Raw genomic sequence first — 115,343 nt, 5'->3', positions numbered from 1 at the left:
TCGTGGCCCGCACGGCGGTCAACGACCCGGCCGCCTTCGAACGTGGCCTGGTGACGCGGCGCGACCCCTCGTTCCGGGGCGAACTGGGACACCGGGTCAGCTCCGAGGCACCGTCGGGGCTGCTGCACGGGCTGCTGAGCCCGGCGCCGGGGACCGCGATCCAGCGGGCGGCCGGGCGCGGTCTGCCGCACGTCCGTCCGCTGGACGAGCCGGTCGCGGCGGGCGGTCCGGGCGGCGGGGTGCCTTCGGCGGCGGAGGCGGCGGAGGCGGAGACGGGCGGTCCGGGAGGTGCGGCGGGGACGCCGGCGCACCGGGTCGTCGCGCTCCGGCCCGCGCTGCCCACGCCTGTCCGCGGCCCGGAGGCCGCGCCCGCCGGGAGCTCCGAGGACGGCGCGCGGGCCACACGCCTGCCGCGACTCGCGGTGTCGCGTTCCGTGGTGTCGCGTGCCGTGGAGGGTGAGACGTCGCGTCCGGCGCCGGTGCAGCGGCGGAGCGCGGCCTTGACGTCGTCTCCCGAGGTGCCGGGCCTGGCGCGTGACCTGCCGCTGCTGGCGCGACCGGGGACCGGCCGAGGTGCGGTGGCGCGGGACACGGGCGAGACGTCCGGGAGCGGTCGGCCCTCGTCGGGTGTCGCGACGACGGGTCTCGTGACGTCGGGCGTCGCGACGTCGGGTGTGCCGGCGGTGGCGTCGGCATCGGGACCGGCACCGGACGCCGTCCGGGGGACGCTGGGGCGTGAGGCGACGGCGGTGCAGCGGGCCGCGGAACGGTCGGCTCCGCGGGAGGCCGCGGGCGCGGGCGCGCCGGAGGTGTCGGGTCCGGACGCGCCGCCTGTCGGTGCTTCCTTGCCGGTCACCGCGCAGCGGTCGGCTTCGCGGGAGTCTGCGGGCGCGGGCGCGCCGGAGGTGTCGGGCGCGGGTGCGCCGTTGGGCGCGATGCCGGTCGGTGTGCGGCGGTCGGCCTCGCGGGAGGTCGCCGGCGCTGGCGCGCCGGAGGTGTCGGGTCCGGACGCGCCGCTCGTCGGCGCTTCCTCACCGGTCACCGCGCAGCGGTCGGTACCGCGGGAGGCTGCGGGGCCGGGTGTCCTCGGTCCTGCCGGCACCCCGGAGGTCCGGCGTCCGGGGCTCGGTGCGCCGCTCGCCGCGATGCCCGTCAGCGTGCAGCGCTCGGCTTCGCCGGAGACCGCGGACGAGGGTGTCGTCGGCGCTGTCGTTGTCCGGGAGGTGTCGCGTTCGGGGCTCGGTGCGCCGCTCGCCGCCATGCCCGTCACCGCGCAGCGGAGCGGCGGTGGTGCTGCCGGGGGTTCCTCGGCGGCGAGCCCGGCCCCCGCCGGCCCTGTGGTGCAACGAAGCGAGACGTCGGCGCCACCCGGTCGGGCGGGTGCGGCTGCGATGCCGGCGCCGGCACCGGCACGGGGAGCGGTGGCTGCGGGCGGTACAGGCGGTACGGCGGGTACGGGCCGTACGGCGGGCGCGGTCCCGCTCGTGGTGGCGCGTGCGCTGACCGCTTCGGGGGACGTCACGGCCACTGCCCCCCTGGCGCCGTCCGGGCTGACCGGGCCGAGCACGCCGGCGCGGCAGGCCGGCCTGCTCGCGGATCGGCCGCTGCTGCCGACGGCGGTCCAGCGGGCCGCGGACGGATCGGCACACGCCTCCGAGGCCGCTGCTTCCGGACCCCCGGCAGCGGCGGTGCCGGCGAGTCCGGCCGCCGTTCCGCTGCGCTGGGTGCGCACGGGTGAACCGGAGGCGGGCGGCGGGACGGCGCTCTCCTCCCAGGCCGCCTCGTCTGCTCCGAGCGCCTCCGGGGCCGGCCGGCAGGTCGGCAGCACCGGCCGGACGGCGACGAGCGGCCGCGCACCGCAGGTGGGCGCCGCGCCGGTGCAGCGTCGGGTGGGCCGTTCGACGTCGGTGTCGCCCGCCGGTCGCACCGCGCCCGGCGCGACGGAGAACCCGTCGGTGGGTGCCGCGCGGGCACAGCGTCCGGTGAGCCGTTCGGAGTCGGCACCGCCGACCGGTCGTACCGCGCCCGGCGCGGTGCAGGGTCCGCAGGTGGGTGCCGCGCCGGTGCAGCGTCGGGCGGGTCGTTCGACGTCGGTGTCGCCCGCCGGTCGCACCGCGCCCGGCGCGACGGAGAACCCGCCGCCGGGCGCCGCTCCCGACCGGGCGGCTCGGTTGCCCCTTCCGTCGCCCGGACCGGACGTCCGGACGGACGGACCGGGCCAGGGCCGGGCGAACCCCGCGCTCCGTGCGGCGGTCGCGTCCCAAGGGGCCGCCCCGAGCCGTCCCGGCCCGATCCAGCGTCTGCTGTCACGTCGCGGGACCGCTCGCGCCGAGGGCCGCACGTCGTCGCCCGATCTCCCGTCCCCGCCGGGGACCCCCGCCCGGCGGGCGCCGCAGGATCCGCCGGCGGTGGCCGACTCCCGGCCCCCCGTGGTCCAGCGCCGGACCGCCGCCACTGCCGCGCCGGGCCCGCGGTCCGGCCGCGCCGGCGCGGCCGGCGCCGCACCCGTTCCGGTGGTGCGGCCCTCCGCGTCGCCGATCGCCTCGCCGATCGCCTCACCGTCCGCTTCGTCCGCCGGGCCGTCGCTACCGGGCCGACCGGCCACGCCGCTGCCCGCGGCCGCGCCGCACCGGCACACGGCGACCTGGTCCCCGACGCGTCCGGCACCGCAGGCACCTCAGGCACTGCAGGCACCTCAGGCACCGCAGGCATCGCAAACGCTGCGGCCACCGCAGGCGCAGTCGGTCCAGCGGTCCGCTCTGCCGGTGGGCCGATCAGCGTCGGGCGCCGCCGAGCCGCTCGCCGCGGTGGCGGCGCCAACCCCCGTACCGCCAACTCCCGCACCAGGGAACGCACCGGTGCCCGCTCCCAGCGTCCCGCTCGTCCAGCGGTTGCGTGAGCGCCCGGTCCGCAGCGGGCCGAGCATGCCGCTGCCGGTCCAGCGACCGCGGTCCGAGCAGCAGCCGATGAGCCCGCAGCCCGTCGAGTGGCAACAGCCGGAGCAGCGGCAGGAGTTCGAGAGCAGCCCGGCCCGGTCCGGCGCCCCCACCACCGCCGCACCCAGCACGGCGTCGGCACCGCCCTCGCCACCTGAGCCGCAGGGGAAGGCGCGGCCCGCCGAGCGCCTCATCGCCTCCCTGGAGCGCAAGCACCTGGACGAGCTCGCCCGGTTGCTGGCCCCGCCGATGGGCCGCCTGCTGCGCGCCGAGTTGTGGTCGGGGCGCGAGCGCGCGGGGCGGCTCCTCGACGGCGACAGGTGAGCGGTGGACGAACGATGAGCGATGAACGAGGAGCGGTGACGGGATGACCGGCAACTACCCGGGGACAACGGTCCACTTCCGGCTGCAGATCACCGGGATCGACCTGGGCGTCTTCACCTCCTGCAGCGGTCTGGGCGCCCAGGTCGAGCTGGAGCAGCGAGCCGAGGGCGGTGCCAACGGGTTCGTCTGGCAGCTGCCGACCAGGGTCACCTTCCCGAACGTGACGCTCAGCCGCGGTCTGACCCCCGACAGTGCCAAGATCGCCACCTACCTGACCGCGCTCCAGCAGCGGGTCACCCGGGGAACCGCCCAGATCACCGCCCTGGACTCGACCCTGCGAACCACCATCGCCACCTGGTCGCTGAACCAGGTGGTCCTGGCGCGCTGGAGCGGCCCGTCCTTCGACCCCACCCGTTCCGAGGTGGCGATGGAGAGCGTGGAGCTCGCCCACCAGGGGTTCCTGTGACCCACCCCGTTCGACGACACCGACACCCAGCAGCCGCCGAGGAAGGACAGGTTCGATGACCACGGCGCCTCCCACCAAGGCCACGCTCTCCGCGTACGAGCCGCCGACCGGGGACAGCCTCACCCCTGGCGGCCAACTCGGCCGGCTGACCTTCCAGTTCAATCCGCACACGCTGACGCTGAGCAAGAGCGCGTCGTGGACGGAGAACCGGCAGGCGGCGGCGGAGTCCGTCGGCAAGCCGCAGTTCCAGGGCGCCGGGCCGCGCCAGTTGAACGTGGAGCTGTTCCTGGACGCCACCGCGGACCACGACGACTCGGTGGCCACCGCCGTGGAGACGCTGCTGAACTGGTGCCTGCCGACGACCGCGAGCATCTCGGCGAAGGCGCCGTGCGCGCCCTGGATCAGGTTCGAGTGGGGACCGTTCCAGAGCGTCGCGTTCTTCGGCTACCTGGCGAGCGCGAACGCGACGTACTCGCTCTTCGACACGGCCGGGCAGCCGTTGCGCGCGTCGTGTGCGATCCAGATCACCGAGGCGGGTGCCACCATGCCCCGGCAGAACCCGACGTCGGGCGCACTGACCGCCCGTCGGGTGCACCAGGTGGTGGGCGGCGACAGCCTGGAGCTGCTGGCGCACCGCGAGTACGGCGACGCGACGGCCTGGCGGGTGATCGCGGAGGCCAACGGCATCGACGACCCGATGCGGCTGCGTCCCGGCACCGAGCTGCTGGTGCCGGCGGCCGAAGAGCTCAGGGCGGGGTGACGGCATGTCGGTAGGTCCTGACGGGGTCGGCTTCGTCATCGGCGTCCCGGGTCCGCTGCCGCCGGCCTGGGCGGACGTGCCCAAGGAGCTGCGGATCGAGGAGGGCCCGGGTCTGCCGGCGTCGGCCGTGGTGCGCTTCCTCGACCCGTCCCGGACGCTGGTCGGCGAGACCGGCCTCGCCATCGGCGGGAAGTTCACGGTCATGGTCGCCACCAGCGACAGCAGCGGGACGCGTCCGCTGTTCACCGGTGAGGTCGTGGGCCTGGAGGCCGAGTTCGACGCCATGGGCAGCTACACCACGGTCCGTGCGCTGGACGTGTCGCACCGGCTCCAGCGCGGTCGGCACATCGCCGGCTACCCGCAGATGACGGCCTCGGAGATCGCCTGCGTCGTCCTGGAGGCGGCCGGTGTCACCGAGCTGAGCATCGACGACACCGAGACCGAGTACGAGTACGCGACCCAACCGAACGTCTCGGACTGGGACTTCCTGCGCACCCTGGCGGTGGAGAACGGCCGGGAGATGTTCGTGCGGGACGGGGTCTTCCACTTCACCAAACCGGTCCCGGCGTCCTCGGCCCCGGCGACCTCGACCGATCCGCAGCAGAGCCCGTACGTGCTGGACCTGGGCAAGAACGTGCACGCGATGCGCCTGCTGGCGAACTCGGTGAACCAGGTGGCGACGGTCGAGGTGCGCGGCTGGGACGTGGCCACCAAGACGGCCGTCCAGGCCCCGGTCACCGTGGCGCCCAGCCCGGAGTCGCAGTTCGGCCTGACGCCCGCCCGGGCCACCGCCCCCTTCGCGCCGGCCCGGACGATCGTGGCGGACGTGCCGTACGGTACCGCGGCGCAGGCGAACGCCGTGGCGACGGCGCTGGCCGCCGACGCCGCGGCCGCGCTGGGCGAGCTGGAGATCACCTCGGTCGGCAACCCGCTGCTGCGGATCGGCCTGCCGGTGGCGGTGAGCGGCGGTGGGGTGCCGTTCGACGGCAAGTACACCGTGACCGGCAGCCTGCACACCTACCAGCGTGGCTACGGCTACGAGACCCGGATCACCGTGAGCGGACGCCAGAACCGCACGCTGGCCGGGCTGGCCTCGGGGGCCGGCGCGCCGGCCCGCTCACCACGGGTCCCGTCGGTGGCGACCGGTGTGGTGGTGGACATCCTGCGTCCGGGGCAGAACCCGCCGTCCGGCTATCCGGCGCAGGCCGAGCAGGCCTGGGTGAAGCTGAAGTTCCCGTGGCTGTCGGACAGCGCGGAGGGCGGCGACCCCGCGTACGTCAGCGACTGGGTGCGCACCATGCAGCTCGGCGGGACGAAGGGCGGCGGTCTGTTCTGCCCGGAGATCGACGACGAGGTGCTGGTCGCCTTCGAGCAGGGCCTGCTGGACCGGCCGGTGGTGCTGGGCGGCCTCTACAACGGCGTGGACAGCCCGACCAAACTGCCGGTGGCGCTGGTGGACGGGAGCAAGGTGGCGGTGCGCACCCTGTCGTCCCGGGTCGGCGACCGGATGGAGCTGCTGGGGGCGGCGTCCGGCGGGGGCCGCGGCGCGGGGGTCAGGGTCACCCAGGGCGTGCGGATCTCCACCGGGGACGACAGGTTGACCGTGGCGCTCGACCGGCAGCAGACCGTGATCACCGTGCACAGCGACGGGAAGATCACCATCACCGGTAAGGAGGAGGTCACCGTGACCGGCAACGGCATCACCCTGGACGCGGGCGCGGGGGCGCTGAAGCTGACCGGAGGCAGCGTCAGCATCGACGGGGACGCCGACGTGGTCGTCAAGGCGCCACTGATCAAGCTCAACTGACCGCACGACGGACATCGGAGAAAGGGGCAACGGATGCCAGCGGCCGCCAGGGTCGGCGACAGCACGAGCCACATCCACACGTCGGTGCTGCCCGGCCCGCCCATGGGCACGGTCGGCCCGCCCGGTGGCCGGGCGACGGCCGGGACGCCCGTCGTGCCGCTCGGCGGCGAGGTGCTGATCGGCGGGTTCCCGGCCACGTGCGAGGGCGACGAGCTGGTCTGCGAGACCTTCATCGGCGCCGGCGACGCGACCGTGCTGATCGGGGGTGCCTGATGCCCGAGCTCTTCATCGGCTCCGGCTGGGCCTTCCCGCCCCGGCTGGACGCGACCGGGGCGATCGCGCTGGTCGGCGGTGAGCAGGAGATCGCCGAGGCGATCCGCCTGGTCCTGGCCACCGCCCCCGGCGAGCGACCGATGCGGCCGGAGTTCGGTTGCGGCATCCACGACTACGTCTTCGCGCCCGCGGACGCCGGCACCGCCGGCCGGATCTGCTACGAGGTCCGCCGGGCCCTCGACCGCTGGGAGCCCCGGATCACCGTGGACACCGTCGACGTGGCCTTCGACAGCGTCGACAACGGCACGCTCTACATCGACATCCGCTACACCGTGCGCGGCACCAACAACCCGCGCAGCCTGGTGTTCCCCTTCTACGTCATTCCGGCGCACGAGCCGGAACCGGGCACGGTGGCCGACCCGTACCCGTCCCCCCACGCCCAGGAGACCGCACGCTGATGGCCCTGCCCGCCCCCAACCTCGACGACCGCCGCTTCCAACAACTCGTCGACGAGGCGAAGAGGTTCATCCAGCAGCGCTGCCCGGAGTGGTCCGACCACAACGTCTCCGATCCCGGCGTGACGCTGATCGAGGCCTTCGCCCACATGACCGACCAGCTGCTCTACCGGCTCAACCGGGTGCCGGAGAAGAACTACCTCGCCTTCCTCGACCTGATCGGCGTCAAGCTGTTCCCGGCCGCCGCGGCCCGCACCGAGCTCACCTTCTGGCTGTCCACCCCGCAGGCGCAGGAGATGCGACTGCGCGCCGGCACGCAGGTCTCCACCGCCGCGACCCGGCACACCGACCGGGTGCTCTTCGCCACTGATGCCGAACTCGCCATCGTTCCCTGCGAGTTCACCCGGCTGCTGACCCAGCCCGTCGGTACCCGGCTGGCCGACCGGAGCGAGGAGTTGGCCGAGGGACGCGACGTCGCCTGCTTCGCCGAGTCCCCGGCCGTCGGTGACGCGTTCCTGGTCGGGCTCTCCGCCGCCGTGCCGTCCTGTGCCGTGCTGGTGAGCCTGGACAGCATCGTCGAGGGCGTCGGCGTCGACCCCCGGCAGCCGCCGCTGGTCTGGGAGGCGTACGACGGTGACAACTGGCACCCCTGCGAGGTGGACAGCGACGGCACCGGCGGGCTCAACCGGCCCGGCGACCTCGTGCTGCACGTCCCCGCCGCGCACGCCGTGGCCACCATCGGCGGGCACCGGGCGGGCTGGCTGCGCTGCCGGACCGTGGCGAGCCGCCCGGGGCAGCCCTTCTACTCCTCCTCCCCGACCGTCCGCGCGGTGTCGGCCGGCACGGTCGGCGGCACCGTCGCCGCCGTCCACGCCGACACCGTGCTCGACGAGCACCTCGGCGAGTCCACCGGTACGCCCGGCCAGACGTTCCTGCTCGCCCGCCGCCCGCTGCTCGGCGGGGACGGCCCGCTGGTGTGCGAGGTCAGCGACGGCGACGGGTGGCAGGAGTGGGTGGAGGTCGGCAGCTTCGCCGGGCGCGCCGGCCACGACCGCTGCTTCACCGTCGACCACACCGCCGGCGAGCTCTCCTTCGGCCCCGGGCTGCGCGAGGTCGACGGCTCGCTGCGCCAGTACGGCGCGGTGCCGGCCAAGGGGGCCCGGATCAGGGTCCGCCGCTACCGGACCGGCGGCGGGCGCAGTGGAAACGTCGCCCGGGGCACCCTGACCGTGCTGCGCTCCTCCATCCCCTACGTCTCCCGGGTGGAGAACCGGGAGGGCGCGTCCGGCGGCGTGGACGGCGAGACCGTGCGGTCCGCGATGCTGCGCGGGCCCGTCCAGCTGCGCACCCAGGACCGCGCCGTCACGGCCGCCGACTACGAGCTGCTGGCCGCCCAGGCGGCCCCCTCCGCGGCGCGGATCCGGGCGCTGCCGACCTCGGGCGGTGCCGGGGACGGCGGAGTGCGGGTGCTGGTGGTGCCGGGCGTGGTCGCGGACCGGGGCGACCGGCTGCGCTTCGAGCAGATGGTGCCCTCGGACGCGCTGCTGTCCGGCATCGCCGAGTACCTGGACGAGCGGCGGCCGATCGGGGCCCGGCTCACCGTGGAACCGCCCTACTACCAGGGCATCACCGTGGTGGCCCGGGTGATGGCCCGGCGCGGCGTGCCCGTCGGGCAGGTCAGGGAGCGTGCCCTGGACGCCCTCTACCGCTACCTCAACCCGCTGGTCGGCGGGGTCGACGGGCAGGGCTGGCCGTTCGGCCGGCCGGTCCAGGCCGGCGAGGCGTACGCGGTGCTGCAACGGCTGCCCGGGGTCGAACTCGTCGACCACGTCCAGCTCTTCCCGGCCAACCCGCTGACCGGCGAGCGCGGCGACCCGACCAGCCGGGTCGACCTGGACCCCAACGCGCTGGTCTTCTCGCACCAGCACCAGGTGAAGGTGGAGGAGCTGTGAGCGGCCCCGACGGGTCGGGCTCGCGGCGGTACGGGGTGGACGGCCTGGCGAGCCCCAACCCCTTCGGCGCGCGGCTGCCCGACGTGTACACGGGGGAGGAGTTCGCCCAGCGCTACGTCGCGGCCTTCGACGACGTGCTGGCCCCGGTCTTCGCCGTCCTCGACTGCCTCCCCGGCTACCTGGATCCGGCCCTGGCACCCGGGGACTTCCTCGGCTGGCTCGGCCGCTGGGTCGCCGCCGACCTGCCGGACTTCGATCCGCTCCACCCGCTGGACCAGCACCGGGAGTTGGTGGCGGGGGCGGTCCAGCGCCACCGCGAGTCGGGCACGGTCCGCGGCCTGACCAGACAGCTCCGGCTGCTCGGCATCGAGGCGCAGGTGACCGAGAGCGGCGGTTCGAGCTGGTCGGCGAGCCCGAACGGACCGCTGCCCGGGTCGGCGCGGGCCGAACTCGTCATCCGGGTCGCGGCCGGCGCCGGCGGGCCCGCGACCGTGCACCTGGTCGAGGACCTGGTGCAGCGCACCTGCCCGGCGCACGTGCCCTACCGGGTCGAAGCGGCGGGTGGGTGACGGTCCGTCGCGCTTCCCGATCGGGCAGCCTTCGATGCCCCCGGACCGGGCTCGGCGTCCGCTCCGGCCCGGGGACGCGCGGGGCTACCGTACGCCGGTGAGCACCTGGACTTCTCTCGAACCGGCCTCGACCACGGTGGAGGCCGGCACGACCGCCACGGTCTCGTTGCGCCTGCGCAACACCGGTGACGTGGTCGAGGAGTACCGGTTCGTCCCGGTGGGGGAGCCGGCGCCGTGGGCCCGGGTGGAGCCGGCCTCGGTGAAGCTCTACCCGGGCACCGGCACCACCGTCCAGCTGCACTTCGACGTGCCGCGCAGCTCCGACGCGGCGGCCGGCCCGCACCCGTTCGCCCTGCAGGTGCTGCCCTCCGAGCAGCCGGAGGCGGTCGTGGTGGTCGAGGGTGTGCTGTCCGTGCTGCCGTTCGGCGAGCTGCGCGCCGAACTGGTCCCGCCCGTCTCCAAGGGCCGGTTGCGTGCCCGGCCGCAGCTGGCCGTGGACAACCTGGGCAACACGCCGGTCACCGTGTCGCTGGCCGGCAAGGACGCCGGCAACCAGCTGGACTTCGAGTTCCAGCCGTCCTCGCTGCGGATCCAGGCGGGCCGGGCGGCCTTCGTCCGGGTCTCCGCCAGGACGCAGCGGATCCGCTGGTTCGGCGTCAAGCAGGTGCTGCCGTTCTCCGTGAACGTGCTGCGGTCCGGACTGGCGCCGCTGCCCGTCGAGGGGACGTACGCCCACTCCGCGGTCCTGCCGAGGTGGTTCCCCCGGCTGTTCGCCGTGCTGGGCGCGATCGTGGCCGCCTGCGTCGCGCTCTGGATGCTCGCCAAGCCCTCGGTGACCAGCGCCGCCACCGCGCTGAGGACGCAGACGGCGACGCTGCAGCCCGTCGACGCCGGCAGCCCCCTGCCGCCGCAGCCGACCACCGGCGGGGGCGGGCAGCCGGCCCCCGGCAACGCCGCGCCCCCGCAGCCGGGCGGGCCGGTGGCACCCGACGCCGGGAACCCGGCCGCGCCGCAGGCGGCGGGTCCGACGCCGCTCGCACCCGGTCCCGGCGCGAACCCGGTCCCGGCGGCTCCGGGCGGTGGCGGCGGTGGCGGCGGTGGCGCGCCGGGTGGCGGTGGTGGCGCGCCGGGTGGTGGCGGTGGTGGCGGCAGCACCCCGGAGGCCATGACGCTGCTGCAGTTCCCGATCACCAGCGTCAACGCCACACCCACCAGCCCCAACCTGTTCGTGCAGTTCGCCCAGGACCGACTGGTGAGCCTGTCGAGCGGCAACCGGTGCAAGCTCGCGCGCGGCAGCTTCCGGACCGGGGTGATGGACCAGAACACGGTGAACGCGCTCGCCTGCTTCCAGCGGGACACCGACACCCACGGCACCCGGCCCGGCAACATCGCCAGGAGCGACCAGTCCGGAACGCTGGGCCGGGCGACCATGGCCGCCCTGGAGGCCTTCCCGGTCATCCGCGACATCCACAGCATCAACAGCAACGCGCAGCCCGACTACCAGATCTCCTGCGCCACGGCGGCCCTGATGTGGGCCGACCAGACCTCGCTGACCGCCACCCAGCTCCAGCAGCAGATCGGCTTCACCCAGCAGTTGATCAAGGTCCTGACCAGCGGGAGCGCCGAGCCGATCAGCCCCTACAACGAGGACTTCGCCAACGCGGTCCGGAAGTACCAGGCGGACATGGCCCCGCAGAAGCCGCTGAACGACTCGGACGACGTCGCCAACGCGCTGATCGGCGGCTGGGTCGTGCAGCCCACCACCCAGGGCACCATCCAGGAGCCGCCCAGCAGCGGCACCGGCTGGCCGGGCGTCTACCAGGGCTGACCTTCGCCCGGCGACCCCGGCCGGGGCCGCCGGCGGTCCGGACGGGCCGGCCGGTCAGCCGGCGCCGCTCAGGCCAGCAGCCGCTCGAAGAGCGGGGCGATCAGCGGTACCTGGGCCTCCACGAGCTCCCACCCCGCCAGGGCGGCCCGCTCCGCCAGGGCGCGGCGGCAGACCGCCCACGCCCGCGCCTCCGCCTGCCCGAGGCCGTCCGCGACCACGAAGAGTCCCAGCACCGGGTGGGGCCGGGCCCGGGGGTGGGCCACCACGTGCTCGAGCTGATCCGTCGCGTGGGCGCAGGAGCGCACCAGGGCCGCGGCGTCGGTGGGCAGTTCGGCCCCCGACGGACCCCGCAGGCAGGCGTGAACGAGATACATGCGGTGAGTCTGGCAAGCCAGTCATCTGGTGCGCCAGGTGACCAACCGGGACTCTTCCGGCCGTGGCCGGAAGAGTCCACCGGCCGGCCGGTCGCGGGCTCCGACATGCCCGGGAGCGGGGACTGTGTGACGCTGGTGCGGAGCTGTCCTGCCGCCGGTGCCCCACTCGGGCGTCGGCCGTCGGAAGGGTCTGTCCGTGGCCACGATCCCGTACCCGCAGTCCACGCTCCTCCCGCTCCGCGGCGCCGGCCCGGAGCCCGCGCCGCCCGGCCGGCGCCGATCCCGACGGCGGCGCGGCCGGGTGCTCGTCGTCGGCGTCGGGCTGACCGCGCCGGTGCTGCTCTCGGTCCTACTGACCGCCGCCGCCCAGGCCGCGCCCGGTTCGGCGGTGCCGCCGTGGGTGGGGGCGAGCGCCGCGCCCAGCCCCGGGGACGCCCCCGGCACGCCGTCCGCCGGGCCCACCGACCCGCCGGGTCCGTGGTCCGCCGAGCACCGGACGTACCACTGGGCCGCGCACCGTCCGGCCGGCCCGCCCCGGCACCGGGTCCGCCGGTGGCACGCCGCGCCGGACGGCCCCGCCAGGCACGGCGCGGGGGGCTCCGACGGCACCCCCGACCCGGCGCTGGCGGCCGGGCCGGAGCCCCCCGCGCCCACCCCTGCGGTGGAGGGCGGCCCGCCCGCGGCCCCCGCGCCCGTGACGCAGACCGCCGCGCACGGGAACGATCCCTCCGACCTGCAGTTCCCGCTCGGCGCGGGCCTCGGGCTGATCGGCGCCGGCCTGGCCCTGGTGGGGCTGCGGCTGCGCCGGAGCTGAACCGGCCCGGATCGGGAATCCGGGCCGGCCGGTGCTCGGTTGACCCTCCGGAGCGCCGAAGCATATGAAGGAGCTATGACTAATCCGCGGAACGAACGGCCGCAGCAGGAGCCGCATCAGGCGTCGACGGGAGCGGACGGGACGGCACAGGGCGTCCCGCCGCAGGTGCTGATCGTCGGGCCGGACGGGATGGCGGTCGGCGGGGCCGACGGCCGGGGCTTCGGCCGCTCCGGCGACGGCGAGGAGCCGCGGGAACTTCCGGTGACCGAGATGGTCGAGCAGCCGGCCAAGGTGATGCGCATCGGCAGCATGATCAAGCAGCTGCTGGAGGAGGTCCGGGCGGCTCCCCTCGACGAGGCCAGCCGGGTCCGGCTGAAGGACATTCACGCCAGCTCCATCAAGGAGCTGGAACTGGGTCTGGCGCCCGAGCTGGTCGAGGAGTTGGAGCGGCTCTCGCTGCCCTTCACCGACGACACCGTCCCCACCGAGGCCGAGCTGCGGATCGCCCAGGCCCAGCTGGTCGGTTGGCTGGAGGGCCTGTTCCACGGCATCCAGACCGCGCTGTTCGCCCAGCAGATGGCGGCCCGCGCCCAGTTGGAGCAGATGCGCCGGGCGCTGCCGCCCGGCAGCCCGGGGGCGGAGCACGACTTCGAGGAGCCGGGCGAGAACCGCGGCTTCCGGTCCGGTCCGTACCTCTGAACCGCTGACGAACCGCGGGGCCTGGCGGGTCGGTCCTTGTAGGAACGGTCTGCGAACGGTGCGGGAACGGCCGGGGCGGGCCGCCGAGCCGGACCGCCCCGGCAGCCCTGGCGGTCCGCGTCGTCGCCGGGTGCCGATACCCTGACCCCTGTCGGTGGCCGCGACGGCCGCCGGCCGGGTCGGGCCGCCTCGGCGGGCCGCCGGGAGCGGCTCTGACGGGCCGTTCGGCATCACCCGGCAGCGCAGCCGATCAGAGCATCCGATCAACCACGTCGCGGCACCGGTGTCCGGCCGTGCCGAGGGGGAAGCAGAGGACCATGACCGAGGACGGCAGCACCCTGCAGGGCCACCCTCAGCAGCACGCGCTGGGCAACGGCAGGTACGTCCTCCGGCACCTGCTGGGTCAGGGCGGGATGGCCTCCGTGCACCTGGCCCACGACACCGTGCTGGACCGCCAGGTGGCGGTGAAGACGCTCCACACCGACCTGGGCCGCGAGTCGTCCTTCCGGGAGCGCTTCCGCCGCGAGGCGGTGGCGGTGGCCCGGCTCCAGCACACCAACATCGTCGCGGTCTTCGACAGCGGCGAGGAGTTCGCGCCGGACGGCTCGACCGTGCCGTACATCGTGATGGAGTACGTCGAGGGCCGCTCGCTGCGCGACGTGCTGAACGACGCGATCGCCCAGCACGGCGCGATGCCCACCGAGCAGGCGCTGAAGATGACCGCCGCGGTGCTGGCCGCCCTGGACACCTCGCACGACCAGGGCCTGGTGCACCGCGACATCAAGCCGGGCAACGTCATGGTCAACACCAAGGGCGTGGTCAAGGTGATGGACTTCGGCATCGCCCGCGCGATGCAGTCCGGTGTCACCTCGATGACCCAGACCGGCATGGTGGTCGGCACCCCGCAGTACCTCTCGCCGGAGCAGGCGCTCGGCAAGAGCGTGGACGCCCGTTCCGACCTCTACTCGGTCGGCTGCATGCTCTTCGAACTGCTGACCGGACAGCTGCCCTTCGACGGTGACTCGCCGTTCTCGATCGCCTACAAGCACGTCCAGGAGGAGCCGCCGCCGCCGTCCACCCTGAACCGGGCGGTCAGCCCGGCGGTGGACGCGCTGGTCGCCCGCGCGCTGCGGAAGGACCCGGCGCACCGGTTCCCGACCGCGGAGGCGATGCGCGAGGAGGTCGAGCGGGTCGCCGCGGGCGAGCGGGGCGGCAACCCGCTGCAGCCGAGCACCCCGCTGGTGATCAACCAGGGCCCGCGGGCCGCCCACGCGTCCCCCTCGCTGACCGGCTTCCCGCAGGTCGCCGGCGACATCCGGACGCCGCAGCCGCACGTCCAGCAGCCGTACCAGCCGGCCACCCCGCCGCCGTACGGTCCGCAGACGCCGCCGCCGGCCTTCCCGCAGGCGCAGCAGCCGTTCCAGCCGCAGCCGCAGCCGCAGTACCAGACCCCGCGGCCGCAGCAGTACCCGACGCCGCAGCCGGCCTTCCCGCAGCAGCAGATGCCGGCGCCGGCGCCGGTCGCCCCGCGGCCCGCACCCGCGCCGTACCAGCAGGCCCGCCCGGTGCCCGCGAACAACAGCGGGTGCTCGACGGCGCTGGTGGTGATCGGAGTGATCGTCGGCGTGTTCGTGCTGATCGTGATCATTGCCGCGATCGTGGCAACCAAGGCCAAGGACAACTCGTCCACCACGGATGGGGCGGTGCGGCCCGCCGTGGTGGCCGCGCGGTTGTCCGGGGGCCCCGGACAGGGTTTCTGAACGCATTCCGCGCCCGGGTGTCCGAGGCGGTAGCGTTCTGGAGGAGTGAATCGAGTAGGGCGGCCGCGACCAGAGCGTCGGCCCGGGGCGAGGAGTAATGGCACAGACGCAGCAGCCGGGCGACGGCGAGGGCGAGCACGTCCCGGGCACCGGCGCCGGCTCCGAGCAGGACGATGCCACCCGCGAGACGCCCCGGCTGCCCGAGCCGGAGGCGGACGGCGAGGTGGACGCCACGGCCGAGACGCACGTCGTCCGGCAGCCCCCGGTCTTCGACGGCCCGGCCACCCCGGGCCGGGGCACCGCCGCGCCGCTCGGCACGCTGGGGGGCGGCCGCTACCGGCTGACCCACCGGCTCGGCCGGGGCGGCATGGCCGAGGTGCTGGCGGCCCAGGACGTCCGGCTCGGCCGGACCGTCGCGGTCAAGCTGCTCCGCCCGGAGCTGGCCCAGGACGACGTCGCCCGGCTCCGGTTCACTCGTGAGGCGCACGCCGTCGCGGCGCTCAACCACCACTCGATCGTCGCGGTCTACGACACCGGCGAGGAGCTGGTCGGCACCGAGTCGACGCCGTACATCGTGATGGAGCTGGTCGAGGGCCGGACCGTCCGCGAGCTGCTGGTCGACGAGGAGGCGCCGCCGGTCGACCAGGCGCTGATCATCATCGCCGGCGTGCTGGAGGCGCTGGACTACAGCCACCGCAACGGCATCGTGCACCGCGACATCAAGCCGGCCAACGTGTCCATCACGCTGACCGGCGCGGTCAAGGTGATGGACTTCGGCATCGCCCGGGCGCTCACCGGCGCGACCAGCACGATGACCCAGACCGGCATGGTGATGGGCACCCCCCAGTACCTCTCGCCGGAGCAGGCGCTCGGCAAGCCGGTGGACCACCGCTCGGACCTCTACGCGGCCGGCTGCATGCTCTACGAGCTGCTCACGCTGCGCCCGCCGTTCACCGGCGACACCCCGCTCTCGGTGGTCTACCAGCACGTGCAGGACGCGCCGGTGCCGCCCTCGCAGGCCAACTCCCGGGTGCCGCAGCAGCTGGACGCCCTGGTGCTGCGCTCGCTGGCGAAGAACCCGGACGAGCGGTTCCAGAGCGCCGAGGAGTTCCGCGCGCACGTGCAGCACGCGCTGCGCGAGATGCACGGCGCGGCCGGCGCCGGCTACCCGACGGTCGGCCTGCCGGGCGGTTCCGGCCAGTACGGCTACGAGGGCACGCCCAAGGACGGCACGGCGGTCACCGAGGTGTTCGGCGCGGCCGGGCGGCCCGCCGACCCCACCGCGCTGCTGCCCTACCCGAACGGCGGCGCCACCGGCTACCAGACGCCGGCCACGGGCTACCAGGGCCCGGGCGGCGGGGGTGGCGGTGGCTACGGCGGCTCGGGCGGCTCCGGCGGGTCGAACGACGACGGCTACGGCGGCTCGGGCGGCGGCCGGCGCCGGGCGCTGGCCTGGGTGGCCGGGCTGGTGCTGGTGGTGGCCGGCGGGATCGGCATCGCCTTCGCGCTGAACGGCAGCAGCAGCGGTACCGGCGGCGGTGGCGGCGGCGGCGTGGTCACCACCTCGCCGGACAGCTCGGACAACTCGACGCCGCTGCTGCCCTCCACCAGCCCGTCGACCTCGCCGACGCCGACGCCGAGCCGGGCCAGCCACACGCCCAGCACGCCGCCGACCGACAGCGGCGGGGACAGCTACCCGACCGGTGGGCGGAGCTGGACCCGTAACCCGAGCGCCTCGTCGACCCCGACGGACACCGCCTCGGCCTCGGCCACGGCGTCCGCCTCGGCTCCGGTGTCGACCCCGCCGACGCCCTCCGCGCCGGCGGAGACCACTCCGCCGGCGAGCAACCCGGCGTCGCCGCCGGCGACGAAGCCCGTCCCGCCGGTGAGTCCCCTGCCGTAGCGCACGGAACGGCGCCGCAGCCCGGTCCGGGCTGCGGCGCCGTTCGCGTGCCCGGCCCGCCCGGCTCGGGAACGCGTTCAGTTCACGAAGGCGTCCAGCACCTGCTCGTACTCCTGGCACCACCAGACCGTCTGCGCGGCGGCGGCCGGGAAGAGCGGGTCGGCCCGGGGGTCGGCCCGCTGGTAGCGCCACCGGAGCATCCAGAAGTCGTTGAGCCGCTCCCACCAGACCCGGTGCGTGGCGGCGGCCAGCTCCTCGGGCCGGGCCCCGGTGGCCTCCCGGTAGCCGCGGGCGTAGCGGCGCACCCGGGCCAGGTCGAGCTCGCCGGTCACCGGGTCGTTGAAGATCAGCGTGGCGCCGCGGACCACCTCCTCGCCGCGCGGCCGCACGCCCAGCCGGTCCCAGTCCAGCACCGCGCTCACCCGCCGCCCGTGGTGCAGCAGGTTGAGGCCGTGGAAGTCGCCGTGCACCCAGCCGGCCGGCCCGGCGGCGTCCGGCGCGGGCCGGCGGTGCCGGTGGGCCGCGAGCAGCTCGGCCCGCTCGGCCAGCCGGTCCTCGGCGAGCAGCTCGAACGGGCCGTACGGGCGGTGCCGGCGGACCAGCCCGCGCAGCTCGTCGATCAGCGCCAGGGTGGCCCGCGGGTCGGCGGTGGGCTGCCCGTCCGGTTGTACGACCAGGGCGCAGACCTCGGCGAGTGCGCCGTGCAACCGGCCGAGCAGCGTGCCCAGCTCCTCGCACTGCACCAGGTCCAGCTCGGTTCCGGGCCGGTGTTCGCCCCGGATCCAGGGGTAGAGCGCGAACCGCCGGCCGTCACAGTCGGTGACCGTGCGCCCGTCACGGCCGGCCAGCGGTGGTGCGGTCGGCAGCCCCCGGGCGTGCAGCGCGGTGGTCGCCCGGTGCTGCGCGGTGATCGCGGTGACGGTGGCGGTGGCGCGGTCCACGTAGCACTTGAGGAAGTAGACGCCGGCCGTGGTGACCACCCGGTAGCCGCGGTTGAGCAGGCCCTCGGCCACCGCTCTCGCCTCGACCAGCCGCCCGGCGCGGTAGTTGCGCAGGACCCGTGCGATCACGAACCGGGAGACCGGGGGGCTGAGCGTGCCGACCGGGGGAGCGGAGGCATCCGGTCCCTCCGATACGGTTGCGGCGTAGGTGAGTTGACTCTCTGTCACACTCGATCATCGCAGTGTCGCCGCCAACCCCGGCTCGGTTGGCGGAAATTGCCCGGTAGTGAGCGGGGTGCCGATGATCGTGCCGCGATCGGTGCCGTTGACGGAGCGTGAACTTACCTGCTCTGCCCGGTCAGTTCTGCGGGTCGCTCCTCAACCGCGCGACGTAGGCGGCCGCCTGGGTGCGCCGCGCCATGCCGAGTTTGGACAGCAGGCTGGAGACGTAGTTCTTGACCGTCTTCTCGGCCAGGTGGAGTTCACCGCCGATCTGCCGGTTGGTCATCCCCTCGCCGATCAGTTCCAGGATCCGCCGTTCCTGCCTGGTGAGTTGGGCCAGTCGCTCGTCCTCCTGGCCGGCCCCGCCCTCGCGCAGCCGGGCCAGCACCCGGCTGGTGGCCACCGGGTCGAGCAGCGACCTGCCGGCCGCGACGTCGCGCACCGCGGAGAGCAGGTCGCCGCCGCGGATCGCCTTGAGCACGTAGCCCGAGGCCCCGGCCATGATCGCGTCGAAGAGCGCCTCGTCGTCCGAGAACGAGGTCAGCATCAGGCACTTGATCCCCGGCTGCCGCGAGCGGACCTCCCGGCAGACCTCCACCCCGTTGCCGTCGGGCAGTCGAACGTCGAGCACCGCGACGTCGGGCCGGACGGCGGGGATCCGGGCGAGCGCCTCGGCGGCGGTGCCGGCCTCGCCGACCACCTCGATGTCGCCCTCGACCGACAGCAGTTCGTGAACGCCGCGGCGGACCACCTCGTGATCGTCGAGGAGGAACACCCTGATCTGTCCGTTTTCCGTCACCCCTGAATGCTCCCATAAACGGGCAGATAGGATCTATCGCCCGGACTACCCCTACGTCGAAATCTGTCCGATCCAACCCCTTACGTGAAGCGCCTCGCCCGGATAACGTGCGCAGGTGTCCTGACGGCACCGCGCGAGCGGTCTCGGACCCACCCCGTCCCCACCCAGGCCGGAACAAACTAGGACGTCCTAACGCAGGCGCGCCCAGGGCGCCTGCTGGGTAACGTTCTCGTGAGGGCGCCGTCGGAAGAGGATCACCACCTGCCACGCAGCCGTGTGCGCACACCCAGCGCGCCTTGCGAGGAGGTGACCGGACCGGTCACCGGCGACCCCGGGCGGCCGGACAGACCGAGGAGTGAACGTGACCGTCAAAAGTACGGCGAGGGCGCGCAAGAAGGCCGCCCCCGGCGTCCCTGACAACCTCCGCGCGGGGAAGGACGCCCCGGCCGAGCTCGTGCAACTGCTCACGCCGGAAGGCGACCGGGTCGAGCACCCGGACTTCCCGCTGGCCGTCACCCCGGAGGAGCTGCGCTCGCTCTACCGTGATCTGGTGCTGGTCCGCCGCTTCGACGCCGAGGCGACCGCCCTGCAGCGCCAGGGCGAGCTGGGCCTGTGGGCCTCGCTGCTCGGCCAGGAGGCCGCCCAGGTCGGCAGCGGCCGCGCGATGCGGGAGAACGACTACGCCTTCCCCACCTACCGCGAGCACGGCGTGGCCTGGTGCCGCGGGGTGGACCCGCTCAACCTGCTCGGGATGTTCCGCGGCGTGAACCACGGCGGCTGGGACCCGAACGAGAAGAACTTCCACCTCTACACGATCGTGATCGGCTCGCAGACCCTGCACGCGACCGGCTACGCGATGGGCATCACCAAGGACGGCGCCGAGGACGCGGTGATCGCCTACTTCGGCGACGGCGCCTCCAGCCAGGGTGACGTCAACGAGGCCTTCACCTTCGCCTCGGTCTACAACTCGCCGGTGGTCTTCTTCTGCCAGAACAACCAGTGGGCGATCTCCGAGCCGACCACCACGCAGACCCGGATCCCGCTCTACCGCCGGGCCTCCGGCTTCGGTTTCCCCGGTGTCCGGGTGGACGGCAACGACGTGCTGGCCTGCCTGGCGGTGACCCGCTGGGCGCTGGACCACGCCCGCAGCGGCAACGGCCCGGTGCTCATCGAGGCCTTCACCTACCGGATGGGCGCGCACACCACCTCGGACGACCCGACCCGCTACCGCGAGGCCGAGGAGACCGAGGCCTGGCGCGCCAAGGACCCGATCTCCCGGCTCAAGGCCCACCTGGAGCGCGAGGAGCTGGCCGACGAGGAGTTCTTCGCCGCGGTCGAGGCGGAGAGCGAGACCCTCGGTCTGCGGGTGCGCGAGGGCGTGCGCTCGATGCCGGATCCGGACCCGACCCTGATCTTCGACCATGTGTACGCCGAGCCGCACTCGCTGGTCAGCGAGGAGCGGGCCGAGTACGTCGCGTACGCGGAGTCCTTCGAGGGCGGGGAGTAATCGATCATGTCCAAGCTCACCATGTCGAAGGCCATCAACGAGGGCCTGCGCGCGTGTCTGGAGACCGACCCGAAGACCCTGGTGATGGGTGAGGACGTCGGCAAGCTCGGCGGCGTCTTCCGGGTCACCGACGGCCTGCAGAAGGACTTCGGCGAGGACCGGGTGATCGACACCCCGCTCGCCGAGTCCGGGATCGTCGGGACGGCGATCGGCCTGGCGCTGCGCGGCTACCGGCCGATCGTGGAGATCCAGTTCGACGGGTTCGTCTACCCGGCCTTCGACCAGATCGTCTCCCAGCTCGCCAAGATGCACGCCCGCGCGCTCGGGCACGTCAAGATGCCGGTCACGGTCCGGATCCCGTACGCGGGCGGCATCGGCGCCGTCGAACACCACAGCGAGTCGCACGAGGCGTACTTCGCGCACACCGCCGGCCTGCGGGTGGTCACCCCGTCCAACCCGGACGACGCCTACTGGATGCTCCGCCAGTCGGTGGAGTGCGACGACCCGGTGATCTTCCTGGAGCCGAAGGCCCGGTACTGGGACAAGGCCGAGATCGGCTCGGCGGCCGCGCTGGACCTGCACGCCGCCCGGGTGGTCCGCCCCGGCACCGACCTGACGCTGCTCGCCTACGGGCCGATGGTCAAGGTCTGCCTGGAGGCCGCCGCGGCCGCCGAGGAGGACGGCCGCCGGCTCGAGGTGGTCGACCTGCGCTCGCTCTCCCCGGTGGACTTCGCCACCCTGGAGGCCTCGGTCAAGCGCACCGGCCGGGCCGTGGTGGTGCACGAGGCACCGGTCTTCATGGGCATGGGCGCCGAGCTGGCCGCCCGGCTGACCGAGAAGTGCTTCTACCACCTGGAGGCCCCGGTGCTCCGGGTCGGCGGCTACCACGCGCCGTACCCGCCGTCCCGGGTGGAGGAGCAGTTCCTGCCCGACCTGGACCGGGTGCTGGACGCCGTCGACCGCGCGCTGGCGTTCTGAGAGAGGCGACCATGAGCACCGATGTTCGCGCGCTGCGCGAGTTCAAGATGCCCGACGTCGGCGAGGGGCTGACCGAGGCCGAGATCCTCAAGTGGTACGTCCAGCCCGGGGACACCGTCGCCGACGGGCAGGTCGTCTGCGAGGTGGAGACCGCGAAGGCCGCGGTGGAGCTGCCGATCCCGTTCAACGGGACGGTCGAGGCGCTGCACTTCCCCGAGGGCACCACGGTCGACGTCGGCACCGCGATCATCGCGATCGCGGTGGAGGGGGCCACCCCGGCCCCGGCCGCCCCGCCGGCGCCCGCCGCTGCCGCCGCCCCGGCGGAACAGCCGGAACGCCGCGAGGTGCTGGTCGGCTACGGGCCGCGCACCGGCAGCGTCCAGCGCCGGGCCCGCCGTACCGTCGTCGCCGCCGCCCCGGCCGCGGTCACCCCGGCCGCGCCGGCCCCGGTCGCCGCGCCCGTGCCCGCCCCGGCGGCCGTGGTGGCCACCGAGCGCCCGCTCGCCAAGCCGCCGGTCCGCAAGCTGGCCAAGGACCTGGGCATCGACCTGCGCACGGTCCTGCCGACCGGCCCGGACGGGATCATCACCCGCGAGGACGTGCACGCCGCCGCCGCTCCGCCGGCCGCCGCCCCCGCCGCGGTGGCCGCCGAGGCGGCTCCGACCGAGGCGGCGGCCGCCGTCCCGGCCGGGGTGGACCAGCGGATCCCGGTCAAGGGCGTCCGCAAGGCCACCGCCCAGGCGATGGTGGCCTCCGCCTTCACCGCCCCGCACGTCACCGAGTTCGTCCAGGTCGACGTGACCCGCACCATGAAGCTGGTCCGCAAGCTCAAGGAGAGCGGCGAGCTCGGCCCCGGCGTCCGGGTCAGCCCGCTGCTGCTGGTCGCCAAGGCCCTGCTCACCGCGATCAGGCGGCACCCGGAGATCAACGCCAGCTGGGACGAGGCCAACCAGGAGATCGTCCTCAAGGGCCAGGTCAACCTGGGGATCGCCGCGGCCACCCCGCGCGGCCTGATCGTGCCGAACATCAAGAACGCCGGCGCGCTCACCCTGGCCGGCCTCGCGATCGAGCTCGGCGTCCTGGTCGACACCGCGCGGCAGGGCAGGACGGCGCCGGCCGACATGACCGGCGGCACCGTCACCATCACCAACGTCGGCGTCTTCGGCGTGGACACCGGCACCCCGATCCTCAACCCCGGCGAGGCCGCCATCCTGGCCTTCGGCGCGGTCCGGGAGCTGCCCTGGGTGCACAAGGGCAAGGTGGTCCCGCGTCAGGTCACCACGCTGGCGCTCTCCTTCGACCACCGCCTGGTCGACGGCGAGTTGGGCTCCAAGGTGCTGGCCGACACCGCGGCCATCCTGGAGCAACCGAAGCGCCTGCTCACCTGGGGCTGACCCGGGAGCGTCGCGACCGGCCCCGGGACACCCGTCCCGGGGCCGGTCCCGTGCCGGGGTGCGTTGCGCCGTTCCGGTGAGATCTCCGATCGAAAGTCAGATGATCTGTTCGGGCGGGGTACCTCTTGGTGACCCTCCACCCGAGCGCCCGCCGGGTGACCGGAGCACCGAGGACCATCCGTATGGCGCCTGGCAACCCTGGCCGTCTCATCCGGAGTCTGGCCGCACTCGCCCTGCTCGCGGCAGCCGTGCTGCCCACCGCCCTGGAGGCGGCCGGGCCGGCACCGTTCACCGTGATCGGCCCCGCCACCGGCGGGGTGACCGACCGCGCGGTCCCCCCGCACGGCCCCGGCGGCGCGGTCGGCGCGCGGGTCCGCCGCCTCGGTGCCGCCCCCACCGTGGACATACGCCGGACGGGTGAGCCGGGGAACCGGATCACCCTGGTGCTGCTCGGCGACGGCTACACGGCCGCCCAGCAGGACCTCTTCCGGCAGCAGGCCGACCAGGCCTGGCGCTCGCTGATGGAGATCGAGCCGTTCCGCAGTTACCAGGGGTACTTCAACATACGGCGGGTGGAGGTGGTCTCCCCGGTCGCCGGGATAGCCGAGGGGCAGGGCAAGGGGCACAAGCCCGTCACCCCGTTGGGCATGCACTTCTGGTGCGAGGGCACCGCGCGGCTGCTCTGCGCCGACGAGGTGGCGACCGCGCGCTACGCGGGGGCGGGGGAGGGGCCGCAGTACCTGATCGCGCTGGCCAACTCCACCGAGTACGGCGGCGCCGGGGGCACCGGGGTGACCACGCTGGCGGGCGGCAGCCCGGACGCCGGCCGGATCATCCAGCACGAGATCGGACACACCGTCGGCGACCTGGGTGACGAGTACGACACCGCCCCGCACGACGCGGACTACCCGAACCTCTCCACCCAGGGTGCCGACGTGATGCGCCGCGACCACCTCAAGTGGTGGCGCTGGCTGGGTGCCCAGTCGCCGGACGGCGGCGGCCTGGTCGGCGCCTACCGCAGCGCCAACGGGATCTACCGGCCGACCCCCGACTCGGTGATGCGCACCCTGGGCGGTACCTACAACCTCCCCTCACGTGAGGCGATCATCGAGGAGATCTACCGCCGGGTGAACCCGCTGGACGGCGTCTCGCCCAACCCCGGCGACGTCGGCGGCCGGCCCCGGCTGACCGTCCGTCCGCTGCCGCTGAGCGGCGGCCGGCAGCTCTCGGTGGTCTGGCGGGTGGACGGCCGCGAGGTGCGCCCGCAGGCCTCGGACGGCACCTGGTTCGACCCGGCGGCCCTGCCGCTGCTGCCCGGCCAGCGGGTGACGGTCAGTGCGACGGTGCGCGACACCACGGACTGGGTGCGCGACGAGGACTTCCGCAACCAGCGGATGACCCGGACCGTGAACTGGGTACTCACCGGATGAACTGATGGGATGACTAGTCTGGGCGCACTATGACCGTGGAACCCGGCCCGACCCGTACCTCCGCTCTCATTCCCGCTCCCCGGACCACCGGGCCCTCCGCCGCCGGGAGCGGCCCCGCCGAGCCGCCCGGCGGCCGGGCGGCCTGGTGCGCCTGGGGGATCGCGGTCAGCGTCTACGTCCTCGCGGTGATCCACCGCACCAGCCTCGGGGTGGCCGGGCTGGACGCCGCCCACCGCTTCGGCATCGGTGCCTCCCAACTCTCCGCCTTCTCGATCCTCCAGGTGCTGGTCTACGCGGCCATGCAGGTGCCGGTCGGCCTGCTGGTCGACCGCTTCGGCCCGCGCCGGGTGCTGCTGCTCGGGGTGCTGCTGCTCAGCGTCGGCCAGCTGGCCTTCGCCTTCAGCCCCTCGTTCGCCCCGGCGCTGGCCTCCCGCGCGGTGCTGGGCTGCGGCGACGCGATGACCTTCATCAGCGTGCTGCGGATCTCCGCCCGGTGGTTCCCGGCCGCCCGCAACCCGCTGGTCGCCCAGCTCACCGGGCTGGCCGGGATGGGCGGCAACCTGATCACCACCGTGGTGCTCGCCCAGGCCCTGCACACCGAGGGCTGGACCACCACCTTCACCGCCGTCGCGCTGCTCGGGGTGGGCGTCTTCGCGCTGGTCGCGCTGCTGCTGCGGGAGACCCCGGACGGCTCGCCGGCCCCTGGGCCCGAGGCCCCCGACGCCGCGCGGCCGCCGGTACGGGCCCAGGTCCGGCAGTCCTGGCGGCAGCCCGCCACCCGGCTGGGCCTCTGGGTGCACTTCACCACCCAGTTCCCGGCCAACGCCTTCGCCCTGCTCTGGGGGCTGCCCTACCTGGTGGAGGGTCAGGGGATGGGCCGGGGCGAGGCGGGTGGCCTGCTCACCCTGCTGGTCTTCAGCAACATGTTCTTCGGGCTGCTCTTCGGCCGGCTGCTCAACCGCGGCCCGCGGGCCCGGATGCCGATCGTGCTGACCACGATCGCCGCCACCGGCGGCTGCTGGGCGGCGGCGCTGGCCTGGCCGGCCGGGCGCCCGCCGCTCTGGCTGCTGGTCACGCTGCTGCTGGTGATGGGCAGCAACGGCTCGGCCTCGCTGGTCGGCCTCGACTACGCCCGCTCGCACAACCCGCCGGAGCGGCTGGGCACCGCCTCCGGCATCGTCAACATGGGCGGCTTCCTGGCCACGATGATCACGCTCTTCGGGATCGGCGTGCTGCTCGACGCGCTCTCCCCGGCCGGCGCTTCGAGCTACTCGGCCCAGGCGTACCGGGTGGCGTTCTGCTGGATGTACGTCCCGCTGCTGGTGGGCACCGTGATGATCCTGCGGCTGCGCCGCCGGCTGCCCACCGGGTAGCGGGCAGCCGGCGGGCCGTCAGGGGGTGACCGCGAAGTGGGCCAGGATCCGGCCGGCCAGCTCCTCGTCGCCCTCGATCCGCACCCGGTCGGCGACCGCCTCCGGGCGGACCCGTCCGCAGGCGAGCCGCAGGAAGGTCTCCCAGTCCAGGCCGAACTGGACGTCCGGGCCGAGGGTGATCCGGCTGTCCAGCGTCCCCCGCCCGCGCTCGTCCACCCGGACGGTGCGCAGGAACTCCAGCGGACCGGTGACGTCGAAGGCCACCGTGCTCCCGGCCGGCGCGCCGGCCCGCTTGGCGACCACCTTGGGCAGCTGGGCCAGCAGGTGGTCGCGGCTCAGCTGGGCGCCCGGCGAGTCCAGGCCGCCGGGCAGGCCCAGCGCGCGCCGCAGGTCCTGCTCGTGCACCCAGACGTCGAAGGCGCGCATCAGCAGCAGCCGCGCGTAGGGCAGCTCGATCGAGGCCGGACCGAGCGGCAACCGCACCACGTCGTCGGCCTGGTGCTTGGCGTCCCGCAGCATCCGCGCCCGCCGGATGATCACGTACTCCAGCTCCGCGGTCATCTCCGGCGGGGTGTGGCAGCGGCGCTTGTCGACCGGCAGTTCGAGGTAGCGGGAGAGGTCGTCCTTGACGTGCCGCAGGTCGCTGGGGAGCGAGTGGATCGGGCGCGGGTCGCCGAGCAGCTCGGACTCGATCGCGATCACGTGCGAGACGATGTCCCGGACCGACCAGCCCGGGCACTCGGTCGGCCGGTTCCAGGAGTCGGCGGGCAGCGTGCCCATCAGCGCCGATATGGACTCGATGGACTGCGTCCAGGCATCGGTGTAGGCCTGCACGGTCTGGTTGTCGGTCACGGGATCTTCTCCGGCCCCTCCGTCGCTGCTGCACCCGCGCCCGCGGCCGAAAACCGGTCCTGCCGGCTCCCGGACGCGCGCGCTAAGCGCACGTTACGCTGCCGGGTGACAGCAGGGCAGCGCTTTCGAGTGACGATCGTAGGTCTCTTGTCGTGGACGGTGGTAGTGTGCGCGCCTCTTTGATCCAACTCTCCGTGTCGGACTCCGAGCCGGTGGCCGAACGGCGGGCCCGCGTCGCCGCCCTGGTCCGCGCGCAGCAGGACGCCGACCTGGTGGTGCTGCCCGAGCTGTGGCCGCTCGGTGGCTTCGCCTACGACGCCTGGTCGACCGGCGCCGAGCCGCTGGACGGCCCGACCGTCGAGGCGATGTCGGCCGCCGCCCGCGCGGCCGGGGTCTGGCTGCACGCGGGTTCGATCGTGGAGCGCGACCCGGACGGGCCGATCTACAACACCTCGCTGCTCTTCGCGCCGAGCGGCGACCTGGCGCACACCTACCGCAAGATCCACCGGTTCGGCTTCGACAGCGGCGAGGCGATCGCGATGGGCGCCGGGCAGGAGATCGTCACCGCCACCACCGACCTCGGCGTGCTGGGCCTGGCGACCTGCTACGACCTGCGCTTCCCCGAGCTGTTCCGGGCCCTGCTGGACGCCGGCGCCGAGCTGCTGGTGGTCCCGGCGGCCTGGCCGGAGCGGCGCCGCGAGCACTGGACGCTGCTCGCCCGGGCCCGCGCGGTGGAGGAGCAGGCGTACGTCCTGGCCTGCAACACCGGCGGCACCCACGCTGGGGTCGAGCAGGCCGGCCACAGCCTGGTGGTGGACCCCTGGGGCCGGGTGCTGGCCGAGGCCGGGCCGGGCGAGGAGGTGCTCACCGTGGAGTTCGACCCGGCCGAGGTGGCCCGGGCCCGGCAGGAGTTCCCGGTGCTGCGGGACCGGCTGCTCGGCATCCCGGCGCCCGTGCAACGCTGACCCGGGGCGGGGGCCGGTCGGGCCGGCGCGGGGATTTGAGAGGATGATGGCCTTTCGCCCCGCCCGGGCCGGACCACAGGAGGTTGGGCAGATGGCCGTCGTCGGTCAGGGGCGTTCCGCGATCCAGCGCAACAGCCTGCGCGAGCAGATCGCCGGGGCGCTGCGCGAGGAGATGATGGCCGGCCGGCTGGCGGCGGGCAGCAACTTCACCGTCAAGGAGATCGCCGAGCTGTACGGCGTCTCGGCCACCCCGGCCCGTGAGGCGCTGGTGGACCTGGCGGCGCAGGGACTGCTGCGGACCGAGCACCACCGGGGGTTCACCGTCCCGGTGCTGCTCTGGGCCGACTTCCTGGAGATCTTCGAGGCCCGGGCGATGCTCACCGACAGCGCGTTCCGCCAGCTCGGGCTGCGGGTGAGCCGGTACGACTGGTCACGGCTGACCTCGCTGCGCCGGCGGGCGGACGCGGCGGTCCGGGCCGCCCGGGCCGGCCAGCTGGATGTGATGGTCGGCTGCGACCGGCGGTTCTGGCAGGAGGTCTCGGGCTTCCTGGACAACGGGCGGATCGCCGACTACCTGGACTGGCTGCGGGTGCAGTCCTGGATGTTCGCCGCTCCCTACCTACGGGACCGCAGCGAGCCGACCGGGGTGTACTGGGACCGGCATCTCGAACTGGTGGAGCTGATCGCGTCCCGCGACCTGGCCGGCGCGCACCGGATGGTCAACGAGTACAACCTGCACTCGATCCGCCTGCTGGCCGGGCTGACCGGCGAGTCGCTGGAGCAGGTCTCGGTGCTGGCGCTGCTGACCGCCGAGCCCACCGGGACGGCCCCCGAGCCGGCCGCCGGGGAGCCGGGCGACGAGGGTGCGCCCGTCCCGCAACCCCGCGCCGAGCAGCCGGCCCCGCCTCCCGGCCCGGGCCGGTAGGGTGGTCCGGGCGTTTGCCGACGCCCGCCGACACCGCCCGGCACGGAGAGGAAAGCTGGCCGTGGCCTGCGATCTCTGGCTCGTCCCGCTCGTGGACGTACTGAGCCACAGCCCCGACAACCCGTTCCGCGACGAGCTCGCGGTCTACAACGCGGCGCTGGCCGCGCGCGGCCTGCCGGGGGTGCCGGTCTACGAGTTCGCCCCGGGGACCACCGGCGAGGTGGAGCCGATCGCGGCCTTCGACTACGACTCGCTGCACTTCCTGCGGCGGGCCTACCTGCTGCGGCTCACCGGCTTCGAGATCACCCCGGTGGACGCGCTCGGCGGCGACTACGAGCAGCTGCTGGAGATGTTCGAGAGCACCGCCGAGCAGTCGCACCTGGTCTGGCACTTCGACCACGCCGGCGCCTACGTCCCGATCGAGTTCGAGGTCCCGCTGGTGGACGAGGACCTGCTCTCCTCGGGCGGCCCGCTGGGCTCCTCGTACGGGCTGCTGCGCGAGCTGCAGCTGGTCGCGCCGGTGCTCGGCATCGATCCGCTGGACCCGCCGGCGCCGACCCGGCCGCTCAGCCCGACCGGGCTGGAGCAGCCGTTCGCCCCGCCGCTGGACGACGTGCACCCGTACGCCCGGGAGCGGCACGCCTGGGCCGGGCTGTACGCGGCGGCGACCCGCAGCCTGACCCAGGGGTCGATGGTGGTCTTCGCCTGACCGCCTGACCGCCTGACCGCCTGACCGCCGCCCGGCCCGCTACCGCAGCGGCCCCTCCGGCGGCCGCTGGCGCGGCATGGTCGGCCGGGTCCCCGGCGGCGGCAGCACCCGCACCTGCGCGCCGGAGCTGCCCTCGGTGCGCCCGCCCCAGCTCCCGGGGGCCTGGGTCGGCAGCTGGGTCATCCGGGCCCGGAACTCCAGCATCCACTCCGAGGTCTCGCTGCGGACCATGTCCGAGACGTCCTCGCAGAACCGCCGCAGCACCCCGAGGCAGCGCTCGGCGGCCTCGCCGGCCGTCCCCTCGGTCGGGCCGAGCACCTCGCGCACGCACTCCGAGGCCCAGTCGAACTGGAACGCCTCCAGCCGCCGCTGCAGGGCCTGGGCGGTGCTCACGTCGCGCATCCAGCCGGAGCTGAACCCGAACGCGCGGTCCGCGCCCAGGCAGCCGGCCGCCAGCGCCAGGCAGACGTACCCCCAGGCGGGGGCGTGCCCGAACCGGCCGGTCAGCGAGACCAGCGGCAGGGTGGCCCCGGCGACCGCGAAGCCGGCCGCGCCGAACCGCAGCAGCCGCGCGAGGCGGCGCTTCCAGACGCGGTCCCGCCGGTACCAGTCGATCGCCTCGACCGCGCGCTCCTCCGACCAGCGGTAGAGCTCCTCCAGCCGCTCGGCCGGCTCCCCCCAGTCCCCGAGCGGGAACTGGCGGGCACTCAGGTCGGCACGGCGGCGCGTGGCGGCGCGGTCCCGGCCGGCGGCGGTCGTGGTGGGCTGGTCCTCCTCGCCGACGTCCTTGCCCCAGGGGCTCTCCTCGGGCTGCATTTCGGGCTGGCTCACCTGTGGGGCTCCCTTGACGGGCCGGACCGCCCGGACCGGCCTGACTGCTGGGCGACTGCTGCGGGCACTGCTGGTACTGCCGTACTGCTGGCTGCGAGACGGCGCATGGGCGGCACTGCTGGCCATCCAACAGCACTTCTTACCGCCAAATGGGCGAGCATGCAGGCGCTTCCGGCAGGAAGACCACCCTTTCCGGGCTCAGGAACCCGTGGTGAGCGGGTTGCGGAAGTCGACGGGATTTCACTCCTCCGAGTGAGAGCCCGGTGCGCCGCGGTCATGACCCGATCCCTCGCTCGGCCGAAGATACAAAGGACGGGGCGGTTTCCGGTAGTTCCGATGGAGGTTCGCACAGCACCGGTGGACGGCCGGATTCCGCCACCGACTACCCTTGCCAACCGTGAAGGTCCTCGTCATCGGCGGCGGCGCCCGCGAACACGCCCTGTGCCGCTCCCTGTCCCAAGATCCCGCCGTCAGCGAGCTGCACTGCGCCCCGGGCAACGCCGGGATCGCGGCGGTGGCCACCGTGCACCCGGTCGACCAGCTGGACGGTGACCAGGTCACCGAGCTGGCCCGGCAGCTGGCCGCCGACCTGGTGGTGGTCGGCCCGGAGGCCCCGCTGGTGGCCGGCGTCGCCGAGCCGCTGCGGGCGGCCGGCATCCCGGTCTTCGGCCCGTCCGCCCCGGCCGCCCAGCTCGAGGGCTCGAAGGCCTTCGCCAAGGACGTGATGGCCGCCGCCGGCGTGCCGACCGCGCGTTCCTACGTCTGCGCCTCCCCGGAGGAGGCCGCCGCGGCGCTGGACGCCTTCGGAGCGCCGTACGTGGTCAAGGACGACGGCCTGGCGGCCGGCAAGGGCGTGGTGGTCACCGCCGACCGCACCGCGGCGCTGGCCCACGCGGCGGCCTGCGAGAGCGTCGTCATCGAGGAGTACCTGGACGGCCCCGAGGTCTCGCTCTTCGCGATCACCGACGGCACCACCGTGCTGCCGCTGGTCCCCGCGCAGGACTTCAAGCGGGCGCTGGACGGTGACCACGGCCCGAACACCGGCGGCATGGGCGCCTACTCGCCGCTGCCCTGGGCCCCGCCCGGCCTGGTCGACGAGGTGCTGACCACCGTGCTCCAGCCGACCGTGGACGAGCTGCGCCGCCGCGGCACCCCGTTCTCCGGCCTGCTCTACGCCGGCCTGGCGCTCACCTCGCGCGGCACCCGGGTGATCGAGTTCAACGCCCGCTTCGGCGACCCGGAGACCCAGGTGGTGCTGGCCCGGCTGCGCACCCCGCTGGCGGGCGTGCTGCTGGCCGCCGCCCAGGGCCGGCTGGCCGAGCTGGAGCCGCTGCGCTGGCGCGAGGAGGCGGCGGTCACCGTGGTGGTCGCGGCCGAGGGCTACCCGGCCGCGCCGCGCTCCGGCGACGTGATCGAGGGCCTGGCCGAGGCGGAGGCCGCCGACGGCACGGTCTACGTGCTGCACGCGGGTACCCGGACCGACCAGGACGGCCGGGTGGTCAGCGCGGGTGGCCGGGTGCTGTCGGTCACCGCGACCGGCGCCGACCTGGCGCAGGCCCGCGAGCGCGCCTACGCGGGCGTCGCGGAGATCCGGCTGGCCGGCTCCCAGCACCGCACGGACATCGCGCTGAAGGCCGCCGAGTAGGCCCTCGGTCAGGCCCCACCGGGCGCTGCGTCCCCCACCGGACGCAGCGCCCTTCCTCGTTCGCGCGCGCGTCCGCCCCCTGATCCGCCGTGGGCGAACGGTGGGTGGAATCCAGTCGTTCGAGTGAATGCGTTGGCATCCTGCTGACGTCGGCCCCCGATCGCCCGTATGGTGCGCTGCATTGCGGTGCCGCCTCGGGTGCCACCGCGGTCGCCGCCGGGTGGGTCCGCCCGCGTGGGGGGAAGCTGCTGGCAACGGGTCACCGGAAGGCATTCCTACCGGTGCCCGTGGTCCGGAATGCGTGCACTGTCACCGGGACGAGTGGAAACCGGGGCGATCCGGAACACCCACCCGGGTGCGCGCGTCGAAACTGGCAGAAGGACTGGACGGGATGTCGCGCGGCGACCGGTTGTCGCTGCCTTCCGACCGTGAACTGATCGCCCGGATCTCGAACGTCCGACTCCGAAGGGGGTGCAGCGCCGGATGGCCGCTCTCGACGCCGCGGGCGCCCGTGCCCGTGCCGTGCTGCGGATCCGCGGTCTGGCGAGGGCCGCGGCGATCCTGCCGGCCGCCGTCGCCGTGGTGCTGCTCGCCGGGCGGGTGACCGGCCGGATCGGGGCGCCCGGCGCGCCGGACGGACCCGGGTGGGACATCGCCCGCTGGGTGGTCTGCGGGATAGCCGTGGCCGCCGGGCTGGTGGCGCTGGCCGCAGCCCGGCGGCATGCCCGGGCCGTCCCGCCGCGCACCCCGGCGGTCCCGGTCCCGCCGCCGGCCGCCCCCGAGCTGTACCGGCTGATCCACGAGCTGGCCGACCGGCTCGGGGTGCCCCCGCCCTCCGCGATCGCGCTCACCCCGGACTGCGACAGCTGGCTGGAGGAGGAGCCGGTGCCACACCCCGGCCCGCGCGCGCTGCTCCGCTCCGGCCCGCCCCGGCCCGCCCCGGTGCTGGTGGTCGGCTCGCCGTTCCTCTGGTGGATGCGGGCCGGCGAGCTGCGGGCGCTGCTCGCGCCGGTGGTGGCCGGCACGGCCGCCGCCGCCGACCCGGAGATCGCCGCCGCCCGCCGCTTCGTCCGGGGCCTGGACGCCGCGTTCGGCGGCGGCCGGCAGACCCTCCCGACCCGACTGCTCGACCGGATCACCCGCGCGCTGCTGCGCGCCTGCCGGGAGGACGTCGCCGAGCTGGAGCGCGCGGCCGCCGCCGCCGCCTCCGAGCGGGCCAAGGCGGTCGACTACGGCCTGCGGGTGGCCGCCCAGGGCCAGGTCGGCCTGGCCTACGCGGGCTGGGACCGGCTGCTCACCCGGGTGGCGCTGCCCGCCTGGCGGCTCGGCCGCTGCCCGGCCCAGCTCAACGCCGGGGTGGTCGCCGCGCTGACCGAGCTGTCCCGCCGGGACCGGCTGGCCGAGGGGTACGAGAGCCGGCTCGGCGACCGGCCCGCCTGTGACCTGCTGGAGGAGCCGGGCGGGATGGACGCGGCGGTCTCGCTGCTGGCCGCCGAGCTGTTCCACGGTCCGGTCGCCGGCCACCGCGCCGACCTGGACTGGGCGGACTACCCCGAGCAGGTGGTGGACCGCGGCTGGCGGCTGCAGGCGATCTCGGTGCAGGAGGCGCTGGACGCGGTGGCGCCGGCCGAGCCGGGGCTGCCCGGGGAGACCGGCCGGGCGGCGCCGACGCTGGCCCGGCTGCTGGCCGTGCTGGCCGCCGGCCGGGGCGCCGAGCTCGCCCGGGCACTGGCCTCGGCCCGTCCGGAGCCGGTCGCCCCCGGCGGCGCCGAGCGCGGCGGGCGGGAGCTGCTGGCCGACTGCGTGACGGCGATGGTCTGCTGCGCCGCGGTGGACACCGCGGGCGCCCGCCCCGGCCTGGACTGGCTGGACGGCCCGGTGCTGCTGCTCGGCGGAGTGCGCCGCAACGACCTCGCCGACCCGGTGGTGGCGGCGGTCGAGCAGGGCGAGGCGGGTCCGCTGCGGGCCTGGCTGGAGGCGGCCGGGGTCCGGGTGGAGAAGCCGGTCCGACTCGGCTGAGCCCACCGCCCGTGCCTCCCTGGGCAGTTGCCACCAGTTGCTACCGTTGGGTGACGCAGCGCCAGGACTCTGTGGTGTGCTGGTCGGCACGCACATAGCGGCGGCACGTGCCGCCGGGGGGACAGGGAGGGCGTGTGGACAGGGAGTCGGGTCGCCGCTGGGAGTCCGGGACGCTGGCGCACGGTGTCGCGGACCCGTTCGGCCAGGGGCCGCTGCCCTGGCTGCGCAGTCCTGACCAGTACCTCGCGGGCACCGAGGGCGCGGTCCCCTGGTACGTGAGCACCGACGCGCCGGGCCAGCGTCCGCTGCCGGCCGCCAGCCACCCCGGGGGCGCCTCCCAGCCGCCGGGCTGGGGGACGGTCGGCACCCCGCGCAGCGCCAACGACGTGGAGCAGCAGATCAAGGGCTTCGCCTCGGCCGGGGTGATCCACCCCGGCGGCTCGGTCGACTTCCGGATCACGGTGCACCCGCCGCGCGAGTTCATCGTGGACGTCTACCGGATCGGCCACTACGCGGGTGCCGGCGCCCAGCACATGACGGCCAGTCCGCTGATCCCCGGTCTCCAGCAGCCCCCGCCACTGGTGGTGGGGCGGACCGTCAGCTGCCACCACTGGTGGCACTCCTGGCGCCTGCAGATCCCCGTGCACTGGCGCCCCGGCGCGTACGTCGCGGTGCTCACCACGGCGGACCAGCGGCACCGCAGCCACATCCCGTTCACCGTCCGGGACCAGCCCGCCACCGGCCCCTCCGCCGAGCTGCTGCTGGTCCTGCCGGACGTCACCTGGCAGGCGTACAACCTGTTCCCGGAGGACGGCCGGACCGGCGCCAGCCTCTACCACGCCTGGGACGAGCAGGGCGGGCTGGTCACCGAGGCGGACGCGGCGGTCACCGTCTCCTTCGACCGCCCGCACGCCGGCGCCGGCCTGCCGCTGCACGTCGGCCACGCCTACGACTTCATCCGCTGGGCCGAGCGCTACGGCTACGACCTCGCCTACGCGACCGCCACCGACCTGCACGCCGGCCTGGTCGAGCCGTCCCGGCACCGGGCGCTGGTCTTCCCGGGCCACGACGAGTACTGGTCCGAGCCGATGCGCCAGGCCGCCGAGCGCGCCCGGGACGGCGGCACCTCGCTGGTCTTCCTCTCCGCCAACACCATGTACTGGCGGGTCGACCTCACCCCGGGCCCCTCCGGCGAGCCCAACCGGCTGCTCAACTGCCGCAAGCGGCAACGGGTTCCGCCCGGTGCGCCGGCCGCCGGGCTGCCCGGCGCGGCCAGCGCGCTCTGGCGGGACGCCGGCAGGCCCGAGCAGCAGCTGATCGGCGTGCAGTACGCCGGTCGGGTGGCCGATCCGGTGCCGCTGGTGGCCGGCAACACCGGCCACTGGCTCTGGGCCGGTACCGGCCTGCGGGACGGCGACCACGTGGAGAACCTGGTGGCGGGGGAGGCCGACCGCTACTTCCCCAAGGTGCCGCTGCCGGTGCACAACGAGCGGATCCTGCTCGCCCACTCGCCCTACCGCGACGAGCTGGACCGGCCGCGGTTCCAGGAGACCTCGCTCTACCGGGCGCCCAGCGGCGCGTACGTCTTCGCCGCCGGCACCTTCGCCTGGTCGCCCGCGCTGGACCGGCCCGGCCACACCGACGAGCGGATCCAGCGGGCCACCGCCAACCTGCTGGACCAGCTCTGCAAGGACGGCTGACCCCGCCTGGCGGGTGCATGAAAGGATTCAGGCCTGCGACCCCCACTCGTGAGGACTGAACGACCTTGAGCGGATTTGTCACGAAGCCCGAGCCGGTGCAGGTGCCCGGCCTGGTCCACCTGCACACCGGGAAGGTGCGCGACCTCTACCGCGACGAGCAGGGCCGGCTGGTGATGGTGGCCAGCGACCGCACCTCCGCCTACGACTGGGTGCTCCCCAACAGCATCCCGGACAAGGGCCGGATCCTCACCCAGCTCTCGCTCTGGTGGTTCGAGCGGATCGCCGACCTGGTGCCCAACCACGTGATCTCCACCGAGGTCCCGGCCGGCGCCCCGGCGGACTGGGCCGGCCGCACCATGATCTGCGACAGCCTGGAGATGTTCCCGGTCGAGTGCGTGGCCCGCGGCTACCTCACCGGCTCCGGCCTGGTCGAGTACCGGGAGAGCCGGACGGTCTGCGGGATCGCGCTGCCCGAGGGGCTGGAGGACGGCTCCGAGCTGCCCGCGCCGATCTACACCCCCGCGCTCAAGGCCGAGGTCGGCGAGCACGACGAGAACGTCGAGTACGAGGAGACCGCGCACCGGATCGGCGCGGAGTGGGCGGCGCTGCTGCGGCAGACCACGCTGGCGGTGTACACCCGGGCCCGGGACATCGCCCGCGAGCGCGGCATCATCCTGGCCGACACCAAGTTCGAGTTCGGCCGCCGTGGCGACGAGCTGGTGATCGGCGACGAGGTGCTGACCCCGGACTCCTCGCGGTTCTGGCCGGCCGACCAGTGGGCGCCCGGGGGTGCCCAGCCGTCCTTCGACAAGCAGTTCATCCGGGACTGGCTGACCTCGCCGGCCGCCGGCTGGGACCGCACCGGCGAGCAGCCGCCGCCGGAGCTGCCGGCCGAGGTCGTCGAGCGGGTCCGAGCCAAGTACGTCGAGGCGTACGAACGGCTGACCGGCACCGCCTGGGCCTGAGCCATCCGGCCTGTGGGCCCCCGGTCGGGTGCCCACGGGCCGGGGTGACGAACCTCACGTCCGGGAATGCGAAAAGGGCCCCCGTCGGGGACCCTTTTCGCATCTGAGCGGACGACGAGATTCGAACTCGCGACCCTCACCTTGGCAAGGTGATGCTCTACCAACTGAGCCACGTCCGCACGATCTTCACTTGTACTGCACAGCATAACGCTGCTGCGAGCGGACGACGAGATTCGAACTCGCGACCCTCACCTTGGCAAGGTGATGCTCTACCAACTGAGCCACGTCCGCACGGCGCCTGATGGCACCGGTCGCTGCTCCCGGTTCCCCGTTGCGGCGACGAGAAATACTCTACCGCATCGTCGGGAGTGGTTGCGCCTCCCTCCCGGCCGAGCCCGTGCGAGCGGGCGGGGAAGGGAGGCGCCGCAGGTCAGTTGGCCTCGGAGAAAGCCTCGTAGACGTGCTTGGGGATGCGGCCGCGGGCCGGCAGCTCCATTCCGCGGGACTGGGCCCAGGCGCGCACGGCGGCCGGGTCCGGTGCGAGCGCGGTGCGACGGAAGGACTTTCCGGTACGGCTCTGGCGGCGGCCGGCCGCGACGAACGGGGCGAGCGCCTCGCGCAGCTTTTCCGCGTTGTCCAGGGACAGGTCGATCTCGTACGACTTCCCGTCGACGCCGAAGTGGACGGTTTCCGCGGCGGCGCCGCCGTCCAGGTCGTCGGAGAGCGTGACGACTACACGCTGAGCCATGGGTGTCAATCCTCTCGGCAATTCGGCTGTCCGGCGCGGTGTTGCCGCGACAGCCCTGTGCTCCGGTTGCCCAAGGGCATACGGGCAGACCGTAGGGCCTGCCGACAGCGCAGCTCCTGCCGCCACCGGTGGCCCTATTCTGCACCCGGAGCATAGAGAAAATCGATGCCCGTTGCATTCTTTTCCGGAATATTCACCTTCCTTCGCCGTCGTACCGATACACCGGGTATCCATGGTCGATCTGTCCGGTGTGCCGGTATTCGGGTGTTCCGGTCGTCGATCCTGTGAGGTTCTTTAAAGGGGGATGAATCGGGCGCTCCGGAGGGCCGGATCCCTTGCGGCGTAAGGGGTGCGGGTCTACGCGCGTCGCTCTCCCCGGGCCGTCGAACGCCCCCAAACCCCCGGTAGGCTGAAGGTCCCCCGCCTTCACGCACCACACCATTGGGAGTGCCAGTGGCACGCGTCGTAGTCGACGTCATGCTCAAGCCGGAGATCCTCGACCCCCAGGGACAGGCGGTGCACCGCGCACTGCCCCGTCTCGGATTCGCCGGGATCGCCGATGTCCGTCAGGGCAAGCGTTTCGAGCTGGAACTGGAGGGCCCGGTGGACGACGCCGCGCTCGCCCGGATCCGCGAAGCCGCCGAGACCTTCCTCGCCAACACCGTGATCGAGGACTTCACCGTCCGGGTGGAGGAGTCCCAGTGACCACCCGGGTCGGTGTCGTCACGTTCCCCGGCTCGCTCGACGACCGGGACGCCCAGCGCGCCATCCGGCTGGTGGGTGCCGAGCCGGTCGCCCTCTGGCACCGCGACAAGGACCTGCACCAGGTCGACGCGGTGATCCTGCCGGGCGGATTCAGCTATGGCGACTATCTGCGGGCCGGCGCCATCTCCCGCTTCTCCCCGGTGATGGCCACCATCATCGAGCAGGCGAAGCTGGGAATGCCGGTGCTCGGTATCTGCAACGGCTTCCAGGTACTGACCGAGTCGCACCTGCTGCCCGGCGCGATGCTGCGCAACACCCACCTGCACTTCATCTGCCGCGACCAGAAGCTGCGGGTGGAGAATGCCAACACCGCGTGGACCGTCGATTACCGGGCGGGGCAGGAGATTTCCATCCCGCTGAAGAACATGGACGGCCGCTACACCGCCGATGCCCGCACCATCGACGAGCTGGAGGCGGAGGGTCGGGTGGTTTTCCGCTACCTGGCCAGTAGTCCGGATCAGGTGGGTAACCCCAACGGCTCGCTGAATGACATTGCCGGGATCACCAACGCGGCCGGCAACGTGGTCGGCCTCATGCCGCACCCGGAGCACGCCGTGGAACCGTTGGTCGGCACCGGCCGCACCGACGGTCTCGGCTTCTTCACGTCCGTTCTGAAGCAGTTGGTGAGCAGCTGATGTCCCTCGACACCGTCAAGAACGCCGAGCAGACCCCGGACGCCGTCCAGCCCTGGGCCGAACTCGGCCTCAAGCCGGACGAGTACGCCCGGATCCGCGACATCCTCGGCCGCCGCCCCACCGGCGCCGAGCTCGCGATGTACTCGGTGATGTGGTCGGAGCACTGCTCGTACAAGAGCTCCAAGGTCCACCTCAAGCAGTTCGGCGAGAAGGCCCCGCGCAGCGACGCGATGCTGGTCGGCATCGGCGAGAACGCCGGCGTGGTGGACGTCGGCCAGGGCTACGCGGTCACCTTCAAGGTGGAGTCGCACAACCACCCGTCCTACATCGAGCCCTACCAGGGCGCGGCCACCGGCATCGGCGGCATCGTCCGGGACATCCTGGCGATGGGCGCCCGCCCGGTCGCCGTGATGGACCCGCTGCGGTTCGGCGCGGCCGACCACCCGGACACCCGCCGGGTGCTGCCCGGGATCGTCGCCGGCATCGGCGGCTACGGCAACTGCCTGGGTCTGCCGAACATCGGTGGCGAGGTCGTCTTCGACCCCTGCTACCAGGGCAACCCGCTGGTCAACGCGCTCTGCGTGGGCGTGATGAAGCACGAGGACATCCACCTGGCCAAGGCCTCCGGGGCCGGCAACAAGGTGATCCTGTACGGCGCCCGGACCGGCGGCGACGGCATCGGCGGCGTCTCGGTGCTGGCCTCCGAGACCTTCGACGCGACCGGCCCGGCCAAGCGCCCGGCCGTCCAGGTCGGCGACCCGTTCCAGGAGAAGCTGCTCATCGAGTGCACCCTGGAGATCTTCGCCGAGCAGCTGGTGCTCGGCATCCAGGACCTCGGCGGTGCCGGACTCTCCTGCGCCACCAGCGAGTTGGCCTCGGCCGGCTCGGGCGGCATGCGGATCGAGCTGGACAGCGTGCCGCTGCGCGACGCCACGCTCTCGCCGGAGGAGATCCTCATGAGCGAGTCGCAGGAGCGGATGTGCGCGATCGTCGAGCCCGGCAAGGTCGACCGCTTCCTGGAGATCTGCGAGAAGTGGGACGTCATCGCCACCGTGATCGGTGAGGTGACGGACGGCGACCGGCTGGAGATCTTCTGGCACGGCGAGCAGGTCGTGGACGTGCCGCCGCGCACCGTGGCGCACGACGGCCCGGTCTACCAGCGGCCGTACGCCCGGCCGTCCTGGCAGGACGCCCTGCAGGCCGACGCGCCGACCGCCGAGCGGCTCCGCCGCCCGACCACCGGCACGGAGCTGAAGGACGCGCTGCTGGCCGTGGCGGGCTCGCCGAACCAGGCCTCGAAGTCCTGGATCACCGACCAGTACGACCGGTTCGTGATCGGCAACACCGTGCTGGCCACCCCCGAGGACTCCGGCATGGTGCGGATCGACGAGGAGACCAACCTCGGCGTCTCGATCGCCACCGACGGCAACGGCCGTTACGCCAAGCTGGACCCGTACACCGGTGCCCAGCTGGCGCTGGCCGAGGCCTACCGCAACGTCGCGGCCGGCGGTGCCCGTCCGCTCGCGGTCTCCGACTGCCTCAACTTCGGCTCCCCCGAGGACCCGGACGTGATGTGGCAGTTCGCCGAGGCCTGCCGCGGGCTGGCCGACGCCTGCCAGACCCTGGGCACCCCGGTCACCGGCGGCAACGTCTCGCTCTACAACCAGACCGGCGAGACGGCCATCCACCCGACCCCGGTGGTCGCGGTGCTCGGCGTGATCGACGACGTGACCCGGCGCACCCCGATCGGCTTCGCCGAGGAGGGCCAGCTGCTCTACCTGCTCGGCGACACCGCCGACGAGCTGGGCGGCTCCGCCTGGGCCCAGGTCGCCCACGACCACCTCGGCGGTCTGCCGCCCAAGGTGGACCTGGAGCGCGAGCGGCTGCTCGGCGAGATCCTGATCGCCGCCTCGCGCGACGGCATGATCGACGCCGCGCACGACCTCTCGGACGGCGGTCTGGCGCAGGCCCTGGTGGAGAGCTGCCTGCGCGGCGGCCACGGCGCCCGGGTGATCGTGCCGAGCGAGCTGGACCCGTTCGTCTTCCTCTTCTCCGAGTCGGCGGGCCGCGCGGTCGTCGCGGTGCCGCGCAGCGAGGAGCTGCGGTTCACCGACATGTGCGGCGCGCGCGGCCTGCCGGCCGCCCGGATCGGCGTGGTGGACGGTGACGTCCTGGAGGTGCAGGGCCAGTTCACCGTCTCGCTGACGGAGCTGGCGGACGCCCACACCGGCGTGATCGAGGCCCTGCTGAGCTGACCGCTCCGCGCTGAGAAGCCGTGTGACCGGCATCGCCTGGCGATGCCGGCCACACGGCTTTTCGGTGCGCGTTACCGCTGCGCGTTGGCGCGGCGGCGGCCAGCGGACGGGCGCGGCGGCTGGTGAGGCCCGTGCGCTGGTCCGCCGGTCCGCTGGTCGTCTCGTGAAGACTCGGCGGCTGCGATGTGAGAGTCCTTTCAGCGGATGGTTCGTCAGCGATCACTGATCCGTCACCGCCGTTTAACAGCCCACGGAGCTCCTGTCGGCCCCGGGCGGTAGCGTGGAGGCATGGTGAGACCTGCGGCCCGGCGGCCCCGGAGCTACGACCCCGGCAAGGTGCGGACCGCGCTGGCCGCGCAGACCGAGGCGCTGCGGGCGGCGGTCCGCGAGCTGTGCGCGGACCCGGCCGCCGAGCGGCTGCTGGCCGCGCCGACCCGGCTGGGGGAGTGGCGGGTGCGCGAGCTGCTGGCCCATCTCGACGGGCAACTCAGCTGGCTGCCACGGCACATCGGCGACCTGCCGGCGGGTGGCGAGCCGCTCGCGCTGACCGCCTGGGTGGCCCGGTCGGGTGGACGGGCCGGCCAGCTGGACGCCAACGCCCTTTCCTACGCCGCCGATTGGTACAGCGGCTCGCCCGAGCAGCTGGCGGCACGTTTCGACGCCGCCGCCGAGGAGCTGCTGGGCTTCCTGGACGGGCCAGAAGTCGCCGACGGGCAGCGGCGGTTGGCGGTCCAGTCGGATTCGATGACGCTGGCCGACCTGCTGGTCACCCGCCTGCTGGAGGCGGTGGTGCACGCCGACGACCTGGCCGCCGCACTGGAGTTGCCGGCGTTCCCGCACGACCGCTTCGCGCTGGCCTCGACCAGCCGGCTGCTGGCCGACGCGTTCGCCGATCAAGTGCCGGGCGGCGCGGTCGAGTTGCGCATCCCGCCGTATGCGGTGGTGCAGGCGGTGCCCGGGCCGCGGCACACCCGCGGCACCCCGCCGAACGTGGTGGAGACCGATCCGCTGAGCTGGATCCGGCTGGCCACCGGGCGGCTGGACTGGGCCGCGGCGGTCGACCGGGCCCAGGTCTCCGCCAGCGGCGAGCGCAGCGACCTCTCCGGCTACCTGCCGGTGCTGCGCTGAGTGGGCTATCCGGCCGTCCCGGCCAGCGGGGGACCGCCGAGGTAGCTGCCGTCCGCCGAGTACGGCCAGGCGTTGGGCACGCAGCCGTTCAGGCCGTAGATCTGCTGCATCATCGCGGGGGCCGGCCGGCCCGGACCCGGGCAGCCCTCGTGGCCGTGCCCGATCCGGTGGCCCACCTCGTGGTTGACGATCAGTGCCCGGTAGTCGTCGATCGAGCCGCTGAACTGCGGCGAACCGGCCAGCCAGCGCTTGACGTTGACCATCACCTGCTTGCCGACGTCGCAGTTCACCTCGCCGTCGGTGTGCAGGCCGACCTGGCCGCACGTCCTGTCCACGGTGGTCGGTGAGGCGATCTTCACCTCGAAGTCGTAGCTGCCGGTGGAGACCAGCTGGAAGCCGTTCCTCCCGTCCGCGGTCCAGCCGCGCCGGTCGGCCAGGATGCCCTCGATCTGCCTGGCGGCGCTCCTCCGGTCCACCCCGATGCCGCCCTCGACCTCGACCTTGTAGCGCCGGATCGTCCCGTGGCCGACCGGGTCGCCGTCGGCGTCGGCGGTGGCGAAGACGCCGGTGCCGACGCTGGGTATCGGGCTGGGGCTGGGACCGGCGCTGGAACCGGTGGCCGGCTGGGAGGTCGGACGCACCGACTCCGGGGCACCGCGCAGCGCCGCCGAGGCCTGCTCGACGCCGCCCGGGTGCCGGTCCAGCAGGATCACCGGCCCGCTCAGCACGCCGAGCGCGACCAGCGCCCACACCCCGTCCCAAGCCCGCAGACGCCTTCCCCGGCCCGGTCTGCGCGCTCGCCGCCCCCGCCGCGAACTCCTCGCCGCACGACGCCGGTTCGGCCGGGGGCTGGACACGTGACGGGTTCTCTTCGTTCCGGGGCGGATGGGGGACGGCGCCACCGGATGAACAGTCGCACACGATCGATCTTCACCCTGGCACGCGAACGCCCGTTCTGTCCAGATGGCCGGTACGTGCCAGCGGCCGCCCCGCGGAGCGGGACGGCCGCATCGGCACGTGCTGACGGGGCTACTGCTTCAGCTCGGCGTAGGCCTCCGGGCTGCTGTCGCGGAGGAACTGCCAGCAGCGGTCGGCCTCCTCGGTCTCCTTGACGGCCTCGGCGGCCCGGGCGAGGGCGGCCAGGCAGCGCAGGAAACCGCGGTTGGCGCGGTGCTCCCACGGGACCGGCCCGTGGCCCTTCCAGCCGGCCCGGCGCAGGGCGTCCAGGCCGCGGTGGTAGCCGGTGCGCGCGTAGGCGTACGACTCCACGACCCGGCCCTCGGTGAAGGCGTCGTCGGCGAGCATGGCCCAGGCGAGCGAGAACCAGGGGTAGTCGGCCGCGAGCTGGGTCGGCGACGCGGACTCCTCGGCCAGGCGGCGGTACGGTTCGGGCTCCTCGTTGAGCAGCGTCGGGTCCGGGCCCGAGAACAGGTTCTTGCGTTCAGTCATGGTCTCCAGTCTGCCAGTCGAGCCCTCCGGGGCGACCTGGTGCGCCTCGCCAGGCCGGGATTTTCCTCAACCCGCTTGACGGGGAGCGAAGTTCGGCCGGGCAGTACGACGCCGCGCCGCCGACCGGGTGGGTCGGCGGCGCGGCGTGCGGTTGCCGGGCGGGTCAGTTGGTGCAGTGGTACAGCACCTGGGCCGCCGCGGAGCTCGCCGCGGCGCCGTACTCGCTCGCCGGCACCGGGCTGCAGCTGGTCTGCAGCCACTGGGTGAGGCCGGCCGGCCCGGAGCCGCCGCCGAACCCGCCCCGGCCGCTCTCGCCCGCGCCGGGCGTCAGGATGTACTGCAGCTGGTGGTCGGCGACCATGCCCTTCAGCTGGTCCAGGGTGGGGTTGGGCACCTGGCCGGTGAAGCCGCCCATCGGCAGCACCTCCTTGCCGGTGGCCATGATGTACGGCGAGGCCGTGCTCCAACTGGTGGTGGCCATCAGGTACTTGTCGCCGGCGGCGTGCGTGCTGACGTAGTCGAAGATCGACTGCTGGGCGGAGGTCAGCTTGGCGTCGCCGCTCCCGCCGCCCCAGGCGCCGGCCATCGCGGCCATCGCGGCGCTGCCGCCCTTACCGGCCCCACCGGCAGCCCCGCCGCCGAAGGCCCCGCCGCCGAAGGCCGCGGCACCGGGCCAGGCCTGGCCGCCGCCCGCGCCGCCCGCCTTGGCGTCGGCCAGGAACTGCGCCATCCCGTGGCCGCCGCCACCGCCACCACGGCCGGACGGGCCGACCGTGCCCATGCCCGAGTTGCCGTACTTCGAGTCGAGCACCGACGCGGCCCACGCCCCGGGTGCCACCAGCATCGCGACCAGCGCCGTCAGCAGCCCGACCACGCCGAGCCGGCCGGCGGAGAACCGGCCGCCGCGGGAGACCAGCAGCAGCACCAGGGCCACCACGCCGAGGCCGATCGTGGTCGGCATCAGCCAGGGCAGGAAGGTGGGGTAGTCCTGGGTCAGGTAGGCCGCCCAGGCGACGGTGCCGACGAGTGCGACCGGCAGCGCCCAGGCCCGGGCGCCGCCCTCCCGGAAGCCGCGCCAGAGCAGCACGGTGCCGGCGCCGCTCAGCGCGGCCAGCGGAGCGCCGATCACGCCCATGTAGTAGCTGTGGCCGCCGACGCTGCCCGCGCTGAAGACCAGGAAGAACACGGCCAGCCAGGTGCCCCAGAGCAGGAAGCCCGCCCGCAGGTGGTCGGTGCGCGGCTCGCGGCGCCGCCAGAGCAGCCCGCAGATCACCGAGATGGCGGCCAGCGGGTAGAGCCAGCCGGTCTGCGGCGCGAACTCGCTGCTGAACATCTTGGTCCAGCCGCCGTCGTTGCCGCCCATGCCGCCGCCCTTCTGGGCGCCACCGCCGGCCCCACCGCCGGCCGTCTCGCCCTTGGCGCCGCCGGTACGGTGGCCGGCCATCGCGGCGGAGCCGGCGCCGGAGCCGTGGAAGCCCGCGTCGCCGGAGCCGAAGCCGGCCCGGTGGCCGCCCTGGGCGTCGGTGCCACCCGTGTCGGTACCACCCGCGCTGGTGCCACCCGCGCTGGTGCCACCCGCGGCGCCGCCGCCGAAGCCGCCCCAGCTGCCCGGGCCCGCCTGGCCGCCCTGACCGCCGGCCGCCTGGGCACCGCCGCCGGCACCACCAGCGCCGCCGGCGGCACCCTTCGCGCCGCCGAAGGCGTGCCCCATGATGTTGCCGCCGCTGCCCGAGGTCACGCTGCCGGTGGACGACGCGGTCAGCCCGACCGACGAGAAGCGGTTCAGGAAGTTGTAGCCGACCACCATGCTGAACGCCGAGTTGTCGGTGGTCCCGTCGACGTACGGCCGGTCCTTGGCGGGCGTCACGGTCACCAGCAGGATCCAGGAGGCGGAGACCGCCACCGTCACCAGCCCGGCGAGCAGCACGTGCACGATCCGCTTGCGCAGCGCGATCGGCGTCGACACCAGGTAGATCGCGGCCAGCGCGGGCAGCACCGCCCACGCCTCCAGCATCTTGGCCTGGAACCCGATCCCGACCCAGACCCCGGCCATCAGCAGCGGCCGCAGCCGTGCGGTCTGCGCGGCCCGCTGGGCGGCCTCGGCGGCCAGGATCACCATCAGGGTGAACGCCGGGTCCTCCACCGCGGTCCGGAACAGCCCGGCCAGGACCGGGGTCAGGGTGAACGCCGCCGCCGCGATCAGCGCCGCGTTCGCCCCGGCCCAGCGCTGCACCACGCGGTACAGGGCCAGCACCGAGAGCACGCCCTCGATCGCCTGGGGCAGCGTCAGCGCCCACGGGTGGAAGCCGAAGATCCGGGCGGAGATCGCCTGCGGCCAGAGGAAGCCGGGCAGCTTGTCCAACGTGATGCTGTTCGCCGGGTCGAACGACCCGTACACGAAGGCCTTCCAGCTCTCCGTCATGCTGCGCACGGCGTCGGAGTAGAAGGTGTGGTAGCCGCTCTGGTTGATGTTCCAGAAGTACAGCAAGCCCGCCACCGCCGTGATGGCCAGCAGCATCGGTCTGGCGTAGCCGGGCTGCCCCGCGGGTGACCGCCAGGGCCGTCTGCCCAGCAGGCGAGGTGCGATCGGCGCCGTCGTGGGTGTCGTGAGCACGCTTGTAGCCATGCCGCGACTCTGTGCCGCCTTGATGAGAAGGATCTGGGAAACCGCCGGTACCTGGGCAAACCTGTACCTACCGCACACCGAACCTTTGCCGAACAGATGGGCGACACCTGACGGATCGTTTGATAGCGGGCCGTAACGGACGTCACAGGAGCCCCGGAACAGCACAGCGCCCCGGGACACGACCGTGTCCCGGGGCGCCGCGGATCGGCCCTACTTCAGGCGGGTGCCCGCCGAGCGCAGCATCTGGGTGGCCTCGACCACCCGGGCGGCCATGCTCGCCTCGGCCAGCTTGCCCCAGGTGCGCGGGTCGTAGGTGTTCTTCTTGCCGACCTCGCCGTCCACCTTCAGCACGCCGTCGTAGTTGCGGAACATGTGGTCCGCGACCGGGCGGGTGAAGGCGTACTGGGTGTCGGTGTCCAGGTTCATCTTGACCACGCCGTTCTCCAGCGCGGTGGCGATCTCCTGGGCGGAGGAGCCGGAGCCGCCGTGGAAGACGAAGTCGAACGGGTCCTGCTTGCCGTACTGGGCGCCGATCGCGTCCTGCAGGTCGCGCAGCAGCTCGGGGCGGAGCACCACGTTGCCCGGCTTGTAGACGCCGTGCACGTTGCCGAACGAGGCGGCCAGCAGGTAGCGGCCCTTCTCGCCCAGGCCGAGCGCCTCGGCGGTGCGGACCGCGTCGTTCACGGTGGTGTAGAGCGAGTCGTTGATCTCGTGCGAGACGCCGTCCTCCTCGCCGCCGGTCGGGGTGATCTCGACCTCAAGGATGATCTTGGCGGCGGCGGCCTGGGCCAGCAGCTCCTGCGCGATGGCCAGGTTGTCGTTCAGGGTCTCGGCCGAGCCGTCCCACATGTGCGACTGGAAGAGCGGGTTCTGGCCCTTGGCCACGCGCTCGGCGGAGATCGCCAGCAGCGGGCGGACGTAGCCGTCCAGCTTGTCCTTCGGGCAGTGGTCGGTGTGCAGGGCGACCGTGACGTCGTACTTGGCGGCCACCACGTGCGCGAACTCGGCGAGCGCGACGGCGCCGGTCACCATGTCCTTGTTGTACTGGCCGCCCAGGAACTCGGCACCGCCGGTCGAGATCTGGATGATGCCGTCGCTCTCCGCCTCGGCGAAGCCGCGCAGGGCCGCGTGCAGCGTCTGCGACGAGGTGACGTTGATGGCCGGGTAGGCGAACTTGCCCGCCTTGGCCCGGTCCAGCATCTCGTTGTAGACCTCGGGAGTTGCGATGGGCATGCGAATCCGCTCCTGTCGGTGTGCGGCGTACGGTCGGCCTGTCTGGCGCGCGTACGTCTCGGTACGTCCTCGGTACGTTCGCGGCGGTGCGGCGGTACCAGGGGCTGCGGCGGCCTCGCGGAGCCGCGGGGCACCGCCCCCGATGAGGGTGTGGGGAGCGGATGTCGTGTGACCGCGTTCCGGACGCCGGGGCCATCTTCCCAGACTCGTGCCCCGGCTTCACCTTCCCGCTCGCCAGTCGGGACAGAAGCCGCCGCCGGACAGTACGAAAGGGCGGGAGCGCCCTGACCGGCCGGGACCCCGGTCCGTTCGTTAAGCCGCTCGCAATCCCGTCACGTTATTCTGCGACTCGTGACTACTGCCACGACCGAGCTCGCGGTCAATCTCCTCAATGCCAAGTCGTTGATCGCCTCGGTCGGGACGATCGGCCTGCTGGCGATCATCTTCGCCGAGACCGGCCTGCTCATCGGGTTCTTCCTGCCCGGTGACTCGCTGCTGATCCTGGCCGGGGTGGCCGCCTCCTCGGCCGCCGCCAAGGCCTTCGGGCCGGGCGTGCAGATGCCGATCGCCGTGCTGCTGCTCGGCGCGCCGCTCTGCGCGGTGGCCGGCGCGCAGCTCGGGCACCTGCTCGGTGCCAAGGTGGGCCGGAAGCTCTTCGACAAGCCGGATTCGAAGATCTTCAAGCGCGATTACGTGGTCAAGGCCGAGGAGTACTTCGCCAAGTTCGGTCCCTCGAAGGCCGTGGTGATGGCCCGGTTCATCCCGGTCGTCCGGACCTTCCTCAACCCGGTGGCCGGCATGCTGGAGATGCCCGCCAGGACCTTCTTCGTCTGGAACCTGGTCGGCGGGGTGATCTGGACCGAGGTGATGCTCTGCATCGGCTACTTCTTCGGCGACTCGATGGCCCCGGTGATCGACAAGTACCTGATCCCAGCGATGGCGCTGATCGTGCTGCTGTCGATCTCGCCGATCCTGCTGGAGGTGCTGCGGGACCGCCGGAAGAAGAAGGCGCTCGGCGTCGACGGGCCGGTCAGCGAGGAGGCCGTGCAGGCCGCCGGCGGGCGGCACCGCCGCGGCTGAACCCGCTGACACCGACGGCCGGGGGGGGGGGTGGTGTTGGTGAACAACCCCCCCCCCCCCCCCCCCGCGGGGGGGGGGGCGGGCCGGGGGGGGGGGGGGGGGGGGGGGGGGGGGGGGGGGGGGGGGGGGGGGCGGGGTGGGGGGGGCGCCGGCCGGGGCCGGGGGGGCCCCCCCGGCCCCCCCCCCCCCCCCCCCCCGGCGGGGGGGGGGGGCCCACCCCCCCCCCCCCCCCCCCGGCCCGTCGCCGTTCCGGCGGAGGACCTCAGGCCAGGTCGAGGTCCTCGGCGGTGAAGACGGTGTAGTACGGCAGCCCGGTGGCCTCGATGGCGGGCTTGGCGCCGCGCTCGACGATCACCGCGACGCCGACCACCTCGGCACCGGCCTCGCGCAGCGCCTCGACCGCGGTGAGCACCGAGCCACCGGTGGTGGAGGTGTCCTCGACGGCGAGCACCCGGCGGCCCTTGACGTCCGGGCCCTCGATCCGGCGCTGCAGGCCGTGTGCCTTGCCCGCCTTGCGGACCACGAAGGCGTCCAGCTCGCGACCTCGGGCGGCGGCGGCGTGCAGCATCGCGGCGGCGACCGGGTCGGCGCCCAGGGTCAGCCCGCCGACCGCCTCGTAGTCGAGGTCGGCGGTGGCGTCCAGGAGCACCCGGCCGACCAGCGGCGCGGCCTGCGCGTCCAGCGTGATGCGGCGCAGGTCCACGTAGTAGTCGGCCTCACAGCCGGAGGAGAGGATGACCTTGCCGTGCACCACGGCCTTGGTCTTGATCTGCGCCAGCAGCGCGTCGCGGTCGTTGCTCATGGACAGCCAGTCTAGGCCGCGCCGGTACGCCGGCGGAGCACCCGGGCCAGCACGACCGCACCGCCGACCAGCGCCACGCCGCCGCCGATCACCCACGGCACCGCCGCCCGTCCGCCGACCCGGGCGGCCACCGGCGCGCCGGCCGGCTGCTCGCCGTACCAGCGGCTGGCGGCCCGGGCCCGGGCGCTGCGGGCGGGCAGCGCGGGGGCGTACCGGCCGCGCGGCGGGGCGTGGTCGACCTCCTCGGCCGAGCGGCCGACGATGCTCCGGCGGACCGGACCGGCCAGCACGTCCTCGGGGGAGAGCGGGTCGCCGTACGGAACGTCCAGCCGCTCGCCCGGCTCGGGCTCGGCCCCGGCCGGCTGCTCCGGCTCGGCCTCCAGGCCGAAGTCCTCGGGGGCGGAGAAGGCGATCAGGTCGGAGAGGTCATCGGCGAACAGGTCGTCGGGCAGCGGCTCCTCGTCGCCCGCCCGCTGCTGATCGGCCGCGGCGCCCTCGACCTCGGTCCCGCCCTCGGTCTCGGTCCCGGCCTCGGTCCCGGCCTCGTCGTCGGTCTCGACCGTCAGGTCGGCGACCACCGTCAGCCCGGCCGGGCGCTCCCCCGGTTCGGCCTCGGCCGTCAGCGCGCCGACGAACCGGTCCAGTAGCCGGCGCCCGGCCAGCGCCAGCGCCTCCTCGTCGAACTCGGTGAGCCGCCCGCCCGGGGTCAGGTCGCCGCTGAACCGCAGGACGGCCCGCTCCGCGCCGTCCTCGGCCACCTTGAGCCGCACGGTCGCCGTCACCTCGCCCTCGCCGCGCGCCTCCTGGCCCTCGACGAAGGCGGTCAGCACGCCCGAACCACCGCTGCGGATCAGCGAGATCACGCCGCGGTAGGTGATGGTGGATCCGCCGATCCGGACCCGCAGCCGGCCGTTGATCTCCTCCGGGCCGGCCGCGGCCGTGCCGCTCGCGCCCCCCTTGCCGCCGCGCCGCCCGCCGGCCGGCCGCCCCTCCGTGTCGTCGGCGTCCACGCTCAGCCCGGGGACGCACCGCGCGAGCAGCGCGGGGTCCTGCAGAGCGTGCTGGACGAGTTCGGCCGACAGCGGGACGACAACCTCATGCTCCATGCCTGTGAGCCTACCGACCCGCCCCACGGGTGGTGGGGCACGGCGCCGCCCTGACGCTCGTCCGGCCGCGCGCCCCGAGGGCCGGCCCGGTCAGCGTGGGTGCAGCAGGGTGCTGGGCGGCGGCAGCCGCTCGGGCCGGGTGGCGGCCAGCCGGGCCGCCGCGGCGGCCAGCGAGGCGGGGTCGAGCGAGCGTGGCGGCGGCGCGTCCGCGGCCAGCCCGAGCGACGGCGGGTTGTCCCGGGCGGCCAGCAGCACGGCGGCCGTCGCGCCGCTGCCCGCCGGGTCGCAGGCCGGACCGCCGCCGGCCACCGGGAACGGCACGGTCCACAGGCCCACCGCGCGCAGGCCGGACTCGACCCGCCACAGCCCCGCCCCGGCGGCCCCGGCCGGCACCGCGAGTCGCCCGCCCGGGCCCAGCCGGGCGGCGGCCAGCCCGTAGAACTCGGCCGAGCGGTACTCGCCGCGGGCGGCCCGTTCCGGGGCCGGCAGGTCGGCCAGCACGGCGTCGAAACCGGTCGGGCCGGGCCGGCGCAGCCACTCCAGCGGGTCGGCGGCCACCACCCGCACCCGGGGGTCGGCGAACGCGTGCCCGCTCAGCGCGGCCAGCCCCGGGTCGGTCCGGGCCAGCCGCGGCAGCGCCGGATCGAGGGTGACCAGCAGCACCGAGTCGACCCCGCGGTGCCGCAGCACCTCGCGCAGCGCCAGCCCGTCGCCGCCGCCGAGCAGCAGCACCCGCCGGTCCGCGCCGCCGGCCAGCGCGGGGTGCACCAGCGCCTCGTGGTACCGGTACTCGTCGGTGCCGCAGACGGCCAGCCGGCCGGCCAGGTAGAGCCGCAGCGGATCGCCGCCGGGGGAGGGTCGCCGGCCCGGCACCCGGGCCGGCCCCGTCCCGGGCCCGCCGGTCAGCACGATCTCGCCGTACCGGCTCTGCACCGCCGCGCGCGGCGGCGCGCCGTACAGCGCCTGCCGGGCGGCCCGTTCGATCGCGCCGCTGAAGGCGGTCGCCAGGGCGAGCAGCACCAGCACCGTGCCACAGCCGGCCCAGAGCAGCAGCCGGGTCCGCGGTGCGGCCTCGTCCCGGAAGAGCCAGAGCACCACCGCGGCGCCCGCCAGCGCGTTGACCGCGCCGGTGAGCAGCGCGCCGGTGGCCTGGCCGAGCGCGGGCAGCAGCAGGAACGGGAAGGCCAGCCCGCCGATCAGCGCGCCCACGTAGTCGGCGGCGAACAGGTCGGCCGCGGCCTGCCCGGCCTCCTCCCGGCGGATCCGCTGGATCAGCGTCATCAGCAGCGGGATCTCGGCGCCGATCAGCAGCCCGATCGCGCAGGTCAGGCCGACCATGGCGAACTGGCAGCCCCCCAGCCAGGCCCAACTGCCGTAGAGCAGCAGCACCGAGAGCCCGCCGACCACCGCCAGCGAGCACTCCACCAGGGCGAACGAGGTGGCCGGGCGGTGCGCCATCCGCTTGACCCCGAGCGAGCCGACCCCCATCGCGAAGACCATCACGGAGAGCACCACCGAGGTCTGGGTGACCGAGTCGCCGAGCAGGTAGCCGCCGAGCGCGACCAGCTCCAGCTCGTAGACCAGCCCGCAGGCGGCACAGACGAAGGCGGCGAGCAGCACCAGCACCCGGGCGAGCTCCGGGCGGTGGTGCAGCAGGCACGGGCGTCGCCCGCCGGGGCCGCCGCGCTCGCCTGTTCGGGCGCGGCCGTCCGGGTGGCCGCGGAGCCTGCCGGGGGCGCGCAGGCGTAGGCGGGCGCTCAGCCAGGGGCGCGGGGTGGGCCCGGCGGGGGTGCCGGGGCGGGGTGGCTGCTGGTGGGCCCGGCCCTGCCCCCGGCGGCGCGTGGCGGCCCGTGCGGTCCGGCCACCGCCGAAGGCCGGGGAGGGACCGTCGCGGTCGAGGCCGGGCCGCGGTGGTGGACCCGCAGGCTGGTAGATCACGCAGAAACGCTAGGCGACCGGTGCCGCGAATAGTCGCCCTCGAACGAGGGGTAGCGGTGGTGTTCGCCTTGACGGATCGTCACGGTGTTCGGGGGACGACCGCTTGGCGCGGTCACCGGAGGGTGGGCCGGGCCAGCGCGCAGCGGGCCGCCGGGTCGGGCGCCGGCTCGGCCGGCCCGCGCACCACCAGTGAGGAGCGGGTGCAGACCAGCCGCCCCTCCTGTGGGTAGGCGTGCCAGGTCCGCCAGAGCACCCGCTGCGCGCTGCCCTGGGCGACCAGCGCGGTGAAGGCGCACGGGTCGCCGGGGAAGACCCCGGCCAGGCCGCGCGGGTGCTCGTCCACCAGGGCCAGGATCTCCTGCGCCCGGGCGGCGAACACGTGCGGTGGCAGCGACTCGATCCGGGCCGCGAACTCGTACTCCCAGCCGGCGACTTGCTCGGCGACCCGGGCCGGCAGCGGGGTCCGCCGGCCGGGCATGCAGGCCACCGTCTCCAGGCACTCGCCGGGGCCGGCCGCGATGACCACCTGGTGCGAGGCGCCCAGCAGGCGCAGCTGCAGGGTGCCCTCCGCTCTGCCGTCGGCCTCCGGGCGCCGCTCGGCCGCCGGCCCGGGGGTGGGGGCGCCTCCTTGCCGCAGGACCGGGGGACGCTCGTCCCCGGGCAGCAGGGGCAGGTCCCGGACGGCGAGCGCGGGCAGCGGCCCGCCGCCGAGACACCAGGCCAGGTCGCCCGCGCGGGTATCGGTATAGGAGGTCTGCAGTGTGGTGAGCATGCTCGGCTCCGCATTTCAGCTCCGTACGCGCCCGCCGTGCAGCGTCCGACTCGGCCGTAGGCGAGGCTGTTCGAGGCTGTGCGGTCCAGGCGCGGCCGACCGTGGAAGGAAGGATTCCGGCTGGAGATTCAGCAGCAGAGAAGCACGAATTCTCCGGGTCCGTCAGGGATTTACCCATTCTTGTTGCACATTCACTGTTCCGGGCGTAGTGCCTGGCCAGGTCTGATCGATCTGTTGAACGGGATTGCTCGCCGTGCGCTGTCCAGACCGGCGTACGCGCCCTCCGGACCTGGCGTGCGCCTCCGCGGGCCGGGGCGCGCGTCGACCTTCCCGCGCTCTGGGCGGGCAACCGAAAGCCCCGGACCGGTGCCGTCCGGCCCGGAGTGGGTCGTCAACTACCGCTGCGGGGTTGGTGATCGGCGCCGCCCGATGCCAACCGCCGTGCCGTGCCGGATCATTGCCCCGGTGCGGGCCGCTCCGACCTGCCCGGCGCGGCCCCGAACGGCGAGCCGGGCGACCAGCCGGACCGGGACCGCGCGGAGTGTCAGCTGGGACGCAGCCGGGAGAGCCGGTCGACCGCTGCTTCGAGCACCTCGTCCCGCTTGCAGAAGGTGAACCGGACGAGGGAGCGGCCGGCCTCGGTGTTGTCGTAGAAGACCACGTTGGGAATGGCCACCACCCCGCACCGTTCGGGCAGCGTGCGGCAGAACTCCAGGCCGTCCTTGAACCCGAACGGGGCGATGTCGGTGGTGATGAAGTAGGTGCCGTCGGGGCGGAAGACCTCGAACCCGGCCTGCGCCAGCCCGTCCGAGAGCAGGTCGCGCTTGCGGGTCAGGTCCGCGCGCAGCCCGGCGAAGTACTCGTCGGGCAGCCGCAGCGCCTTGGCCACGGCGTACTGGAACGGGCCCGCGTTGACGTACGTCAGGTACTGCTTGGCGGTCCGCACGGCGGCGGTCAACGGCGCCGGCGCGGTCACCCAGCCGACCTTCCAGCCGGTGAAGGAGAAGGTCTTGCCGGCCGAGGAGATCGAGACGGTGCGCTCCCGCATGCCGGGCAGCGCGGCGATCGGGTAGTGCGCGACGCCCAGCACCAGGTGCTCGTAGACCTCGTCGGTCACCACCAGCAGGTCGTGCTCGACGGCGAGGCGGGCGATCTCGCGCAGCTCGTCGGCGGTGAGCACCATCCCGGTGGGGTTGTGCGGGGTGTTGATGAGCAGCAGCCGGGTGCGCGGGGTGATCAGCGCGCGCAGCCGCTCCAGGTCGGGGCGGAAGGACGGCGGCTGGAGGGTGAGCGGCACCCGGGTGGCGCCGGCCATCGCGATGCAGGCCGCGTAGGAGTCGTAGAACGGCTCGAACGCGATCACCTCGTCGCCGGGTTCGAGCAGCGCGAGCAGCGCGGCGGCGATCGCCTCGGTGGCGCCGGCGGTGACCAGGACCTCGCTGTCGGGGTCGTACTCGAACCCGTAGAAGCGCTGCTGGTGCTCGGCGATGGCGGCGCGCAGTTCGGGGACCCCGGGGCCGGGCGGGTACTGGTTGCCCCGTCCGGTCAGCACCGCCTCGGCGGCGGCCTCGGCGATCTCGCGCGGCCCGTCGGTGTCGGGGAAGCCCTGCCCGAGGTTGATCGACCCGGTGGCCGTCGCCAGGGCGGACATCTCCGCGAAGATCGTCGTCCCCAGCCCCGCCAGCCGGCGGTTCAGCAAAGGCCTGTCGTCCATGCGCACCCGGTCTCCTCCGTCAGGGTCCCGCGGCGCGGGGACCGCAGCGAGCTTAACGCCGCCCGCCCGTCGTGGGCCCGGCCCTTCGGCCGGTGTCGGCGCAACCTCCCCGTCGGACCGGCTGATTGACCGTCGGACGAACCGACTCCGGCCCGGCCGAAGGGAGTTCGGGCCGGGCCGGAGAGGCGGAGCGGGTCAGTCCTCGTCGGTGTCGTCGTCCGAGGCGGCCTCGTCCTCGATCTCCTTCTGCAGGCCGAGGCGCTCGACGATCCACTGCTCGAAGCCCACTGCGGCCTGGGTCCAGTTGGCGGTGGTGGTGACGAAGTAGTCCAGGTTGACGCCGGTGCCGACGATCATCTGCGACTCGCCGATCAGCCGCACCACGCCGTCCTCGTGGGTGTGCGTGTAGACCTTGGGCCACAGGGTCTCGCGGTTCCACTCGTCGATCAGGTCGAGCAGCTCCGCCTTCTTCTCCAGCGGGTGCGGGCGGTCGTAGAACGAGCGCACCGCGAAGAGCTCCTTCTGCTCACCGCGGAACATGTAGTAGACCCGGAAGCCCTCCCAGGGGGCCGCCAGGTCGCCCTCCTCGTCCACCACGTGCTTGAGCTGCATCTGGTCGAGGAGCTGGGTCACCAGGGCCTGGTCCGGAACCACCACGGGCGGCGGACCGGCCGGTCCGCCGCCCTGCGGGGGCTGCGGAGCGCCGAACGAGGGGATGGACGACGGGTCGATACTCACGGGGGGTCCCTTCACAGTGCACGAGGGTGGCTGCGTTGCGGGGCCGCCCTTCCATGACTACTCCATCCTGCCTCATCCGACGGCGGGGGCACAGGGCCGGCCGGTCCCCGGCGCCCCCGCCGGCCACTTGGGCTCAGCCGGCCGGCGCCACCGTCAGCCGGTCGCCCGCCTCGTCCCGGTCGACCAGCACGGTGTCCCCGTCCCGGACCCGCCCGGAGAGGATCTCCTTGGCCAACTGGTCGCCGATCGCCGACTGCACCAGCCGGCGCAGCGGCCGGGCGCCGTACGCCGGGTCGTAGCCGGTGAGCGACAGCCAGTCACGGGCCGCCGGAGTGACGTCCAGGGTGAGCCGCCGGTCGCGCAGTCGCGCGGCCAGCCGGGCCACCTGGAGGTCGACGATCCGGCTCAGCTCCGCGGTGCCCAGCGCGTCGAAGACCACGATGTCGTCCAGCCGGTTGAGGAACTCCGGCTTGAAGGAGGCCCGCACGGTCTCCAGGACCAGCTCCCGCTTCTTCTCCTCCGGGACCGTCGGGTCCACCAGGTACTGGCTGCCCAGGTTGGAGGTGAGGATCAGGATGGCGTTGCGGAAGTCCACCGTGCGGCCCTGGCCGTCGGTGAGCCGCCCGTCGTCCAACACCTGCAGCAGCACGTCGAAGACCTCGGGGTGGGCCTTCTCCACCTCGTCCAGCAGCACCACGCTGTACGGCCGGCGGCGCACCGCCTCGGTGAGCTGGCCGCCCTCCTCGTAGCCGACGTACCCGGGCGGGGCGCCGACCAGCCGGGAGACCGAGTGCTTCTCGCCGTACTCGCTCATGTCGATCCGGACCATGGCCCGTTCGTCGTCGAAGAGGAAGTCGGCCAGTGCCTTGGCGAGTTCGGTCTTGCCGACACCGGTCGGGCCGAGGAAGAGGAACGAGCCGGTCGGCCGGTCCGGGTCGGCGATGCCGGAGCGGGTCCGTCGCACGGCGTCCGAGACGGCCTGCACGGCGACCTGCTGGCCGATCAGCCGGCGGCCCAACTCCTCCTCCATGCGCAGCAGCTTGGCGCTCTCGCCCTCCAGCAGCCGGCCGGCCGGGATGCCGGTCCAGGAGGCCACCACGTCGGCCACGTCGTCCGGGCCGACCTCCTCCTTGACCATCGAGGTGCTGGTGTCCTGGTCCTCGGCGCGGGCCTGGGCCTCGGCCAACTCCTCTTCGGCGGCCGGGATCTCGGCGTACATCAGCTTGGAGGCCCGCTCGAACTCGCCGTCCCGCTGGGCCCGTTCGAGGGCGCTGTGCAGGCCGTCCAGGCGCTCCTTGAGCTCACCGACCCGGTTCAGGCTCTTCTTCTCCTGCTCCCAGCGCGCGGTGAGGCCGGAGAGCTGCTCCTGCTTGTCCGCCAGGTCGCGGCGGAGCTTGGCCAGCCGGTCGACCGACGCCGCGTCGGACTCCTTCTCCAGCGCGAGTTCCTCCATCCGCAACCGGTCCACCACGCGCTGGAGTTCGTCGATCTCGACCGGCGAGGAGTCGATCTCCATCCGCAGCCGGGAGGCCGCCTCGTCGACCAGGTCGATCGCCTTGTCGGGCAGGAAGCGGGCGGTGATGTAGCGGTCCGACAGGGTCGCGGCGGCGACCAGCGCGGCGTCCGCGATCTGCACCTTGTGGTGGGCCTCGTAGCGGCCCTTGAGACCGCGCAGGATGGCGATGGTGTCCTCCACGCTCGGCTCGCCGACCAGCACCTGCTGGAAGCGCCGCTCCAGCGCCGGGTCCTTCTCGATCCGCTCGCGGTACTCGTCCAGCGTGGTGGCGCCGACCATCCGCAGCTCGCCGCGGGCCAGCATCGGCTTGAGCATGTTGCCGGCGTCCATCGCGGAGTCGCCGCCGGCGCCCGCGCCGACCATGGTGTGCAGCTCGTCGATGAAGGTGACGACCTGGCCGTCGCTCTCCTTGATGTCGTTCAGCACGGCCTTCAGCCGCTCCTCGAACTCGCCGCGGTACTTGGCGCCGGCCACCATCGCGCCGAGGTCCAGCGCGACCAGCCGCTTGCCGCGCAGCGACTCCGGCACGTCGCCGGCCACGATCCGCTGGGCCAGCCCCTCGACCACCGCGGTCTTGCCGACACCGGGCTCGCCGATCAGCACCGGGTTGTTCTTGGTGCGCCGGGAGAGCACCTGGACCACCCGGCGGATCTCCTGGTCCCGGCCGATCACCGGGTCGAGCTTGCCGTCCCGGGCGGCCTGGGTGAGGTCGGTGCCGTACTTCTCCAGCGCCTTGTAGCTGCCCTCCGGGTCCGGCGAGGTGACCCGGGCGCTGCCGCGGACCTCCTTGAACGCGGCCAGCAGCGCCTTGGGGGTGGCGCCGTGCCGGGCCAGCAGCTCGGCGACCGCGCCGCCCTCGGCGGCCAGGCCGACCAGCAGGTGCTCGGTGGAGACGTACGCGTCGTCCAGCTCATCGGCGCGCTTGCCGGCCTCGGTCAGCACGGCCAGGGTGTCCCGGCCCAGCTGCGGCGCGGCGACCGTCGAGCCGTGCGCACTGGGCAGCGCCCGCAGCTCGTGCCGGGCGGCGGCCATGATCTGCGCGACGTCCGCGCCGACCGCCTCCAGTAGCGGGCGGGCGATCCCCTCCGGCTGCTCCAGCAGGGCGAGCAGGACGTGCACCGGCCTGACGTCCGGGTTCCCCGCGCCGCCCGCCTGCCGGATCGCGGCGGACAGGGCATCCTGCGTCTTGGTGGTGAACTTGCTCGCGTCCACTCCTGCTGCTCCTTGAGGTCGATCCGAAGAATTAAGTTGAGTCTAGCGCGCTCAAGTTTTCCGCGTAAAGGAGAGCAGCTCGCGAGCCGGGCCGGTCGGGCGCCGGCCGACCGGCCAGACCGCGCGCAGCGGGCGGCGCAGGTCCAGGCCGGTCAGCGCGACCTCGGCCAGCCGGCTGGTGGCCAGCTCGTCGGCCACCGCCAGCTCGCTCAGGCAGACCGGGCCCGCGCCGGCCATCGCCGCCGCCTTGAGCGCCGTGGTCGAGTCCAACTCCAGCAACGGCGTGGCCATCCCGCCGTACGGGGCGAGCGCCCGGTCCAGCACCTCCCGGGTGCCGGAGCCGGGCTCGCGCAGCACCAGCGGGGTGGCGGCCAGCTCGGCCCCGCTCACCGGGGTGCCCCGGCGGGCCCAGCGGTGCGCCGGGCCGACCACCACCACCAGCCGGTCGGCCGCCACCGCCGTGCCGGCCAGCCCGGGCGGCGTGCGACTGCCCTCGACGAACCCCAGCTCGGCCTCGCCGGCCAGCACCAGCTCGGCCACCTTGGCCGAGTTCGCGGTCCGCAGCGTCACCGCGGTGTCCGGCCGGGCCGCCCGCAGCGCCAGCAGCCAGCCGGGCATCAGGTACTCGGCCACGGTCAGGCTGGCCACCACCCGCAGCCGGGAGTCCCGCCGCCCGCGCAGCGCGTCGATCCCGGCGTCCAGCGCCTGCGCCGCCTCGACCACCACCCGGGCCCACTCGACCACCAGCCGGCCCTGCTCGGTGGGCCGCGAGCCGCGCGGCGAGCGTGTCAGCAGCGGCACGCCGAGCTGTTGCTCCATGCCCCTGATCCGGGCGCTGGCGGCCGGCTGGCTGATCCCCAGCTCGGCCGCGGCCCGGCCGAGGCTGCCGTGCCGGGCCACCGCGAGCAGCAGTTCCAGGGCGCCGAGTTCGGGGACGCGTGCGGAGAGAGGCATAAAGCCAGGTTATGTCGCCATAGGGCGCGGACGGCTACCGGCGGGCACCCCCCGGCCGGAGGGTGGGGTCATGGCCACCCTCACGCACACTCGGCTCGAAGCGCCCTCCGTCCGCCGGCTCGACCTCTCCCGGCTCGGCCCCAACTGGTACGCCGCGGTGATGGGCACCGCGATCGTCGCCAACGGCGCGGCGGCGCTGCCCTACCGGCTGCCCGGACAGCTCGGCTTCGCCGAGGTGGTCTGGGCGCTCTCCGCCGCCGCGCTGCTGGTGCTGGTCGCCGGCCGCCTGGTGCACCTGACCCGGCACCGGGCGGCGGCCCGCACCCAGCTGCTGGACGACCCGGCCGGCGCGGTGTTCTACGGCTGCCCGCCGATGGCCCTGCTGGCGGTCGGCTACGGCACCCTGGTGGTCGGCGGCCGGCTGCTCGGCACCGGTCCGGCGGCCGTCGCCGACCTGGTGCTGTGGAGCCTCGGCACGCTGTACGCGGTCCTGGTGGCGGCCGGCATCCCGTACCTGATGATCACCCGGCACGAGCTCTCCGCACTGCGCGCCAACCCCACTTGGCTGCTCCCGGTGGTGGCCCCGATGGTCGCCGCCGCGCTCGGCCCGGCGCTGCTGCCGCACGTTCCCGGCGGGCTGCGGCCGGCCCTGTTCTGGGGCTGCTACGCCCTGTTCGGGGCGAGCCTGCTGGCCACCCTGACGGTGCTGCCGGTGGTCTTCACCGGGCTGGTGCACAGCAAGCTGCCGAGTGCGGTGCTGGCGCCCTCGCTGGTGCTGGTGCTCGGCCCGCTCGGCCAGTCCACCACCGCGGTCAACCAACTCGCCGACGCGGCCCGGACGGTCGCCCCGCGGCTGGCCCCGGGCGCGCTGGACCTCGCGGTGCTCTACGGGGCCGCCGTGATCGGCTTCGCGCTGCTCTGGCTGCTGATCGCGCTCGCCGTCAACCTGCGGTCCCGGCCGCCGTTCGCGATGACCTGGTGGGCCTTCACCTTCCCGGTCGGCACCTGCGTGACCGGCAGCGCCGGGCTGTACCGGCACACCGGCTTCGCGGGCTTCGCCGTCGTCGCCGCGGGGCTGTACGGGCTGCTGCTGCTCGCCTGGGCGGTGGCCGCGGTCCGCACCGGCCGTGAGCTGGCCGCCGGGCGGCTGCTGCACACCGAAGCGTCACGCTGACGCCTGGTCACCCCGGGGTTCGCGCCGGTGCGGTGCGACTGGCACGATATGGCGGTGGCCAGTCAATCCGAGCCGGGGAGGACGGGATGCAGGCCGATTCGGGAGCCCTGCCCGAGGACCTCGGGCTGGATGCCGACGCCCGCGAGCTCTACCTGACGATCGTCGGCCAGGGCGGCTGGGTCAAGGCCGAGGAGGTGCGCCCGGCGGACGCCCCGGCGCTGACCCGGCTGCTGGCCCTGGGCCTGGTCCGCGGCCTCCCCGGCGGCTCCTTCTACTCGGCCGTCAGCCCGCGCGCCTTCGCCGCCCGGGCCGGTGCCGCACTGCGCGCCCGCTCGGCCCGGCTGCTGCGCCAGGCCGACGAGATCCCGTTCCGGTTCGACGAGCTGGCCCAGGCCTACGACGCGGCGCCGCGCCCACCGGCCGGCACCGGCGTGGTGGACACCGTCCAGGACCGGGACAGCATCCGGCACCGGATAGCCCAGCTGGTCGCCGACGCCAGGACCGAGATCCTCACCGCGCAGCCCGGCGGCAACCGGCCGGCCGACCACCTGGCCTGGGCGCTCTCCCAGGACGTCCCGTTCCTGCGGGCCGGCGGCGCGCTGCGCACGCTCTACCAGCCGATCGCCCGGACCGACCCGGCCACCATCGCCTACGCGGTCGCGGTCACCCCGTACGGCGCCCGGATCCGGGTGCTGGACGAGGACTTCCAGCGGATGCTGATCTTCGACCGGGCGGTCGCGGTGATCCCGGCCTCCGCGGACATGGGCAGCGCGGCCTTCGTCGAGGACCCGACCGCGGTCGAGCTGCTGGTGGAGGTCTTCGAGCGGGACTGGCGGCGGGCCGAACGGGTGCCCTGGGGCTCGGCCGACGCGGTGCCGGACGAGGGGGCGGTCACCGCCCGGATCGGCCGGCTGCTGGCCGGCGGGCACAGCCGGCGGGCGATCGCCGGGCGGCTCGGGCTGAGCGAGCGGACGGTGGCCGGGCACATCGCCCGGTTGCGCGCGGAGGTCGAGGCGGAGACGCTCTTCCAGCTGGGTTGGCTGCTGCGGGCCCGGCGGCGCTGACCCGGGCACCGGGCCCGCCCACCGCACCTTCGGGCAGCGGCCGCTGCAAGTTCGTGCAGTTGCGGGAACCTGAAGGAGAACCGCCCTTGTCCGCGTGCACGCACACTGTGAGGCTGGGGACACGCCGAACCGCCCGGGCAACCGCAGCCCGCTGGTGGTGACTCGTTCTCCGGTCTCGTACAGGGGCAGAGGTATCTGTGCGACACAGGGGGAACGCCGGGTGGTCCGCCATATGTGGTGATGGCGACCAGGCCCGGTCCCAGCGAGGCGTTGCTGCTCCGCCTCGCTGGAAGCACCTAGGTTGCCGGCGTACACAGGTGGATCCGCCCGGAGCCGGGCGGCTTCGAGCCCCCGCCTCCGGGCCGGATCTTTCCTGGGAACCGCCGGGCTGTCTCGAATACGGGGCGAGGCAGTGCCCGGCGGTGAGCCCCGCGCGGATCCGCCGAGCAGAAGTCCGGCCGGGACGGTCGCGGGGGCGAGACGGTCCGGCCGAGCCCGCGGTGGTCCCGGGCGCGATTCACTCAGGGGCTGGCCCACAGCGCCGCCCGACGCACCCGGTACGGTGCTCGCACCCCCTTCCCACCGGGCCGGTCCATGCGGACGACCGTGCCCGGGGAGGGCGGAGGCACCGGCCACAGGGGACCGGCCGGCCGGCCCCGGAGCGGCCGACCGGGCTCCCACGGCGGGTGGACGGACGACCAGCTGGGGGAGAGCAGCCCATGATCGAGCGGGACGAACCAGACCTGCGACCGGCCAAGACCGCCGAACCGGGCCGGACCGCCGAACCGGGCGGGTTCGGCCTCCCCGGCGACCGGGCCCGTGAGCTCTATCTGGCGATCCTCACCGAGGGCGGCCGGATCCGGATGTCCGACCTCCGCTCGCCCGAGGTGCTGGCGGCCACCGCCGAGCTGCTCGACCTCGGCCTGCTGGTCCGGGAGGCCCTGGACGCCGCCTACACCGCCGTCAACCCGCGTACGGTCGGCGGCCGGCTGAGCGAGCAGCTGCGCTCGGCCGGGACCAGGCTGCTGGTGCAGGCGCAGGAGATGCCAGCCCTGCTGGAGGACCTCACCCGGGCCTACGACCGCGCCCCCCGCAAGGTGGACCGCTCCGGCGAGGTGCAGCACGTGCACGGCCTGGAGGAGATCCGCAGCCGGGTGTCCCGGCTGGGCGCCGACTGCCGGGAGGAGATCCTGGCCGCGCAGCCCGGTGGCGGCCGCCCGCCGGAGGCACTCGGTGACTCGCTGATGCGGACCCGCGAGTTCATGGCCCGTGGCGGCTCGATGCGGGTGCTCTACGCGCCCTCCGCCCGGACGGACGGCCCGACCGCCGCCTACGTCGCCGCGGCCTCCGAGACCGGGGCGCGGTTCCGGGTGCTCGGCGAGTCGTTCCGCCGGATGTTCGTCTTCGACCGGACCACGGCGGTGATCCAGGCCGCCTCCCCGAACAGCGGCGCGGCCTTCGTCGAGGACCCGGCGGTGGTCTCGTTCCTGGTCGGCGTCTTCGAACGGGACTGGCAGCGCGCCGAGCCGGTGCGCTGGGGCACCGCCGCGCAGGACCTGACCGGCCTGCCGGTGCACGACCAGATCGGCCGGCTGCTCGCGCAGGGGCTGACCCAGCGGGTGGTGGCCGGCCGGCTGGGCCTCAGCGAGCGGACCGTGGCCGGTCACATCTCCCGGCTGCGCGAGCTCTACGACGCCGAGACGCTCTTCCAACTCGGCTGGCTGATGCGGGCCTCGGCCGACGACCCGAAGGGGGAGTCGGAGAGGTGACCCGCACCCGGACGGCCGGCTCCCGGACGGTCCGCGCGGCGAGCCGGCCCTCGGCCGGCTGCTCCGACCCGCCCTGCCGGCCGAGTTGACCCAAATCCACGACCGGTCCCCGGGGCGCCCGGCCGCGCGAGCGGCACGAGACCGGGACGCCGGGTCACCGAGCCGGCGCCAGACCGGCGTCCGGTCCGTCCGGTGTCAGCCGGTCGCCGCGCCGCTGCTCGGCCAGGTGCCGAACGGGTCGCTGTGCCGGGTCGGCACCGCCTTGAACTGCTCGCCGGGCGCGGTCCAGAACCCCTCGCGCAGCGACAGCGCCATGCCGGCCCAGTCCAGCGCGGTCTCCACGATGTGCCGCAGGCTCTCCTGCGACCAGGTGTCGTCGAAGACCAGCGGCAGCACCGGCGCGACCTGCTCGATCGTGGCGATCAGCGGGTTGTGCGTGATGGCCTCGTCCACCAGCAGCACGATCGGCTTGCGCAGCGCGGAGCCCCAGCCGAGTTCGAGCGAGACGCCCGCCGAGAGCGGCGCGCCCACGTAGGCGAAGACCAGGTCCGCGGTCTGCATCGCGCGGAAGTCGGACGGCACCCGCGGTTCCGGAGCATGGCCCTCCACCGTCCAGGCGTCACTGTGGTGCGCACTGAAGACGGCGGCGCCGCTGCGCAGCAGCGAGCTGCGGAGAGCGGTCAGTCGGGTCCGGCTGGCCAGCGTGACCACGCTGTCGGCCGGCCCGGTCAGCCGCATGAGCGGCGCGGCGAGGAAGACACGGGCCCGGCGACCATCGGGGGCCTGGGCTGCGTGCTGACGCATGTACGGCTCACTCATGTCGACTCCGGGGAAGGGGTTCATTCGGTGGTGTGGGTGAGTCTCGGGCGGCCGGCCGGGATGCCGGATGACTCTTTCCTGCGGCTGATCCGAGGCTGCTGCGGCAGGAGAACAAGATTCTTGAATGGACAACGACAATCACTCAGGATGAAGCTTGTGGTGTGGTGTCCCGAGTGAGCTGATCGTCCAACGGGGCCTACTGCGCAGTCCACTGACACGGGGTGTCATTCGACTGCCTGGCAGCGAAATGACACCCCGCCCGGGAAGGGTGGCGATGACAAGGCCGTGGGCGTGCGGCATCATTGGGGCGATTGTTCGACCTAAATCTGACCTGGAACGCCCGAAGCGATCTTCGCCTGGGAGGTAGCGATATGCCTGACATCCGCAGTCTTGTCCGACTTGTCGGAGTGTCTCTTGCCGTTGGCCTGGTGACGGTTGGAGGTGCACTGGGCGCAACCGCCGCTTCGCACGCCGGGGTGGCGGGCAACTCGTCCGGGGTGGCGCGGACTTCCTCCGTGCAGGTGGTCGCGGCACCGGCGGCCGCGATGAGCCCGGGCGAGTACAACTGGAGCTGACGCCCGCGCCGATCGGTGGTCGCGGTGCGTGATCCGACGGGAAACTCCGGGGCCGGCGGGCTAGGAGTTGTTCGGGGTTCCCGGCGGGTCGCTGGAACGAGCTATCGCGTATCCCAGTTGGAACAGCGACTCGACGTTGTATTCCTCGCGCAGTTCGGCGATGTGCCGGGCGAGAGTTCGCTCACTGATCCCCAGCCGCCGTGCGATCACCCGGTGGTTGGTGCCGTCCAGCAGCAGGTCGACGATGGTCTTGCGTAGTTGCGACACGACCTGTTGGGGAACGGACCGTCCCCCGTCGAAGACCAGTGCGCGCCGCCAGTTGCGCTCGAAGACGTCCTCGGTGAGGCAGGTCACCACGGCCCGGTCGCGGATGAACGCCGCGAGGCTCATGTCGTTCGCCACCGGAATGACGGCCAGTGCCCGGTCCACCACGATCAGCCTGGTGTAGGGCTCGTCCAGGGTGCGGAACTCGCCGCCGGCCTGGGTGACCGTGGCCACGTAGTCCCGGGTGGGCCCGTGGTAGCGGGTGCTCGCGTGGTAGATGGTCCGGGCGGCCACCCCGCGCCGCAGGTCCTGCAGGTCGCTCGCCATGCTGCCGGCGAGTTGCTCCGGAGGCCGCGGGCCACCGGGCTGGGCGGCCAGCACCTCCTCCTTGGCCTTGACCACGGCATGCCGCAACTTCTGGTTGATCAGTGCTTTGCCGCGCACATATTCAATGGTCCCGCCGCCCTGCGACGGGGAATGGAATGCGTCGGCGAGATCCTGGAGTTCGGCCGGCAGGGAGATTGCCCGGGAAAGCATGCCGAGCGCCTGCTGCTGCCAGTCGGTGCTCAGTCGGGTGGCCAGGTGCTTGGGATCCACTGCGACGAGTTGGCCGGGATCATCGAGATCGACCACCAGGAGGCCGATTTGTATCAGCTCGTCGAGGTAGATCTTTTCCGGGACGGTGGCCGTCGCCGGGTCGATCCGGCCGTCCGAGCGGATGATCGACAGATAGAGTTCGCGTGCAGACGACGAAAGGGCAGCCGTGCCGGCAACGGACATGCCTGGCTCGTCCCGCATATTCATCCTCGGCTCCTCACCCCCCGTGCTCCCGGCTGACCAGTCTCGCAGGCCATGAAGCCGCCGGCACCCCCCGGAGGGAGGGTAACCGGCGGCTGATCACTGCTGAGGGGTCTACCTGCGCGGACGCCAGACCACCAGGGCGCTGGACTGCTGGGCCGGCTGGTACGGCACCAGGTCGCGGCGGTAGGAGGCGTGCACCGCGGCCTCCCGGGCCTGGAGCGTGCTGGCGGCGCCCTCCAGCGAGGCGGCCAGCTCGCCGATCCGGGCCTGCAGCGCGGCGACCTGGTTCTCCAGCTCGATGATCCGCTTGATCCCGGCCAGGTTGATGCCCTCGTCCTGGGAGAGCCGCTGCACCTCGCGCAGCTGCTGGATGTCCCGGGCCGAGTAGCGCCGGCCGCCACCGCCGGTCCGGTCCGGGCGGACCAGGCCGAGCCGGTCGTACTGCCGCAGGGTCTGCGGGTGCAGACCGGAGAGCTCGGCGGCCACCGAGATCACGTAGACCGGGGTGTCCTCGGTGAGCGCGTAGCCGGCCGCCGCGGACCGCCGGGGCGGTGGTCCGCCCGGCAGTCCCTCCCCGAGGCCCACGCCGATGGAGTCGGGGTTCATGTCACATCACGCTCCCTCCGCCGCCTTGAAGAGGGCGGCTCGCGGATCCTGAGCAGCGGTGGCCTCGCGGTACTGCTCCAGTGCCGTCAGGGCCTCGCCGGTGGTGTGCTGGGGAACCGTCACCTCGACGGTGACCAGCAGGTCGCCGCGGGTGCCGTCCTTGCGGGTGGCGCCCTTGCCACGAGCCCGCAGGGTGAGGCCGTTCGCGCTGCCCGGGGGCAGCTTGAGCTTGACCGCCGGCCCGTTCAGCGTCGGTACGTCGATGGTGCCGCCCAGCGCGGCCTCCGGGAAGGAGACCGGCACGGTCACCGTGAGGTTGTCGCCCTTGCGCCCGAAGACCGGGTGGCCGTCGACGTGGACCGTGACGTAGAGGTCGCCCGGCTGGCCGCCGCGCTCGCCCTGGGCCCCCTTGCCCTTGAGCCGGATCCGCTGGGCGTCCTGCACCCCGGCCGGGATCCGCACCTGCATGGTGCGGGCCGAGCTGGCCCGCCCGCTGCCGTGGCAGTCCGCGCACGGGTCGTCCACGATCATGCCGCGGCCCTTGCAGTCCCGGCAGGGCTCGGAGAGCGCGAAGGCGCCCTGGCCCCGGCTCACCGTGCCGGCGCCGACACAGGTCGGGCAGACCCGCGGGGTGGTGCCGGCCTTGGCGCCGGTGCCCGCGCAGGAGCGGCAGGCGGCCTGGCTGGTCATTCGCAGCGGGACGGTGGCGCCGTCCACCGCCTCCTCGAAGCTGAGTGTCACCTCGGTCTCGACGTCGGCCCCGCGCCGCGGCTGGGCAGCCCGCCCGCCGCGGTTGAAGAGCCCGCCGAAGACGTCGCCGATGCCGCCCCCGCCGCCGCCGCCCTGGGTGCCGCTGAAGAGATCGCCGAAGTCGAAGCTGTAGCCGCCGCCGTTGGTGCCGCCGCCGCGCAGGCCGCCGGAGCCGAAGAGGCTGCGCGCCTCGTCGTACTCCTTGCGGCGCTTGTCGTCCGAGAGCACGTCATAGGCCTCGGAGATGTCCTTGAACCGCTCCTCGGCCTTGGCGTCGCCCTTGTTGGCGTCCGGGTGGAACTCGCGGGCGAGCTTCCGGTAGGTCTTCTTGATCTCCGCGGTGGTGGCGTCCTTGGGCACACCGAGGACCTTGTAGTAGTCCTTCTCCACGTAGTCCTTCGCACTCACGGCAGCAGCCACCTCCCAGGATGTGTCGATACGGCGCTGCGGAGCCGCGCGTCACGAGTCGTGACGCGCGACCCCGCAGCGCACAGCGTGTCAGTTGTCGGCCGCACCGTCAGCCTCGGGGGCCTCCGGGTCCGGGCCGCCGGTGGACTGACTGCCCGGCTGCGGTTCCGCGACGGCCACCATCGCCGGGCGGATGATCCGCTCGCCGATCCGGTAGCCGGGCTGGAGGACCTGCACACAGGTGTCCTCGGTGACCTCCGAGGAGTAGCTGTGCATCAGCGCCTCGTGCAGGTTCGGGTCGAAGGGCTCGCCCTCCTTGCCGAACTGCTGCAGCCCGAGCTTGGCGACCACGGTCTCCAGCGACTCGGCGACCGACTTGAAGCCGCCGGTCACCTCGCCGTGCTCGCGGGCCCGACCGATGTCGTCGAGCACCGGGATCAGCGACTCCAGGATGTTGGAGACGGCGATCTCGCGCACCGTCAGCCGGTCGCGCTCGACCCGCTTGCGGTAGTTCTGGTACTCGGCCTGGAGGCGCTGCAGGTCACCGGTGCGTTCCAGCAGCTCGCGCTTGGCCGTGGCGAGCTCGTCGCCCTCGCCGGACTCGGCGGCGGCCGCCTTGACGGCCTCCTCCGCGGCCTTGAGGACGGCCTCGTCGGCGTTGGAGTCGTCGCCGGGCTCCACGCCCTGCGGCTTCTCCGTCATGCCGCACCGCCCTTGGGCTTGTCCTCGTCGATGATCTCGGCGTCGACCACGTCGTCCTCCTTGGTGAAGTCGACGTTCTCGGCGCCACCGGCGGCCGCACCGGCCGCGTCGGCGTTGGCGTACAGCGCCTGGCCGAGCTTCTGGGCGGTGGTGGAGACCTTCTCGGTGGCCTCGCGGATCGCCGCGATGTCCTCGCCCTTCAGGGCCTCCTTCAGCTCGCCGATCGCGGTCTCGACCTCGGCCTTGACCTCGGCCGGCAGCTTGTCGGCGTTGTCCGCGATGAACTTCTCGGTGGAGTAGACCAGCTGCTCGCCCTGGTTGCGGGTCTCGACCGACTCGCGGCGCTTGTGGTCCTCCTCGGCGTACTGCTCGGCCTCGCGCATCATGCGCTCGATGTCCTCCTTGGGGAGGGCGGAGCCGCCGGTGACGGTCATCCGCTGCTCCTTGCCGGTGCCGAGGTCCTTCGCGCCGACGTGCATGATGCCGTTGGCGTCGATGTCGAAGGTGACCTCGATCTGCGGCAGGCCGCGCGGGGCCGGCGGGAGGCCGGTCAGCTCGAACATCCCGAGCTTCTTGTTGTAGGCCGCGATCTCGCGCTCGCCCTGGTAGACCTGGATCTGCACGGAGGGCTGGTTGTCCTCGGCGGTGGTGAAGATCTCCGAGCGCTTGGTGGGGATCGTGGTGTTGCGCTCGATCAGCTTGGTCATGATGCCGCCCTTGGTCTCGATGCCCAGGGACAGCGGGGTGACGTCCAGCAGCAGGACGTCCTTGACCTCGCCCTTCAGCACACCGGCCTGCAGCGCGGCGCCGATCGCGACGACCTCGTCCGGGTTGACGCCCTTGTTGGCGTCCTTGCCGCCGGTCAGCTCCTTGACCAGCTCGGCGACGGCCGGCATGCGGGTCGAGCCACCGACCAGGACGACGTGGTCGATCTCGGAGAGCGAGATGCCGGCGTCCTTGATCACGTTGTGGAACGGGACCTTGCAGCGCTCCAGCAGGTCCGCGGTCAGCTGCTGGAACTGGGCCCGGGTGAGCTTCTCGTCCAGGTGCAGAGGGCCCTCGGCGGAGGCCGTGATGTAGGGCAGGTTGATCGAGGTCTCGGAGGACGAGGACAGCTCGATCTTGGCCTTCTCGGCCGCCTCGCGCAGGCGCTGGAGCGCCATCTTGTCCTTGGAGAGGTCCACGCCGTGGCCGGCCTGGAAGGTCTTCACCAGGTGGTCGACGACCTTCTGGTCCCAGTCGTCACCACCGAGGTGGTTGTCACCGTTGGTGGCCTTCACCTCGACCACGCCGTCGCCGATCTCCAGCAGCGAGACGTCGAAGGTGCCGCCACCGAGGTCGAAGACCAGGATGGTCTGGTCGTCCTTGTCGAGGCCGTAGGCCAGCGCGGCGGCGGTCGGCTCGTTGACGATGCGCAGGACGTTCAGGCCCGCGATCTCGCCGGCCTCCTTGGTCGCCTGGCGCTCGGAGTCGGAGAAGTAGGCCGGGACGGTGATGACCGCGTCGGTGACCGTCTCACCCAGGTAGGCCTCGGCGTCCCGCTTCAGCTTCTGCAGGATGAAGGCGCTGATCTGCTGGGGGTTGAAGTCCTTGCCGTCGACGTTGGTCTTCCAGCCGGTGCCCATGTGGCGCTTGACCGAGCGGATGGTCCGGTCGACGTTGGTGACGGCCTGCCGCTTGGCGACCTCACCGACCAGCACCTCGCCGTTCTTGGCGAAGGCGACGACGGACGGCGTGGTCCGGGCGCCCTCGGCGTTGGTGATGACGGTGGGCTCACCGCCTTCGAGAACACTGACGACCGAGTTCGTCGTGCCGAGGTCGATACCGACCGCGCGTGCCATCGTAGATACCTCCACGGAGAAGTTGAGCTTTACGGGCTCAAGCATGCCCGAGCGCGGCGGCGGCGTCAACAGGGCTGAGTGCAGGGGGCTCAAGTTTTATGCGGCGCTTACGCTCCTCCCCCTTTTGGGGCTGGATGGGCGACTATGGCCTTACGTGACTGCCGCCATACCTTGAGCATCTTCTGGACGGGTGCTACAGGGCGATAGGGTCCGCCCGGTGGGTCGTTAAGTTACCCACCAGTACACTTGACCGACCTCTACCATCACCGCCGCTGGAGTACGGAGAAGCCGGATGCAGCTAGCAGCGATCCTCATCTCACTGGGCACGACCGCGGTCGGCGTGGCGCTGTTCGCTCGTGCCATCGCGCGGATCTTCCGGTTCGTCCGGCTCGGCCAGCCCGTCCCGGCCGGAGCGCGGATCAACGACCCGGTGGCCCGTACGGTGACCCTGATCCGGGAGTTCCTCGGGCACAGCCGGATGAACAAGTGGGGCATCGTCGGCATCGCCCACTGGTGCGTCGCCGTCGGTTTCTACGCGCTGATCCTGACCCTGGTCGGCGCGTTCGGCCAGCTCTTCGACCCCAAGTTCGAGGTCCCGGTCGTCGGTGACTGGACGCCCTACCTGGTGTTCCAGGAGGTGCTCGGCCTGGTGACCTTCCTCGGCATCGCGGTGCTGACCGTGATCCGCCAGCTGAGCCTGCCGAGCAAGTCGGTCCGCAAGTCCCGCTTCGCGGGCTCCAACATGGGCTTCGCGTACTTCATCGAAGCGGTCATCCTGATCATCGGTGTGGCGATCCTGACCCTGCGCGGTCTGGAGGGCGCGCAGGCCGGGGTCGACCACTACTCGGCCGCGTACCTGGTCTCCTACCCGCTGGTGAAGGCGTTCTCCGGGCTGAGCCTGGGCACCCTGCACAACCTGCTCTGGCTGGTCGCGACGATCAAGATCTCGGTCTCCTTCATCTGGATGATCGTCGTCTCGCTGAACACCGACATGGGTGTCGCCTGGCACCGCTTCCTGGGCTTCCCGAACATCTGGTTCAAGCGGAACGCCGACGGCGCGGTGGCGCTCGGCGCGCTGCAGCCGATGACCAGCGGCGGCAAGCCGATCGACTTCGAGGACCCGGCCGAGGACGCGGTGTTCGGCGTCTCCCAGGTCGAGCACTTCTCCTGGAAGGGCATCCTCGACTTCTCCACCTGCACCGAGTGCGGCCGCTGCCAGTCGCAGTGCCCGGCCTGGAACACCGGCAAGCCGCTCTCGCCGAAGCTGCTGATCATGTCGCTGCGCGACCACGCCTACGCCAAGGCGCCGTACCTGCTGGCCGGCGGCGGCAAGGACATGGAGGGCAACGAGAAGGCCACCGCCGAGCAGCTGGCCGGCGTCCCGGCCGCCGCGCTGGCCGAGGCCGAGCGCCCGCTGATCGGCACCGCCGAGGAGAACGGCGTCATCGACCCGGACGTGCTCTGGTCCTGCACCACCTGCGGCGCCTGCGTCGAGCAGTGCCCGGTGGACATCGAGCACATCGACCACATCGTCGACATGCGCCGCTACCAGGTGATGATCGAGTCCTCGTTCCCGACCGAGGCCGGGACGATGCTCAAGAACCTGGAGAACAAGGGCAACCCGTGGGGCATGGCCACCAAGGCCCGCCTGGACTGGGTCAAGGAGCTCAAGAAGGAGACCGGCATCGAGGTGCCGGTGATCGGCGAGGACATCGACCCCGCCGAGGTCGAGTACCTCTACTGGGTCGGCTGCGCCGGTGCGCTCGAGGACCGCGCGAAGAAGACCACCAAGGCCTTCGCCGAGCTGCTGCACACCGCGGGCGTGAAGTTCGCCATCCTCGGCAAGGAGGAGTCCTGCACCGGTGACTCGGCCCGCCGGCTGGGCAACGAGTTCCTCTTCCAGATGCTCGGCGCGCAGAACGTCGAGACGCTGAACACCGTGCTGGAGGACGCCCCGGTCAAGCGGATCGTGGCCACCTGCCCGCACTGCTTCAACACCATCGCCAACGAGTACCCGCAGCTCGGCGGGCACTTCGAGGTGATCCACCACACCCAGCTGCTGCAGCACCTGATCGACGAGGGCAAGCTCGTCCCGGTCAACCCGGTCGAGGGCCTGATCACCTACCACGACCCCTGCTACCTGGGCCGGCACAACAAGGTCTACAGCCCGCCGCGCGAGATCATGGACAAGGTCCCCGGTCTGCGCCAGCAGGAGATGCACCGGCACAAGGAGCGCGGTTTCTGCTGCGGCGCCGGTGGCGCGCGGATGTGGATGGAGGAGCGGATCGGCAAGCGGATCAACACCGAGCGGGTCGACGAGGCGCTCTCCCTCAACCCGGACATCGTCTCCACCGCCTGCCCGTTCTGCCTGGTGATGCTCTCCGACTCGGTCAACGGCAAGAAGAACGAGGGCGCGGCGAAGGAGCACCTCAAGGTGGTCGACGTCGCCCAGCTGCTGCTCGACTCCGTGAAGGCCGTCCCGCAGGCCCCCGAGGCCCCGGCCGAGTCGGTCGGGGTGTAGCAGCCCGCGTTCGGACCGAGTCCGAATGTGTTCGCACCTTCTCAGCTCACATATGATGCCTGCCCCGGGCCCTCGGCCCGGGGCAGGTCGCTTCGCGGACCCGGTGCCGGTACAGCCTGCACAGAATCACGTATTACGGTGGCCCGGGTGGGCCTGTCACCACAGGACCTTCGGCCACCCCGCGGCACCACGGACAGCAGCCCGTGACGCCGCCACAAGCACCCAAGCGCCGGCCTGTCACCACTCCACAGGCCGGGTCGCTGACCGGAACCAAGGGGAGAAACGCAAACCATGACCCAGGCGATCATGCTGGTTGGCGGTCAGGGCACCCGTCTGCGCCCGCTCACCACGCACACCCCGAAGCCGATGCTGCCGGTCGCCGGTGTGCCGTTCATCGCGCACCAGCTGGCCCGGGCCGCCGCCGCGGGCGTGACCCGGGTGGTCCTGGCCACCTCCTACCTGGCCGAGGTCTTCGAGGAGCACTTCGCCGACGGTTCGCCCTACGGCATCGAACTGGTCTACCTCACCGAGCGCGAGCCGCTGGGCACCGGCGGCGCGATCCGCAACGCCGCCGAGGGCCTGACCTGCGGTCCGGACGAGCCGGTGCTGATCTTCAACGGCGACATCCTGTCCGGCCTGGACATCGCCGCGCTGCGGGACGGCCACGTCGAGGCCGGTGCGGACGTCACCCTGCACCTCACCCGGGTCGCCGACCCGCGCGCCTTCGGCCTGGTGCCGACCGACGCGGCCGGCCGGGTGCTGGAGTTCCTGGAGAAGCCGGAGACCCCCGAGCAGATCGTCACCGACCAGATCAACGCCGGTTGCTACGTCTTCACCCGGTCCGTGATCGACCGGATCCCGGCCGGCCGGGTGGTCTCGGTCGAGCGCGAGACCTTCCCCGAGCTGCTGGCCACCGGCGCGCTGGTGCGCGGCGTGGTGGACACCTCGTACTGGCTGGACCTCGGCACCCCGGCCGCCTTCGTGCGCGGCTCGGCGGACCTGGTGCTCGGCAAGGTGGACTCGCCGGCCGTGCCCGGCCCGACCGGTGACGCCCTGCTGCTGCCCGGCGCCACGGTGGACCCGGGCGCGGTGCTCAGCTCCGGCACCGTGGTCTCGACCGGCGCGGTGGTCCGGGCCGGTGCGATCGTCGAGGGCAGCGTCGTGCTGCCGGGCGCGGTGATCGGTGCCGACGCCTTCGTCAAGGACTCGATCGTCGGCGCGTACGCGAGCATCGGCGACCGGACCGCGCTGGACGGCGCGGTGATCGGCGACGGCGCGACCGTCGAGGCCGACAACGAGCTGCCCAGCGGCATCCGGATCGCCTGCGGCACGCTGCTCCCGGTCGGTGCGGTGCGCACCACCGCGGGCCCCGGCGGCTGCCCGGCCGGCCAGAGCACCGCCGCCGCGGTGCACGGCTCGGTGCTGCGCCACTGACCGAACGCCGGTCCCGGCCGTCGCGGCGGTGCGTCACAGCCTTGCTGCAATGCGCCCGCGACGGCCGACCGGCGCGATCGCACCCCTCCGGTACGGGTACCGTCGGAGGGTGGCTGGCAACGGATATGAGAACGGGTGGGGCGGCGAGCCGGAGTACCTCGCGGCCCCGCCGCACGACCCGTACCGCGGTGACAGCCCCGGCCACACCCGGCCCTTCCCGGTCGGTGGCCACGGGGCGGGGGAGCCGTACGGAGGGCCGCAGGGCGGCTACGCCCAGGCCGGGTACCCGACCGAGCCGGACCGGGGCCACCCGTCGCCGTACCGTCCCGAGTACCCGCCCGGCTACAGCCGGCCGCGCGGCGGCGAGTACCCGCGCGGGTACGGCCACGAGCCGACCGAACCGGACGGGTACGCGCAGGACAACATCGCCACCTACCGGGCCGGCGGCCGCACCACGCCCCGGGCGACCGGTCCCCGGCTGCCCTGGCGGCCGCTGCTGGCCGGCATCTTCCGCAACCCGACCCGCACCTTCGACCAGATGCGCGACCACCAGGCCTGGCTCCCCGCGATCACGGTCTCGTTGGTCTACGGCGTGCTCGTGGTGCTCGGCTTCAGCGACACCCGCAGCGAGGTGGTCAACTCGACCTTCCCGGTGGCCGCCTGGTCGCTCGCCGGCGCCGCGGTCGGCTTCACGCTGACCGGGCTGATCCTCGGCTCCGTCACCTACGCGCTGGCCCGGCAGCTCGGCGGCGACGGGCCCTGGCAGTCCACGGTCGGACTGGCGGTGCTGATCGGCTGGACCACGGACGCGCCGCGCCTGCTGCTCGCCCTGGTGCTGCCCTCCGACGGTGGGCTGGTCCAGGCGGTGGGTTGGGCGACCTGGCTGTTCTGCGGCTTCCTGCTGACCTCGATGGTCCGCCGGGTGCACGACCTGCCCTGGGGCAAGGCGGCCGGTGCCGCGGCGCTGCAGTTGGTGGTGCTGCTGGTGCTGATCAAGCTCCCCACCCTCGGTTGACCCCCTTCTCTCCCCGCACCTCTCCCCGGAGTCCCCGAATGACCCTCCCGACCACCCTCCCCACCACCCACGTCAGCTTCCCGAGCGGCGCGGTCACCGGTGACTCCACCGTCCTCGCGGTCCACCCGCTGGCGGACGGCCGGCATGCCGTCGTCACCGCCGCCACCCCGTTCCACCCGCTCGACCACACCTGGCCCGACCAGCCGGCCGACACCGGCACCCTGTCCCTGGCCGGCGTCGAGTACCCGGTGGTGGACTGCCTGACCGGCGCGGTCGGCCCGGACGGCGGCGAGCCGCTGGTCGGCCCGGAGATCCCGGTGCGGCGCGGCGACGAGGCGTGGTCCTGGCTGGTGCTGCACGTGCTGGAGCAGGCGCCCGCCGCGGACGCGGTGGGGCAGCCCGTCACGCTGACCGTGGACGCCGACCGGCGGGCCGCGCTCTCGGCCGCGCACACCGGCTGCCACCTGCTCGCCCTCGCCCTGAACGCCGCCCTCGCCCCGCGCTGGCGCAAGGACCCGGGCCGCGCCGACGCCTTCGGCAACCCCGACTTCGACAGCCTGGCGATGGCCTCCTCGTCGATGACCACCGAGGCCAGCACCGACGTCTACCGGCTCGGCAAGTCGCTCCGCAAGAAGGGCTTCACGGCGGAGGCCGCGGACGAGCTGCCGGCCCTGGCCGACGCGCTGCCCGCGATCACCGCGGAGGTCAACGAGCGGCTGGCCGGCTTCGTGGCCGCCGACGCCCCGGTCCGGATCGAGGTCCCCGGCCCCGAGCTGACCGCACGCCGCCGCTGGCACTGCGAGCTGCCGGCCGGCCCGGCGGAGATCGCCTGTGGCGGCACCCACCTCCACCGCCTCGGTCAACTCGCCGAGCTGTGCACCGAGTTGACCCTCTCCGCGGACGGCACCGAACTCACCGCGGTGACCCGCCCGAAGCAGATCTGAGCCGGCCCCCGCTACGCCGAGGCGGTGGGTCCGGGATCTCCCGGACCCACCCCCTCGCGGTGTGGCTGCCTCAGACCGTGGTGCGGTGGAAGTTCAGGTGGCTGCGCGACGGCGTCGGCCCGCGCTGGCCCTGGTAACGAGAGCCGTACCGCTGCGAGCCGTACGGGTGCTCGGCTGGCGAGGAGAGCCGGAACAGGCAGAGCTGCCCGATCTTCATCCCCGGGTAGAGCTTGATCGGCAGCGTCGCCACGTTGGACAGCTCCAGCGTGACGTGCCCGCTGAACCCGGGGTCGATGAACCCGGCCGTGGAGTGCGTCAGCAGTCCGAGCCGGCCCAGGCTGGACTTGCCCTCCAGCCGCGAAGCCACGTCGTTCGGCAGCGTGATCACCTCGTACGTCGAGGCCAGCACGAACTCACCCGGGTGCAGGATGAACGGCTCGTCCCCGTCCGGCTCGACCAGCCGGGTCAGGTCCGGCTGCTCCTCGGAGGGGTCGATGTGCGGGTACCGGTGGTTCTCGAACACCCGGAAGAAGCGGTCCAGCCGCACGTCGATGCTGGACGGCTGGACCATGGCGGGCTCGAAGGGGTCGATCCCGACCCGGCCCTTGTCGATCTCGGTACGGATGTCCTTGTCAGATAGCAGCACGCCATCGAGGTTACGTGCTCCCGCCGGAGTCCTCCCAATCCTGCCGCTGGAGTCCCCCGCCCTCCTCCCCTTGCCGCGCCTTACCGCGTCGCCCGGGCCGACCCCGGCGCCACCTCGGCCGGCACCGAGTTGCGCAGCCGCCCACACCGCGGGCAGCGGATCAGCCGCCCCGGCCCGAGCCGCTCGACGCCGAGATTCTGCAACGGGAACGTGCTGGTGCTGAACAGGTGCCCCTCGGCACAACGAACGACGGTGCGCTGCTCCATCGATCCCCTTCCCACGCTTCCCCAACTTCCCCAACGCGGCAGCCCCCGGCACGCGGGCGACCTCACCGCAGGACAGCGTCACATTAGGGGATGTTCCGGACATCCCCCGCCAAGGCTCGCCGCCGCCCACCCTCCCGCCCAGCCGGTGTGCGGCACCGGCTCCGAGATGGGGTAACATAGACCATGATCGAGCCGTTCCTGACGGCCCATCACGCGGGCGTAGTTTAATGGTAGAACATGAGCTTCCCAAGCTTATAGCGCGAGTTCGATTCTCGTCGCCCGCTCAGAGATAAAGCCCCAGGTCAACGGCCTGGGGCTTTCTTGTTGTCTGGACCAATCCGGGGTCGTCGTGCCAGATTCGTGCCAGAAGGCCATTGGCGGAGCGTTAGATTCGGCGATTCCCGGCCATGGTCCGCGTCTCCTTGGGTGAGCGGGTGTCGATCGTTTCAAATGGCGAGATCAACATCTAGTGATGTGCACCACATGCCTGCAGCTTGTTGGGCGGTTCGCGTCGGACGAGGGGCCTGTCGTCGAGCGCATGGCTGTGAGTGCCCTGCTTGCCGGGACTCGACAACCTGTGTGACTGGGTACGAACCTCCAGTGAGCGCGGTAGCCGACGGTGTTGAGAGTTCGGCGAGGCGGGCGTCTTGCTCAGAGCGAAGAGCCCGTGGTGCCCCGTGCTGTGCAGGACGGGGTTGGCGTTGATGTCGGTGGGAGAGCCGCTTGGTGGGAGTTGCTCCCGTCGAGGTGCTGGGTGAGCGGGGGCGAGAGAGGAATGGCCGATCGTCGAGTGGTGAACCGGCGTGAATCGTGCAGCTGCTGGGCCTTGGCCTCTGGCGCGGTGGCTTGCGTCGCCGTTGCCGCACCGCGCGCGGGCCATCCAACCGGCGAGGCTTCGCTCCTGACGGGGATGGTTTCGTGCTCGGTCGGGAACTCGAACACGCCTGATCGGCTTGCCGAGCGGCGGAGGGACAAGATAGCCGGCCTGGAGACCTTCCTCGCTCGGCTCGCTCCCACAGCCGTGCCCCCTGATCCCGCTCAGCCCTCGGGCATTTGCCAAATCAGCGGATCCGACAGGGAATTGGTTGGTTAGCCTTCACTGGGGCCCTTGTTCCTCATAGGGTTGCCGCACATCGCAAATGTGTCTGCCTGGGGGTGCGTGGTGGATCCGGTATCGATTGGACTGCTGACTGCGTTGGCGGGTGGCGCCGGCGGTGAGGTCGGCCGGCAGGCGTGGGCGGGGCTGAGCGAGCTTGTGCGACGTCCGTTCCGGCGCAGCCACGGCGGTACGGATGGACCTGCGGTGAGTTCGGGAGAGGCGGAGCTGGCTCGGCTGGAACAGGCACCGGCTGATCCAGCACGCGCGCATGCACTCAGCACGGTGCTGGTGTTGCGGGCCGCCGTGGACGCGGACTTCCATGCCGGTCTGCAGCAGTGGCACGAACTGGCGAAACGGGTGAGCGCAGGCGATGGCGACGTCAGCCTCACGATCAGCGGCGGCACCTTTCATGGCCCAGTGATGCAGGGCAGAGATTTCTCCGGTATCTCCTTCACCATCGGGTCCCAGCCACCGGGCGCCCCCGGCTCGGCTACGCCGCCGACGCAGGGTTGACGGGCGTGGACGACAGTTCTGACGGCTTAGGCCGGCCGGTGTCCAACACGATCAGTGGTGGCGTCTTCTTCCACGCGGTGATCCAGGGCCGGAACATCACAGTGCAGTTGCCTCCGCAGATCACCCCGGCCTTGTCAGGCCTGCCCCCAGCCTCTCCCACGTTCACCGGCCGCGAGAAGCAGGTCGCCGAGCTGCTTCGGGCACTTGCTCCGAGCCGCGAGCAGGAATACTCGGGGAGAGTGACCGCTGTCGCGGGGCTGGCTGGGGTCGGCAAGACCGAACTGGTCGTGCAGACCGCCACCCAGGCGCTGCGCGAGCCCGACTGGTTCCCCGGCGGGGTGCTGTTCGTAGATATGTTCGGCTATAACGACGAGCGCTTCCTCTTCCCCGAACGTGCCTTGGACGGCCTGCTGCGGGCCCTAGGCATGCCCGGTGAGCACGTACCCGCCAGTTTGCAGGACCGTTCCCGGCTGTACCGGAGCGTGCTGGCCGCCTTCGCGGAGCAGGGCCGTCGGATCCTGGTCGTTATCGACAACGCCTCGACTTCCGAGCAGGTTCGGCCGCTGCTGCCCACCGATCCTTCCACCGCAACCTTGCTCACCTCCCGCCACACCCTGGACCTCGATGCCCGCCTGCACGACCTGGACATCCTGGACCCAGGTGCCTCCATCGAGTTGCTCCGCCAAGTCCTCCAACAGGCCCGAGGCAGTGCTGACAGGCGAGTTCAGGACGCACCAGAGCACGCAGCGACTATCGCCCATCTGTGCGCGGGTCTGCCTCTGGCCCTGCGCATCGCCGCAGCTCTACTCGCCGACACCCCAACCCGCCCCCTGGCTTCCCTCGCAACGGCCTTAGAGGCGGCTCATACCCGGCTGGATCGGCTACGCCGCGAAGACCGTGCTGTGCGCGCCGCGTTCGACCTCTCCTACCAGCGCCTCGACGGCGAGCATGCGCGCATGTTCCGCTTGCTACCACTCAACCCCGGCCCGGACGTCTCCAGCGAATCCGCTGCCCGTCTGGCTGACACCGACTTGTTTCAGGCCGAGGAACTCCTGCAGGACCTGGCCCGTGCCCACTTGATCGCACCGGGCCGCACCTGGGGCCGCTGGAGGCTGCATGATCTGGTCCGCCTCTATGCCGACCAGCACGGGCACACCCGCGCCGACACTGATCAACGCGATGCCGCTCAGGGGCGACTGCGCGACCACTACCGGAGCACTACCCAAGCCGCTGACACATACCTGGAAGCCCAACCCGCAGCCGCCTCAATCCGATTTCTCGACCGCCACCAGGCGCTGGCCTGGCTGGACGATGAGCACCCCAACCTGGTCGCCATCGCCACCCCGCTGGTCGGGCACCCCGAAACCAGCATCGCTCTCGCGTTCGCCCTTGCCCGATATCTCAACTACCGCCGGTACCTCAATGACTTGATCGCTGTGACGAGTACTGCCCTGGTCTTCTGCCGCAGGCTCGGCCACCGAGAGCGTGAGGGTGCGGTCCTGAACAACCTTGGTAATGCACTGTCGGGGGTGCGCAGGTTTGATGAGGCGATCGATGCTCACAACCAGGCCATCATTCTCTTTCGCGAGCTCGGCGACCGGTATTCCGAGGGCAAGGCGCTCAGCAGCCTCGGTAGTGCCCTGAGGCAGATGCGCAGGTTTGATGAGGCGATCGATGCTCACAACCAGGCCATCATTCTCTTTCGCGAGCTCGGCGACCGGCACAGCGAGGGGGCCGCGCTGAACAATCTCGGCACTACGCTGTCGGAGGTACGCAGGTTCGAAGAGGCGATCGGCGCTCATACCCAGGACTTGGCTGTCTGCCGCGAACTCGGCGATCAGAACGGCGAAAGCCAAGCGCTGAACAACCTCGGCGGCGCGCTGTTGGAGGCGCGTAGGTTCGAGGAAGCGATTGAAATCCTCACCGGGTCAGTGGCCATCTACCGCGAGCTCAGCGATGAGCATGGCGTGGGCCAGGCCCTGCACAACCTCGGCAGCGCTCTGCGGCAGGTGCGCAGGTTCGAGGAGTCGATCGACGCTCACGCTGAGGCCGCCACGATTGCCGTCAAGCTCCGGGACCGGTACCGCGAGGGCCAGGCGCTGAACCATCTTGGGTTGGCTCTCTGGTGGATGCGCAGGTTCGAAGAGGCGATCGGCGCTCACACTGAGGCTGCCACGATCGCTGTCGAGCTCGCTGACCGGCATGGCGAGGGCCAAGCGCTGAACAACCTCGGCGGAGCCCTGTTGGAGGTGCACAGGTTTGATGAGGCGATCAAAGCCCTCACCCGGGCCACCACCATCTGCCGTGAGCTCGGTGACCGGTACGGCGAGGGCCAGGCACTGAACAACCTCGGCAGCGCGCTGTCGGAGGTGCGCAGGTTCGAGGAGGCGATCGACGCTCACGCTGAGGCTGCCACGATCGCTGTCGAGCTCGGTGACTGGCGCGGCGAGGGCCAGGCGCTGAACAACCTCGGCGGAGCCCTGTTGGAGGTGCGCAGGTTTGATGAGGCGACCGAAGCCCTCACCCGGGCCACCACCATCTGCCGTGAGCTTGGTGACCGGTACGGCGAGGGCCAGGCGCTGAATAATCTAGGCCTGGTCTTGCGCCATCTGCGCAGATTCGAGGGTGCGATCGACGCTCACTCCCATGCGGCCCACATCTTCCGTGAGCTCGGCGACCGGCACGGCGAGGGCCAAGCGCTACGGTCCTGGGCGGTTACGCATAACGAGCGCTGGTTATGGCAGGGCTGAGCAACTCGCCCCCTTCCCTAAGTCCGTCCTGTCTGTGTTCCAGCAATCCGGGAAGGCAGTGAGGGAAGCGGCCACCGGGTACAAAGGGGTCGGCGGCGGGTGGCCGAATGCCGAAGTGGCCCGATGAGCAGGTGCTGGCCGGGTTCCTTCGACATTCGCGATCACGCCTCGCGGGCTTCCTGTGTGGGCTCGGAGGGCGCGCATCGTTGTCGGGTGCGGATGTCGACGACGGCGGAGCTGATGCCGTTGGAGATCTTGGTCTGCTGTTCGGCAGTGGCGTGTTGGTAGATCAGCGCAGCACGGACGGAGGAGTGGCCCATGTGGGCCATGAGGTCCTTGAGGCTGGCGCCGGTGCCGGCGGCGAGGACGTTGCCGGTGTGGCGGAGGTCGTAGAAGCGGAAGCCGTTCATGCCGAGCTTCGCGCGGGCCTTGCGCCATTTGCGGCCGAAGGTCGAGCGGCGGAACGGGGCACCGCGCTCGCCTATGAACAGCAGGCCGTCGTCCTCCTTCGCGGCGTACCAGCGCAGGTGCAGCTCGAAGTCGGGGACGATCTCGGGTGGGATGCCGACCGGTCGCTTGCCGGCCTTGGACTTCGGGTCGCCCAAGACGCGCTTGCCGGTGGTCAGTTCGGGGGCGGCGCGGCGGATCCACACGACGCGCTTGACCAGGTCGACGTCGGATCGCCGGACCTCGGCCAGCTCCTCGGGGCGGAGAGCCATGAAGGAGCCCATGAAGACCATGAGCTGCCAGCGCGGGCCCATGAGGTCGGCGAGCTGGAGGACCTGCTCGACCGTGGCGACGGGACGCTCCTCGGCTTCCTCCTTGCCACCGCCCCTGATGCGGCAGGGGTTACGGCGGATGAGTTCATCGTCGACGGCGGTCTCCAGGATGGCCTTGAGGAGGCGGTAGGCCTTGGCGGCGGTGGTCTTCTTGCCCTCCTTGACCAGCGCGGCGCGCCAGGCTCGGACCTGGGGAGCGGTGATCTCCTTCAGCTCGGACTCGCCGAAGGTCGGTTCCAGGTGGAGGCGGAGGAGGCGGCGGTAGAGCTCGTCGGTGAGGGGTGCGAGGTCGCGTTCGTCGATCCAGGCGGTGGCGTAGAGGAGGAAGTTGACGGCTCCCGCGTTGGGGTCGCGCCACTCCTCGCGGCGTATGTCGGTCTCGGTCTCGACGAGCCAGGCTTCGGCGTCGCCCTTGGTCGCGAAGGTCTCGTCGGCGTTGCGGAGGAGCCCGTCGGGGCCGGGGTAGCGGGCCTGGAAGCGGCCGGAGGGCAGCTTGCGGACGGAGCCCCAGCGGCGCCGTCGGCCGGAGTTGTTCGCCATCAGGCGGCCCGCCCGAAGCGGCGGCGGCCGGAGCGGACCGGGGCGACGGTGTTGGCCTCGATGTAGGCGGCGAGCACGCTCTCGGAGATGCGGACGTGGCTGCCGATCTTGATGAAGGCGATGCGCCGCTCGGCGATGAGGCGTCGGGGGAACCGCTCGCTGGTGCCCAGGCGTTCGGCGACCTGACCGACGGTCAGGTACTGGTCGGAGGCGTTGGTCGAGTGGCGGTTGCTGTTCTCGGGCATGGGTTCTCTCCTCGCGGCGCGCGTGGCTGTGACGGGCCGTCGCCGCGGTTGATCGCTGTGGTAGGTGGTCGGTTTTTGGATCGACGCTGCGATTCCGGTGCGCCAACACCGGAACGAGCAGGAGCGGTACGGGCCCGGGGGGTGGCCGGGCCGGGGACCTGGTTCAGTCGCGGGTGATCGCGGCCTTCAGGCTGTCGAGGAGTTGGACCAGCTCAACCCGGGTGAACTGGCTGAACGGGCCTGCTCCGGCTGCCTGTTCGGCAGTCGCGAGCGGCGGAAGGTGCCGGGTCCGTCTGCCCTCCGGCCGCGCGCGCAGGGCGTGCGTGAGCAGGCCGTCCTCGCCAGCCTGGTCGGGTTCGTCGACGGGGAAGGGCAGAAGGGGGCTGATGCCGTCGGCCCAGTCCCAGGCCGCCTCGGTGGTGACCGGGCCGGCGCCGGTGACGTTGGTCTGGCTCGCGTCGGCGACGGGCGGCAGGAGGAGGGTGGCGGGGGAGACCCCGAGGGCGACGGCGATGGCGGCGAGGTCGTCCACGTCCACGCGCCGTTCGCCGCGCTCGATCTTGCTGAGCGCGGTCGTGGGCGTGGGGCGGCCGAGGTCGGTGAGGATCTCGGCGAGTCGGCGCTGGCTCATGCCGAGCTCGGTCCGCAGCCGCTCGATGTTCTTCGCGGTCTGCAGACCGGTCGGGCCGATCTCGACAGGTCGTGTTGCCATGACGGGATATAAGCATGGATCTCCGGCTGCACCAAGTGGTCTGGGAAAGCCGTGCGGACCGTGCTGCGTCGTCCGCGCAGGTGCCGGTTTGTCCACCGCTTTATGGTCACTGACATGCTGTTTGGTGCGGCCGGACTTTGCTGGTAGTCCTTGGGTGCGCGACTCGGCGGAGGGCGGCGTCCATGCCGCCTCGCCGACGGGGCGCTCCAAGATGGAACGTTGCTGCCGGTGTGGACGTCGAGTCTGCCGAGGCGGCGAGATCGGCGGAGAGCCAGTCGGCCGGAGACGCAGGAGGGGATGAACGGGGCAGCGCGGAGAGGATCACGCGACCGCCCGAAAACGGGAGCGGCCCCCGGTGTTGGCGCACCGAGGGCCGAAGGAACTCCCTGGACCGACCACCTACCACAGCGATCAACCGAGGCACCGGACCGTCACAGCCACAGGCGCCTCGGGGAGGAAGCCATGCCCAAGAGTACGACCCCGGCGGCCCGCACCACACCCGCCTGCGGCGCCCTGCCCCCGAAGGCGGGGCGGTAGCCGTGGCGCGCATCCGCACCATCAAGCCCGAGATCACCCAGTCGCTCAGCCTCGCCGAGGTGTCGCTGACCGCCGAGCGGACCTTCGTATGCCTGCTCACCCAGGTCGACGACGAGGGCCGCCACATCGACCACGCCGCGATCATCAACGGCGTCCTGTGGGCACTGCGGCCCGAACACACCCCGGTCCACTGCGCGGACGACCTCCAGCAGCTCGCCTCCGTCGGCCTGCTCTGCCGGTACACCGGCTGCGACGGCCGCCAGTACCTGCACGTCGCCAAGTGGCACGAGCACCAGAAGATCTCCCACCCGAGCGCCTCCCGGCTGCCCTCGTGCCCGGTGCACGAGCATGGGCGGCGGTGCGGCAAGTGCAAGGGGGAGCGGTGTGCCCGCCCGGCTCCGGAGGACCTCGGGAGGGCTCCGGAGTCCCTCTCCGGCCCGTTCTCGGCACTGGTCGGCGACAGCACGCTTCCCGAGGCCGCTCCCCAGACCCTCAGCAGGGCCGAGTCAGGCCAGCAGGCAGCGGATGCCGGTGAAACAGCAGGTCAGGGCACGTCTCCGGAATCCCTCCGGAGGGCTCAGGAGGACCTCGTGCCTGGATCTAGGATCTTGGATCCTGGATCTACCCCTAAAGGGGGCGGCTCCGCCGCGCCCACCCCGGCACCCTCACGCATCCCTCACCAGGACGAGCCGCACCACGTCGCGGGGCAGGCAACCGATGACGGCGTGACTGCCCACGACCTGCTCGCCGAGTACGTCCGGAGCTGCCGCAAGCGCCCGCCCGCCAAGGTGCGCGGGCACCTCGCCAAGGTCATCTCCGATCTTCTGGCCGAGGGCTACAGCGCGGACGACATCCGGGCCGGCCTGGCGCTGTACCAGGCCAAGCCGCTGAGCCCCAGCCTGCTCCCGGACATGGTCCACGAAGCCGTCAACGCCCAGCCCGCAGCGGCCCGGCAGAACGCGGATCGGGCACAGCACCAGCCCTTCACCAACCCCGGGGACGCCCTGGCCTACTACGGGGGCGAGCTGTGACCTCCACCCCGACGGCGGTTCGTACCGCCGACCGCGATCCCAAGCTCATCGGCGGCGGCTGGCGCGAACGCTTCGCCCGCATCCAGGCCGTCCCGACCACCGCCGCGGAACACGAGGCCGACCAGCCGTCCACCGTGCTGGAGCTGGCAGACCGGCGCATCCCGCCGCGCTACCGACTCGCCGTCGCCGACCACCCCGAGGTCACCACCTGGGTCCAGCAGGTCACCCTGGCCAGCCGCCGAGGACCCGGCGGCGCTCCGGGCATCGCGCAAGGTCCGTCGCTGCTGATCACCGGCTCGACCGGGTCGGGCAAGACGCACCAGGCGTACGGAGCGGTCCGCAGCCTGCTCGCGGGCGGTGTGCGCCTGCGGTGGATCAAGACGACCGCCGAGGAGCTGTACGCCGCGCAGAGGCCCCGCCAGGGCGTTGACGGCGAGCAGGAGATGCGCGCACTGATGGCCTGTCCGCTGCTGATCGTCGACGACCTCGGTGCCGCGAAGGCGACCGAGTGGACCGAAGCGCTCACGCTGCGGCTGGTCAACCACCGCTACGAGTACATGCTCCCGACGATCTTCACCACCAACCTGCCGCTCGGCGACATCCGCACCGCCCTCGGCGACCGCACCGCGTCCCGGCTGGCGGAGATGTGCGAGCGCGTCATCCTCACCGGCCCCGACCGCCGACGGCGCACCGCCTGAGCCGCACCGGCACCGCTCTGCCGCCGTGCACCTGACGCCGCCCCGCCCGGCATCCACCTCACACGTTCACCCCACCGCCGCCTCGCCGCTCGGCCCTGCCATCGCAGTGGCGAGGCCACCTGGAGCACCCCACATGACCACCACCGCACTGCCCCCTGCCCACATACCCGCCGCCCGGGTCTCCCTCTGGGACCGCCTCACGGTCGTCCTGCTCGGCGCGCTCGGCTTCGCTCTGTCCTACGACGCCCTGCGGCAGATGGCCGCCGCGATCCACGTGCGCGGCCCGCTCACCTACGTGTTCCCGCTGATCATCGACGGGTTCATCGCCTACGGCGTGCGAGCACTGCTCGTCCTGCGCGAAGCCCCCCGGCCCGCCCGCGCCTACGCCTGGACGCTCTTCACCGGAGCGACCGCCGCCAGCGTGTGGGCGAACGCCCTGCACGCCGTCCGCCTCAACGACCTGGCCGGCACAGACAGCAGGCTCCGGCTCAGCGACACCGTCGTCGGCTTCCTGTCGATCCTCGCCCCGCTCGCCCTCGGCGGCGCCGTCCACCTGTACATCCTCATCGCCCGCCACGGCGAGAACACCGAGATCCGCCGGGGTGAGCAGATCGACGATTCACACGGCGGAGCTTCTGCCGACCCGGTCACCGCCGACCATGACGAGGACGTCCAGCCGCAGCGGACGGAGCACCGGAGCGACGAGACCGCGCTGCTGACGCTGCTGTCCGCCGCCGGCCTGCTGCCCTCCGAGTGGAGCGACGCGCTGCCCGGTCACCAGGCGGCGGAAGGCAATGACCAGCCGTCCGGCACTGCGAACACCGCAGCTGGCGAATCGGCAGAAGCCGCTGACAAGGCAGACGAGTCCCAAGTCGGCGGCAGCGACAGCACCGCCCACGGCAAGCCGGTCGGACGTCCGCCAGGCGCGTCGATGGAGCAGTTGCTGGAGGTCAGCTGCGCGGCGGTTGCTGCCCACGGTCGCGTCACCCGCGCGGTCGTCGAGCAGGCCGTCCGAGAAGCTGGCCTTCCGCTCGGCAGTACCCGCCTTACGGAGCTGATGAACAGGCTCCGCCGAGAGCGGGGTGGCGAGGAGGGCCGTTCACACCCCGAGGCCGACTGACCTCCATCGTGGCCAGTTGACCGACTTGCCTCGGTCGGCTGGCCACCGACTTCTGCCGATTCACAGCGGCATCGGCAGAGGTCCCATCGCAGCCAGGTCCTCACGCCCTGCGGAACTCACGTTCACCACGGACCGCCCACTCCTGCGCGGCAGGCCACGCTCGGAAAGCCCCGCCCCATGGCCGCTCATACCCGCGAAGTCCGGCGCGACCAAACCGGAACCCATCCGGAAACTGCCCAGCGAGACTGCCATGCCCCCGCACCGACCGCCCACCCCTGTGGAGCACACCCGTGACCACCGTCCGTCAGCCCATGAACGACCAGTCCGAGAACCCTGTAATCCCCCTGCAACGCAACAGAGGTGACCACACCTCTACCCCTGGCGGAGCAAGCGAGTGCGTACGGGCCCCCTACGGGGGCGCGCACGCGGACGGCCACGCCCAGGAGGGCGCGGACGAGCCGGTGACGCCGAGCGCGAGGGCGCGCACGGCAACACCGGACCGGTACCGCGAGGGCGCGGCACCGGAGGAGAAGCCGACTAACCCGCCGTCCGCGCGCACCGCTGCGACGCCGCTGACCGCCGCCGCACCCAGCGCCGCACACCGCTCGCCCAAGCGCCGCCGCCGCGACAACGAGAACCCGAAGACGAAGAAGCTCGGCTTCCGCTGCACCGACGAGCAGAAAGCCGAGATCGAACGCCTCGCCAAGGCCGCCGAACTGAACGTCGCCGACTACCTGGAACGCAAGGCCCTGGGCCCGGTCGGCTCGGCGCTCACCACGCACGACGAGCGCCTGGACACGGCCATCGCCGCGCTGCTCGCAACGCGCGGACAGCTGGCACCCCTCGGCAACAACGCCAACCAGATCGCCTACCGGCTCCACTTGGACCTCGGCGTGGAACCCGGCCCCGCCCGAAGCGTCCTCGACACCGCCCGGACCCTGGTCACCGAGGTCCGAGCCGGTGTCGCCGAGGTCGACGCATCGGCGATGCGCCTGGCGAAGGCCAAGCGCCGATGATCAGCAAGGCCGTGTACGGCAAGAGGACCATCGGCGCACTCGCCTACCTCTACGGGCCTGGCAAGGCCAACGAGCACACCGACCCGCACATCGTGGCCTCCTGGGACGGTTTCGCCCCCGACCCCGGCCGCGACCCGAACGCCATCCTCACCCAGCTGCGCGACGCCCTCGACCTGCACGTGGTCCGCTACGGCAGGCCGATCGCCAAGCACGTCTACCACCGGCCCGTACGCGCCGATCCCACCGACAGGATCCTCAGTGACGAGGAGTGGGGCGCCATCGCCCGCCGGATCGTGGCCGCCGCCGGCATCGCCCCCGACGGTGACCCGGACGGCTGCCGCTGGATCGCGGTCCGCCACGCGGGGGACCACATCCACATCCTGGCCACCACCGTGCGCGCCGACCTCACCCAAGCCCGCCTGCGCCAGGACCAGTACCGCGTGGAGGGTGAGCTCACCAAGATCGAGCGCGAGTACGGCCTGGTCGACCTCTCCGAGACCCGCACCCACGAGTACCGCCAGGCCATGCCCAAGCGCGCCACCGGCCCGGAGCTGCGGAAGACCCAGCGCCTGGGACGGGAGGAACCCGCACGCGAGACCTTGCGCACCGCCGTGCGCCGGGCCCTGGCCGGCGCGGCCAGCGAACAGGAGTTCCTGACCCGGCTCACCGACCAGGGCATCCGGTTCGGGGTCCGCCGAGCACCGTCCGGCGACGTGACCGGCTACAAGTTCGCCCTGCCCGGCGACCGCAGCAGCACCGGCGGGCCCGTCTGGTTCTCTGGCAGCAAACTCACCTCCGACCTGACCCAGCCCCAGATCAAGAAGCGCCTCGCCGTCGGCACCGACGAGCCCCGCTACCCCGATCTCGACCGCCGCACCTGGCCCGCCGCCGGTCGCCACCAGGCCAGCACCACCGTCGACCAGGCCATGCCCTTCTTCGCCGACGAGCTGGATGCCGCCGATGCCGCCGCCGTGATCAACGGCGGCATCGAGATCCTCGACGCCCTCACCACCACCAGCCCCGTCCTCAGTCGCAAGGAGATCAACCAGGCGGCACGCGCCCTGGAGCGCACCGGCATCGCCAACACCCGCGCCGCCCAAGCGGACCTGCGGGCCATGCGATCCGCCGCCCGCGCCATCCTCCATGGCGGGCCCGCCATCGGTCGGGGCGAGGACGGCACAGCCGCCGCCACCCTCCTCTCCAGCCTCGTCCTGCTCGCCGTCCTCATCGCCAAGTGGCAAACCGCCCAGGGCCGCCAGCACCAGGCCACCGCCGCACACACGGCCGCCGACCACCTGCGCACCGCCTACAACCGCCACGCCGCCAAGCCGCTGGCCGTCCTCGACACCCACGGCCAACACCTGGACCCGCCAGCACGGGACCGGCAAGCGGCAGCCGTCCGCCGTGCGCTGCCCGCCGACCAGGCCGCCAAGGTGCTGGAGGAAACCGGCTGGAACGCGCTTGCTGTAACCCTCGCCGAAGCCGAAGCCGCCGGCCACGACCCGGCCACCCTGCTCACCCAGGCCGCCGGCCGACGCGAACTCGCCACCGCAGACTCCGCCACCGCCGTCCTCACCTGGCGCATCCGCCGTGACGCCGGACTCCCCGCCACGACAGCAGTGGCGAAGGGGAATTCGAACACCCATGCCAGCATGGCACTGAGCAGGAGCACCGTCGCGGGCCGCACAGCCGCACCCACGGCGAACCCCGCTGTCACGCCGCAGCCGCCCTCCCCGGCAACGCCGCAGCCGACCCGAGCGAGGCGCTGACCAAACATCAACCTCCGGATGCAGAGGGCCATCTGCATCCGGCGTTGACGTCGCTCTGATGCTTCGACGGCAGTGCTGAACGATCCTGGCTATTGGCAGGTGCCCGAGGAATCTTGGACAGTTCCCTGCTGCGAGTCCACGCCAGTCGGTACCGTTGCCTGCTGTAGCGGATCGGATACGATCGGGAGCCACGCCGTGGGGGCAGACGGCACTACGTTCGGCGAGTTGATCGCCCGGATGCGCAAGCGCAGGGGCTGGTTCCAGCGTGACCTTGCAGCGGAGGTCGAGCGCACAGAGGACTGGGTCTCGGCGGTCGAGCGCGACATCATCCCGGTGCGCGATGTGGCCATGCTGCGCAAGTTGAGCCAGGTCCTCGGCGTATCAATGGATGAACTCCTGTCACATATGCAGCCCACGTCCCGCGTGTCCAGCTCGCCTCGGTTGAAGTCCCGAACCGCTAGGCTGACGACCAATCTTGCTTCGGAGGATGGTGACGACCCGGTGCGACGCCGCGAACTCCTGGCTGCGGCTGCCGCCGCGGTTTTCGTTACACCGCTGGGTGCCGGCACGGCGTCAGCGCAGGTTTCTTCCAACCCGGTCGCCCCGTTGGAGGACTGGCTGCTCTACGGCACGGTCAGGGTCCCGGCCAGCCGCGAGCCTTCCGAACAGACGATCGCCGCGGCGGTTCGAGCATCTCGCCAGGAGTTTCGCTCAGCTCGCTACGACGCTCTTGCCCAGGCACTACCGGGCCGACTGGCCGCCGCGCAGTCCTTCGGCACCGCTGAGCAGGCCGCGACTGCCGTAGCCGACCTGTACAACATCGCCGTGCGGCTGTGCATCAAGACCGGCGACGACAACCTGGTCGCGATCACCTCGGACCGCGCGCTGACCTCTGCCCGTACGGGTGGGAACGCGCTGACCATCGCCGAGGCCCAGCGCATGGTCTCCAGCGCCTGGCGGCGCCAGGGCCAACTGGCTCGCGCCACCGACATCGCGGTGCGGGCCGCCCACGACCTGGCCGACGACCGCGGCACCCCGCAAGGTACGAGCCTGGCAGCGCAGGCGGATCTGTACGCCACAGCTGCCTACACGGCGGCGAAGATGGGTGACCGGCAGACCTCGCACGCCCTGATCAGCGAGGCCGCTGCCAGCTCCAAGGCTGCCGGCGGCGCGTCAGGCCCGGTGGACGGCCTTTATGGGGTCGCCTTGCATCACCTCTCGGTGCACTACGAGCTGGGCGACGCCGGGCAGGCCATCGCCCTCGCTCGCACCATCGACCCGACCTCGCTGCCAACGCCGGAGCGCCAGGCCCGGTTCTTCATCGACGTGGCCCGCTGCTTCGAGCAGTGGAACAAGCCGGAGCAGTGCTACCGCTCCCTGCTGGCGGCCGAGCAGGCTGCCCCGCAGGAGATCCGCCGGGGAAGCGTCAGGAACATGGCCGCCGGCCTGCTTCGCCATGACCGGGCCCTGCCCGGCGTACGGGACTTTGCAGCCCGGGCCGGAGTCCAGCTCGTCTGATCCGTAGTCGGATTACGGGCCCGTAATCCGACTACGGATCTGCCCTGCGGTACGGCAGTTCACTGGGAGCACCCACCCGTCCCAGCTGCTGAAGGCCCGCAGATACCGACGCACAGCACTACTCTCAACACGTCCACCGACGGTCGGCGAACCGCTCCTCGGCACGCCGCCCGGGACCGCGACCGCCTCGGAACGCTCCTGACCGCCTCCTGGGCTGCCATGCACGTTGCTGCGGCCTGCCTGCTCGGCGTGATCGTCCACCAGGCCGACGCCAACCCTGCGGCGACTCCTGCCGCCACCGTCCCGGACCAGCCCCTCGCGTAGGTCCAGAACGTCTCTTCACTCGCCTGTCCGAGAGGAGATCCGTCATGCACGGACTGCCCGAAGCGCCCACCATGAGAGCCGAGTTGGCGCACGTCGACTACCGCACCACTCCCGAGTACTACATCGACCCCGACCAGGTCTCCGACCCCGTCGTGCTGCGGCTGTTGAGCTGCTGCCCGACCGTGTTCGGCCTCAAGAAGGCCATGGCGGACCTGTTGGCTGACCGCCTGGGCATCGCCCTGCCAGAGCACGCTGGGGTGATCGAGCCAGGCGCCACCGTCCGCGGCCAGGTCTTGGTGGCCGCCGGAGCCGTCATTGCCGAGGGCGCGTTCGTGACCGGCCCCGTCCTGGTCTGCTCCGGCGCCGTCATCGAGGCCGGCGCCCGGGTCCGCGACAACAGCGTCATCGGCCCCGGCTGCCGGATCGGATTCGGTGCCGAGGTCACGCGAAGCCTGCTGACCGGCGGCGTCTTCATGAAGCACACCAGCTTCGTCGGCGACTCCGTCCTCGGGCTCGGCGTCAATATCGGGGCGTTCGTCTCCACGACTGGTCTGCGGGTCACCAGCGGCCCGGTCACCGAGCCGGCCACCGAGGAGGTCAGCGCCCACCTGGACGGCCAGCGCATCGGCACCGGCCAGACCAAGTTCGGTGCGGTCATCGGCGACGGCGTGATCGTTCCCGCCGGAACCGTCCTCCAGCCCGCCACCCTGATCGGCGCCCACACCCTGCTCTACCCCAAGACCCAGGTCGGGGGCTTCTTCCCCGCCGGAAGCCAGGGAAGGTGACCATGAACCAGACCGAACTGCCGACCACCGACCAGCGAGCCGTCCACATCACTGGCGGCACCCCGCTGAACGGCAGCGTCGCGGTGCAGGGCAGCAAGAACATCGCCCTGCACCTGTACGCCGCCGCGATCCTGGCCGACGAGCCGCTGACGCTGACCGGCGTCCCCGAGATCCTGGACACCGCGGTCTGCGCGGAGATCCTCAACCACACCAGCACTCCGACCAAGGTCACCGGCGCCCGCTTCGAGACCACCCCCGCCGACGCCTGGCACCCCGTCGTTCCTGACGCGTTCGGCCGCCGGATCCGCACCACCGCGGTCATGGCCGCTGCCCTGCTGGCCCGCGCCGGAGAGGTCACCTTCCCGACCCCGGGCGGTGACGCCTTCTGCAACCGCCTCATCGACCGCCACCTTGCCGCGATGGAGGCCGCAGGCGCGAAGGTCGAGGTGACCCAGGACAGGGTCCGGGCCCGGCTCTCCAGCTGGAACCAACTGCCCTTCGTCACCGACGCTGCCACGAAGCAGTGGGGGCCGAGCCTGGGGGCGACGGTCACCGGCATGCTGTTGGCCGCCCGGCTCCGGGGCACGTCCACCATCCTGACCCCCAGCGTCGAACCCGAGGTGATGGTCACCGCCGCCATGCTGGCCGCCGGCGGTGTCGGCATCCACTGGGAGGGCACCACCGCGCTGCACGTCACCGGCACCGACCTCATCACCGGCGGCACCTTCCGGGTGCCGGCCGACCGCTTGGAAGCCGCCACCCTCGCACTGGCCGCCGCTATCACTGGCGGCAGCATCCACCTCGCCGACTTCCAGCCCAGCGACTTCCCCGACGGCCTGCACGCCGCATTCGCGGACGCCGGGATCGAACTCGCCCCACGGCGGGGCGGCACGACGGTGCGGTGCCCGGCCGGGCCGCGTGCGGTACAGATGGCCACTGGCCCGCACCCGGGCTTTCCGACCGACGTGCAGCCCCAGCTGACCGCCTTCCTCACCCAGGCCCCGGGCACCTCCCGGATCGAGGAGCGCATCTACACCCAGCGCGGCACCCACGCCGGGCCGCTGCGCGAACTCGGCGCCCACGTCAACGCGGACGGGCAGCTGATCACCGTCCGGGGCCGGACCCCGCTCACCGGCGCGAGCGTGGCGGGCGAGGACATCCGGGCGGTGACCGCTCTCGTGATCGCTGCCCTGGCGGCCGAGGGCACCTCTACGATCCGAGGCATGTACCACCTGCGGCGTGGATACGGCAGCCTGCTGCCCAAGTTGGCCGCCCTGGGTGCCCAGCTGACGATCGACCAGGAGACGCCGTGACCACCACCCTGCCGTGGAGCCCGAACGCGCTCGCCGACCTGCGGGACTGCCTGGACCTGATGACCGCCGACAACTCCGTGCCCGGCGGCGTCATCGCCCACGGCACCTTCGACACCGAGCCCGGCTACCTGGTCTCCGGCGTCGTCGCTCGCGAGTGCGGTGACGCCCAGCCCGGACCCGCCACCGTCTACGACGTGGCCTCACTGACGAAGGTGCTGGCCACCTGGCCGCTGCTCGGTCGGATCGACCGGCTCGACCTGGACGCCCCGCTCCGCGAGGCGCTTCCCCGACTGTCCGAAGTGGCCCCAGGTGGGCAGGTGACGGTTCGGCAGATCCTCGCCCACACCTCCGGCCTGCGCGCCGACACTCGCCTCGACCGGTACCGCAACACCGGCACCGACCTCGCCGAGCTGATCTGCGGTGAGGACCTGATCGCCGAACCCGGCGCCGGGCACCGCTACATCAACCGCGGGTTCATCCTCGCCGGGCTCCTGCTGGCCGAGGTCACCGGTCGACGCCTGGACGAGCTCGCCGCTGACCTGTGGCAGAGCCTCGGCATGACCAGCACCACCTTTGGCCCGCTTGCCCGCGCTCCCCACGTCGCGCCGACCGAGCTGCGATTCCCCGGAGCCCCGCGGCTGTGGGGCCTGCCGCATGATGACAACGCCGCCCTGCTCGGCGGAGTCGCCGGCCACGCGGGCGTCTTCTCCACTCCGGCCGACCTCGCCATCTACGCCGCCGCACTCCTGCACGGCCACCGCGACCGGTCGCCGCTGGGCCGTTGGCTGGCCGACAGCATGGTCCCCCAAAGCCAGATCGAACCCGGCCTGGACCGGGGCCTGGCCTGGATCCTCGCCGACGGCGCCCGGGTCGCCTACCACCACGGCTTCACCGGCACGAGCCTCTACCTCGCCCCGGCGACCGGCCGCTACCTGGCCATCTGCACCAACGCGGTCTACCACCACCAGGACAACCGCGCCCGTCTCGCTCCGCTGCGGGCCCTCGCCCTGAAGGCGATCACCGACGAACCCTAGGAGGCACCGCCGTGGCCTATCCCACGCTCGCGTCCCTGACCACCCTGCGGCTCGGCGGCCCCGCCGATCACGTCCTACCGATCTCCGACCCCGCCGCCTGGCCCGAAGCCGTCAGGACGGTCGGGCTGCGGGGGGAGGCCGCTCCGGTGGTGCTGGGCCACGGCAGCAACGTCATCGCGGCCGACGCCGGGCACCCCGGCACCGTCGTCGTGATGAACACCCGAGGCATCACCACGACGCGGGTGGATGACAGCACGGTCGCCGCGACCGTGCAGGCCGGCCACCCGCTCGCCGACGTGGTTCAGTGGGCCGCTGCCGAGCACCTGGCCGGTATCGAGTGCCTGGCCGGGATACCCGGCACCACGGGCGCCGCCCCGGTTCAGAACGCCGGGGCCTATGGTCAGCAGATCTCCGACACTCTCGACCGTGTCACCGTCTGGGACTGGGAGATGGGCCGCTTGCGGACCCTGCCCACCGAAGCATGCCGCCTGCGGTACCGCGACAGCCGCTTCAAGGCCGACCCCGGCCGCTGGACCATCCTCACCGCTACGTTCCACCTCACCCGATCGCAACCTGCTGCTTCGATCGTCTACCAGCCACTCGCCGACGAACTCGGCGTCTCCATCGGCAGCCGGCCTCCAGTGCCAGAGGTGACCGCCGCCGTCCTCGCGAACCGTCAACGGCGCGGACTCCTCCTCGACCGCCACGGCCCAGATGTCCGCCAGGTCGGCTCCGTCTTCCTCAACCCACCGGTCACCGCCGCCCAAGCCGCCCGCTGGTCGGCTGTCGGTTGCCCGGTCCATACCGACAGCGACGGCCAGCTCCGTGCCAGCGCAGGCTGGCTGTTGGAACACATCGGCTGCCGACCCGGCCACGACGTCGCCGACGGCGTGCGATGCTCCGACAACCGAGTCCTCACTCTTACCGCCCACGGTGACGCCACAGCCACAGGCTTCTCCGAAGCACTCACACAGCTCGGCGAGCGCGTTCGGTCGGCGACCAGCGTCGTTCTTCGGCCTGAGCCGGTAGCGATCGGTACCTGGTCGGCCGACCAACCACGGCTGTGAACAGCGAAAGTACACCAGCAGACGCCGTACGTGACCCTGGCCGTCGCCGCATCAGCTGACGCCTACCGGAACTGATCGACACCGTCGGGCTTGGCTCCGTGGCCCACGCCCGGTGGGCTGCTGCTCGCTATGGGACTTCTAGGCTCTGTGCCGTTGGACTCTGTTGGGTGCCCGTGCCCAATGACGACGCTCCCGGGTGACTTTGGGCTCCTCTGTCCAGTTCCTGTGGTAGCAGTGCCCTAGGATTGGCTTTCCAGGGAGGGCGTGTCATGCTACTCGGTTTGGTGAAAGCAGAGACTGCCGGGCCTTCGAAGGTCATTCCGGGAGCGCCCAGTGGGGTGTGTCCTGCGATCTGTCGAGAGGTACGGCCAGCCAACTCCGGTTGCGGGACGGCTGATCTTCTTGATCGAGTGCCCTGATCTGTGATCTCCTGGTGCTCATTCATCTCGTTCAGACGGAGGTTTTACTGTGGGGGAGCACTACGGGGTGCCTCTCGAGCGGAGCGACTACCTCAAGCTCGGTCCGCACGAGAAGAGCTGCACCCCGGAAGGCTTCCAGCAGTGGCTCGACGACCTCGGTGGAGGGGAACGACTGGCGGTCGACCTCTTCTCCGGAGCCGGTGGTCTGAGTCTCGGACTCAAGCGAGCAGGTTGGACGGTGGCCGCTGCCGTTGACTTCGATCAGCGCGCGTTGGAGACGCACGCTGCCAACTTCCCAGGTATGAGCCTTCACATGGATCTCGGTGATCCTGCCGAGCGGGACAGGCTCGTGCAGATCCTGGAGCCAGCCAAGATCGACTTGGTCGCTGGCGGGCCCCCGTGCCAGCCCTTCAGTCGGGCTGGACGTAGCAAGATCCGCAGCCTGGTGGAGAAGCACGGCAGAGATCCGGAGGATCGCCGTAGGGAGCTCTGGGTCGCATACCTTGACCTGGTCAAGCGGATCCGGCCCCGAGCTGTGCTCATGGAGAACGTGCCGGACATGGGTCTCGGCGACGACTTCTTCGTGATTCGTACTATTGAGCAGGAGCTGGAGGATCTTGGGTACGCGACCCAGGTCCGACTGGCTGACGCGTGGAACTACGGGGTTCCCCAGCATCGGAAGCGTCTGATACTGCTGGCCCGCAACGACGTCGAGAAGTTCGACTGGCGGTCGCCGCAGCAGTCGTGGACCACGCTCAGTGACGCCATCGGTGATCTTCCCAAGCTTCCGGACGGCAACAAGGGGGCACGTAGCCTTCCGTACAAGGCCTCGAAGAAGCTTGGTGTTTTTGCCACGGAGATGCGGGAGGGCGCGCCCACGGGGATCGTCTGGGATCACATGACCCGGGCCGTGCGTGACGACGACCGCGAGATCTTCGCCCTGATGAGCTCCAGCACGCTGTACTCGGAAGTGCCCGAGCAGCTGCGGCGGTACAAGGCCGACCACTTCACCGACAAGTACAAGAAGCTCGACTGGAGTGAGCTGAGCCGGACCATCACGGCGCACATCGCCAAGGACGGGTACTGGTACATCCACCCTGAGCAACTGCGGACACTCACGGTGAGGGAAGCGGCCCGTGTTCAGACGTTCCCTGACTCGTTCCGTTTCGCCGGCGTGCGTAGCGACGCATTCCGACAGATCGGCAATGCAGTACCTCCCTTCCTGGGCGAGGCAGCGGCCGAGGTTCTGGCCCCGGTGGAGGGAGTGGAAGCGCCGGCCGACGGGCTCAAGCCACGCTGGCGCGACGTACGCAACGACCTGACTGCCTGGGCCAGGAAGCGGCGGGATGGGGATGACTGGTACCACCTGCCGGGAGAGCAGCTTGCACCGTTGCACGCCGCGGTGGTGGCGGTCCTCGCGGGCTCGAAGATCAGGAGCGGGCCTCTGGCAGAGATCCTGGCCGTGATCAAGCGATTCAAGCGGCTCAGCGGCCCGATGTACGCGGGGCTGCTTGCGGCAGCACCCACCGACACCACCCAGAGGCGGCTGGCTCGGCTGCAGCCACTCGTCGACAGCCCGGCCGCTTGGCGCAAACCGTCCGATGTGCCGTCCCTGGTCGGGATGAAGCCGGGAGAGGATTCCCTCTACAGGTTGCTGACCGGCGAGGACCTACTGCTGGTGGGACAGGGACCGCTTCGTGTGGCCGCTCGTCTCAACGACAGCACCGCACACCGGGTCAACCGACTCAGCGACGGCCGTGTCAACCTCGTGAAGATAGTGGGGGCCGGCGAGGACGCTCCCCTGAGGATGGCCGCTCTCCGACTGATCGGTTCGAGCATCTGCCATGACATCGAGCCCGTCTGTTCGGCCTGCCCGCTCAAGGCGTACTGCCCTCAGAAGACGGTCACCTTGTTCGACGATGAGTTGGAGATCGCGGCCGCGCCGTAGGAGTCCTACATCGGCCCGGCGTTTGGCGCGGGGGACTGGTGGGCTTCAACTGTCGTTGCGATACGCAGCGCGGCCTGGTTCGGGTCACGTCGAACCTCGCACTCCCAGACTCTGACCACAACCCACCCAGAGGTTCGGGCTGCCTCGGTGTTGCGCTCGTCCCGAGCCTTGTTCGTCGCGATCTTCTCCGCCCACAGCTGGGCGTTCGCGCCGCGGAACTCGCGAGGTCCATGCTCCGGACAACCGTGCCAGAAGCAGCCGTCCACGAACACGGCGACGTGATATCTCGGCAGCACGAAGTCAGCGGTGCAACGCGGAGCCACCCGGCGCTGCAGCCGGAAGCGGAGCCCGAGCCGGTGGACGGCGCTCCTGAGAGCCACCTCGGGGCCGGTGTTCTTCGTGCGTCGCCCCTTCAGGTGCTCGCTCTTTGCCGTACTCACCCACCTGCCGCTCAACCCGCTCACCCGTTCGTCAACCATTTTCCCACCACGCTGAGGAGTTACGGGGCATTGCGACCAAAGGTGGTGCGGGACCTGCCCTCGTGATCTGAGAGCCGGCGGAACATCGTGTTGATGACGCAGGAGGACGGGCGGGTCGTGGTCGGTCACGCTGGGGACGCCGTCGGTGGCCTTCTCACCGAAGATCGCCTGTGAGTGGACGGCGGGTGCCTCGCCCGTCGCCCGTCGGCCGAGGTCAGACGTCGTAGGCGGGACTGAACCCGACTCGCATGGCCTCGTTGCGTACGTGTATCGCCTGTGCCGCCTGTGCCTCGCCGATCTCCTCCCCAGCGGCAAGACGGCGCCCGACGGTCGAGGCCAGCTGGCGCTGCCATGGTTCGAGGCTCCGTGTCTCCTTCGCCCAGCGCTCGATGGCCGTCCACTCCTCTGGGGAGACCTCCAGGACCTCGGCGACGTCCCCGGTGGGAACACCTCCGTCGTTGGCGACGGCGACGTCCTGGAGCGGAAGGTCGGCAAGCTCGGCCGCCAGAGCCGCCGGGACCACCCACCGAACGCGGGATACCGCGTCCCAGCATCCGATCTGCTTCGCCCACTCGCCGACGTGGTTCCCCCTGAGGGGAGTGGTAACCGCGGTCATGACCTTCGGGCACAGCTCGTGCAGGGCCGACTCGAGGACAGCCGACACCTGCTGCTCCCGCCAGATGCGGTCGAGGTCGATACGCCTGTCGACTGCCTGTGACAGGCGTGCCACGGTGTAGGTGGTCACCAGGCTCTTGTGGCTTCCTGCCCCATGGGCGGCGGCGACCCGATCCACCGCCTTGAACAGGATGGCCTTCGCGACGAGCCGCTGACAGTAGCGCGTGTCCACGTGGGGGAGATTCGACTGCAACCGGATCATGAACTCGCCGAAGTTCTTCTGTGCACCCCGGCTGACCAGGTGCGGTAGCTGTTCCCAGGAATGGACGAACTTGGCCAGATCCGACTTCGTGAACTTCTGCCGTGTCGGCCAGAGAAGACGGAACTGCCGCTGTTGTGCGGAGGACCGCTTCGCGAGGTCGTCGGCGTACTGCCCACGTGCCCGCTCGTAGAACCAGTGCGTCTCCTGGCCGCTCCCGTCGAGAGCTGGTGCCCAGAGTGTCCGGGTGATGCGCTGGATGGCCACGTGGTACTCGTGGTTCGAACTGAAGTCGACCAACGTCACCTTGTTCTGTGTGTTCGAGTACTCGGAGATCTTCGGTACGATCTCCGCCAGCCGTTCGGGATCGACAACCGACAGCTTCATCTGCACGCGGACCTGGGACAGGTCGGCCTTGTCGCGCTTCCATGCGTGGTGAAGCGAGGCAGTCGTCTGTCCACCGTTCACGATCTGAAGCCCGTGAACCCGGGATATCCCGACGGGTCGCCCATCCCCGTCATGGACGAAGTCCACCTGGGAAGCGGTTGCCGTGATGCCGTTGTTGTAGGCCAGGAACCGGCCGGGCGCATCCAGCAGGGTTGCCCTGATGCCCCGGTTGACCGAGCCGCGAGCCTGCAGGAACGACCGGACGTTCAACTCCAGCAGGCGGGGTCCGTGCTCCCCGTAGAGCTCGGCGAGGAGCTGACCAGGGGTTACGGCCAGGACGACCGAGTAGTCGGGTTCGGTGCTGGGAGCGGCCAGGCAGGTGAGCGGTGGGGCGAAGGTGACCACGATGGGCTCACTCAGAGTGCCCGAGCTGGCGTGGCGGTGGATTCGCCGGAGGTCCCAGGTCTCGTAGGTGACGGGGATTCCGTCCAACTCGGTCGGCGCAGGCGCAGGCGACGTGCTCACACAGTTCGTGAACAGGAAGAGCCTGATGTGCTGTACCTCGGCGATGGCCTTCTCGACGGTCGAGCACATGTCATACACATCGGATGACTCGTCGATGTGCTGGCGTAGACCCTTCTCGCAGCGGCGAACGAAGGTGAGAAGCCGTCTGAACAGGCTCTCCGAAAGCGCCTTGGTGAGCTTCTCCTCCAGGGGCGACAGACGGAAGTCGGTCACGAACAGGTCCAGGCTGTCCGTCGACTCGTTCCACCCGTAGCCGTGTACCTCCACCCCGTGCGACTTGTGATAGGCGGTGAAGGTGTTCGACACGATGCCGGCCTGCTCGAGATCCTCGAGCACCCGGCGGGTGAACGTCTCCGGCGTCGTCGAGTGCTCGGCCTCGGCAGTTGCCAGGACGTCCGCGACGAGGTCGCGGGCGAACGCAGTCTGGTCGAGCTCAGCCATGGGTCCCCCTGATCAGGTTCGTGACCTCATCGGTGGTGAGGAGGTAGTCGTCCAAGCCGGAAGTGTCGACGTGGTACGTGCAGTCGCCCACTCCAGGGCGAAGGTCCGACTCGACGAGTCGGGGGAAGCCGTCGCGAACACTCCAGAAGCGCAGGCCGCGACTGGTGTAACGCGGCTCGTCGTAGTGGTCGCGGTGGCTGGGAAGATAGCCGGCCTGTATCAGGAGGCTGTCCAGGCGGGACCGCGCCGCCACGCTGGTCAGTCGTTCGCGAATGCGGTCCACCATGGCGTTCAGGCTTTCGCCCGAGCCACCACGGCGCTCGTCAAGCAAGACGAGCGAGAGCACGAGGGCAGGGGTGCCAGTACTGTCCAGCTGCCGTTCACTGGAGATCCGGATCCGGTGTGTGCTCTTCGCAGTGCTCGCCTTGGCCTCAACAGCGACACCGGGAAGCTGGAAGTCCTGGCTGGTTCCGGTAGGCCCGGTCCAGGCGTTGACGGCTTCCAGGCCCGGACGAGACGGCATCAGGTAGTCGCGAAGAACGACGAGCTCCCCGAACAGGCCGCGACGGGTCTCCGGGCCGAGCCCGTCCTTGCCGACGGAGCGGAGAAGGTGTTGCCAGCGCTCGAACCGCTCCACGGCCGCGAGCAGGGCATCTGCTGTCGAAGGAGCGTCATGCGTCGCACCCGCTATGTCCGCCACCAGAGGACTGAACACCTCGCGAAGGTCGTCAGCTGTGAGCACCACCTGTAGTTCGTACTCCTGTCGCGACAGGGAGCTCAGCTGGAGTTCGAGCCCTGCCGTCGGAGGGAGCCGGCTGAGGGAACGCGCGACGCCCTCCGCGGCAGGGGCGTCGCCCTTCAGCACCAACATGCGACGCAAGCCAGGGTGTGACACCGCGAGATACATGTCGTGGGCGGACTCGGGGTGGAGGCGACGGGTTGACCTTCCCGGAGTCGCCTGTGGCGCCTCCAGCTCGCGCCAGTCGTCCTCGGTGATACTCACGCGTCGATCTCCTCGTCATCCTCGGTCTCGATGTCCTCCTGCAGCCAGATGTTGTTGACCACGTACTCGGTCTTACCCGGGTCGGCCGAGAAGGGGAAGCTCACCGCGAAGCCCACCAGGGGGGTCCTGACCTCGGCGTCATCAGTGGTGGGAGGAACAACTGGGTAGATCAACAGCAGAGCCTGGTCCATACGGCGCTGGGTGCGAAGCGGCACGTTGGTAGGAAAGGTCGGCGACTGAGGCTGGCCCTTGCGGTCGAGCTTGCCCTCGGCTGCCTTCCGGGTCGCAGCCAGGGCAACCTCCCACTGGTCGGCGTCCAGGTCACGGCTCTCGTCCCGCGGGCTGAGCACACGACGGATGGTGTACCGGCCCTCAGCCGCAGGGCTGTTGGTTGCAGCACGGGTGACCATGCCGACCTTGTGCCCGGCGATGTCGACGAGGTCTTCCGCTACGGCCTTGTCCCTGCCGACCAGGCGGACAGTCCAGTTGCCGAGCTCCCCAACAGCCGCACAGCGCCGGATGTATTCGGCGATGAAGGCTGGGCGGACCCTCTGCGCACCACGGTCTGTCACATAGGAGTCGAAGAACCCGGTGACGATCTCCTCAGGGGACACATCTCGCCAGACGCAGCTGTCGCCAGGGGCCTCCACGGACGCCGGTGTAGTCGCATCGAGTCGGCGGACAAACGTCTCGAGGGTCCGGAAGTTGTTCAGGACAACCTGCTCGTCAAGGTTGAAGATCACAGTCTCGGGTGCCTCACCAGAGTAGCTGAGGAGGACCTTCGTACCTTGGCGCATCTTGTTGGCTGCGGTGACTCCCAGACCAAGCGACGAGGCCCGCACCTTCAGTCCGAACTCACGAGGTGTCAGCCCAAGCGCAGCCATCTCCTCGATGTCGCGGCGCAGTTCGTCGGTCGCCGCAGTGATCTCGACGTATGCCCGCTCGAGGGACGGCGTGGTGTACAGCCGGCAGAGGTCCTCGTAGCCGGGACGGTAACCAAACCACCGGCCCATCTGGAGCAGCGCGTCGTAGGTCTTGGACGGGCGGAGGTAGTAGCTGACTGTGAGCCCTTCGAGGGTCAGCCCTCGGGAGAGCTTCTCGCCGCCGATCGCGATGACGGAGAGCCCGGTCTTGCGGTGGTCGTAGTACTCGAGCGCGTCCCGCGCGGCACCGTTGATAGCCTTGACCTGGATCTTCGCCAATGCGGGCTGCAGGTGGGCCGCAACGTCCGACCAGGACACGGCCGTGACGTCGTCCGCCGGGAAGTGCCCAGTTGTCTTGACGAAGTCCCTCTCCCAGAGGTCCTGGAGCTCTGCCATCCGTCCCGCCGCCGCCCTGCCGTAGCGGTCCCGCAGGCGGTCGGCGGTGAGTCGGAGATGGTCGTCGACCTGGTCGCGAACCAGGCCCTGCACAGCCGTGAACCGGGTGACGTGTACGAGCATCGAGTTGTGCTCGTTGACCTGCCCTCGTGCACGCCGTGCTGCGCAGGCGAGAAGGAAGGAGTCAATGGCCTCCCGAAGGGAGGCGGGGAGGTTGTTGGACGGTACGTACGAGGACTTGTGCCCGTTCGGAACCCAGCTTGAGTGGTCCTCCACGTGCCGCACGAGCGGCAGGGCTTCGATGTCCTCCTCGTCCTGGTCGTCGACCTGGAGTCCGAAGACGCGCTCAGGGCCGAGGTAGTTGGAGGGCGCACGCAGACTGCGGACGAAGCTGTCCGGAAACAGGTCCGCACCGATCTTGTCGTGGTCGGCGTCCGGGTCGATGTAGATGTTGGCGAACGGTGTGGCCGTGTAGCCCACGTAGGACGACTTGTCGAAGCTGCTCAACAGCTCGCGGATCGCAGCATTGATCTTCGACGGGTCGTTGTCGGGATCCTTGGACACGTTGATCGAGGCGTTGTCGGCCTCGTCGTCGATGACGAAGAGAGGAACGTCCTGGACGATCTTCCTGTCGGACTCGGGGTTGACCGTACCGTGCACCTCGGTTACCCACGTGCGCAGATAGTCGATGATCCGGCGATGTTTCTTGATCACAAGAACCACGGGAAAGTTGCCCACGGGGATGTTCGACTTCGACGCGGCCCTGCGGTCGAAGTCCCCCTTCTCGGCGCTGTTGGTCAGGGATGCGATGTCGAGCCGCTTGGCGTGCGACATCGCGCCAACTCCTATGCGGTACTTGGCCCCCTCCTGGTCGGATCGCAGCTGGTACTGGGTGTCGAACCCCAGAAGTCCTTCGTCCACGCGCAGCTGGGTCTGGCTCCGGAGGTCGTTGTGGATACCGGCGAGGATCACCACGAGCCGGTAGCCGGCGTCAGCTGCCTTGGCGGCAAGACCGATATAGTGGCCCGTCTTCCCTGACTGGACCTGCCCGATGGCAAGGCCGGTGCGCCGCCATGCTCCGTGGCGGCGAGGGTCCTCGAGCTGGCCGAGGATCTCGTCCGTGCTCTGGTCGAGCCTCCAGACGACGCGCGGCGGCATGCGTCGAACGTCCTCGAGATACCGCCGGTACCGCTCCCAGAAGTCCCAGTCGCGCTCGTTCTTGGCGTCAGGCAGCCAGGGCTTGTGGCCCGTCCTGTCCTCCAAGCCGGAGGAGGACTCCTGGAACACGGCGACCAGTTCCTCAAGCATCCTCGTCAGCTTGTGACGGTCCGGGTTCTTGCCCTGGACGGTCAGCATGCCGAGGACCGCGTTGATGGCAACCGCAACCTCGTCCGGAGTCGCCTGTCGGTCCACCGGCAGCATGGCCAGGGCCACGCGCATGGCCATGTCGAGGGTTTCGTCAGAGGCGTTGCTCACGAGGGACCTCCAGAGAGACGGGTTCAAGAGGAAAGCGTATGGGCTGTGCCTGACGCTGCGTCATTCGCTCCAGAATCCCCGCAGCTGGTCGAAGGGCGGCATGGCCCGCATCCTGTCTCGAGCCTCCTTCGGAGATCGTCCCTGTGAGACCATAGCCGCGACGATCCGCTCGGCGACCTCGACGGCCTCTGAGCTGGCAGCTGTCCCTCCGTCAAAAGGCACCGGGTCGTCTGCGGTGTCCGTCTCGTGCATCACCCGCAGCGCAGTGACGGGGACGGTCTCCTCCAAAAGGCGAAGCATCGCGCGGATGTCGATCCCTCTCTCCTGGCTCACGCTCAGGACCTCGCGGACAAGAGGATGCCGCCTGTTGATCTTGCAGGTGACGCGGCCGTCCTCTCGCCGTACGGTCCATGCGAACGCGAGGGGATCACCGTGGGTTCGTGCAGCGATCTGACCCCGGTGCCGAAGTACCTCGGAGGCCCTGGCACGAGTGTTTGCCGCAATACGGGTGAGGTGCCGGCGCAGTGCGACGGGTGGGACGACACTGGACTTCCGGATATCGACGCCCCACTCGACATCGGTCTCCGTGGGGATGTCCACGGCGATCCTGGCGAGATTGAACTTCTCCTCGCGCCGCAGGCCGCGCAGCCCCAGCCAGTCGCCGGCGAGGATCAGCCGGTTGCGGCGGTACACGTAAAACCCCTGCTGGCCGAGCCATCCACCGGGGCCAGCGGCCTTGTCGTACACGTCCGGGGAGAGACGGTGGGTGCTGGGAAGGACGAAAGCCTCCACACGGACGGATCCGGAGCCGAGCGGGAGGTCCTCCACGGGAAGGCGCTGAACAGAGGGGTGGGAGCCCATGAACGGGTCCCAGGGCAGCACGTCGGTTCCTGAGACTCGGAGTGCAAGTCGCCCGGCCCCGGACAGAAAGCGGGCGAAGACCATTCCGAGGTGGGACTCCGTCCGAGCGGCCTCGGAGTAGAACTGCTTCTGCGTGACTTCGTCGCCCGCCTCGACCCCGTCGCTGTGGTAGCCGTTCAGGCGTCGCCAGATCACCACAGCGCCGTGTGCGTAGTCCTTGGCCAAGCGGTCGACGAGTGCGCCTGTGTCCGGGTCGGTGCCACGGAGCAGCCGCCACTCACCGGACTGTTCGACGATGTCCAGATCCCAGGTTCTGACGTTCCACGTCCCGGATTCCGAACTGGCGACCGTGAGCTGCCGTGCCTGCGAGAATGACGCCGACTTGAGCCCCACCCCGAATCGGCCGAGGTCGTTCGCGGTGCGAACGGTGGAGGGCCCACGGGCGGCCACCGTCATGGCCGTTCGCAGCTGGTCTGGGGTCATACCGTCGCCGTCGTCGACGACAGCGATCCAGGAGTCGCAGCCGGCCCAGGTGAACTCGACGTCGACGTTCCTGGCCCTGGCCGAGATGCTGTTGTCCACCAGGTCCGCGATGGCTGCTTCGAGCGAGTAGCCCAGTGAACTGAGCGACGCGACCATCCCCGCCGGGTCTGGGGCGGCGACGTCGAAATCCACAACCACACTCCGTGCCGAGTTCCGATTCGGGCTGCAGCTGACCCAGGGCGCCGCGCGGGCTTGGGTAGTCCAGAGGAACGGACGGCCCGAATTGAAGGCAATTCACCTGTGTGCCGCTGCACTTCACCGAGAGCGAATGCTCCCTGATCAGGGTAGCTGAGGGAGATCGCGGAGGGCCACCAGTTCCGCATCATCGCCCCAGGATCGGCCCGGCGGGGGTGAGCTGGAAGGCGAAGCTGTAGTTGGGAGGCAGCGAATCGGGCGCTCCGGAAGAACGCCTCCGCTCATCTGCCCTGGATCTCCGTGCAATTCACCTCGGAGACGGCGCCAGGTGTACGAAGTTGTTCGTTGGTTACCGCCTGGCACAGGCACGTCACCCTGGCCATGTCCGCCCTTGCGTTCCTGGCCGTGGCCACCGACGATGCGAGGCCGACCAGACCGGCGGATCCGAACGGACCCGCCCGTAGCGGAGGGCCGGTCGACCTGCCCGTCCCGGAGATCCGCCGCCTGATCGGCGCGCTGCTCAGCCCTCCGGTCACGTCCCTGAGCGCGCTCCTGCACTGGTCGAACTGGCGCAGAAGCCACCAAGATTCCGCACGTCGCAGCCACTATCGACGGCGACTTGCCATCCCCTCAAGTACGTAGATCGCGGAGTCACACTGGAGTACTAGTACGCATCAGGGCCGGTCTTGGCAGCGGAGGTGAGTACAGCCTTCTAGGGACCGGTGTCGCACGGTTGGGCTAGCGTATGTGGTCAGCGGTGTACGTAAGTTGAGCGTCTTTGCACTGGCCCTCGGTGGGCCTGTGGGGGGAGTGGGATTGCACAGCCGTCGAACGATCGAGGTCGTCCCTGGAGCCCGGAGGACGTTGTCCTCTCTCAGGAACCTTGGTTACAAGATCCACGAAGCAGTGGCAGACGTGGTGGACAACAGCATCTCCGCCGACGCTGAGCGAGTCGACATCACCCTGAGGTTCGACGGTCCTCACTCCTGGATCCGAATTGCGGACAACGGTCGGGGCATGGACGCTCGTCAGCTCACGGAAGCCTTCAGGTACGGAAGTGAGCGCGATTACGAGCGAGCGGACCTTGGGCGCTACGGGTTCGGCCTCAAGGCGGCGTCGACATCCCAGTGTCGTCGCCTGACCGTGGTCTCCCTGGCCAGATCGGCTGGCGCAACGGTCGAGGCCTTCCAGCTCGACCTGGACCACGTGGAGCGCGTGAACAGCTGGGAGATCTTCCACCTCGATCCCGAGAGGATTCCCCAGGCTGCGCTGGAAGGGCTCGGGGACGGGCCGGGCACGGTGGTGCTCTGGGAGGACCTCGACCGACTCCTGCAGTACAGCGACCCGTTTGGCAAGTGGGCGCAGAAGCAGATGTATCAGTGCGCTCAGGAGATCGACGAGCACTTGGCGCTTGTGTTCCACCGCTTCCTGGCCGGCGAGGTGCCGGAGCACACGCTGGAGATCACGGTCAACGACACGCGCGTTGAGCCGTGGGATCCCTTCTGTCGGGCAGAGCCGAACACAGTGGCGCTCCCCGAGGAGCACCTCGAGGTGAACTCGCGAGACGGAAACGGCATCGTGCGCCTCCGCCCCTTCATCCTGCCGGCCCAGCAGCAGTTCTCCTCCCAGCCTGCCTGGAAGAAAGCGTCGGGTCCGAAGAACTGGAACCGTCAGCAGGGGTTCTACGTGTACCGCGCCGACCGAATCATTCAGTTCGCCGGTTGGCACCGCCTTCGCGGCAGCGACGAGCACACCAAGCTGGCGCGTGTGTCGCTCGAGTTCCATCGCGAGCTGGACGGCGCCTTCGGGGTGGAAGTGTCGAAGGCCTCCGTGACGCTGCCTCGCGGACTGCGCGACGAACTGGCGCAGTTGGTCCCTCACTGGACACAGCTGGCCGACCGCGTCTACCGGCGTAAGGAGCGTCCCGCCGGAAGCCCCCCTCATGCCCAAGCCAAGCGCACTTCTTCACCTGCCCCCACCCCTCAGCCGAGGCCCGCCGCTTCTGTGCCACCGCCCGGCCGGCTGCCACAGGATCACACTGCCAGCACCAACGGTTCCGCCGTTCGGACGGGACCCCCGCAGCAGACCACGACCCGTACTGCGCTGGAGCAGGCCGCCAAACAGACGGGTGACACCGCGGCGCTACAGCGCATCCTTGCCGTTGTTCGTTCCAACAACCCGGAGATCGTCCGTGTCCTCGGCTGGTGACCGCCTCGAGAAGCATCTCTACGTTCTGCAGGCCATGATGGACCGCGACGGACTAAGCCTTGAGGAGATCCTCACCCGTCATCCAACGGTGGTCCCCGTGGAAGAACACGCCGAGCTGATGCAGTACTGGAAGGAACAGCAGCGCCAGGCGACCCTGATTCGCGTTCTGCGACCGACGGAGCTGAGCCCCGCTGGACCGCGCGACTGGTCGAGGGTGCACGACACGTCGACCGGTTACTTCTGGAACCGCCAACGTGCTTACCTGCAACACCGCCTCCACCGCAAGACCTACGAGATCGACAGTACGGACCGGGCGAGTGACAGGGTTCTTGCGCACCTGGAGGACCCTCGCCATCCCGAGCCTTTCAACGTGCGTGGCCTTGTGGTCGGTCATGTGCAGAGCGGGAAGACCGCCAACTTCTCTGCGTTGATTGCCAAGGCGGCCGATGCGGGCTACAAGATCGTCATTGTTCTGTCCGGCCTGCACAACTCCCTGCGTCGACAGACCCAGCGCCGGCTCCAGCGGGATTTGGGCCACGAGAACTGGGGACCGCCGCGAGGAGTCGGCCAAGGCGATCAGTGGTGGACCTGGATCACCGGTGAAGGGCTCGACGAAGACTTTGACCCCAACGGGAACGCAGGCGTCCTGCAGGGCCAGAACCAGGTCATCATGGTGGTCAAGAAGAACAAGAGCCGTTTGGACCGGCTTCTGACCTGGGTGGAGAAGGTACCTGCGCACGTCCCGGTCCTCGTGATCGATGACGAGGCAGACCAGGCATCGGTCAATACCGGTGGGAACCGTGCGGAGGCTGAACCGATCGCCGACATGGTCGATCTAACGGCAATCGACTTCGAAGGAGGGGTGCCGAGTGAGGACGAGTTCGACCCCAGCGCGATCAACTTGAGAATCCGCAAGCTCATCGACTCCTTCGCGCGGTGCGCCTATGTCGCCTACACGGCCACTCCCTTCGCCAACATCCTCATCAACCCGAACGCCAGCGACTGGGAGGCGGGAGCGGACCTGTTCCCTCAGGACTTCATCCTGACTCTCCCGCATCCTCCGGGCGCTGCCTATGTTGGGCCCGAGCGGCTCTTCGGGCGCGAGCCGCTTCCGGGCGAGGCAACTGGCTTGGACGGACTGGACGTCATTCAGATCGTCCCTGACTTGGACGTCGAGCAGGTTGCCCCGCCTCGGGCCAGGAAGGCATTCACACCGCGGGTGCCCGACAGCCTCCGACAGGCTCTGATCGACTTCTTCCTCGCTGCTTCCGCGAGGGTGGCAAGGTCGGGGATCGAGCAACCCTGCACGATGCTGATCCACGCCGACATGCGCAAGGACGTGCAGGACGGACTGTCCGAGGCACTCCGTGAGGAGCTCGGCACCATGCGTCAGCGGTGGCGGTACGACAGGGGCGATTTCTTGCCCGAGCTGAGGCAGCGATGGAACACGGACTTCCGCCCGCTCATTGCGTCCGTGGACCTCGAACGAGACGTACCCTTCGACGCGCTCGTCCCCTTTCTTGACGAGTTCATCACCCCGGACCTTGTGCGGGTGCTCAACTCCAACCATGACGACGAGCTCGACTTCGACCTCGAGCCCGATCTCAAGGCCATCCTGATCGGAGGTAACAAGCTCTCCCGCGGTGTCACCGTGGACGGTCTGCTGATCTCGTACTTCGTGCGCCGTACCCCCTACTACGACACTCTCCTGCAGATGGGCCGCTGGTTCGGCTACCGCGGCGACTACGTCGACCTCACTAGGCTTTACAGCACCGAGCTTCTGATCCGCTGGTTCCACGACCTGGCGACCATCGAGGAAGATCTTCGACGGCAGATCGAGCACTATGCCTTCAGGAAGCTCTCCCCGAGCAAGGTTGCCCCCGAGATCCGCAGCCACGCGAAAATGCTTCCGACCTCGCGGAACAAGATGAAGGATGCCGAACTGGTCCAGGCATCGTCGTTCGACGGCCGCAAGCTACAGACCATCAGGTACAGCTTCGACTCCATCAATGCACAGGACATCTTCAACGAAAACTTGGCTGCCGGTCGGGAACTGCTCGGACAGTTGGGAGCTCCTACCCATGTCGTTCCTGGACGACTGGGCTGGCAGGGTGTCAGCCCTGAATTGGTGATTTGCTTCCTCCAGAACTTCCGCTTCTTCGAGCAGGTCGACTTCGACCCCGATGCTGTGGTCGACTACATCCAGGCCCGACTGCGCCATGGTGAGCTCGTCAGCTGGCGCATCATGGTCTCCTACCGGCAAGGAACGGGCCAGGACGAGGAGACCATCGACTTGGCCATCACTGACCACTCCCAGATCTCCATGGTCCGACGAAGCCGACTCGCCAAAGACCCAACCTCCCTGGGCGTCGTCACGGTCCCGGAGGACGAGCTTTTCGGGCTCACCGAACAGCAGCGTGAAAGCGCGCTGCAACGCCACGCGAATGGAGAGTTCACCTCCCTGGGCGATGCTTACCGCTCGGAGCGCAGCGGTCGCGAGGGCCTCTTGGTGCTGTACCCCATCAGCCCTGCGAGCCCGCCTGGTGAGTACGCCAAGAACCGGCGCGCGCTGTTTGACGAAGGAGCCAAGCACCCCGAGTGCGTTCTCGCTTACTCGCTGGTCTTCCCCTATTCCAACAGTGACGCCGGCACTACCTATGTGGCCGGGCCTACGAGCGATCAGCAGTGAACGCGCGCGAACTGGAGGTCCTGTGGGCACAGCTGCCCACAGGACCGGTCACTGGACTCCTCGCTGCCGAGCGATTGGGCGCCGCTGAGGCCTGGGCGGCACTTGATGCCGACGGACACTGCCACCTCCTCGTGGAGGTGCCAGCTGGTTCCGAGGCACCCGCAATGGCAACAAAAGGACTTCGCGCGTGGGTCGGCGAGCATCAGGTCGCCGACGGCGAGGCCCGTCACTTCCTGGATCTGTCCTGTTTGGACTCCAGCCTGGTCGGAACCTTCGCCACGGTGGCCGCAGACATTCTCGAGACAGCGGCTTCACTCCCGCCTGACAAGCGTCTCGCGGGCGTCTCTGCCACGCTGGAACGCTGGCAGTGGTTCTGGGCGGTGGACGCGCGCCGCTTGAGCGAGAGCGACGCTCTCGGGCTCTTCGCCGAACTGTGGTTCCTGATCCGATGGGCAGGCGTCACCCCGGAAAACATCGCTGCTTGGACAGCAACCGACGGCTCTCGGCACGACTTTCAATGGCCCGCACTCTCTGTCGAGGTGAAGGCGACAGCCAGAACCGGCGACAGAAGCACCATCCACACCATCAGCAGCCTCGACCAGTTGGCAGATCCTGAGAGCGGTCGTCTCCTTCTGTTCAGCCTGCGCGTCGCGCGGGACCAGCTCGCCGGCAACAACCTGCCGAAACTCGTCGACCAGATCAGGAGTCGCCTGACAGACCATCCCCAGATCCGTGAGAGCTTCCTGCAGAAGATCGCCCGCCGGGGCTACAGCCCCGCGCACAGGAAGAGCTGGGAGGTTCCCTACCGCATCGTTAACGAGTCGCTCTTCAGCGTCGACGGCGAGTTCCCGCGCATCACCCGCGCCAGCTTCCCCAACGGGCTGCCAGGCGGCGTCGTGGCGCTGTCCTACTCGCTGGACATGGAGGCCTGTGCCCCTTGGCGAATCGACGCGTCCCCAGACACCTGGCCCCACTCCTGAACAACTGACCGTGGCCGACGGGAGCGCATGGCCGCACAGGGCGGCGCCCCACGGAGCCAGTCAGAATGAGGAGGGCGACGGCAACTGGGCCTGAAGTCTTCATGTCATCGGGCGGCCGCGGTGCCGTCGCTGATCGAGGTGTTGGAGACCCGTACACGCAGGCCAACGTTTGCGTGCGACTCCGGGGTCTTTCAGAAGGCGGTACCTAGCTCCTGGACGGAGGACCTCGGCAGTCGCAGTCGGTCTGAGCCGACTTCGCAGAACCGGCGTGGTTCCAGCGCCACCTAATGATGCGTTAGCTGAAACATCTGATCAGCCCGTGCCAGATCCGTGCCAGAACGGGCGGTGGAGGACGGTCATCAGCGGTCGGAAGTGGACCCGCCACGAACCCATCTGCTCAGGTATCGCCGCAGGTCAGAGCCCATTTTGGGCTCGAAGGGCCAAAGATTCCCAAGCTTATAGCGCGAGTTCGATTCTCGTCGCCCGCTCCAGCAAGAAGCCCCAGGTCAACGGCCTGGGGTTTCTGCTTTGTCTAGACCTCTTCAGGTGCCGTGCACCAGATCCGCACCAGATGGGCGTTGGGCGGCCCGCCGATGCGCCTGGACCCGGGCGTCCAGGGCGTTGGCGATCACCGCTGGCGGTCAAGGTCCGAGTGCTGGTAGATCATCGCGGCGCGCTCCGAGGACTGCCCCGCGCGCACCATGGTGTCCTTCAGCGTGGCCCCGGACCGGGTCGTGAGGGTGTGCCCGGTATGGCGCAGGTCATGGAACCGGAAGTCTGCCGGCAGGCCCACCTTCGCCCGAGCCTTGCGCCATTTCCGCCCGAACGAGGAGCGGCGGAAAGGGGCACCGCGTTCACCCACGAACAGCAGTCCGTCCGGAGCCTTCTCCGCGTACCAGCGAAGGTACCGGTCCAGCTCCTTGTGCAGGAAGCCGGGGGGCATGATGAACCGCTTGCCGGTCGCCGACTTGGTGTCGCCCAACACGCGCTTGCCGTTGGTCAGTTCGGGTGCCGCCCGACAATAACGAGAGTAACCCGTACTCCAAGTACTGTCTAGTATTTTTGATACCAGCTCATACTTCCAGTACGCCCAACTCGCTGGAGAGATCGCGGAGCTGATCAGGAGTCGGCTGGCTCATGGTCATCAGATCGGCGACGAGCTGCTTCACCAGCGGCATGGCGCGGAACATCTCCGGCGAGAGCGCACGCGCGGTCAGCAGCTCGGCCACCGCGTCATCCACCTGGCGGCGCTGCGCGTAGGCCCTGGCCACGTCGATGTGGAAGCGCGTCTGACGCTCCGTCGACAGCGCCGAGGGGTCGACAGCGCCCGCGGCCCGAAGGGCGATGCCGGCGTCACCGAGGTCGACCGCTACGGCCACCTCGTGCAGGCCGACGTTGGTCGGGCCGAACTCGGTGTTGTAGTCGTTGCGACCTTCGCCGACCATCTCTGCCATCGCGCGTGCCTCGCGCAGGTGCTCGTAGGCCGCTTCGGCTCGATTGGCGCGTGCGGCGGCCATCGCCCGTTGCAGGGTCAGCGCGCCGCGCATGGCGATGGCCTCCACCTGTCCGGTCTCAGCGAGCGATCGGAGCGCGTCCGCGGCACTGCCGGAGGCCTGGGCGGCCTGTGCGTAGTGGCGGGCGCCGAGGAAGACGATCGACAGCCGGAACTCGCCGGCGGCCATGAGCAGGGGATCACCGGCGCGCTCCGCGGCGACCACGGACCGGTCGATGGCGATCCACGCCGCCTCGGGCTCGCCCATGTTCGACAGGGCGGCGCTGCACGCGTGGTACATCCGCGCCAGCAGGCGGAACAGTTCGGCACGTTGACCATCGGAGACCGAGCGGGCAGCCGACTCCAGCGACGGAACCAGGTCTTCGAGTAGCTCCGCCAGGTCGGCGTGACCGCCGGCGTGGGCGAGCGACCACGCCTGCTCGACCTTGTCGCGCAGGACATCCACATCGGGTGCCGCATGTGGCCCGAGGATGGCCTTGAGCGAGTGTGCCGCGCTGAGAACCAGGCGGAGCCGACTCACTCCTGGCGTCTCCCCTTCGGCGGCTGCTGCTGCGACGATCGGCGCCTCGGCAGCCAGCTCGGCGACGGGGATGTCCAGGGCCGCCGCGACCATCTCCAGGACGGTCATGCGGTCGATCCGGCGGACGCCGCGTTCCACCTGGGAGACCCAGGCCTCCGAGCGGCCGAGGAGTTGGGCGAACTCCTTCTGTGAGAGCCCGCGGCGCTTGCGGTGGAAGGCGATCTTCTTGCCGAGCGCCTTGGCGTACTCAGTGCTCAAGGTCCACGCCCTTGGCGGACACCAGGTCGAGCCAGTCGACCTCGGTGGCGGCGAGGTGCTGCTCGCGCTCGGCGAGGAAGACCTTCACGTAGTCCTTCGACTCGTGCTCGTCGAAGGCGGCGCGGTCGCGGTAGAGCTCGTAGAAGATCCGGTCCAGCGGCCGGCCGTCAACCCGGTGGACCGCGTAGACCACCGTGCCGGGCTCGTTGGCCCGGATCAGCTCACCGGTCCGCGCCACCAGGTCATCGAACGCGGCCGCCGCCGACTCGTCCTTGCAGGTGAAGCGCACTACCAGTCCGAACATGCTTCTTCCTTCCATGGTCGCGAAGTTGAGCAGCAGCACTTGTCGCCGCACCAGCTAACCGTACGAAAAGTGCGATCCCGCACTAGAAGTACCAGCATCTTCGGTACGGTGCTAGTACTAAATGTACTGACCGAGGGCTTCCGTTGACAGAGGAACGGTGAGCCAGGGCAGAACGGAGCAGGTCAACGCCGCAGAGGAACGCCATGACCACCCACTGACGCACCTTCGCCGGCCACCCCCAGGAGCTCAGCGCAGCACGGGGTTGGGTCCGGAAGCTTCTGATCCACCACCCGCGAGCCGACGACGCCGAACTGATCGTCAGCGAGCTCAGCACCAACGCTCTACAGCACACCAAGAGCGGCAACCAGACGGGCAGCTTCGAGGTCGCCCTGACCCTGGCAGCGCGCGGAATGGCGATCACCGTCACCGACGAGGGCACCAGCACCAGCAGCCCGCACGTCCAGCACCCGACGGCTGACAGCACCCACGGACGGGGGCTGGACATCGTCACCGCACTCGCCGACCGATTCACGATCTCCGGCGACCACCACGGCCGGGCCGTCACCGCGGAGTTGCGGCTCCCGCAGCAACTTCAGCCGCCGGCCTCCAGGGGCTCGTCCTCCATCGCGCGGCACGGATACCGCTGTGAACACACCGTGCAGAGCCCGGGGGGCGCGCAGGTTTCGCAGCTGCTGAGCACCTTGACCGCGGTGAGCGCCGATGAGGCGATCCGCTGGATCCGGCTGTCCGCCAGGTCCCTGTTCCTGGCGGTCGAAGACACGGAAATCGGTCGGCTCGGCCAGTGGGTCGACACCGACCACGCCAAGGCCCTCGACGACCTCCGGAACGGCCTGCCCTGCACCCTTGCCTCGGGTCAGGCAGACCAACACCACCAGTGGACCGCACGGCCGGTCATCTTCCTGCCGTTGCTCCCACCCCCGGGCAAGCCGGTCGTCACCTACCAGCTCATGTGTTCAAGGGCTGTCCGTCGCAGCGAGTTTGAGTAACAACCTTCTCTACGGGTTCAGGGCGCCGCGCATCCGCGCGGCGCGGCCCCCCCCCCCCGCCCCCCCGCCCCGCCCCGGCCCCCCCCCCGCCCCGGCGCGGGGGGGGGGCCCCCCGATGGGGGCCCCGGGACGAACCCCCCCGGGGCCGGGGGTGCCGGC

89 protein-coding genes, 3 tRNA genes and 3 pseudogenes are annotated in these 115,343 nt (G+C 71.5%); 56 read left to right on the top strand and 39 right to left on the bottom strand.

Features of this window, described 5'->3' with window-relative positions; genetic code table 11:
- Positions 1 to 2,858 precede the first annotated feature (2,858 nt).
- From ACIGXM_RS04530 to ACIGXM_RS04490, 9 genes are all read left to right on the top strand, one after another.
- Positions 2,859 to 3,260 carry a hypothetical protein gene (locus ACIGXM_RS04530; protein ID WP_396556708.1) on the top strand — a complete coding sequence of 134 codons (402 nt, stop codon included), beginning with the start codon at positions 2,859 to 2,861 and terminating at the stop codon, positions 3,258 to 3,260.
- Between the two features lie 43 nt (positions 3,261 to 3,303).
- Entirely contained in the window at positions 3,304 to 3,726 is a 423-nt protein-coding gene (locus ACIGXM_RS04525) for a phage tail protein (RefSeq protein WP_396556707.1), read from the top strand.
- A 55-nt stretch (positions 3,727 to 3,781) separates the two neighbouring features.
- A complete protein-coding gene (locus tag ACIGXM_RS04520; protein ID WP_396556705.1) occupies positions 3,782 to 4,486 on the top strand; it encodes a LysM peptidoglycan-binding domain-containing protein in 705 nt (234 codons plus the stop codon).
- A gap of 4 nt (positions 4,487 to 4,490) precedes the next feature.
- Positions 4,491 to 6,293, top strand: a complete 1,803-nt coding sequence (locus tag ACIGXM_RS04515; protein ID WP_396556703.1) for a VgrG-related protein — start codon at positions 4,491 to 4,493, stop codon at positions 6,291 to 6,293.
- Positions 6,294 to 6,326: 33 nt separating this feature from the next.
- A complete protein-coding gene (locus tag ACIGXM_RS04510; protein ID WP_396556701.1) occupies positions 6,327 to 6,566 on the top strand; it encodes a PAAR domain-containing protein in 240 nt (79 codons plus the stop codon).
- On the top strand, positions 6,566 to 7,024 hold the full coding sequence (locus ACIGXM_RS04505; RefSeq protein ID WP_396556699.1) for a GPW/gp25 family protein: 459 nt from the start codon (positions 6,566 to 6,568) through the stop codon (positions 7,022 to 7,024). Before ACIGXM_RS04510 ends, ACIGXM_RS04505 begins: the two co-directional genes overlap by 1 nt.
- On the top strand, positions 7,024 to 8,973 hold the full coding sequence (locus ACIGXM_RS04500; protein ID WP_396556697.1) for a putative baseplate assembly protein: 1,950 nt from the start codon (positions 7,024 to 7,026) through the stop codon (positions 8,971 to 8,973). The genes ACIGXM_RS04505 and ACIGXM_RS04500 overlap by 1 nt, the downstream gene beginning before the upstream one ends.
- On the top strand, positions 8,970 to 9,542 hold the full coding sequence (locus ACIGXM_RS04495; protein ID WP_396556695.1) for a phage tail protein: 573 nt from the start codon (positions 8,970 to 8,972) through the stop codon (positions 9,540 to 9,542). Before ACIGXM_RS04500 ends, ACIGXM_RS04495 begins: the two co-directional genes overlap by 4 nt.
- 97 nt (positions 9,543 to 9,639) lie before the next feature.
- Positions 9,640 to 11,370: a peptidoglycan-binding protein gene (locus tag ACIGXM_RS04490; RefSeq protein ID WP_396556693.1), complete on the top strand. Its 1,731-nt coding sequence runs from the start codon at positions 9,640 to 9,642 to the stop codon at positions 11,368 to 11,370.
- Between the two features lie 68 nt (positions 11,371 to 11,438).
- Here the strand turns inward: ACIGXM_RS04490 and ACIGXM_RS04485 are convergent, their stop codons facing one another.
- Positions 11,439 to 11,744: a hypothetical protein gene (locus ACIGXM_RS04485; RefSeq protein WP_396556691.1), complete on the bottom strand. Its 306-nt coding sequence runs from the start codon at positions 11,742 to 11,744 to the stop codon at positions 11,439 to 11,441.
- A 196-nt stretch (positions 11,745 to 11,940) separates the two neighbouring features.
- On the opposite strand from ACIGXM_RS04485, the gene ACIGXM_RS04480 reads away from it, so the two are divergent.
- From ACIGXM_RS04480 to ACIGXM_RS04465, 4 genes are all read left to right on the top strand, one after another.
- Positions 11,941 to 12,558, top strand: a complete 618-nt coding sequence (locus ACIGXM_RS04480) for a hypothetical protein (RefSeq protein WP_396556689.1) — start codon at positions 11,941 to 11,943, stop codon at positions 12,556 to 12,558.
- A 75-nt stretch (positions 12,559 to 12,633) separates the two neighbouring features.
- Complete coding sequence (locus tag ACIGXM_RS04475) at positions 12,634 to 13,257, top strand: bacterial proteasome activator family protein (protein WP_396556687.1); 624 nt, start codon at positions 12,634 to 12,636, stop codon at positions 13,255 to 13,257.
- A 317-nt stretch (positions 13,258 to 13,574) separates the two neighbouring features.
- The gene (locus tag ACIGXM_RS04470; protein WP_396556685.1) at positions 13,575 to 15,017 is read left to right on the top strand and encodes a protein kinase; all 1,443 of its coding nucleotides are present in this window, start codon (positions 13,575 to 13,577) and stop codon (positions 15,015 to 15,017) included.
- A 97-nt stretch (positions 15,018 to 15,114) separates the two neighbouring features.
- The gene (locus ACIGXM_RS04465) at positions 15,115 to 16,920 is read left to right on the top strand and encodes a protein kinase (protein WP_396556683.1); all 1,806 of its coding nucleotides are present in this window, start codon (positions 15,115 to 15,117) and stop codon (positions 16,918 to 16,920) included.
- Positions 16,921 to 16,997: 77 nt separating this feature from the next.
- On the opposite strand, the gene ACIGXM_RS04460 is transcribed toward ACIGXM_RS04465, so the two are convergent.
- Together ACIGXM_RS04460 and ACIGXM_RS04455 are read right to left on the bottom strand one after the other, a co-directional pair.
- A complete protein-coding gene (locus ACIGXM_RS04460; protein WP_396556681.1) occupies positions 16,998 to 18,089 on the bottom strand; it encodes a phosphotransferase in 1,092 nt (363 codons plus the stop codon).
- Positions 18,090 to 18,219: 130 nt separating this feature from the next.
- A complete protein-coding gene (locus ACIGXM_RS04455; RefSeq protein ID WP_396556679.1) occupies positions 18,220 to 18,882 on the bottom strand; it encodes a response regulator in 663 nt (220 codons plus the stop codon).
- A gap of 361 nt (positions 18,883 to 19,243) precedes the next feature.
- On the opposite strand from ACIGXM_RS04455, the gene pdhA reads away from it, so the two are divergent.
- From pdhA to ACIGXM_RS04430, 5 genes are all read left to right on the top strand, one after another.
- Positions 19,244 to 20,389, top strand: coding sequence for a pyruvate dehydrogenase (acetyl-transferring) E1 component subunit alpha (pdhA, locus tag ACIGXM_RS04450; protein WP_396556677.1), 1,146 nt, complete (start codon positions 19,244 to 19,246; stop codon positions 20,387 to 20,389).
- Between the two features lie 6 nt (positions 20,390 to 20,395).
- Entirely contained in the window at positions 20,396 to 21,367 is a 972-nt protein-coding gene (locus ACIGXM_RS04445; RefSeq protein WP_396556675.1) for an alpha-ketoacid dehydrogenase subunit beta, read from the top strand.
- Positions 21,368 to 21,378: 11 nt separating this feature from the next.
- Positions 21,379 to 22,761: a dihydrolipoamide acetyltransferase family protein gene (locus ACIGXM_RS04440; RefSeq protein ID WP_396556673.1), complete on the top strand. Its 1,383-nt coding sequence runs from the start codon at positions 21,379 to 21,381 to the stop codon at positions 22,759 to 22,761.
- A gap of 182 nt (positions 22,762 to 22,943) precedes the next feature.
- A complete protein-coding gene (locus tag ACIGXM_RS04435) occupies positions 22,944 to 24,191 on the top strand; it encodes a M64 family metallopeptidase (protein ID WP_396556671.1) in 1,248 nt (415 codons plus the stop codon).
- A gap of 29 nt (positions 24,192 to 24,220) precedes the next feature.
- On the top strand, positions 24,221 to 25,564 hold the full coding sequence (locus tag ACIGXM_RS04430) for a nitrate/nitrite transporter (protein ID WP_396556670.1): 1,344 nt from the start codon (positions 24,221 to 24,223) through the stop codon (positions 25,562 to 25,564).
- A gap of 18 nt (positions 25,565 to 25,582) precedes the next feature.
- Here ACIGXM_RS04430 and ACIGXM_RS04425 read toward each other — a convergent pair whose 3' ends face one another.
- Complete coding sequence (locus tag ACIGXM_RS04425; protein ID WP_396556669.1) at positions 25,583 to 26,416, bottom strand: maleylpyruvate isomerase family mycothiol-dependent enzyme; 834 nt, start codon at positions 26,414 to 26,416, stop codon at positions 25,583 to 25,585.
- Positions 26,417 to 26,583: 167 nt separating this feature from the next.
- On the opposite strand from ACIGXM_RS04425, the gene ACIGXM_RS04420 reads away from it, so the two are divergent.
- The 3 genes from ACIGXM_RS04420 to ACIGXM_RS04410 all read left to right on the top strand — a co-directional run bounded on the left by ACIGXM_RS04420 (position 26,584) and on the right by ACIGXM_RS04410 (position 29,015).
- Entirely contained in the window at positions 26,584 to 27,381 is a 798-nt protein-coding gene (locus tag ACIGXM_RS04420; RefSeq protein ID WP_396556667.1) for a carbon-nitrogen family hydrolase, read from the top strand.
- Positions 27,382 to 27,472: 91 nt separating this feature from the next.
- Positions 27,473 to 28,306, top strand: coding sequence for a GntR family transcriptional regulator (locus ACIGXM_RS04415; RefSeq protein ID WP_396556665.1), 834 nt, complete (start codon positions 27,473 to 27,475; stop codon positions 28,304 to 28,306).
- A 61-nt stretch (positions 28,307 to 28,367) separates the two neighbouring features.
- The gene (locus tag ACIGXM_RS04410) at positions 28,368 to 29,015 is read left to right on the top strand and encodes a hypothetical protein (RefSeq protein ID WP_396556663.1); all 648 of its coding nucleotides are present in this window, start codon (positions 28,368 to 28,370) and stop codon (positions 29,013 to 29,015) included.
- 39 nt (positions 29,016 to 29,054) lie between these two features.
- On the opposite strand, the gene ACIGXM_RS04405 is transcribed toward ACIGXM_RS04410, so the two are convergent.
- Positions 29,055 to 29,846, bottom strand: coding sequence for an SLATT domain-containing protein (locus ACIGXM_RS04405; RefSeq protein ID WP_396556661.1), 792 nt, complete (start codon positions 29,844 to 29,846; stop codon positions 29,055 to 29,057).
- 397 nt (positions 29,847 to 30,243) lie between these two features.
- Between ACIGXM_RS04405 and purD the strand changes: the two genes are divergently transcribed.
- The 4 genes from purD to ACIGXM_RS04385 all read left to right on the top strand — a co-directional run bounded on the left by purD (position 30,244) and on the right by ACIGXM_RS04385 (position 36,175).
- Positions 30,244 to 31,491 (top strand): phosphoribosylamine--glycine ligase, encoded by a 1,248-nt coding sequence (purD, locus tag ACIGXM_RS04400; protein WP_396556659.1) that lies wholly within the window; start codon positions 30,244 to 30,246, stop codon positions 31,489 to 31,491.
- A gap of 483 nt (positions 31,492 to 31,974) precedes the next feature.
- A complete protein-coding gene (locus ACIGXM_RS04395; RefSeq protein ID WP_396556657.1) occupies positions 31,975 to 33,510 on the top strand; it encodes a hypothetical protein in 1,536 nt (511 codons plus the stop codon).
- 134 nt (positions 33,511 to 33,644) lie between these two features.
- On the top strand, positions 33,645 to 35,210 hold the full coding sequence (locus ACIGXM_RS04390; RefSeq protein WP_396556655.1) for a N,N-dimethylformamidase beta subunit family domain-containing protein: 1,566 nt from the start codon (positions 33,645 to 33,647) through the stop codon (positions 35,208 to 35,210).
- Between the two features lie 65 nt (positions 35,211 to 35,275).
- Positions 35,276 to 36,175, top strand: a complete 900-nt coding sequence (locus ACIGXM_RS04385; protein ID WP_396556653.1) for a phosphoribosylaminoimidazolesuccinocarboxamide synthase — start codon at positions 35,276 to 35,278, stop codon at positions 36,173 to 36,175.
- A 106-nt stretch (positions 36,176 to 36,281) separates the two neighbouring features.
- On the opposite strand, the gene ACIGXM_RS04380 is transcribed toward ACIGXM_RS04385, so the two are convergent.
- The 3 genes from ACIGXM_RS04380 to ACIGXM_RS04370 all read right to left on the bottom strand — a co-directional run bounded on the left by ACIGXM_RS04380 (position 36,282) and on the right by ACIGXM_RS04370 (position 36,923).
- Positions 36,282 to 36,354, bottom strand: a tRNA-Gly gene (locus ACIGXM_RS04380).
- Between the two features lie 39 nt (positions 36,355 to 36,393).
- A tRNA-Gly gene (locus ACIGXM_RS04375) sits at positions 36,394 to 36,466 on the bottom strand.
- Positions 36,467 to 36,605: 139 nt separating this feature from the next.
- Complete coding sequence (locus ACIGXM_RS04370; protein WP_035847257.1) at positions 36,606 to 36,923, bottom strand: Lsr2 family protein; 318 nt, start codon at positions 36,921 to 36,923, stop codon at positions 36,606 to 36,608.
- A gap of 453 nt (positions 36,924 to 37,376) precedes the next feature.
- On the opposite strand from ACIGXM_RS04370, the gene purS reads away from it, so the two are divergent.
- The 4 genes from purS (at position 37,377) to ACIGXM_RS04350 (ending at position 41,706) form a co-directional block, all read left to right on the top strand.
- Positions 37,377 to 37,628 (top strand): phosphoribosylformylglycinamidine synthase subunit PurS, encoded by a 252-nt coding sequence (gene purS, locus ACIGXM_RS04365; RefSeq protein WP_396556651.1) that lies wholly within the window; start codon positions 37,377 to 37,379, stop codon positions 37,626 to 37,628.
- Entirely contained in the window at positions 37,625 to 38,323 is a 699-nt protein-coding gene (purQ, locus tag ACIGXM_RS04360; protein WP_396556649.1) for a phosphoribosylformylglycinamidine synthase subunit PurQ, read from the top strand. The genes purS and purQ overlap by 4 nt, the downstream gene beginning before the upstream one ends.
- On the top strand, positions 38,323 to 40,578 hold the full coding sequence (gene purL, locus ACIGXM_RS04355) for a phosphoribosylformylglycinamidine synthase subunit PurL (RefSeq protein WP_396556647.1): 2,256 nt from the start codon (positions 38,323 to 38,325) through the stop codon (positions 40,576 to 40,578). The genes purQ and purL overlap by 1 nt, the downstream gene beginning before the upstream one ends.
- A 288-nt stretch (positions 40,579 to 40,866) precedes the next feature.
- Positions 40,867 to 41,706, top strand: coding sequence for a sterol carrier family protein (locus ACIGXM_RS04350; protein ID WP_396556645.1), 840 nt, complete (start codon positions 40,867 to 40,869; stop codon positions 41,704 to 41,706).
- Positions 41,707 to 41,711: 5 nt separating this feature from the next.
- Here the strand turns inward: ACIGXM_RS04350 and ACIGXM_RS04345 are convergent, their stop codons facing one another.
- The 4 genes from ACIGXM_RS04345 to fbaA form a co-directional block, all read right to left on the bottom strand.
- The gene (locus ACIGXM_RS04345; RefSeq protein WP_396557378.1) at positions 41,712 to 42,449 is read right to left on the bottom strand and encodes a DUF3152 domain-containing protein; all 738 of its coding nucleotides are present in this window, start codon (positions 42,447 to 42,449) and stop codon (positions 41,712 to 41,714) included.
- A gap of 286 nt (positions 42,450 to 42,735) precedes the next feature.
- A complete protein-coding gene (locus ACIGXM_RS04340; RefSeq protein ID WP_396556643.1) occupies positions 42,736 to 43,155 on the bottom strand; it encodes a DUF3151 domain-containing protein in 420 nt (139 codons plus the stop codon).
- A gap of 163 nt (positions 43,156 to 43,318) precedes the next feature.
- Complete coding sequence (locus ACIGXM_RS04335) at positions 43,319 to 45,673, bottom strand: ArnT family glycosyltransferase (protein ID WP_396556641.1); 2,355 nt, start codon at positions 45,671 to 45,673, stop codon at positions 43,319 to 43,321.
- A gap of 318 nt (positions 45,674 to 45,991) precedes the next feature.
- Entirely contained in the window at positions 45,992 to 47,020 is a 1,029-nt protein-coding gene (fbaA, locus tag ACIGXM_RS04330; protein ID WP_396557376.1) for a class II fructose-bisphosphate aldolase, read from the bottom strand.
- A gap of 345 nt (positions 47,021 to 47,365) precedes the next feature.
- On the opposite strand from fbaA, the gene ACIGXM_RS04325 reads away from it, so the two are divergent.
- Positions 47,366 to 48,094, top strand: coding sequence for a DedA family protein (locus ACIGXM_RS04325; protein ID WP_396556639.1), 729 nt, complete (start codon positions 47,366 to 47,368; stop codon positions 48,092 to 48,094).
- 262 nt (positions 48,095 to 48,356) lie between these two features.
- On the opposite strand, the gene pyrE is transcribed toward ACIGXM_RS04325, so the two are convergent.
- The 8 genes from pyrE to ACIGXM_RS04285 form a co-directional block, all read right to left on the bottom strand.
- Positions 48,357 to 48,896 (bottom strand): orotate phosphoribosyltransferase, encoded by a 540-nt coding sequence (pyrE, locus tag ACIGXM_RS04320; protein ID WP_396556637.1) that lies wholly within the window; start codon positions 48,894 to 48,896, stop codon positions 48,357 to 48,359.
- Positions 48,897 to 48,907: 11 nt separating this feature from the next.
- Positions 48,908 to 50,002 (bottom strand): carbon monoxide dehydrogenase, encoded by a 1,095-nt coding sequence (locus ACIGXM_RS04315; RefSeq protein WP_396556635.1) that lies wholly within the window; start codon positions 50,000 to 50,002, stop codon positions 48,908 to 48,910.
- A 90-nt stretch (positions 50,003 to 50,092) separates the two neighbouring features.
- Positions 50,093 to 51,658 (bottom strand): polyamine aminopropyltransferase, encoded by a 1,566-nt coding sequence (locus tag ACIGXM_RS04310; protein ID WP_396557374.1) that lies wholly within the window; start codon positions 51,656 to 51,658, stop codon positions 50,093 to 50,095.
- A 394-nt stretch (positions 51,659 to 52,052) separates the two neighbouring features.
- Positions 52,053 to 52,712: a DUF2617 family protein gene (locus ACIGXM_RS04305; protein WP_396556633.1), complete on the bottom strand. Its 660-nt coding sequence runs from the start codon at positions 52,710 to 52,712 to the stop codon at positions 52,053 to 52,055.
- Positions 52,713 to 53,256: 544 nt separating this feature from the next.
- Positions 53,257 to 54,426 carry a pyridoxal phosphate-dependent aminotransferase gene (locus tag ACIGXM_RS04300; RefSeq protein WP_396556631.1) on the bottom strand — a complete coding sequence of 390 codons (1,170 nt, stop codon included), beginning with the start codon at positions 54,424 to 54,426 and terminating at the stop codon, positions 53,257 to 53,259.
- A 195-nt stretch (positions 54,427 to 54,621) separates the two neighbouring features.
- Positions 54,622 to 55,164: a YbjN domain-containing protein gene (locus ACIGXM_RS04295; RefSeq protein ID WP_396556629.1), complete on the bottom strand. Its 543-nt coding sequence runs from the start codon at positions 55,162 to 55,164 to the stop codon at positions 54,622 to 54,624.
- A 133-nt stretch (positions 55,165 to 55,297) separates the two neighbouring features.
- Positions 55,298 to 57,892 carry an ATP-dependent chaperone ClpB gene (gene clpB, locus ACIGXM_RS04290; protein ID WP_396556627.1) on the bottom strand — a complete coding sequence of 865 codons (2,595 nt, stop codon included), beginning with the start codon at positions 57,890 to 57,892 and terminating at the stop codon, positions 55,298 to 55,300.
- Positions 57,893 to 57,943: 51 nt separating this feature from the next.
- Positions 57,944 to 58,846, bottom strand: a complete 903-nt coding sequence (locus ACIGXM_RS04285) for a LysR family transcriptional regulator (RefSeq protein ID WP_396556625.1) — start codon at positions 58,844 to 58,846, stop codon at positions 57,944 to 57,946.
- A gap of 70 nt (positions 58,847 to 58,916) precedes the next feature.
- Between ACIGXM_RS04285 and ACIGXM_RS04280 the strand changes: the two genes are divergently transcribed.
- The 3 genes from ACIGXM_RS04280 to ACIGXM_RS04270 all read left to right on the top strand — a co-directional run bounded on the left by ACIGXM_RS04280 (position 58,917) and on the right by ACIGXM_RS04270 (position 62,853).
- Entirely contained in the window at positions 58,917 to 60,020 is a 1,104-nt protein-coding gene (locus tag ACIGXM_RS04280; RefSeq protein ID WP_396556623.1) for a C4-dicarboxylate ABC transporter, read from the top strand.
- An 86-nt stretch (positions 60,021 to 60,106) separates the two neighbouring features.
- Positions 60,107 to 61,084, top strand: a complete 978-nt coding sequence (locus ACIGXM_RS04275; protein ID WP_396556621.1) for a LuxR family transcriptional regulator — start codon at positions 60,107 to 60,109, stop codon at positions 61,082 to 61,084.
- Between the two features lie 719 nt (positions 61,085 to 61,803).
- Positions 61,804 to 62,853: a LuxR family transcriptional regulator gene (locus ACIGXM_RS04270; protein ID WP_396556619.1), complete on the top strand. Its 1,050-nt coding sequence runs from the start codon at positions 61,804 to 61,806 to the stop codon at positions 62,851 to 62,853.
- 195 nt (positions 62,854 to 63,048) lie between these two features.
- Here the strand turns inward: ACIGXM_RS04270 and ACIGXM_RS04265 are convergent, their stop codons facing one another.
- Positions 63,049 to 63,672, bottom strand: coding sequence for a hypothetical protein (locus tag ACIGXM_RS04265; RefSeq protein ID WP_396556617.1), 624 nt, complete (start codon positions 63,670 to 63,672; stop codon positions 63,049 to 63,051).
- 428 nt (positions 63,673 to 64,100) lie between these two features.
- Between ACIGXM_RS04265 and ACIGXM_RS04260 the strand changes: the two genes are divergently transcribed.
- Positions 64,101 to 64,247, top strand: coding sequence for a hypothetical protein (locus ACIGXM_RS04260; RefSeq protein WP_396556615.1), 147 nt, complete (start codon positions 64,101 to 64,103; stop codon positions 64,245 to 64,247).
- 60 nt (positions 64,248 to 64,307) lie between these two features.
- Here the strand turns inward: ACIGXM_RS04260 and ACIGXM_RS04255 are convergent, their stop codons facing one another.
- The 5 genes from ACIGXM_RS04255 to dnaK form a co-directional block, all read right to left on the bottom strand.
- On the bottom strand, positions 64,308 to 65,309 hold the full coding sequence (locus ACIGXM_RS04255) for a helix-turn-helix domain-containing protein (protein ID WP_396556613.1): 1,002 nt from the start codon (positions 65,307 to 65,309) through the stop codon (positions 64,308 to 64,310).
- 114 nt (positions 65,310 to 65,423) lie between these two features.
- On the bottom strand, positions 65,424 to 65,918 hold the full coding sequence (locus ACIGXM_RS04250) for a heat shock protein transcriptional repressor HspR (protein ID WP_396556611.1): 495 nt from the start codon (positions 65,916 to 65,918) through the stop codon (positions 65,424 to 65,426).
- 6 nt (positions 65,919 to 65,924) lie between these two features.
- A complete protein-coding gene (gene dnaJ / locus ACIGXM_RS04245) occupies positions 65,925 to 67,076 on the bottom strand; it encodes a molecular chaperone DnaJ (protein ID WP_396556609.1) in 1,152 nt (383 codons plus the stop codon).
- A 90-nt stretch (positions 67,077 to 67,166) separates the two neighbouring features.
- On the bottom strand, positions 67,167 to 67,778 hold the full coding sequence (grpE, locus tag ACIGXM_RS04240; RefSeq protein WP_396556607.1) for a nucleotide exchange factor GrpE: 612 nt from the start codon (positions 67,776 to 67,778) through the stop codon (positions 67,167 to 67,169).
- Positions 67,775 to 69,619 (bottom strand): molecular chaperone DnaK, encoded by a 1,845-nt coding sequence (gene dnaK / locus ACIGXM_RS04235; RefSeq protein ID WP_396556605.1) that lies wholly within the window; start codon positions 69,617 to 69,619, stop codon positions 67,775 to 67,777. Before dnaK ends, grpE begins: the two co-directional genes overlap by 4 nt.
- Positions 69,620 to 69,911: 292 nt before the next feature.
- Between dnaK and ACIGXM_RS04230 the strand changes: the two genes are divergently transcribed.
- From ACIGXM_RS04230 to ACIGXM_RS04215, 4 genes and pseudogenes are all read left to right on the top strand, one after another.
- On the top strand, positions 69,912 to 72,140 hold the full coding sequence (locus ACIGXM_RS04230; protein WP_396556603.1) for a (Fe-S)-binding protein: 2,229 nt from the start codon (positions 69,912 to 69,914) through the stop codon (positions 72,138 to 72,140).
- 291 nt (positions 72,141 to 72,431) lie between these two features.
- Positions 72,432 to 73,496 (top strand): annotated as a pseudogene (locus tag ACIGXM_RS04225) (sugar phosphate nucleotidyltransferase); the annotation flags it as partial.
- 187 nt (positions 73,497 to 73,683) lie between these two features.
- Positions 73,684 to 74,589, top strand: coding sequence for a Yip1 family protein (locus tag ACIGXM_RS04220; RefSeq protein WP_396556601.1), 906 nt, complete (start codon positions 73,684 to 73,686; stop codon positions 74,587 to 74,589).
- A gap of 38 nt (positions 74,590 to 74,627) precedes the next feature.
- Entirely contained in the window at positions 74,628 to 75,533 is a 906-nt protein-coding gene (locus tag ACIGXM_RS04215) for a metal-dependent hydrolase (RefSeq protein WP_396556599.1), read from the top strand.
- Positions 75,534 to 75,603: 70 nt separating this feature from the next.
- Here the strand turns inward: ACIGXM_RS04215 and dcd are convergent, their stop codons facing one another.
- The gene (dcd, locus tag ACIGXM_RS04210) at positions 75,604 to 76,179 is read right to left on the bottom strand and encodes a dCTP deaminase (RefSeq protein WP_396556597.1); all 576 of its coding nucleotides are present in this window, start codon (positions 76,177 to 76,179) and stop codon (positions 75,604 to 75,606) included.
- Positions 76,180 to 76,259: 80 nt separating this feature from the next.
- The gene (locus ACIGXM_RS04205) at positions 76,260 to 76,445 is read right to left on the bottom strand and encodes a hypothetical protein (protein WP_396556595.1); all 186 of its coding nucleotides are present in this window, start codon (positions 76,443 to 76,445) and stop codon (positions 76,260 to 76,262) included.
- A gap of 213 nt (positions 76,446 to 76,658) precedes the next feature.
- On the opposite strand from ACIGXM_RS04205, the gene ACIGXM_RS04200 reads away from it, so the two are divergent.
- The 3 genes from ACIGXM_RS04200 to ACIGXM_RS04190 all read left to right on the top strand — a co-directional run bounded on the left by ACIGXM_RS04200 (position 76,659) and on the right by ACIGXM_RS04190 (position 80,807).
- Positions 76,659 to 76,729 (top strand) — tRNA-Gly (locus tag ACIGXM_RS04200).
- A gap of 1,019 nt (positions 76,730 to 77,748) precedes the next feature.
- Positions 77,749 to 78,057 (top strand): hypothetical protein, encoded by a 309-nt coding sequence (locus tag ACIGXM_RS04195; protein WP_396556593.1) that lies wholly within the window; start codon positions 77,749 to 77,751, stop codon positions 78,055 to 78,057.
- A 38-nt stretch (positions 78,058 to 78,095) separates the two neighbouring features.
- Complete coding sequence (locus ACIGXM_RS04190; RefSeq protein ID WP_396556591.1) at positions 78,096 to 80,807, top strand: tetratricopeptide repeat protein; 2,712 nt, start codon at positions 78,096 to 78,098, stop codon at positions 80,805 to 80,807.
- 161 nt (positions 80,808 to 80,968) lie between these two features.
- Here the strand turns inward: ACIGXM_RS04190 and ACIGXM_RS04185 are convergent, their stop codons facing one another.
- The 3 genes from ACIGXM_RS04185 to ACIGXM_RS04175 form a co-directional block, all read right to left on the bottom strand.
- A complete protein-coding gene (locus tag ACIGXM_RS04185; RefSeq protein WP_396556589.1) occupies positions 80,969 to 82,126 on the bottom strand; it encodes a tyrosine-type recombinase/integrase in 1,158 nt (385 codons plus the stop codon).
- Positions 82,126 to 82,371, bottom strand: a complete 246-nt coding sequence (locus ACIGXM_RS04180) for an excisionase family DNA-binding protein (RefSeq protein ID WP_396556587.1) — start codon at positions 82,369 to 82,371, stop codon at positions 82,126 to 82,128. Before ACIGXM_RS04180 ends, ACIGXM_RS04185 begins: the two co-directional genes overlap by 1 nt.
- Positions 82,372 to 82,534: 163 nt before the next feature.
- Positions 82,535 to 83,083, bottom strand: a complete 549-nt coding sequence (locus ACIGXM_RS04175) for a helix-turn-helix domain-containing protein (protein WP_396556585.1) — start codon at positions 83,081 to 83,083, stop codon at positions 82,535 to 82,537.
- A 539-nt stretch (positions 83,084 to 83,622) separates the two neighbouring features.
- Here ACIGXM_RS04175 and ACIGXM_RS04170 point away from each other — a divergent pair.
- From ACIGXM_RS04170 to ACIGXM_RS04120, 11 genes are all read left to right on the top strand, one after another.
- The gene (locus ACIGXM_RS04170) at positions 83,623 to 84,651 is read left to right on the top strand and encodes a hypothetical protein (RefSeq protein ID WP_396556583.1); all 1,029 of its coding nucleotides are present in this window, start codon (positions 83,623 to 83,625) and stop codon (positions 84,649 to 84,651) included.
- Positions 84,648 to 85,349, top strand: coding sequence for an ATP-binding protein (locus ACIGXM_RS04165; RefSeq protein ID WP_396556581.1), 702 nt, complete (start codon positions 84,648 to 84,650; stop codon positions 85,347 to 85,349). The genes ACIGXM_RS04170 and ACIGXM_RS04165 overlap by 4 nt, the downstream gene beginning before the upstream one ends.
- Before the next feature lie 133 nt (positions 85,350 to 85,482).
- Positions 85,483 to 86,469, top strand: a complete 987-nt coding sequence (locus ACIGXM_RS04160) for a DUF2637 domain-containing protein (protein ID WP_396556579.1) — start codon at positions 85,483 to 85,485, stop codon at positions 86,467 to 86,469.
- 290 nt (positions 86,470 to 86,759) lie between these two features.
- Entirely contained in the window at positions 86,760 to 87,485 is a 726-nt protein-coding gene (locus ACIGXM_RS04155; protein ID WP_396556577.1) for a plasmid mobilization protein, read from the top strand.
- Positions 87,482 to 89,254, top strand: a complete 1,773-nt coding sequence (locus tag ACIGXM_RS04150) for a hypothetical protein (protein ID WP_396556575.1) — start codon at positions 87,482 to 87,484, stop codon at positions 89,252 to 89,254. The genes ACIGXM_RS04155 and ACIGXM_RS04150 overlap by 4 nt, the downstream gene beginning before the upstream one ends.
- 225 nt (positions 89,255 to 89,479) lie before the next feature.
- On the top strand, positions 89,480 to 90,772 hold the full coding sequence (locus tag ACIGXM_RS04145) for a multiprotein-bridging factor 1 family protein (RefSeq protein WP_396556573.1): 1,293 nt from the start codon (positions 89,480 to 89,482) through the stop codon (positions 90,770 to 90,772).
- Between the two features lie 368 nt (positions 90,773 to 91,140).
- A complete protein-coding gene (locus ACIGXM_RS04140; RefSeq protein WP_396556571.1) occupies positions 91,141 to 91,881 on the top strand; it encodes a hypothetical protein in 741 nt (246 codons plus the stop codon).
- A 2-nt stretch (positions 91,882 to 91,883) separates the two neighbouring features.
- Complete coding sequence (locus ACIGXM_RS04135) at positions 91,884 to 93,194, top strand: UDP-N-acetylglucosamine 1-carboxyvinyltransferase (RefSeq protein ID WP_396556569.1); 1,311 nt, start codon at positions 91,884 to 91,886, stop codon at positions 93,192 to 93,194.
- The gene (locus ACIGXM_RS04130) at positions 93,191 to 94,228 is read left to right on the top strand and encodes a serine hydrolase domain-containing protein (RefSeq protein WP_396556567.1); all 1,038 of its coding nucleotides are present in this window, start codon (positions 93,191 to 93,193) and stop codon (positions 94,226 to 94,228) included. Before ACIGXM_RS04135 ends, ACIGXM_RS04130 begins: the two co-directional genes overlap by 4 nt.
- An 11-nt stretch (positions 94,229 to 94,239) precedes the next feature.
- Positions 94,240 to 95,295, top strand: coding sequence for a UDP-N-acetylmuramate dehydrogenase (locus ACIGXM_RS04125; protein WP_396556565.1), 1,056 nt, complete (start codon positions 94,240 to 94,242; stop codon positions 95,293 to 95,295).
- A 468-nt stretch (positions 95,296 to 95,763) separates the two neighbouring features.
- Positions 95,764 to 97,662, top strand: a complete 1,899-nt coding sequence (locus ACIGXM_RS04120; protein WP_396556564.1) for a DNA cytosine methyltransferase — start codon at positions 95,764 to 95,766, stop codon at positions 97,660 to 97,662.
- A 5-nt stretch (positions 97,663 to 97,667) separates the two neighbouring features.
- Here the strand turns inward: ACIGXM_RS04120 and ACIGXM_RS04115 are convergent, their stop codons facing one another.
- From ACIGXM_RS04115 to ACIGXM_RS04095, 5 genes are all read right to left on the bottom strand, one after another.
- Entirely contained in the window at positions 97,668 to 98,141 is a 474-nt protein-coding gene (locus ACIGXM_RS04115; RefSeq protein WP_396556562.1) for a very short patch repair endonuclease, read from the bottom strand.
- A gap of 214 nt (positions 98,142 to 98,355) precedes the next feature.
- On the bottom strand, positions 98,356 to 100,368 hold the full coding sequence (locus ACIGXM_RS04110; RefSeq protein WP_396556560.1) for an AIPR family protein: 2,013 nt from the start codon (positions 100,366 to 100,368) through the stop codon (positions 98,356 to 98,358).
- A complete protein-coding gene (locus ACIGXM_RS04105) occupies positions 100,361 to 101,371 on the bottom strand; it encodes a PD-(D/E)XK motif protein (protein WP_396556558.1) in 1,011 nt (336 codons plus the stop codon). Before ACIGXM_RS04105 ends, ACIGXM_RS04110 begins: the two co-directional genes overlap by 8 nt.
- Positions 101,368 to 104,166 carry a Z1 domain-containing protein gene (locus ACIGXM_RS04100; protein ID WP_396556556.1) on the bottom strand — a complete coding sequence of 933 codons (2,799 nt, stop codon included), beginning with the start codon at positions 104,164 to 104,166 and terminating at the stop codon, positions 101,368 to 101,370. The genes ACIGXM_RS04105 and ACIGXM_RS04100 overlap by 4 nt, the downstream gene beginning before the upstream one ends.
- Positions 104,167 to 104,226: 60 nt before the next feature.
- A complete protein-coding gene (locus ACIGXM_RS04095) occupies positions 104,227 to 105,702 on the bottom strand; it encodes an ATP-binding protein (protein ID WP_396556554.1) in 1,476 nt (491 codons plus the stop codon).
- A gap of 750 nt (positions 105,703 to 106,452) precedes the next feature.
- On the opposite strand from ACIGXM_RS04095, the gene ACIGXM_RS04090 reads away from it, so the two are divergent.
- The 3 genes from ACIGXM_RS04090 to ACIGXM_RS04080 are packed head-to-tail and all read left to right on the top strand — an operon-like array spanning position 106,453 to position 111,582.
- Positions 106,453 to 107,913 carry an ATP-binding protein gene (locus ACIGXM_RS04090; protein WP_396556552.1) on the top strand — a complete coding sequence of 487 codons (1,461 nt, stop codon included), beginning with the start codon at positions 106,453 to 106,455 and terminating at the stop codon, positions 107,911 to 107,913.
- Positions 107,897 to 110,602: a Z1 domain-containing protein gene (locus ACIGXM_RS04085; protein WP_396556550.1), complete on the top strand. Its 2,706-nt coding sequence runs from the start codon at positions 107,897 to 107,899 to the stop codon at positions 110,600 to 110,602. Before ACIGXM_RS04090 ends, ACIGXM_RS04085 begins: the two co-directional genes overlap by 17 nt.
- Positions 110,599 to 111,582: a PD-(D/E)XK motif protein gene (locus ACIGXM_RS04080; RefSeq protein ID WP_396556548.1), complete on the top strand. Its 984-nt coding sequence runs from the start codon at positions 110,599 to 110,601 to the stop codon at positions 111,580 to 111,582. The genes ACIGXM_RS04085 and ACIGXM_RS04080 overlap by 4 nt, the downstream gene beginning before the upstream one ends.
- Positions 111,583 to 112,124: 542 nt before the next feature.
- On the opposite strand, the pseudogene ACIGXM_RS04075 reads toward ACIGXM_RS04080, so the two are convergent.
- The 3 genes and pseudogenes from ACIGXM_RS04075 to ACIGXM_RS04065 all read right to left on the bottom strand — a co-directional run.
- Positions 112,125 to 112,609, bottom strand: a pseudogene (locus ACIGXM_RS04075) (tyrosine-type recombinase/integrase); the annotation flags it as partial.
- Positions 112,610 to 112,655: 46 nt separating this feature from the next.
- Complete coding sequence (locus ACIGXM_RS04070; protein ID WP_396556546.1) at positions 112,656 to 113,873, bottom strand: helix-turn-helix domain-containing protein; 1,218 nt, start codon at positions 113,871 to 113,873, stop codon at positions 112,656 to 112,658.
- Entirely contained in the window at positions 113,863 to 114,177 is a 315-nt protein-coding gene (locus ACIGXM_RS04065; protein ID WP_396557372.1) for a putative quinol monooxygenase, read from the bottom strand. Before ACIGXM_RS04065 ends, ACIGXM_RS04070 begins: the two co-directional genes overlap by 11 nt.
- 260 nt (positions 114,178 to 114,437) lie before the next feature.
- Here ACIGXM_RS04065 and ACIGXM_RS04060 point away from each other — a divergent pair.
- Positions 114,438 to 115,184: pseudogene (locus tag ACIGXM_RS04060) on the top strand (ATP-binding protein); the annotation flags it as partial.
- Positions 115,185 to 115,343 lie beyond the last annotated feature (159 nt).

It is taken from the genome of Kitasatospora sp. NPDC052896, from assembly GCF_044547075.1.
GTDB lineage: Bacteria > Actinomycetota > Actinomycetes > Streptomycetales > Streptomycetaceae > Kitasatospora.
This window is presented reverse-complemented; position numbering and strand designations above follow the sequence as displayed.

Bases quoted from the DNA above. Each gene is read 5' to 3' on its own strand.
- ACIGXM_RS04525 (WP_396556707.1), top strand. From the start codon at position 3,304: ATGACCGGCAACTACCCGGGGACAACGGTCCACTTCCGGCTGCAGATC.
- ACIGXM_RS04520 (WP_396556705.1), top strand. From the start codon at position 3,782: ATGACCACGGCGCCTCCCACCAAGGCCACGCTCTCCGCGTACGAGCCG.
- ACIGXM_RS04515 (WP_396556703.1), top strand. From the start codon at position 4,491: ATGTCGGTAGGTCCTGACGGGGTCGGCTTCGTCATCGGCGTCCCGGGT.
- ACIGXM_RS04510 (WP_396556701.1), top strand. From the start codon at position 6,327: ATGCCAGCGGCCGCCAGGGTCGGCGACAGCACGAGCCACATCCACACG.
- ACIGXM_RS04505 (WP_396556699.1), top strand. From the start codon at position 6,566: ATGCCCGAGCTCTTCATCGGCTCCGGCTGGGCCTTCCCGCCCCGGCTG.
- ACIGXM_RS04500 (WP_396556697.1), top strand. From the start codon at position 7,024: ATGGCCCTGCCCGCCCCCAACCTCGACGACCGCCGCTTCCAACAACTC.
- ACIGXM_RS04485 (WP_396556691.1), bottom strand. From the start codon at position 11,744: ATGTATCTCGTTCACGCCTGCCTGCGGGGTCCGTCGGGGGCCGAACTG.
- ACIGXM_RS04475 (WP_396556687.1), top strand. From the start codon at position 12,634: ATGACTAATCCGCGGAACGAACGGCCGCAGCAGGAGCCGCATCAGGCG.
- ACIGXM_RS04470 (WP_396556685.1), top strand. From the start codon at position 13,575: ATGACCGAGGACGGCAGCACCCTGCAGGGCCACCCTCAGCAGCACGCG.
- ACIGXM_RS04465 (WP_396556683.1), top strand. From the start codon at position 15,115: ATGGCACAGACGCAGCAGCCGGGCGACGGCGAGGGCGAGCACGTCCCG.
- ACIGXM_RS04445 (WP_396556675.1), top strand. From the start codon at position 20,396: ATGTCCAAGCTCACCATGTCGAAGGCCATCAACGAGGGCCTGCGCGCG.
- ACIGXM_RS04440 (WP_396556673.1), top strand. From the start codon at position 21,379: ATGAGCACCGATGTTCGCGCGCTGCGCGAGTTCAAGATGCCCGACGTC.
- ACIGXM_RS04435 (WP_396556671.1), top strand. From the start codon at position 22,944: ATGGCGCCTGGCAACCCTGGCCGTCTCATCCGGAGTCTGGCCGCACTC.
- ACIGXM_RS04430 (WP_396556670.1), top strand. From the start codon at position 24,221: ATGACCGTGGAACCCGGCCCGACCCGTACCTCCGCTCTCATTCCCGCT.
- ACIGXM_RS04415 (WP_396556665.1), top strand. From the start codon at position 27,473: ATGGCCGTCGTCGGTCAGGGGCGTTCCGCGATCCAGCGCAACAGCCTG.
- ACIGXM_RS04395 (WP_396556657.1), top strand. From the start codon at position 31,975: ATGGCCGCTCTCGACGCCGCGGGCGCCCGTGCCCGTGCCGTGCTGCGG.
- ACIGXM_RS04370 (WP_035847257.1), bottom strand. From the start codon at position 36,923: ATGGCTCAGCGTGTAGTCGTCACGCTCTCCGACGACCTGGACGGCGGC.
- purL (WP_396556647.1), top strand. From the start codon at position 38,323: ATGTCCCTCGACACCGTCAAGAACGCCGAGCAGACCCCGGACGCCGTC.
- ACIGXM_RS04350 (WP_396556645.1), top strand. From the start codon at position 40,867: ATGGTGAGACCTGCGGCCCGGCGGCCCCGGAGCTACGACCCCGGCAAG.
- ACIGXM_RS04340 (WP_396556643.1), bottom strand. From the start codon at position 43,155: ATGACTGAACGCAAGAACCTGTTCTCGGGCCCGGACCCGACGCTGCTC.
- ACIGXM_RS04335 (WP_396556641.1), bottom strand. From the start codon at position 45,673: ATGCTGCTGGCCATCACGGCGGTGGCGGGCTTGCTGTACTTCTGGAAC.
- pyrE (WP_396556637.1), bottom strand. From the start codon at position 48,896: ATGAGCAACGACCGCGACGCGCTGCTGGCGCAGATCAAGACCAAGGCC.
- ACIGXM_RS04315 (WP_396556635.1), bottom strand. From the start codon at position 50,002: ATGGAGCATGAGGTTGTCGTCCCGCTGTCGGCCGAACTCGTCCAGCAC.
- ACIGXM_RS04305 (WP_396556633.1), bottom strand. From the start codon at position 52,712: ATGCTCACCACACTGCAGACCTCCTATACCGATACCCGCGCGGGCGAC.
- ACIGXM_RS04300 (WP_396556631.1), bottom strand. From the start codon at position 54,426: ATGGACGACAGGCCTTTGCTGAACCGCCGGCTGGCGGGGCTGGGGACG.
- ACIGXM_RS04285 (WP_396556625.1), bottom strand. From the start codon at position 58,846: ATGCCTCTCTCCGCACGCGTCCCCGAACTCGGCGCCCTGGAACTGCTG.
- ACIGXM_RS04280 (WP_396556623.1), top strand. From the start codon at position 58,917: ATGGCCACCCTCACGCACACTCGGCTCGAAGCGCCCTCCGTCCGCCGG.
- ACIGXM_RS04275 (WP_396556621.1), top strand. From the start codon at position 60,107: ATGCAGGCCGATTCGGGAGCCCTGCCCGAGGACCTCGGGCTGGATGCC.
- ACIGXM_RS04270 (WP_396556619.1), top strand. From the start codon at position 61,804: ATGATCGAGCGGGACGAACCAGACCTGCGACCGGCCAAGACCGCCGAA.
- ACIGXM_RS04265 (WP_396556617.1), bottom strand. From the start codon at position 63,672: ATGAGTGAGCCGTACATGCGTCAGCACGCAGCCCAGGCCCCCGATGGT.
- ACIGXM_RS04255 (WP_396556613.1), bottom strand. From the start codon at position 65,309: ATGCGGGACGAGCCAGGCATGTCCGTTGCCGGCACGGCTGCCCTTTCG.
- ACIGXM_RS04250 (WP_396556611.1), bottom strand. From the start codon at position 65,918: ATGAACCCCGACTCCATCGGCGTGGGCCTCGGGGAGGGACTGCCGGGC.
- grpE (WP_396556607.1), bottom strand. From the start codon at position 67,778: ATGACGGAGAAGCCGCAGGGCGTGGAGCCCGGCGACGACTCCAACGCC.
- dnaK (WP_396556605.1), bottom strand. From the start codon at position 69,619: ATGGCACGCGCGGTCGGTATCGACCTCGGCACGACGAACTCGGTCGTC.
- ACIGXM_RS04230 (WP_396556603.1), top strand. From the start codon at position 69,912: ATGCAGCTAGCAGCGATCCTCATCTCACTGGGCACGACCGCGGTCGGC.
- ACIGXM_RS04215 (WP_396556599.1), top strand. From the start codon at position 74,628: ATGACCCTCCCGACCACCCTCCCCACCACCCACGTCAGCTTCCCGAGC.
- ACIGXM_RS04205 (WP_396556595.1), bottom strand. From the start codon at position 76,445: ATGGAGCAGCGCACCGTCGTTCGTTGTGCCGAGGGGCACCTGTTCAGC.
- ACIGXM_RS04185 (WP_396556589.1), bottom strand. From the start codon at position 82,126: ATGGCGAACAACTCCGGCCGACGGCGCCGCTGGGGCTCCGTCCGCAAG.
- ACIGXM_RS04180 (WP_396556587.1), bottom strand. From the start codon at position 82,371: ATGCCCGAGAACAGCAACCGCCACTCGACCAACGCCTCCGACCAGTAC.
- ACIGXM_RS04175 (WP_396556585.1), bottom strand. From the start codon at position 83,083: ATGGCAACACGACCTGTCGAGATCGGCCCGACCGGTCTGCAGACCGCG.
- ACIGXM_RS04160 (WP_396556579.1), top strand. From the start codon at position 85,483: ATGACCACCACCGCACTGCCCCCTGCCCACATACCCGCCGCCCGGGTC.
- ACIGXM_RS04150 (WP_396556575.1), top strand. From the start codon at position 87,482: ATGATCAGCAAGGCCGTGTACGGCAAGAGGACCATCGGCGCACTCGCC.
- ACIGXM_RS04140 (WP_396556571.1), top strand. From the start codon at position 91,141: ATGCACGGACTGCCCGAAGCGCCCACCATGAGAGCCGAGTTGGCGCAC.
- ACIGXM_RS04135 (WP_396556569.1), top strand. From the start codon at position 91,884: ATGAACCAGACCGAACTGCCGACCACCGACCAGCGAGCCGTCCACATC.
- ACIGXM_RS04115 (WP_396556562.1), bottom strand. From the start codon at position 98,141: ATGGTTGACGAACGGGTGAGCGGGTTGAGCGGCAGGTGGGTGAGTACG.
- ACIGXM_RS04110 (WP_396556560.1), bottom strand. From the start codon at position 100,368: ATGGCTGAGCTCGACCAGACTGCGTTCGCCCGCGACCTCGTCGCGGAC.
- ACIGXM_RS04065 (WP_396557372.1), bottom strand. From the start codon at position 114,177: ATGTTCGGACTGGTAGTGCGCTTCACCTGCAAGGACGAGTCGGCGGCG.